Below are 105,730 nucleotides of genomic sequence, written 5' to 3'. Positions count from 1 at the left end.
GGGGGGCCCCGGCGGGGCGGGTGGGGCGCGGCGCCGTCCGGGGGGTGTGAACCCACCGGCGGGGGGGGGGGGCGCGCGCCGCCCACCGCCGTCGGTCACGATGAGAGCTGCGACAGCGACACGACCGAGGAGAAGCACGTGCCCGAGACGAACCGACCCACCGAACGACTCTCCGCCGCCGGGGTCTCGATCTGGCTCGACGACCTGTCGCGCGAGCGGCTCGACACCGGCAACCTCGCCGGGCTCGTCGACTCCCACGACGTGGTCGGCGTGACGACCAACCCCACGATCTTCGCCGGCGCGCTGTCCGAGGGCGACGCCTACGACGCTGCCCTCGCCGACCTCGCGGGCACCGACGTCGAGGCCGCCGTCGAGCGGATCACGACCGACGACGTGCGCGCCGCCGCCGACGTGCTGCGGGGCGTCTACGACCGCACCGGCACGGTCGACGGCCGGGTCTCGATCGAGGTGGACCCCCGCCTGGCGCGGGACACCGCCGCGACGGTCGACACGGCGAAGCGGTTGTGGCGCACGGTCGACCGTCCCAACGTGTTGATCAAGATCCCCGCCACCGTCGAGGGGCTGCCGGCCATCACCGAGACCCTCGCCGCCGGGATCAGCGTCAACGTCACCCTCATCTTCTCCATCGAGCGCTACCGCGCCGTCATGGACGCCTTCCTCGCCGGGCTGGAGCAGGCCCGCGAGAACGGTCACGACCTGTCGGTCATCGGCTCGGTCGCCTCGTTCTTCGTCTCCCGGGTCGACTCCGCGGTCGACGACGCCCTGGAGCGGGTCGGCACCGACGAGGCGCGGGCGCTGCAGGGCACCGCCGCGATCGCCAACGCCCGCCTCGCCTACGCCGCCTACCAGGAGGTCTTCGAGGCGGACTCCACCGGCCGGTGGACGGCGCTGCGCCAGGCCGGCGCCCACCCCCAGCGACCGCTGTGGGCCTCGACCGGGGTGAAGAACCCCGACTACCCGGACACCCTCTACGTCACCGAGCTCGTGGCGCCCGGCGTGGTGAACACCATGCCGCAGGCGACCCTCGACGCCGTGGCGGACCACGGCGAGATCCCGGAGGACACGGTCACCGGGACCGCTGACGCCGCCGCCGCGACGATCGCCGCCATCGAGGCCCAGGGCGTCTCCATGGACGAGGTGACCGCGCAGCTGGAGGCCGAGGGCGTGACCAAGTTCGAGAAGAGCTGGGACGAGCTGCTCACCACCACCAAGACCGGACTGGACGCGGCGGGCTCCTGACCCCGTCGCGCCGCCACCGCGCCCCCACCGCACCATCGGCCCACGAGAGGGACGGGACACCGTGAGACCCGCCAAGATCACCGCTGAGCACAACCCGCTGCGCGATCCGCTCGACCTCAGACTTCCCCGGATCGCCGGCCCGTGCGGGCTCGTGATCTTCGGCGTCACCGGCGACCTGTCGCGCAAGAAGCTCATGCCGGCCGTGTACGACCTCGCCAACCGGGGCCTGCTGCCGCCCGGCTTCGCGCTGACCGGGTTCGCCCGCCGCGACTGGGAGGACGAGGACTTCGCCCAGATCGTGCACGACGCCGTCAAGGAGCACGCCCGCACGCCGTTCCGTGAGGACACCTGGCGACAGCTCTCCGAGGGCATCCGGTTCGTGCAGGGCAGCTTCGACGACCCCGAGGCGTTCGAGGAGCTGCGCCGGACGGTCGAGTCGCTCGACGCCGAACGGGGTACCGGCGGCAACCACGCGTTCTACCTGTCGGTCCCGCCCAGCGCGTTCCCCCTCGTGTGCGAGCAGCTGTCCCGGTCCGGGCTGTCCGAGTCCGCCGAGGACGCCTGGCGTCGGGTGGTGATCGAGAAGCCGTTCGGTCACGACCTGGCCTCCGCCCAGGAGCTCGAGTCGGTCGTCTCCCAGGTGTTCGAGCAGGAGTCGGTGTTCCGCATCGACCACTACCTGGGCAAGGAGACGGTCCAGAACATCCTGGCGCTGCGGTTCGCCAACCAGCTCTTCGAGCCGCTGTGGAGCTCCAACTACGTCGACCACGTGCAGATCACGATGGCCGAGGACATCGGCATCGGCGGCCGGGCCGGCTACTACGACGGGGTCGGCGCGGCCCGCGACGTCATCCAGAACCACCTGCTGCAGCTCCTGGCCCTGGTGGCCATGGAGGAGCCGGTGAACTTCGACGCGGGGGCGCTGCGGGCCGAGAAGATCAAGGCCCTGTCCTCGGTCCGGCTGCCGCAGGACCTGTCCCAGCACACCGCCCGGGGCCAGTACGCCTCCGCCTGGCAGGGCGGGGAGAAGGTCCGCGGGTTCCTCGAGGAGGAGGGGTTCAACCCCGAGTCCACGACCGAGACCTACGCGGCGGTCCGTCTGGACATCGACAACCGCCGGTGGGCCGGCGTGCCGTTCTACCTGCGCACCGGCAAGCGTCTCGGCCGCCGGGTGACCGAGGTCGCGGTGGTGTTCAAGAAGGCGCCGCACCTGCCGTTCGAGTCCTCGCTGACCTCGGACCTGGGGTCCAACGCGCTCGTGATCCGCGTCCAGCCCGACGAGGGCGTGACCCTCCGGTTCGGCGCGAAGGTGCCCGGCACGGCCATGGAGGTCCGCGACGTCACGATGGACTTCGGCTACGGCCACGCCTTCACCGAGTCCTCCCCCGAGGCCTACGAGCGACTCATCCTCGACGTCCTCCTCGGGGACCCGCCGCTGTTCCCCACCCGCGAGGAGGTCGAGCTCTCCTGGAAGATCCTCGACCCGGTGATCGAGCACTGGGCGGGCCAGGGCAAGCCCGACACCTACCCCGCCGGGTCGTGGGGGCCGCCGTCGGCCGACGCCATGATGGCCCGCGACGGGCGCACGTGGCGTCGACCCTGACCTGCCGGCCGGACCAAGGAGCGAACCGATGATCATCGACATGCCGGACACCAGCACGAACGCGGTCGGCAAGCGGCTCGACAGCCTGCGCGAGGAGGGCGGCGCGGTCGCGCTGGGCCGTGTGCTCACCCTCGTCGTCGTCGCCGAGGAGGTGGACATCGAGTCCGCCGTCGAGGCCGCCAACGAGGCCAGCCACGAGCACCCCTGCCGCGTGGTGGTCATCGCACCGCTGGAGGCCCCCGGCCACGACGGCCGGGTCGACGCCGAGATCCGCGTCGGCGGGGACGCCGGGGCGTCGGAGGTGATCGTGCTGCGGTGCTCCACCACCCTGCGCGAACACCCCGACACCCTGGTGATGCCGCTGCTGCTGCCCGACGCCCCCATCGTCGTGTGGTGGCCGGCCGGCGGCCCCGACGCCCCGGCCGAGGACCCGCTGGGCGCCATGGCGCAGCGTCGCATCACCGACACCACGACGGCCGACGACCCCTGCGACATGCTGGGTCGCCTCGCCGCGTCGTTCACCGAGGGCGACACCGACCTCGCCTGGGCCCGCGTCACCCTGTGGCGCGGCCTCATCGCCGCCGCCGTCGACCAGCCGCCGTACGAGCCCGTGACGGCGGTACGCGTCGAGGGCCAGCGTCAGCACACGTCCCTGGACCTGCTGGCGTCGTGGCTCGGCGCCAAGCTGCAGTGCCCCGCGAGCGTGGTGCGCACCGGCGACGACCACGCCATCACCCGCGTGGTGCTGGAACGGGAGAGCGGCCCGATCGTCCTGGACCGTCCGGACGGCGGGGTCGTGACGATCACCCAGCCGGGCACACCGGAGCGGCGGGTCGCCCTGCCGATCCGGTCGCTGTCCGAGGCACTCATCGAAGAGCTGCGGCGCCTCGACCCGGACGAGGTCTACGGCCAGGTGCTGCACGCTCTGGACCAGGTCGAGACCACGGAGGAGACCGCAGCATGAGCACCCGACTCGTCGTCGTCCACCCCGACCCCGACGTCCTGGCGGAGGCCGCCGCGGCGCGGCTGCTCACCCGCCTGCTGGACGTCCAGTCGGTGCGCCGCCCGGCGCACGTCGTCCTCACCGGCGGCACCGTCGGCATCCAGACGCTCCGCGCCGCGGCGGCCAGCCCGCTGCGGGCGGCCGTGGACTGGTCCGGCGTGCACGTGTGGTGGGGCGACGAGAGGTTCCTGCCGGCCGGGGACGCCGACCGCAACGAGACGCAGGCGCGCGAGGCGCTGCTCGACGACCTCGTGGCGAGCAGCGGGCTGCGCGAGGAGAACGTCCACGCCGTCCCCGCCCGCGGCGACGGGCCCGGCGAGGCCGCCACGCCGGAGGACGCCGCGACCGCCTACGCGGCCGAGCTCGCCGCCCACGCCGAGGAGGACGGGACCCCGCACTTCGACGTGCTGCTGCTCGGCATGGGACCCGACGGGCACGTCGCCTCGCTGTTCCCGGAGCACCACGCCCTCGAGGCGCCCGGGTACACGGTCGGCGTCCACGGCTCGCCGAAGCCGCCCGCCGAGCGGGTGTCGCTGACCTTCGCCGCGATCGGCCGGGCCGAGGAGGTCTGGGTCGTCGCCGCCGGCAGCGAGAAGGCGGAGCAGGCCGCGGCGGCGCTGGCCGACGGCCCGATGACCCAGGTCCCCGCCGTACGTGCCGTGGGACACCACCGCACGCTGTGGCTGCTCGACGCCGCGGCGGCCTCCGCGCGCGGCTGACGGGCAGGCGGGCGGGATCGGCGCACGGTCACGTCGCCGGACCCGCCCGCCGCTTGTCAGCGGCGACGACCGCGCCGCGGGCGGTCGTCAGTTCCGTGACGCGCTCGTCTCCCGGCGGGCGCGAAGGGTCTCCAGCGCCTCCTCGAGCAGCGCCGCCCCGTCCTCGTCCGACCGGCGCTCCTTCACGTAGGCCAGGTGCGTCTTGTAGGGCTCGTTGCGCAACGGCGCCGGCGGGTTCGCGGGGTCCTGACCCGCCGGGAACCCGCAGCGGGGGCAGTCCCACTGCTCCGGCGGCTCGATGTCCTCCAGCGCCGCGAAGCTCGGTCGCGTCTCGTGCCCGTTGAGGCACCAGTACGAGACCTGGTTCCGGGGCGCGGGGACGCCGCGCTCCTGCTCTCCCATCGGTCCTGCGCCGACCCGCGAACCGCGGATGGCATGTCCGGCAGATGCCACGTGTCGTCCTCACCTTCGAGTCTGCGGGGCCGATCCCCGCGGACGATCCTCGTGCCCGGCGGCACCCCCGTACCCGCCCGGCGCCGCTCCCCCGGCGGTCCGACCGTCAGCTCACGCGCGTGGCGACCCCGAGCAGGACCACGACCACCGACCACACGACGGCGATACCCACCGTGATGCGGTTCAGGTTGCGCTCGGCCACGCCGGAGCTGCCCGCCCCGCTGGAGATCCCGCCCCCGAACATGTCGGACAGTCCCCCGCCCTTCCCCTTGTGCATGAGGATGAGCAGGATCAGGAAGGCGCTGGTGAGCACCAGCAGCACGTTCAGGAAGATCGTCAACGCTGCGAACATCGTGTCCTCGGCTCTCGGCCGCCTCTCGGCGGGCTGTCGGCGCCGGGATTGCCCGGCGCGGTCAAGACTAGGTGACGAACGCCTCCCGTGGCGAACCCCGGTCTTGACCGGGGCACGACCGCCACGGGAGGCGCGGCCCGCACAGGACCCACGGTCCCGTGCCGGCGGGTCAGGCGACGTGCGACTGGTACCGCACGATCTTGGCGAACTCCTCGGCGTCCAGGCTGGCACCGCCGACGAGCGCGCCGTCGACGTCCGGCTGGGCCATGATCTGCGCGACGTTGCCCGACTTCACCGAGCCGCCGTACAGCACGCGCACGCCGCCGGCGAGCTCGGCGTCGTACAGCTCCGCGAGCCGGCCGCGGATGGCACCGCAGACCTCCTGGGCGTCCTCCGGCGTGGCGACCTTGCCGGTGCCGATCGCCCACACCGGCTCGTAGGCGACGACGACGTCCTTCGCCTGCTCGGCCGGGACACCCTCGAGGGCCGCGTCGACCTGCGCCAGGGTGTACGAGACCTGGTCGCCCGCCTCGCGCACGTCCAGCCCCTCGCCGACGCACAGCACGGGGGTGATCTGCTGGGCGAAGGCCGCCTTGACCTTGGCGTTGACGAGCGCGTCGTCCTCGCCGTGGTGCTCGCGGCGCTCGGAGTGGCCGATCGCCACGTACGTGCACCCGAGGCGCTTGAGCATCGGGCCCGAGACGTCGCCCGTGTAGGCGCCCTTCTCGTGCGGGGAGAGGTCCTGGGCGCCGTAGCGCACGTCCAGCTTGTCGGCGTCGACGAGCGTCTGCACCGACCGCAGGTCGGTGAACGGCGCGAGCACCGCCACCTCCACCGCGGAGTAGTCGTGCCCGGCGTCCTTGAGGGTCCAGGCGAGCTTCTGGACCGCGGCGATCGCCTCGGCGTGGTCCAGGTTCATCTTCCAGTTGCCCGCCATCAGCGGCGTGCGGTTCGTGGCCACAGTCGTGTCCTTCTGTCGTGCGGATGGGGTCGGGCGGCTCGCGCCGCCAGGAGGTCGACGCGGTTCAGTCGGCCAGGACGGTCAGACCGGGCAGCTGCTTGCCCTCGAGGAGCTCGAGGCTCGCGCCGCCGCCGGTGGAGATGTGGCTGAAGCCGGCCTCGTCGAAACCGAGCTTGCGTACGGCGGCCGCCGAGTCACCGCCCCCGACGATCGAGAACGCGCCCTGTGCGGTCGCGTCCACGATCCCCTGCGCCACCGCGCGGGTGCCGCCGGAGAACGCCTCGAACTCGAAGACGCCCATCGGGCCGTTCCAGGCGATGGTCCGGGCGTCCGCCAGCTTGACGGCGAACAGCTCGCCCGACGCCGGGCCGATGTCCAGGCCCATCTTGCCGTCCGGGATCGCGTCGGCCTCCACCGTGACGTGCGGCGCGTCGGCCGCGAACGAGTCGGCCGCCACGATGTCGGTCGGCAGCACGATCTCGACGCCGTTGGCCTCCGCCTGGGCCAGGTACTCCTTGACCGTGTCGATCTGGTCGCTCTCCAGCAGCGAGGAACCGACCGAGTGCCCCTGGGCCGCGAGGAAGGTGAACACCATGCCGCCGCCGATGAGCAGCCGGTCGGCCTTCGTCAGCAGGTTCGCGATGACGCCCAGCTTGTCCGACACCTTGGACCCGCCGAGCACGACCGCGTACGGACGCTCCGGGTCCGTCGTGGCGCGGGAGAGCGACTCCACCTCGGTGAGGACGAGCTCGCCGGCGCCGGCCGGCAGGCGCTCGGCGATGTCGTAGACCGACGCCTGCTTGCGGTGCACGACCCCGAAGCCGTCGGAGACGAAGGCGTCACCCAGCTCGGCCAGCTCGCCGGCCAGCTCCTGGCGCTCGGCGTCGACCTTGGAGGTCTCGCGCGCGTCGAAGCGGACGTTCTCGAGCAGCGCGACCTGGCCGTCGGCCAGGCCCTCCACGGTCGACCGGGCGGACTCCCCGACCAGGTCGCCCGCCAGGGCGACGTCCTGGCCGAGCAGCTCCCCGAGCCGCGCGGCCACGGGAGCGAGGGAGAACGCCGGGTCCGGCGCGCCCTGGGGACGGCCCAGGTGGGCCATGACGACCACGCGCGCACCGGCGTCGACCAGGCGCTTCAGCGTCGGGAGCGCGGCACGGATGCGGCCGTCGTCGGTGATGGTCGTGCCGTCCAGCGGCACGTTGAAGTCGGAACGGACCAGGACGCGCCGGCCGCGCAGGTCGCCGAGCGAATCGATCGTCTTCATGAGCTCACCTCGTGATCAGGTCGGGGGTCGGGAGGAGGGTGGTGACACGACGACGTCCGCGGGTCCGCGGGCCCGGCCGTCCTGGGACGGCGGGCCGCGCACCCGCGGACGTCGTGGTCACCTCGGGGTGGTGCGGCTCGTCAGAGCTTCCCGCCGACCAGCTCGGTCAGCGAGACGAGCGAGTTGGAGTAGCCCCACTCGTTGTCGTACCAGGAGACGACCTTGACCTGGTTGCCGATCACCTTGGTGAGCTTGGCGTCGAAGATGCTCTGGTGCGGGTCCGTGACGATGTCCGAGGAGACGATGTCGTCCTCGACGTAGGACAGCACACCCTTGAGCGGGCCCTCGGCGGCAGCCTTGACCGCGGCGTTGACCTCCTCGACCGAGACCTCCTTGGGGGTCTCGAAGGTGAGGTCGGTCGCCGAACCGGTGATCGTGGGCACGCGCAGCGCGTAGCCGTCCAGCTTGCCCTTGAGCTCCGGCAGGACCAGGGCGACGGCCTTGGCGGCGCCCGTCGTGGTCGGCACGATGTTCTGCGCGGCCGCACGGGCACGACGCAGGTCCTTGTGCGGACCGTCCTGGAGGTTCTGGTCACCGGTGTAGGCGTGGATCGTGGTCATGAGGCCACGCTCGATGCCGATCGAGTCGTTGAGGGCCTTGGCCAGCGGCGCGAGGCAGTTCGTCGTGCACGAGGCGTTCGAGATCACGTGGTGCGCGGCCGGGTCGTACTGGTCGCTGTTGACGCCCATGACGAAGGTCGCGTCCTCGTTCTTCGCCGGGGCGGAGATGATGACCTTCTTCGCGCCGCCGTCGATGTGCGCCTTCGCCTTGGTGGCGTCGGTGAAGAAGCCGGTGGACTCGATGACGATGTCCGCACCCAGCTCGCCCCACGGCAGGTTCGCCGGGTCGCGCTCCGCCAGAGCACGGATCTTGGTGCCGCCGACGATGATGTGGTCGTCGTCGAACTCGACCGTCTTGCCGAACCGGCCCAGCACGGTGTCGTACTTGAGCAGGTGGGCGAGCGTCTTGTTGTCGGTGAGGTCGTTGACGCCGACGACCTCGATGTCTGCACCCGACTCCACGAGAGCCCGGTAGTAGTTACGTCCGATGCGGCCGAAGCCGTTGATGCCGACGCGGATGGTCACGTTAGCCCTCCTCAGGGCGCGCCGGATCTGGACCGGCGCACACGGTAGATGCCAATCACTGGCGCGCACATGGCGCGCTGATGAGTTCGGTGCCACCCCGGGGGTCCCGCGACGCGTCGTCCCAGGAGCACAGTTCCAGGGTCACACCGTCGTCACCTGACGGCTCCGAGCCTATACCCATCCGTTGCCGGACGCCGACCTCGGTGCAGCGTGAGACAGGTGGGCCGACCACCTGGCCGGCGTCACAGGTCCAGCAGGTCCGCGCTCAGCCCGGCCTCGGTGTCGGGGATGCCCAGCTCCATGGCGCGCTTGTCCGCCGTGGACAGCAGCCGGCGGATACGGCCCGCCACCGCGTCCTTGGAGAGCTGGGGCTCCGCGAGCCGGCCCAGCTCCTCCAGCGAGGCCTGCTTGTGCGACAGCCGCAGCTCGCCGGCCTGGCGCAGGTGGTCGGGCACCTCGTCGCCGAGGATCTCGAAGGCACGCTCCACCCGGGCCCCGGCCGCCACCGCCGCCCGGGCGGAACGTCGCAGGTTCGCGTCGTCGAAGTTCGCCAGCCGGTTGGCCGTCCCCCGGACCTCCCGTCGGGCGCGGCGGTCCTCCCACACGTCCCGGGTCGCGGGCGCTCCCATGCGCCGCAGCATCTCCCCGATCGCCTCGCCGTCGCGCACCACGACCCGGTCGATGCCGCGGACCTCGCGGGACTTCGCCTGGATGCCCAGGCGCCGCGCGGCACCCACCAGGGCGAGCGCGGCCTCCGGGCCGGGACAGGTGACCTCGAGCGCCATCGACCGGCCCGGCTCGGTCAGCGAACCGTGCGCGAGGAACGCTCCCCGCCAGACGGCCTCGGCCTCGTCGGTCCCGCTGGAGACGACCTCGGGCGCCAGACCGCGGACCGGACGGCCCCGCGCGTCGAGCAGACCCGTCTGGCGCGCCAGGGACTCGCCGTCGCGCACCACCCGGACCACGAACCGGTCGTTCTTGCGCAGGCCGCCCGCCTTGACCACGATGAGCTCGCTCTGGTGTCCGTAGAGGTCCACGATCGCCCGGCGCAGCCGCGCCGCCACCATCTCGCCGTCGAGCTCCGCCTCGATGACGACCCGGCCGGAGATGATGTGCAGACCTCCGGAGAACCGGAGCATCGCCGACACCTCGGCCTTGCGGCACGACGTCCGCGTCACCCGGTGTCGTACCAGCTCGTCCTTCACCTCTGCCGTGAGCGCCATGGCGTCATCCTGCCACGCCCTCGAAGACGTCGTGGTAGGCCGCGGCCAGCCGCAACGGGTCGTGCCGCGAGGTGCCGTCACCCCGGCCGACCTGCCTGATCACCAGGCGGGCACCCAGGTCGGCGGCCGTCCGCTCCAGGTCGCCGCGGTCGTCCACCTGGGACGGGTCGGCCAGCACCGCGTCCACGCGCAGACCCGGGGCGTGCTTGCTCAGGGCCTCGAGATGCTGCGAGGCCGACAGCCCGTGGGTCTCGCCGCGCTCGGCGCTGAGGTTCAGCGTCACGCAGCGCCGGGCCGTGGTCCTGTGCAGGGCCGCGGCGAGCTCGGGCACCAGCAGGTGCACGAGCACCGAGGAGTACCAGGAGCCCGGCCCCATGACGACCCAGTCGGCGTCCAGCACCGCACGGACGGCCTCCGGGCAGGCCGGAGGGTCGGACGGGACGAGCCGGAGCTGTTCGACCAGCGCGTCCGTGACGGCGACCCGGCTCTGGCCGACGACCGTGGAGCACACGTCGCCGTCGGAGACGTCGGCCTCGACCACGAGCGGCACCGACGACATGGGCAGCACGCGGCCCCGCGCACCGAGCAGCCGGCCCACCCAGTCCAGGCCCTCCACGGTGTTCCCCAGGCGCTGCCACAGCGCCGCGATGAGCAGGTTGCCCATCGCGTGCCCGTCGAGCTCACCGTCGGAGGCGAACCGGTGCTGGAGCAGCCCGCTCCAGGTGCGGCCCCACTCGGAGTCGTCGCACAGGGCCGCGAGCGCCATCCGGAGATCGCCCGGTGGCACGACGCCGAGCTCCTGGCGCAACCGGCCGGAGGACCCGCCGTCGTCGGCCACCGTCACCACCGCCGTCAGGCGTTCGGTCAGCAGCCGCAGCGCACCCAGGCTCGCCGAGAGTCCGTGCCCCCCGCCGAGCGCCGTCACCGCGGGGCCGCCGGACGACTCCTCGCGGTCGGGCGTCACCGGCCGACCGTGCGTCGTGGAGGACAGGGTCTACTCCTTCCCGAGGTCACGGGTCGTGACCGTCACCCGCTGACCGTCCCGTCGCAGGCGGTCGGCGATCTCCCCGGCGATCGCGACCGACCGGTGCTTGCCACCTGTGCAGCCCACGGCGATCGTCACGTAGCGCTTCTCCTCGGCCAGGTAGCCCGCCAGCACCGGTTCCAGGGCGGCGACGTAGCGGTCGATGAACTCCTTCGCGCCGGGGCGGCCGAGCACGTACTGGCGCACCGCCTCGTCCTGACCGGTCAGGTGGCGCAGCTCGGTGATCCAGTACGGGTTCGCCAGGAAGCGCACGTCCACGACGTGGTCGGCGTCCAGTGGCAGGCCGTACTTGAAGCCGAACGCCACGACGTTCACCCGGAGCGAGTCGGCGGCGCCCGCCGCCACCGTGTCGCGGACCTCCTTGGCCAGGTCGTGCACCGACAGCTCGGAGGTGTCCACGACGACGTCGGCGCGTTCGGCCAGCGAGGCCAGGATCCGGCGCTCGGCCTCGATACCGTCGAGGATGCGGCCGTCGCCCTGGAGCGGGTGCGGCCGCCGCACGCTCTCGTAGCGGCGCACGAGCACGTCGTCACGGGCGTCGAGGAAGAGGATCCGGTGCGTCACGCCGCTGTCGTGGAGGTGCTGCAGCGCCTGGGCGAGCTCGCCGAAGTACTCCCGGCCCCGGACGTCGACGACGACCGCCAGACGCTCCACGGACGAACCGGCCTTGGTCATCATGTCCACCAGCGGCACGATCATCATCGGCGGCAGGTTGTCCACGACGAACCAGTCCAGGTCCTCCAGGACTCCGGCGGCCCGAGTGCGCCCGGCGCCGGACATGCCGGTGATGATCAGCACCTCCGGGTCGGCGCGCTTCGGCGCCGGGGTCGCGGCCTCGATCTCGGGGATGCCCTGCGGGACGGTGATGGGCGACGGTTCGCTCATGGACACAGCATGCCAGTCATGACACCGGTGCGGCGTCCGGACTCTCCGCCGCGGACGGCGGCGTGGCGTCGGCGGCACCGCCGGCCAGGGCCTCGACGACCGCGCGGGCGGTCGCCGGTCCCATCCCCTTGACCTCGGCGACCTGCTCGACGGTGGCGGCCCGCAGGCGCTTGACCGACCCGAAGGCGTCCAGCAGCGCCTGCTGCCGCGCCGGACCGAGCCCGGGCACCTCGTCCAGCACCGAGGACACCATCCCCTTGCTGCGGCGCTTGCGGTGCTGCGCGATCGCGAACCGGTGGGCCTCGTCGCGCACGCGTTGCAGCAGGTAGAGCCCCTGGGAGGCGCGCTCGAGGATCACCGGGTAGTCGTCGCCGGGCACCCAGACCTCCTCGAGCCGCTTGGCCAGGCCGCACAGCGCCACGTCGGTCACCCCCAGCTCCTCCAGGGCCCGGGCCGCGGCCGCCACCTGGGGCGGGCCGCCGTCGACGACCACGAGGTTGGGCGGGTAGGCGAACCGTCGGCGCTCCTCGGGGTCAGTCTCGGCACCGACCGGGCCGGAGCCGTCGGCCTCCCCGGACGCGTGCCGGTCGGCGAGGTAGCGCCTGAAGCGCCGGCTGATCACCTCGTGCATCGCCGCGGTGTCGTCGGCGGCGCCGTCCCCGGACGGGCCGCGCACGGAGAAGGTGCGGTACTCGCTCTTGCGGGGCAGCCCGTCCTCGAAGACGACCATCGAGGCGGACTGGTAGCTGCCCTGGGTGTGGGACACGTCGTAGCACTCGATGCGCAGCGGCGCCTCGTCCAGGCCGAGCGCGTCCTGGAGCTCGGCGAGGGCCTGGCTGCGCGTGGTCAGGTCCCCGGCCCGTCGGGTGCGGTGCAGCGCCAGCGCCTGCTCGGCGTTCGTGCGCACCGTCGCGGCGAGCTCCCGCTTGTCCCCGCGCTGGGGCACCCGGACGTCCACCTTGGCCCCACGCAGCCCGGACAACCAGGTCGTCACCTCGTCCAGGTCGGGCGGCAGGACCGGGACCAGGACCTCGCGCGGGACCGCGTCCCGGGTGGCGGCGCGTGCCTGCTCCGGCTCCAGGTCACGGTCGCGGACGTCGTCCACGACGCCGTAGACCTGCTGCAGGAGGTGCTCGACGAGCTCGCCGTCGGTCACGTCCTCGACCTTCTCGACGACCCAGCCACGCTGCCCGCGGATGCGGCCCCCGCGGACGTGGAACACCTGCACGGCGGCCTCGAGCTCGTCGCCGACCAGGGCGAAGACGTCGGCGTCGGTGGCGTCGGAGAGCACGACGGCGTTCTTCTCCGTGACGCGCCGCAGCGCCGCCAGGTCGTCCCGCAGCCGGGCGGCCTGCTCGTACTCGAGGTCCTGGGCCGCCCGGGCCATCTCCTTCTCCAGGCGGCGGACGAACCGGCCGGTGTCACCGGCCATGAAGTCGCACAGGTCGCGGGCCAGGTCGCGGTGGTCCTCCGGGCTGATCCGGCCGACGCACGGGGCCGAGCACTTGTCGATGTAGCCGAGCAGGCACGGGCGACCCGACTGCTGGGCACGGCGGTACACCCCCGACGAGCACGTGCGGACCGGGAAGACGCGCAGCAGCAGGTCGAGGGTCTCGCGGATCGCCCAGGCGTGGCCGTAGGGGCCGAAGTAGCGCGTGCCGCGCCGCTTGGTGCCGCGCATGACCTGGGCCCGGGGGATCTCCTCCCCCATCGTGACGGCCAGGTAGGGGTAGGACTTGTCGTCGCGGTACTTGACGTTGAACCGGGGGTCGTACTCCTTGATCCACGAGTACTCCAGGGCGAGCGCCTCGACCTCGGTGCCGACGACCGTCCACTCGACGGACGCCGCGGTCGTCACCATCCGCTGGGTGCGGTGGTGCAGGTTGGCGACGTCCTGGAAGTAGCTCGACAGCCGCTGACGCAGGTTCTTCGCCTTGCCGACGTAGATCACGCGGCCGTGCGGGTCCCGGAAGCGGTACACCCCCGGGGAGGTCGGGATCTCGCCCGCACGCGGGCGGTAGGTCGCTGGGTCGGCCATGGGCCCAGACTAGGTCAGGGCACCGACGCGGCCCTCAGGCCGCGGGGTCGACGACGTGCAGGGGCGTCGGCTCGACCAGCACCGGGAAGTTCACGCTGCGGGACAGGAAGCACAGCGCGTGCGCCCGCTGGTGCAGCTCCGCGACGACCTCCTCGGTGGCGCTCCCGCCCGGGGCGGCCACGACACGCGGGTGCAGGGTCACGTCGGTGAACTGCCCCTCGCCGCGCGACTCCACGCGCATCGTCCCGGTCGCCGCGTCGCTGTACTCGTGCACGACGACCCCTCGTTCGGCCGCCAGGTGCAGGAACCACAGCATGTGGCACTGCGACAGGCTCGCCACGAACAGGTCCTCCGGCCCGTAGCGGGCGGGGTCGCCCCGGAACGAGGGATCGGCGCTGCCCGGCAGCACGGGCCGCCCCGGCAGCGCGACGTCGTGGTCGCGCGTGTAGGCGGCGTAGGACGTCGTCGCCCCGGCAGCGCTGCCGGGTTCGACCCCCGTCGCGGGCCAGCGGACGGTCACGGAGTACTCGTGGTGGGCTCCCATGGCGACACGGTAGAGCCTCAGGCGGCGTCGTGCTTGGTCGCGCGCGCCTTGGTCGTCTTGCGTCGCCGACCGGCGGGCCGGGTCGCCGCCGGGACCTGCGCCGGGGGTTCGACCGGGACGTCGGGGTGCGCGTCGAGCACCTCCGCGAGGAAGCGTCCGGTGTGGCTCGCCTCGACCGCGGCGACCTGCTCCGGCGTGCCCTCGGCCACGACGAGGCCACCGCCGGAGCCGCCCTCGGGCCCCATGTCGATGATCCAGTCCGCGCTCTTGACGACGTCGAGGTTGTGCTCGATGACCAGCACCGTGTTGCCCTTGTCGACGAGCGACTGCAGCACGGACAGCAGGCGCCGGATGTCCTCGAAGTGCAGGCCGGTGGTCGGCTCGTCGAGCACGTACACGGTGCGCCCCGTGGACCGCTTCTGCAGCTCGCTGGCGAGCTTGACCCGCTGGGCCTCCCCGCCCGAGAGCGTGGGCGCCGGCTGGCCCAGCCGCACGTAGCCGAGGCCCACCTCGACCAGCGTGGTCAGGTGGCGCGAGATCGCCGGGAACGCGGCGAAGAACTCGGCGGCCTCCTCGATCGGCATGTCGAGGACGTCCGCGACCGTCTTCCCCTTGAAGTGCACCTCCAGCGTCTCGCGGTTGTAGCGCGCACCGTGGCAGACCTCGCAGGGGACGTAGACGTCCGGCAGGAAGTTCATCTCGATCTTCAGCGTCCCGTCGCCGGAGCACGCCTCGCACCGCCCGCCCTTGACGTTGAAGGAGAACCGGCCCGGCCCGTACCCGCGGACCTTGGCCTCCTCGGTCTCGGCGAAGATCTTGCGGATCCGGTCCCAGACCCCGGTGTAGGTGGCCGGGTTCGACCGCGGGGTGCGGCCGATCGGCCCCTGGTCGACGTGCACGACCTTGTCCAGGTCGTCGGTGCCGGTGACCCGCGTGTGGCGGCCGGCGACCTGCCGGGCCCCGTTGAGCTCGTTCGCCAGCACCGTGTGCAGGATCGAGTTCACCAGCGTCGACTTGCCCGAACCCGAGACCCCGGTGATCGCGGTGAAGACACCCAGCGGGAAGCTCACGTCGATGTCGCGCAGGTTGTTCTCGCGGGCCCCGACGACGGTCAGCTGCCGCGCCGGGTCGACACCACGGCGCGTCGCCGGCAGCGCGATGGAACGCCGGCCGGACAGGTAGGCGCCCGTCATCGACGCCTCGGTCGCCAGCAGACCGGCGTAGTCGCCGGAGTGCACGACCTGACCACCGTGCTCCCCCGCGCCCGGACCGACGTCGACGATCCAGTCGGCCGAGCGGATGGTGTCCTCGTCGTGCTCCACCACGATCAGCGTGTTGCCCAGGTCCCGCAGCCGGGTGAGCGTGTCGATCAGCCGGCGGTTGTCGCGCTGGTGCAGCCCGATGCTCGGCTCGTCGAGCACGTAGAGCACCCCGACCAGGCCGGAGCCGATCTGGGTGGCCAGGCGGATCCGTTGCGCCTCGCCGCCGGAGAGCGTGCCGGCCGCCCGTTCGAGCGTGAGGTAGTGCAGACCGACGTCGAGCAGGAACCCGAGCCGGGCGTGGATCTCCTTGAGCACCTCGCCGGCGATGGCCCGCTCGCGCTCGCCCAGCTCGAGGGCGTCCAGGTACTCCTTCGCGTCCGCGATCGGCAGGCGGGACACGTCCCAGATCGACTTGGAGCCCACCCGGACGGCCAGCACCTCCGGCTTGAGACGGGCCCCCTGGCACGTGGGGCACGGCACCTGGCGCATGAAGGCCTCGTAGCGTTCCTTCGACCAGTCCGACTCGGTCTCGGAGTGTCGGCGTTCGATGAACGTGACGGCTCCCTCGAACCCGGTCGAGTACTGCCGCTCGCGCCCCCACCGGTTGCGGTACCGCACGTGCACCTTGTGGTTGCGCCCGTGCAGGACGGCCGTGCGGGCACGCTGCGGCAGGGCACGCCACGGCACGTCCAGGGAGAAGGCCATCTCCTCGGCGAGGGCCGCCAGGACCCGTTCGAAGTACTCCGACGACGTCTGGGCCCAGGGCACGACGGCGCCCTCGCGCAGGGTCTTCTCCGGGTCCGGGACGACCAGCTCGGGGTCCACCTCGAGCCGGAACCCGATGCCCGTGCACTCCGGGCAGGCGCCGTAGGGGGCGTTGAAGGAGAAGGTCCGCGGCTCGATCTCGTCGAGGCTCAGGGGGTGGTCGTTCGGGCACGCACGCTTCTCGGAGTACTTGCGGACGCGGTCCAGGTCGTCCACGTCCGCGTCGACGAGCTCGATCATGACGAGGCCGCCGGCCAGGCCGAGCGCGGTCTCCACGGAGTCCGTCAGGCGTCGCTGGACGCCGTCGCGCGCCACGAGGCGGTCGACGACCACCTCGATGTCGTGCTTGAGGTTCTTCTCCAGGCTCGGGGGCGTGGTGAGCTGCACGACCTCGCCGTCGACACGGGCCCGCGCGAAACCCTGGGCCTGCAGCTCGCCGAAGAGCTCGGTGTACTCGCCCTTGCGGCCGCGGACGACCGGCGCCAGCACCTGGTAGCGCGTCCCCTCGGGCAGCTCGAGGATCTTGTCCACGATCTGCTGCGGCGTCTGGGCCTGGACCGGCTCGTCGCACACCGGGCAGTGCTGCGTGCCGGCCCGGGCGAAGAGCAGCCGGAGGTAGTCGTAGACCTCCGTGATCGTCCCGACGGTCGACCGCGGGTTGCGGTTGGTGGACTTCTGGTCGATGGACACCGCCGGGCTGAGGCCCTCGATGAAGTCGACGTCGGGCTTGTCCATCTGGCCGAGGAACTGGCGCGCGTAGGCCGACAGGGACTCGACGTAGCGGCGCTGCCCCTCGGCGAAGATCGTGTCGAACGCGAGCGAGGACTTGCCCGACCCGCTCAGGCCCGTGAACACGATGAGCCGGTCGCGCGGCAGGTCGAGGTCGACGTTGCGCAGGTTGTGCTCACGGGCACCGGAGACGACGAGGTGATTGCTCACCGCAGCATCCTACGGCGCGCCGCTGACACTCGTACAGATGTTCCATGTCACCCTGCGGCGCCGGTTTGGCACAGTGGACCTCATGACTGCCCGCGACCAGCGCGCCGACGTCACCGCGGTGAGCGTCGGCCCGATGGACAACAACGCCTACCTCGTCACCTGCCGCGCGACCGGCTCCCGGCTGCTCGTCGACGCCGCCGCGGACGCACCCGCCCTGCTCGAGCTGCTCGACGGCCGGGGCCTCGACACGGTGGTCACGACGCACCGGCACCGGGACCACCTCGGGGCGCTCGCCGACGTCGTCGCCGCGACGGGGGCGCGCACCGCGGCCGGCGCCGACGACGCCGCCGCGATCACGGCCGCGACGGGCGTCGCGATCGACGAGCGGCTCCACCACGACGACACGGTGCGGGTCGGGGCTCTCGAGCTGGGCGTGCTGAACCTGCGGGGCCACACCCCCGGGTCGGTCGCGCTCGCCCTGGACGGGGCCGGCGGGCCGACCCGGTTGTTCACCGGGGACAGCCTCTTCCCCGGTGGCGTCGGCAACACCGATCACGATCCCGCCCGCTTCACGCAGCTCCTCGACGACGTCGTCACGCGGGTCTTCGCGGCGTTCGACGACGAGACGATCGTGCTGCCCGGCCACGGTGCGGCCACGACCCTGGGCGCCGAACGGCCCCACCTGGCCGCCTGGCGCGAGCGCGGCTGGTGACCATAGACGGCGGCGCGGGGCCCGCGCACCGCGGGGTCTGGTTCGATGAGGGCATGCCGACCTTCGTGGTGACCTACACCTACTCCCCCGACAGCGAGCGCCTCGACGCCGTGCGACCCGAGCACCGGGCGTTCCTCGGCGCGCTGCACGACGCCGGCTCCGTGGTCGTGTCCGGCCCGATGCCGGCAACCGAGGACGCCGCCGCCGGTGCGCTGATCGTCGTCGCGGCGGACGACGCGGCCGCGGCCGCGGCCCTGCTCGACGACGACCCGTTCCGCCGCAGCGGCCTCGTGACCAACCTGACGGTCCGCGAGTGGGTACCGGTGATCGGGACCCTCGGGGGCTGACCTGCGGGGCCGCCGTCCCCTCGCTCCCCGGTACCGGGTCAGTCCTGCTCCGCCTCCAGCCGCTCCCGGGCCGCCAGCGTCGCCAGGCGACGCGTGCGCCACAGGCTGGCCACGGTCGCGACGGCCAGCGCGCCGACGATGACCACCAGCGAGAGCCAGATGGGCACCTCGGGCGCCCACGGCACCGGCGCGCCACCGTTGATGAACGGCACCGTGTTGGCGTGCAGGGCCTCGAGCACCAGCTTGACGCCGATGAACCCCAGGACCACGGCCAGGGCGACCGGGAGGTAGACGAGCCGGTCGAGCAGGCCGCCGAGCAGGAAGTAGAGCTGGCGCAGCCCCATGAGCGCGAAGAGGTTCGTGGCGAACACGATGAAGGGGTCCTGGGTGAGGCCGAAGATCGCCGGGATCGAGTCGAAGGCGAAGAGCAGGTCGGTCGTCCCGATCGCCACGAACACGACGAGCATCGGGGTCCACACCCGGCGCCCCTCGACGACGGTCCGCACCTTGGCGCCGTCGTAGCCCGGGCTCAGCGGCAGCACCCGGCGCAGCGCGCGGACGGCGACGTTCTCCCGGAACTCCTCGTCCTCCTCGCCCCCGACGGCGAGCTTGACCGCCGTGTAGACCAGGAACGCACCGAACAGGTAGAAGAGCCAGGTGAACTGCTCCAGCAGCGCGGCACCGGCGAGGATGAACGCGCCGCGCAGCACGAGCGCGACGATGATGCCGAGCATCAGCACGTGCTGCTGGTGCTGCCGGGGCACCGCGAACCGGGACATGATGAGCACGAAGACGAACAGGTTGTCGACGCTCAGCGAGTACTCCGTGACCCAGCCGGCGTAGAACTCCCCGGCGGGCTGCGCCCCGCCCACGACCCAGACGAGGAGTCCGTAGACCAGGGCCAGGCCGACGTAGAGGGTCACCCACGCCGCGGACTCGCGCATCGAGGGCACGTGCGGGCGCCGGGCGACGACGGCGAGGTCGACGATCAGCACCGTGCCCATCAGGGCGAGGGAGACCGCCTCGAACCAGACCGGCAGCTCGTGGATCACGCGTCGCTGCCCGGCGACGCACCCACCCGCTCCTCACGGCGACTCTTGTACAGCGAGGCGACGGTGGTGACCGCCAGGACCATCACGATGAACGACAGCGAGACGGCGGTCGGGATCTCGGGGATGGCCTCGACGTGCTCGCCACCGTTGACGAACGGCAGCTCGTTGGTGTGCAGCGCGTGGATCACGAGCTTGACGCCGATGAAGCCGAGGATCGCGGCCAGCCCGTAGTTGAGGAAGACCAGGCGGTCCAGCAGGCCGTCGACGAGGAAGTAGAGCTGGCGCAGACCCAGCAGGGAGAAGGCGTTCGCCGCGAAGACGAGGTACGTCTCCTGGGTGAGCCCGAAGATGGCGGGGATGGAGTCGACGGCGAAGAGCAGGTCGGCGCTGCCGATCGCGATCATCACGATGAGCATCGGCGTGATGTACCGCTTGCCGTCGATCGTCGTCGTCAGCCGGTGCTCGACGTAGTCGTCCGTCGTCGGGAAGATCTTGCGGGTCAGCCGCAGCACGGCGTTCTCGCTGTACTCGTCGTCGTGGTCGGTCCCCGCGCGGGCCTGCGCGATCGCCGTCCAGATGAGGAAGGCACCGAAGACGTAGAAGATCCAGGCGAAGTTCGCGATGAGCGCGGCGCCGGCGAGGATGAAGATCGTGCGCAGCACCAGGGCGATGGTGATGCCGATGAGCAGGACCCGCTGCTGGTGCTCACGCGGCACCCGGAAGCTGGTCATGATCAGCACGAACACGAACAGGTTGTCCACGCTGAGCGACTTCTCGGTGATGTAGCCGGCGAAGTACTCCCCGCCGTACGTCGGCCCCCAGGCGACCAGGACGACCACCCCGAAGAGCAGCGCGACGGCCACGTAGGCCAGCGACCACCAGGCCGACTCCTTCAGCGTCGGAGCGTGCGGGGTGCGCACGTGACCCACGTAGTCGATGGCGAGCATGGCCAGGATCGCAGCGACGGTGACGATCCAGGCCCAGACGGGCACGTCCACGGGTTGACCTCCGGTACGTAGGACGGGGCACCGGAGGTCTCTCTCACCCGGCGACAGCCGTCACGGGCGGGCGGGCCGAACCGGCGTCAGAGCCGGCCGTGATGACGACCTCACCGCTTGGGAGATACTCCCCTCCTCGGTGCGCCCCAGCATACGTCACGAGGTCGCGACGACCACCGGGGCCCGTCGTCAGGCGGTGGCCTCGCGCATCTGGCGGAGCTCCTTCTTCAGGCCGCCGATCTCGTCACGCAGGCGCGCGGCGACCTCGAACTGCAGCTCACCCGCCGCGGTGTGCATCTGGTCACTGAGCTCCTGGATGAGCTCGGCGAGCTCGGTCGCGGCCAAGCCGGCGAGCCGGTTGCCGGACGTCGCACCCTCCTTCGGCGCACCCGGCACGGGTGCCCCGCCCCGGTCTCCGTGGTCCGGCGCCTTGCGGTAGCCACCCGCCAGCAGCTGGGCCGTGTCGATGTCCTCACGGGCGAGCATGTCCGTGACGTCGGCGATCTTCTTGCGCAGCGGCTGCGGGTCGATGCCGTGCTCGGCGTTGAAGGCGAGCTGCTTGTCCCGCCGGCGGTTCGTCTCGTCCAGGGCGAACTGCATCGCGGGCGTGACCTTGTCCGCGTACATGTGGACCTGGCCGGTGACGTTGCGCGCCGCACGACCGATGGTCTGGATCAGGGACCGCTCGGAGCGCAGGAACCCCTCCTTGTCGGCGTCGAGGATCGCGACGAGCGACACCTCCGGCAGGTCGAGGCCCTCGCGCAGCAGGTTGATGCCGACCAGGACGTCGTACTCGCCGAGGCGCAGCTCGCGCAGCAGCTCCACGCGCCGCAGCGTGTCCACCTCGGAGTGCAGGTAGCGCACCCGCACGTCCTTGCCGAGGAGGTAGTCCGTGAGGTCCTCGGCCATCTTCTTCGTCAGGGTGGTGACCAGGACGCGCTCGTCGCGGTCCACCCGGTCGCGGATCTCGCCGAGCAGGTCGTCGATCTGGCCGGTCGTCGGCTTGACGAGGACCTCCGGGTCGACGAGCCCGGTGGGACGGATGATCTGCTCCACGACGCCGTCGGACATGGACAGCTCGTAGTCGCCCGGGGTGGCCGAGAGGTAGACCGTCTGCCCGATCCGCTCGACGAACTCCTCCCAGCGCAGCGGCCGGTTGTCCGTCGCGCTGGGCAGGCGGAAGCCGTGGTCGACCAGGGAGCGCTTGCGCGACATGTCGCCCTCGAACATGGCGCCGATCTGCGGCACCGTCACGTGCGACTCGTCGATGACGAGCAGGAAGTCCTCGGGGAAGTAGTCGAGCAGCGTGTTCGGCGGCGAACCGGCCTCGCGGCCGTCGATGTGCCGCGAGTAGTTCTCGATGCCGTTGCACGTCCCGATCGAGCGCATCATCTCGATGTCGTAGGTGGTGCGCATGCGCAGCCGCTGGGCCTCGAGCAGCTTGTTCTGCTTCTCCAGGTCGGCGAGCCGCTCGGCGAGCTCGGCCTCGATGGAGGCGACCGCTCGCTCCATGCGTTCCGGACCGGCGACGTAGTGCGTCGCGGGGAACAGGTAGATGCTCTGCTCGTCCCGGACCACCTCGCCGGAGATCGGGTGCAGCGTCTGGATCGACTCGATCTCGTCGCCGAACATCTCGATGCGTACGGCGAGCTCCTCGTACACCGGGATGATCTCCACGGTGTCGCCGCGCACCCGGAAGGTGCCGCGGGTGAAGGACATGTCGTTGCGGGTGTACTGCATCTGCACGAACTGGCGCAGCAGGTCGTCACGGTCGACGACGTCGCCGACGGCGAGACGCACCATGCGGTCGACGTACTCCTGCGGCGTGCCCAGCCCGTAGATGCACGAGACCGACGCCACGACGACGGTGTCCCGTCGCGTCAGCAGCGACGACGTCGCCGAGTGCCGCAGCCGCTCGACCTCGTCGTTGATCGAGGAGTCCTTCTCGATGTAGGTGTCGGTCTGCGCGATGTACGCCTCGGGCTGGTAGTAGTCGTAGTACGAGACGAAGTACTCGACGGCGTTGTTCGGCAGCAGCTCGCGGAACTCGGTGGCGAGCTGGGCGGCGAGCGTCTTGTTGGGCGCCATGATGAGCGTCGGACGCTGGAGCTGCTCGATCAACCAGGCGGTCGTGGCGCTCTTGCCGGTACCGGTGGCGCCGAGCAGGACGGTGTCCTTCTCCCCCGCACGGATCCGTTCGGTGAGCTCGGCGATGGCGGTGGGCTGGTCGCCGCTGGGCCGGTACTCCGAGACCACCTCGAACGGGGCCACGGTCCGCTGCAGGTCGGTCACGGGTCGCATGGCACCACGGTACGGCCCGCTGCCGACATCGACCGACCGCGCGGGTCAGTGCTCGGCGCCCGCCGCGACCCGCGGCTCGGAGAGCTGCCCCCGCACGGCGGCCGCCGCGGTGAGGACGACGGTTCGCAGCACCCGCGCCGACGCGGCCGGGTCGAGCTGCGCCGCCCGCGGGACGTGCACGAACCCGGATCGCACCTCCGGCCGGTCGGCCACCGCGTGCTGCAGGGCGTAGAACACCGCGTTGCACACGTACGTGCCCGCCGTGTGGCTGGCGACCGTCGGCACCTCGACGCGCTCCGCCGCGCGCAGCGACGCCTTGATCGGCAGCGTCGAGAAGTAGGCGGCCGGGCCGCCGGGGACCACCGCCTCGTCGATCGGCTGCGAGGCGGCGTTGTCCGGGATCCGCGCGTCCACGAGGTTGATCGCGACGCGCTCCAGACGCACGGCCGGTGTCCCGGCCGCCAGCCCCGTGGCCACCACCACGGCCGGCTCGACCTCGCGCACCAGCCGGACCAGGGCGCCGGGCCCGTCGGTGAACGTCACCGGGAGCCGCGCCGTGACCAGCTCGGCGCCGTCGCGCTCCGCGCGCCAGCCGTCGGCCAGCGCCGTCACGGCCTGCCACGACTCGTTGACGGCGTCACCGCCGAACGGCTCGAAACCCGTCACCAGCACGCGCACACGTCCACCTCCGATCCGGCAGCAGACTACCGGGTGACGGACGTCAGCCTCCCAGCTCCTCGGCCTCCAGCTCCTCGGACACCTCCTGGCGCACGCGCACCCACAGCTCGTCGACCTGCCGGCGGAGGTCGTCCGGGGACCCGGTCCCGTCCAGGAGCACGTCCGCCTGCGCCCGGCGCTCCCCGTCCCCGGCCTGCGCCGCCACGCGCTCGCGGGCCTCGGTCTCGGGCAGCCCGCGCGTCTCCACCAGGCGCGCCACCCGCTGCTCCGCCGGGGTGTCCACCACCACCAGCAGGTGGAACCGGTCCGACTGCCCCGTCTCGACCAGCAGCGGGATGTCGTGCACGACGACCGCCTGCGGGTCGGCCGCCCCGGCCGCAGCCTCGTGCTCGGCGGCCAGGCGACGGACCTCGGGGTGGATGATCCCCTCCAGCCGACGGCGCTTCTCGTCGTCGGCGAAGACCAGCCGCCCGAGGGCCGGCCGGTCCAGCGATCCGTCGGCCGCCAGGACGCCCGGGCCGAACACGTCGACGACCTCGGCCAGCCCCACGGACCCGGGCGCCACGGCGTCGCGCGCCAGCAGGTCGTGGTCGATCACGACCGCCCCCAGGTCGGCCAGCCGCTGCGCGGCCACCGACTTCCCGGCCGCGATCCCTCCTGTGAGCCCCATCCGAAACATGAGGACCATCCTGCCCGGACCGTAGGCTTCCCGCCATGAGTGCGAACGGACCCGGCCCGGGCACGGCACGACCGACCGGGGGCCCCGGCGCCGGCCCGATGCGTTCCTTCCTGCAGGACCGGTCGGTCACCGACCGTCGGCTGTCCCGGCCGACGGTGCGCCGCATCCTGGCGTTCGCCCGCCCCTATCGCCGCCACCTGGCGGGGCTCGTGGCCCTGCTGGCCCTGAGCTCCGCGGCGGGGGCCGTCACGCCGCTGCTGTTCCGCCGCATCATCGACGACGGGATCGCCGAGGGCGACCGGCAGCTCGTCGTCGTGCTCGCGGCGGCCACGGTGGGGCTCGCGCTCGCCGGCGCCGGGCTCTCGCTCGCCGAGCGGTGGGTGGCCGCCGTCGTCGGCGAGGGCCTCATCGTGGACCTGCGCACCGCCGTGTTCGACCACGTCCAGCGCATGCCGCTCGCGTTCTTCGCCCGCGCCCGCACCGGCGCGCTCGTGCAGCGTCTCAACGGCGACGTGCTCGGGGCCCAGCAGGCGTTCACCGCGACGTTGCAGTCGGTCGTCTCCAACGGGCTCACGGTGGCGTTCACGCTGGCCGCGATGCTCGTCATGTCCTGGCAGCTGACCCTGCTCGCGCTGCTCCTGGTCCCGGGGTTCGTGCTGCCGGCGCGCTGGTTCGGACGGCGCCTGGCGTCCCTGACCCGCACGACCTACGAGCTGAACGCGGACGTCGGGCAGACGATGAACGAACGCTTCAACGTCGCCGGGGCCCAGCTCGCCAAGGTGTTCGGCGAGCCCGACCGCGAGTCCGCGGCCTACGCCGACCAGGTCCGGCTGCTGCGCGACGTCGGTGTCCGCCGCGCCGTCTACGCGACGTGGTTCCGGGTCGGCCTGACGACGCTCGCCTCCGTCGCCATCGCCCTGGTGTACGGGGTCGGCGGGCTGCAGGCGATCGCCGGGGAGCTCACCGTCGGCACGCTCGTGGCGCTGACGGCCTACCTCGGCCGGCTGTACGCCCCGTTGTCGGCGCTGTCGAACGTGCAGGTCGACGTCATGACGGCGCTGGTGAGCTTCGAGCGGGTCCTGGAGGTCCTCGACCTGCGGCCGGCGCTGACCGAGGCGCCGGACGCCGTGGACCTGCGCGAGTCCGTGCGTGCGCAGGGCGCACGCATCGAGCTGGACGGCGTGACGTTCCGCTATCCCCGGGCCGACGAGGTCTCGCTGGCCTCCCTGGAGTCGGTGGCCGCGGCGCGCAAGGACCCCGAGGAGGACACCCTGCGGGACGTGTCGTTCGAGGTCCCGGCCGGCGCGATGGTCGCGCTGGTGGGTCCGTCGGGCGCGGGGAAGACGACGCTGTCCCAGCTCGTCAGCCGGCTGTACGACCCGACCTCGGGCAGCATCCGGATCGCGGGGACGGACCTGCGCCGGGCCTCGTTCGCCTCGTTGCGCCGCACCGTGGGCGTCGTGTCGCAGGAGGCGCACCTCTTCCACGACACCGTGGCCGCCAACCTGCGCTACGCCCGGCCCGACGCCTCGGACGCCGATCTCGAGCAGGCGCTGCGGGCGGCGCACCTGTGGCGCCTCGTCGAGGACATGCCCGACGGTCTGGAGACCGTGGTCGGCGACCGCGGCTACCGCCTCTCCGGCGGGGAGCGCCAGCGGCTCGCGATCGCGAGGGTCCTGCTCAAGGGGCCGGACGTCATCGTGCTCGACGAGGCCACCGCGCACCTCGACACCGAGTCGGAGGCCGCCGTCCAGGCCGCGCTCGACGTCGCGCTGGCAGGACGCACCGCGCTCGTCATCGCCCACCGGCTCTCGACGGTGCGGCACGCCGACCGGATCGTCGTGCTCGACGACGGGCGCGTGGTCGAGCAGGGCACGCACGTGGACCTGCTCGCGGCGGGCGGGCGCTACGCCGACGTCTACCGCGCGCAGTTCGCGGACCGCGAGAGCTCCTGACCGTCGCCTCAACAGTTGTGGGCATGAATTCTGCAGTGGGACGCACCTTTCCCACTGCAGAATTCATGCCCACAACACAGCGACGGCCCGTCGTCCCCCAGCGGGGACGACGGGCCGTCGATCAGGCACCCGGGGGTCGTGCGACTCCCGGGACGCCGGATCAGTTGCCGGTCAGCTTCTCGCGCAGCGCGGCGAGAGCCTCGTCGGACGCCAGCGTGCCGCCGGTGTCCTCCTCCGGGGCCGGGGCAGCCGAGGAGTAGGACGAGGAGGACGAGGACGAACCGCCGGAGACGACGTCGCCGGCCGCGGCGTCGGCGTCGGCCGAGAGGGCCGCACGCACCTGCTCGCGGTGCGCCTCCCAGCGGGAGTGCGCCTTGGCGTACTCGGCCTCCCAGGCCTCACGCTGGGTCTCGAAGCCCTCGAGCCACTCGTTCGTCTCGGGGTCGAAGCCCTCGGGGTACTTGTACTCGCCGTTCTCGTCGTACTCGGCAGCCATGCCGTAGAGCGCCGGGTCGAAGTCCTCGGACTCCGGGTCCATGCCCTCGTTGGCCTGCTTGAGCGACAGCGAGATGCGGCGACGCTCGAGGTCGATGTCGATGACCTTGACGAAGACCTCGGCACCCACCTGGACGACCTGCTCGGGCAGCTCGACGTGGCGGACCGCCAGCTCGGAGATGTGCACCAGACCCTCGATGCCGTCCTCGACACGGACGAACGCACCGAACGGCACCAGCTTGGTGACCTTGCCCGGCACGACCTGGCCGATGGCGTGGGTACGGGCGAAGGTCTGCCACGGGTCCTCCTGCGTCGCCTTCAGCGACAGGGAGACGCGCTCGCGGTCGAAGTCGACGTCGAGCACCTCGACCGTGACCTCCTGGCCGACCTCGACGACCTCGGACGGGTGGTCGATGTGCTTCCAGGACAGCTCGGAGACGTGCACCAGGCCGTCGACCCCACCGAGGTCGACGAACGCACCGAAGTTGACGATCGAGGAGACGACACCCGGGCGCACCTGACCCTTCTGCAGCGTCTGCAGGAAGGTGGAACGGACCTCGGACTGCGTCTGCTCGAGCCAGGCGCGGCGGGACAGGACCACGTTGTTGCGGTTCTTGTCCAGCTCGATGATCTTGGCCTCGATCTCGCGGCCGACGTACGGCGCGAGGTCGCGGACGCGACGCATCTCGACGAGCGAGGCCGGCAGGAAGCCCCGCAGGCCGATGTCGAGGATGAGGCCGCCCTTGACGACCTCGATGACGGTGCCGGTGACGACGCCGTCGTCCTCCTTGATCTGCTCGATCGTGCCCCAGGCGCGCTCGTACTGTGCGCGCTTCTTGGACAGGATCAGACGGCCTTCCTTGTCCTCCTTCTGGAGGACGAGGGCCTCGACGGCGTCGCCGACGGCGACAACCTCGCCCGGGTCCACGTCGTGCTTGATGGACAGCTCACGAGACGGGATCACGCCCTCCGTCTTGTAGCCGATGTCGAGGAGGACCTCGTCGCGGTCGACCTTGACGATCGTGCCTTCGACGATGTCACCATCGTTGAAGTACTTGATGGTGGAGTCGACGGCGGCAAGGAAGTCCTCTTCGGTGCCGATGTCGTTGACGGCGACCTGCGGGGCGGACTTCGTGGTGGAGATGGTCATTGAGTGGTAGCTCCGATGCGGACAGGGCGTAGTACGGACATGGTCGTGGTGCAGCTGTCCCCAGCGGCGCCGTCCCCGTCACGACGTCCGGGTCACGAGGCCCGGATCAGCGGGTCGACACACGCGCTCAGGCGCACTGCACCACCGGCAATCTTATCCGGGCCACCTGAGGGGGTCAACGCCGGGCAGACGGCGGGCACGGAGAGTCCCGTCACCCCCCCACGGCGCCCAGCTCACGCCAGGGCGCGCGCGACCTCGAGCATCTCGGCAGGGACCTGCTTGACCTTCCCGGCGATCTCCGACAGCGGGACCAGCACGACGTCGTCACCGCGCAGCGCCGTCATGACGCCGGACTCCCCCGCCGAGACCGCGTCGATCGCCGCGACACCCATCCGCGAGCCGAGGATCCGGTCCGCCGGCGTCGGGGTCCCGCCCCGCTGGACGTGACCCAGGATCGTCACCCGGGTGTCGAAGCCGGTGCGCGCGGCGATCTCGGCACCGAGCCGTTCGCTGATCGCCCCGGCCACGATCTCCCCGAAGGGACCGAGCCGGGTCTCGTAGGTCATGGACGAGCCCTCCATCGGCACGGCGCCCTCCGCCACGACGATGATCGAGAAGCTGGCGTGGGCGCGGTGCCGGTGCTGCAGGAACCGCACGACCCGGTCGATGTCGAAGGGCTCCTCCGGCGCGAGCACCAGCTCGGCGCCGCCCGCGATGCCGGCGGTCGCGGCGATCCAGCCGGCGTGCCGACCCATGACCTCGACGATCATCACCCGGTTGTGGCTCTCGGCGGTGGTGTGGATCCTGTCGACCGCCTCGGTGGCGATGCTCACCGCGGTGTCGAAGCCGATGGACCGGTCCGTGCCCCAGACGTCGTTGTCGATCGTCTTGGGCACGGCCACGATCTTGACCCCGGACTCGGCGACCTTGCTCGCCGCGTGCAGCGTGCCGTCGCCGCCGATGCAGATCAACGCCTCGATCCGCTCCTCCTCCAGCGTCGCGCGGACGGCGTCCAGCCCCCCGTCGTCGGAGTGCGGGTGGTAGCGCGCGGTGCCCAGCAGCGTGCCGCCGGTGGGCAGCACGTTGCGGATGTGGGAGCGGGTCAGAGGCATCACGTCGCCGTCGGCGAGGCCGCGCCACCCGTGGCGGAAGCCCACGATGCTGTGACCGTGCTCGCCCTCGCCCCGCTTGACCACGGCCCTGATCACGGCGTTGAGGCCGGGGACGTCCCCGCCTCCGGTCAGCAGTCCTACGCGCACGGTCTTCTCCTCGGTGTCGTGGGGGCGGGCACCTCGAGATTATCCGGACCGTGTGTCGTCGAGGTGTCGGGTGACAGGATGTGGGACGTGAGCGACCCATGGTTCGGATACCGGCCCACCGACGACGACGGCACGGCCGCCCGCCGGTGGTGGGACGCCCACGCCGAGGAGTACCTGGGCGACCACGGCGACTTCCTCGGGGACGCCGGGTTCCGCTGGGGTCCCGAGGGCCTGACGGAGGGCGAGGCCACGCTGCTCGGGCCTCCCGCGGGGTCCCGTGTGCTCGAGGTCGGCGCCGGGGCGGCGCACTGCTCGCGATGGCTCGCCGCCCGCGGCGCGGACGTGGTCGCCACCGACGTCGCCCCGGCGATGCTGGAGGCGGCGGCCCGGATCTCGCGGCGCAGCGGCACCCCGGTACCGCTGGTCGAGGCCGACGCGCGGGATCTGCCCTTCGCCGACGGGACGTTCGACGTCGTGTTCACGTCGTTCGGGGCGATCCCGTTCGTCCCGGACGCCCACCGCGTGCACGCCGAGGCGGCACGGGTTCTGCGCGCCGGCGGCCGGTGGGTCTTCTCCGTCACGCACCCGGTGCGCTGGGCCTTCCCGGACGACCCCACGCTCGCGGGCCTGACGGCGCACCGCTCCTACTTCGACCGCCGACCGTACGTCGAGACCGACGGCGGCCACGTCGTCTACGTCGAGTACCACCGCACCCTCGGGGACCACGTCCGCGACGTCGCGGCGGCCGGGCTGCGCCTGCGGGACGTCGTGGAGCCGGAGTGGCCGGCGTGGAACACGGCGTCCTGGGGCGGGTGGGGCCCCGAGCGCGGTCACTACCTGCCCGGCACCGCCGTGTTCGTCACGACGAAGGACTGAGCCGACCCGTCCCGGGCGGCGCGCCGGGTCAGTGGGCCGCGTCGTGCCACGTCTGGCCGGAGCCGACCGAGACGTCGAGCGGGACGTCGAGCTCGACGGCACCGCACATCTGGCGGCGCAGCACGTCCTCGACGACCTCCCGCTCCCCCGCGGCGACCTCGACGACGAGCTCGTCGTGGACCTGCAGCAGCAGCCGGGACCGCAGCTCCTTCTCGTCGAGCTCGCGCTGGACCCCGAGCATCGCGAGCTTGATGATGTCGGCGGCGCTGCCCTGGATCGGGGCGTTGAGCGCCATCCGCTCGGCCATCTGCCGCCGCTGGCGGTTGTCGCTGGTCAGGTCCGGCAGGTAGCGGCGGCGCCCGAGGATCGTGGCGGTGTAGCCGGTGGCCCGGGCCTCGTCGACGACCCCGGTGAGGTAGTCGCGCACCCCGCCGAAGCGGGTGAAGTAGTCGTCCATCAGCGCCTGCGCCTCGGCGGTGGGGACGGTCAGCTGCTGGGACAGGCCGAACGCGCTGAGCCCGTACGCGAGCCCGTAGCTCATCGCCTTGACCTTGGCGCGCATCTCGGGCGACACGTCCTCCGGCGCGACGTCGAAGACCCGCGAGCCGACGTACCGGTGCAGGTCCTCACCGGTGCGGAACGCCTCGATGAGCCCCTCGTCGCCGGACAGGTGCGCCATGATCCGCATCTCGATCTGGCTGTAGTCGGCGGTGACGAGCTCGGCGTACCCCTCGCCGACGGTGAACGCGCGCCGGATGCGCCGTCCGGCCTCGGTGCGGATCGGGATGTTCTGCAGGTTCGGGTCGGTCGAGCTGAGGCGCCCGGTCGCGGCGATGGTCTGCTGGAACGTGGTCCGGATACGCCCGTCGGGGTGCACCGCCTTGAGCAGGCCCTCGACCGTCGTGCGCAGCCTCGCCGCGTCACGGTGCGCGAGCAGGTGCGCGAGGAAGGGGTGCTCGGTCTTGGCGAAGAGGTCCTGCAGGGACGCCGCGTCCGTGGTGTACCCGGTCTTGATCTTCTTCGTCTTCGGCATGCCGAGCTGGTCGAAGAGCACCTCCTGGAGCTGCTTCGGGCTGCCGAGGTTCACCTCCCGGCCGATGACGTCGTACGCCTCGGCGGCCGAGGCCTCCACCCGGTCGGCGAAGAGCTGCTCGAGCTCGGTGAGGAAGGTCGTGTCCGCCGCGATCCCCGTCGCCTCCATCCGCGCGAGCACCGCGGACAGCGGCAGCTCGACGTCGTCGAGGAGGCCCCGCGCCCCGCGGTCGACGAGCCGCTCCCCCAGCGCTGCCGCGAGGTCCACGACGGCGACGGCGCGCGCGGCGGCGTCGGCCCCGGGCGGCCCCGCCTCCAGGTCCAGGTCCAGCGCCCCCTGGGCACCGCCCTCGTCGACGGCGAGCTCGCGACCCAGGTGCCGGACGACGAGGTCGCCCAGGTCGTAGCCGCGCTGGTCGGGGTAGCACAGGTACGCCGCGAGCTCGGTGTCCACCTGGACACCGACGAGGTCCGCGCCCCGCGAGGAGAGCATGTGCCAGGCCGCCTTGGCCCCGTGCACGGCCTTCGGGGCCCCGGGGTCGGCCAGCCACGCGAGCAGCGCCTGCTCGTCGGCCGCGTCGATCTCCGCCAGGTCGAGCACGACGGCCTCGGCGTGCCCGTCGGTGCCGGCGGTGCCGAGCGCGACCTGCCAGGCGTCGCCGGCGCCGGGGCGCCGGACGCCGGTGACGTCGATCCCGAGGAGCTGCTCCGAGCGCCCCGCCAACCAGTCCGCCAGCGCACCGACGTGCCGGTCGACCTGGATCCCCGCTGCCGGTGACGCGCTCGCGTCCTCCCCGGCGGGGTCGACGGCCAGGAGACGGTCGCGCAGCGCGCCGAACTCGAGGGTGTCGGACACACGGTGCACCGCCTCGCGGTCGAAACCTGCCACCGCCAGGTCGTCGATGCCGAGCGGGAGGTCGACGTCGGTGAGCAGCGCGTTGAGCTCGCGGTTCAGCCGGACCTGGTCGACGTGCTCCCGCAGGGCGTCGCCCCGCTTGCCGCCGACCTCGTCGCGCCGCTCGAGCAGGGAGTCCAGGTCGCCGAACTCGGTGATCCACTTCGCCGCGACGCCGGGCCCGACGCCCGGGATGCCGGGGAGGTTGTCGCTGGTCTCCCCGACGAGCGCCGCCAGGTCGGGGTAGCGCTGCGGCGGCACCTTGTACTTGGCCTCGACCGCCTCCGGCGTCATCCGCGCCAGCTCCGAGACCCCCTTCTTCGGGTAGAGCACGGTGACGTCCTCGGTGACGAGCTGCAGCGTGTCGCGGTCCCCGGAGCAGACGAGCACCTCCATCCCCTGCTCCGTGCCGCGGCGCGCCAGGGTCGCCAGGATGTCGTCGGCCTCGATGCCCTCGCGCTGCAGCGCCGGGATGCGCAGCGACTCCAGCACCTCCCGGATCAGCGGCACCTGACCGCGGAAGACCTCGGGAGTGGCCTCGCGCTGCGCCTTGTACTCGGTGAACCGCTCGGTGCGGAACGTCACGCGGCCCGCGTCGAAGGCGACGGCCACGTGCGTCGGTTCCTCGTCGCGCAGCAGGTTCGTGAGCATCGAGGTGAAGCCGTAGACGGCGTTCGTGACCTGTCCGCTCGTCGTGGCCAGGGTGTCCGGCAGGGCGTAGAAGGCCCGGTAGGCCATCGAGTGCCCGTCGACGAGGAGCAGACGGGGGCGGCCGGCGGTTCGCGCTGAGGTCGTCACGGGTGCCAATCTATCTGCCATGTCTGACAGAGATTCCTTCCCGCAGGACGTGGCCGGCTGGCGCGAGGCCGCACGGGGGACGTTGATCGAGCGCACCGGCATCGAGCTGCTGGAGGTGGGCGCCGAGGGCGCGTCGGCCAGCATGCCCGTGGCGGGCAACACCCAGCCGGCAGGGCTCCTGCACGGCGGCGCGACGGCCGCGCTGGCCGAGACCCTCGGCTCCGTCGCCGCGCAGATCCACGCCGGCACCGGGCGGGCGGCGGTCGGCACGGAGCTGAACATCACCCACCACCGTGGGGCCCGCGAGGGGACGGTGCACGGGGTCGCGACCGCCGTCCACCTCGGGCGCTCGACGGCGTCCTACGAGATCGAGATCACCGACGACGCCGGTCGCCGGATCGCCAGCGCGCGCCTCACGTGCCTGGTGCTGGACGCCTGAGTCAGGAGACGTGCGAGGTGGGGCCGACGGCACCGCCGGGGCCGCTCGGCGCGGTCGAGCGATGCTCCTGGACGGCGCTGAGGTCCAGAGGCCCGGTCGGCAGGCCGGCCTCGCGCGCACGGCGCCGCCGGGCGACGAGGTCCTCGATGGCGGCACGGGTCGCATCGCGCCGGGTGCGCGCCCCGTCACGGCGCAGGGCCGGGGTCGGTCCGGCGGCCGGCTCCTGCCCGAGCCACCGGGCCAGCGCCGCCACGGAGACGACCCGGTGCCCGGCCGCGGGGGCGAAGCCGACCCGCGCCAGGAAGCGCTGCACCTCCCGGGCGCCCGGGGCCGGTGCGCAGTAGACGTACTCCGCGCCGTCGTCGGTCGCCCGGCGCAGGGCCGCGGAGAGCAGCGCGCGCCCCACGCCCTGCCGGCGGGCCCCCGGGTCGACGAGGATCGCGTCGATGTACAGGCTGGGGGCCGTCGCGTAGAGCTGGGGGGCGAGCGGGCGGGCCAGCAGGAACCCGACGACGCCGCGCTCGCTGTGCGCGACCAGCACCTCTCCGCCGGCGCTGACGAACACGCTCAGGTGCTCGCGCGCGCGTCGGGGGTCGGCACCGGCGCCGTTCGGCGTCTCCGGCCCGTGCGTGGCGGCCATCTCCGCCACGACCCACAGGTCGTCCTCGTCGGCGGACCGGACCTCGATCGCTCGACGCATCGGAACTCCCTCCCGACTCGAGGCGACCTCCACGCCCGGGAGGTCACGGAAACGTCACAACTCCCCAGTGACGATAGTCGTCACCGGGGAGTTGCACAAACGACGCTCAGGAGGCGCCGACCTGGTCGATCACCGCGTCGGCGACCTCACGCATGGTCAGGCGACGGTCCATCGACGTCTTCTGGATCCAGCGGAACGACTCCGGCTCGCTCAGGCCCATCTTGGTCATCAGCAGGCCCTTCGCCCGGTCCACCCGCTTGCGGGTCTCGAAGCGGTCCTGGAGGTCGGCGACCTCGGCCTCCAGCGCCCCGATCTGCTGGTAGCGGGAGATCGCGATCTCGACCGCGGGCAGCAGGTCGGCCGGGGTGAACGGCTTGACGACGTAGGCCATCGCGCCGGCGTCACGCGCGCGCTCGACGAGCTCGGTCTGGGAGAAGGCGGTGAGCAGCACGACAGGTGCGGCGTGGGCCTTGCCGATGCGCTCCGCGGCGGAGATGCCGTCCAGCTCGGGCATCTTGACGTCCATCACCACGACGTCGGGCTTGAGCTCGGTCGCCAGGTTGACGGCCGTCTCGCCGTCGCCGGCCTCCCCGACCACGTCGAAGCCGGCCTCCCGGAGCGTCTCGACGACGTCCATGCGGATGAGGGCCTCGTCCTCGGCCACGACGGCACGGCGCGCGGGCTTGCCCGTGGCGGGCGCCTGCTCCGGCGACGCGGCGGACTCCTGGTCGATCATCGGGGGCAGGTCGAGCGGCAGCTTCTCGTCGGTCACAGGGAACATCGTAATCCCCCGGGCCGCTGGTCGTGCACCCCGTGGGACGGACGCCACGTGTGACCGTGCGCACGGGCCCGGTCACCGCCGGGCGGATTGGGCCGGTGCGTGCCGGTGTGGTTCGATGGTGCGCAGCCTCCACGCCCCGGTAGCCCAACCGGCAGAGGCGTTCGGCTCAAACCCGATCCAGTGTGGGTTCGAATCCCACCCGGGGCACACGAAAGGGCCCGGACCGCAGCTGCGGTCCGGGCCCCTCGTCGTCTCAGCCGGAGCGCGTCACTCGGCGATCGCGTGGGCGTCGGTCTGGCTGCCGACCTTGTGCACGAGGATCGAGTTCGTCGTGCCCGGGACGCCCACCGGCGCTCCCGAGACGATGACGACGCGGTCGCCGACCTCGGCCAGGCCGTTGGCCTGGAGCGTCTGGTCGACCTGGCTGACCATCGCGTCGACCGAGCCGACCTTCGGCACCTGGTAGCTGACGGTGCCCCAGGTCAGGGCCAGGACGTTGCGGACCGACTCCTCCGGGGTGAAGGCCAGCAGCGGGATGCCCGACCGCAGGCGCGACATGCGCTTGGCCGAGTCGCCGGACTGGGTGAAGGTGACCAGGTACTTGGCCTCCAGCGAGGCACCGATCTCCGCCGCTGCGCGCGTGATGATGCCGCCGCGGGTGTGCGGCGTGGAACCGAGCGGTGCGATGCGCTCGCGCCCCGCACCCTCCGTGGCCTCGATGATCGAGGCCATCGTCTTGACCGTGAGGATCGGGTAGTCGCCCACCGACGTCTCGCCGGAGAGCATGACCGCGTCGGCGCCGTCCAGCACCGCGTTCGCGCAGTCCGAGGCCTCGGCACGGGTCGGACGGGGGCTGGTGGTCATCGACTCCAGCACCTGCGTGGCGACGATGACGGGCTTGGCGTTGCGCCGCGCCATCTCGACGATCCGCTTCTGCACGAGCGGCACCTGCTCGAGGGGCATCTCGACGGCGAGGTCACCACGGGCGACCATGAATCCGTCGAACGCGGCGACGACCTCGTCGAGGTTGTCGACGGCCTGCGGCTTCTCGATCTTGGCGATGACCGGGACGACCCGGCCCTCCTCGTCCATGATCTTGCGGACGTCGTCGTAGTCGGCGGCGTTGCGCACGAAGGACAGCGCGATGAGGTCGGCGCCCATGCGCAGCGCCCAGCGCAGGTCGTCGGTGTCCTTCTCGCTCAGCGCGGGCACGGACACCGCCACGCCGGGCAGGTTGAGGCCCTTGTTGTTGGAGACCGGACCGGGCACCTCGACCGTGGTGACGACACGCGGACCCTCGACCGCGGTGACCCGCACGCGGACCTTGCCGTCGTCGATGAGGATCGGGTCGCCGACGCGGGCGTCCTGCGGCAGACCCTGGTGCGTGGTGGAGACGAGCTCACGGGTCCCCACGACGTCCTCGGTCGTGATCGTGAGGGTGTCGCCCTCGTTGAGGAAGTGCTTCTCGTCACCGTCGAACCGCCCGAGGCGGATCTTCGGGCCCTGCAGGTCGACGAGGACGGCGACGTTGCGTCCCGCCTCCTTCGCCGCCGTGCGCACCCCGTGGTACACGTTCTCGTGCTCCGACTGCTCACCGTGGCTCCGGTTGATCCGGGCCACGTCCATACCCGCGTCGACCAGCTCCCGGAGCTTCTCCGGGGACGCCGTCGCGGGTCCGATGGTGCACACGATCTTCGCTCTGCGCATGTCTCCAGCCTCGTCGTCGTACCGCCCCGCGCCTGCCGGGGCGTGCCCGGGCGCCACGGCGGCGCCCGGATCCGTTGTCATCCTCTCAGGGCGACGGTGCGGGGGCCCACCGGGGCCGGCAGCTCCGTGGTTCCCTGCAGGTACGCGTCGGCAGCCGCGGCCGCCGCCCGCCCCTCGGCGATCGCCCACACGATGAGCGACTGCCCTCGGCCGGCGTCGCCGGCCACGAACACGCCCGGCAGCGAGGACGCGTAGTCGTCCCGGCGCTGCACGAGACCGCGCGACGTCGTCTCCGCACCCGTCTGGTCGACCAGGTCGTCGACCTCCGGACCGGTGAAGCCCATCGCGATGAGCACCAGGTCGGCCGGGATCTCGTGCTCGGTACCCGGCTTCGGCACCCGTCGCCCGTCCTCGAGGTATTCCGTCTCGGCGACCTTGAGCGCCCGCACCGCCTTCTGGTCGTCCCCGAGGAACTCGACGGTGGACGCCAGGAACTGCCGCTCGCCGCCCTCCTCGTGCGAGCTCGAGACCTCGAACAGGATCGGGTCCGTGGGCCACGGCTGGTGCGGGGGCCGCTCGGTCGGCGGCTGCTTGCCGATCGCGAGGGTCGTCACGCTCGCGGCGCCCTGGCGCAGCGACGTCCCGACGCAGTCGGAACCGGTGTCACCGCCGCCGATGACCACGACGTGCTTGCCCTCGGCCGTCGGCGCACCCTTCACCGGGTGGCCGGCCACCGCCTTGTTCGACGGGGTGAGGAAGTCCATGGCGTACTCGACCCCGTCGAGCTCCCGGCCGGGGATCGCCAGGTCGCGCGGGACGGTGGCCCCCGTGGCGATGACCACGGAGTCGAACCGACGGCGCAGCGCGTCCCAGGTGAGGTCCCGGCCGATCTCGACGCCGGCGCGGAACCGGGTTCCCTCGGCCTCCATCTGCTCCATGCGCCGCTCGATGTGGTACTTCTCGAGCTTGAAGTCCGGGATGCCGTAGCGCAGCAGTCCGCCGATGGCGTCGTCGCGCTCGTACACCACGACGGTGTGCCCGGCCCGGGTCAGCTGCTGGGCCGCGGCCAGACCGGCCGGGCCCGAGCCGACGACGGCGACGGTCTTGCCAGTCAGCCGCTGCGGCACCTGCGGCACCACGAGCCCGCGCTCGAAGGCCTCGTCGATGATCGAGACCTCGATGTTCTTGATGGTCACCGCCGGCTGGTTGATGCCCAGCACACAGCTCGTCTCGCACGGCGCCGGGCACACACGACCGGTGAACTCCGGGAAGTTGTTCGTCGCGTGCAACCGCTCGATCGCGTCCGCCCACTGGTCGGTGCGCACGAGGTCGTTCCACTCCGGGATGAGGTTGCCCAGCGGGCACCCCTGGTGGCAGAACGGGATGCCGCAGTCCATGCAGCGTCCGGCCTGCTCCTTGAGGAACGGCTGGCCGTCCTCGCGGACCGCGTGCGTGTCCTTCCAGTCCCGCAGGCGGACCTCGACGGGCCTGCTCGGCGGGAGCTCTCGCTCCCGCACCTTGAGGAATCCACGGGGATCAGCCACGAGCCACCTCCATGATGCGCTCCCACAGCGTCGGGTCGAAGTCGTCGCCCTCGCCGAGCGGCGTCCCCGCCGACTCGGCCTCGGCCAGCGCGACGCGCACGTTGGCCCATCCGGGCGGGAGGACGCGCGAGAACCGGGCCCGCGTGCCCTCGTCGGCCAGGAGCTCGGCCGCGACCGGCGAGCCGGTCTCGTCGAGGTGCCGCTGCAGCAGCACCGAGACCCGCTCCCAGTCCTCGTCCGAGAGCGCGCCGACGACGAGCTCTCCGGAGGCGACGGCGGCGGCGTTCATCGCCCCGTCGCGCAGGTCGAGCACGTACGCCATGCCACCGGACATGCCGGCACCGAAGTTGCGGCCGGTGGGGCCCAGCACGAGCACCTCACCGCCCGTCATGTACTCGCACCCGTGGTCGCCCACGCCCTCGACGACGAGCGACGCCCCCGAGTTGCGCACGCCGAAGCGCTCGCCCACCCGACCGCGCAGGTAGATCTCGCCCGAGGTGGCGCCGTAGCCGATGACGTTGCCGGCGATGACGTTCGCCGCACCCTCGAGCACGGCGGCCTTGTCCGGGCGGACGACCAGCAGACCGCCGGAGAGGCCCTTGCCGACGTAGTCGTTCGCGTCGCCGTACAGGCGCAGGGTCACACCGCGCGGCACGAACGCGCCGAACGACTGCCCGGCGGACCCGGTGAGGGTGACGTCGATCGTGCCGTCGGGCAGTCCGTCGCCGTGGTAGCGCTTGGTCACCTCGTGACCGAGCATCGTGCCGACCGTGCGGTTCACGTTCCGCACCGGCAGCTCGATCCGCACCGGCCGGCCGTCCTCCAGCGCGGGCTGCGCCTGGGCGATCAGCTGCTGGTCCAGCGCCTTGTCCAGACCGTGGTCCTGGTCGTGGGTGCGGTGCAGGGAGGAACCCTCCACGGGCTCGACACGCTCCAGCACCGGTCCCAGGTCCAGGCCCTGCGCCTTCCAGTGGTCGATCACGCGGCGCGTGTCCAGGCGCTGGACCTGGCCCACGGCCTCCTCGACGGACCGGAATCCGAGGGCGGCCAGGTGCTCACGCACCTCCTGGGCGATGTACTCGAAGAAGTTCACGACGAACTCCGCCTTGCCGGTGAACCGGCGGCGCAGCTCGGGGTTCTGCGTCGCGACGCCGACCGGGCAGGTGTCCAGGTGGCAGACGCGCATCATGATGCAGCCCGACACGACCATCGGGGCCGTCGCGAAGCCGAACTCCTCGGCGCCCAGCAGCGCCGCCACGACGACGTCGCGGCCGGTCTTCATCTGGCCGTCCACCTGCACCGTGATGCGGTCGCGCAGGTTGTTCAGCACGAGCGTCTGCTGGGTCTCGGCCAGGCCGATCTCCCACGGCGTCCCCGCGTGCTTGAGCGAGGTCAGCGGGCTCGCGCCCGTACCGCCGTCGTGCCCGGAGATCAGCACGACGTCCGCGTGCGCCTTGGACACGCCCGTGGCCACGGTGCCGACGCCGAACTCGGAGACGAGCTTGACGTGCACCCGCGCGCTCGGGTTGGCGTTCTTGGCGTCGTGGATCAGCTGCGCCAGGTCCTCGATGGAGTAGATGTCGTGGTGCGGCGGCGGCGAGATCAGTCCGACGCCGGGCGTCGAGTGCCGGGTCTTGGCCACCCACGGGTACACCTTGGGCCCCGGGAGCTGCCCACCCTCGCCGGGCTTGGCGCCCTGGGCCAGCTTGAGCTGGATGTCGTCAGCCTGCGTGAGGTACTCGCTGGTGACGCCGAACCGGCCCGAGGCGATCTGCTTGACGCGGGAGCGGCGCTCCGGGTCGTACAGCCGCTCGGTGTCCTCGCCGCCCTCGCCCGAGTTCGACCGCCCGCCGAGCTGGTTCATCGCGATCGCCAGGGTCTCGTGCATCTCCTGGCTGATGGCGCCGTAGGACATCGCACCGGTGTTGAACCGCTTGACGATCTCGCTGACCGGCTCGACCTCGTCGATCGGCACGGGCTCGCGGTCACCGGTGAACTCCAGCAGACCGCGCAGCGTCATGAGCCGCTCGGACTGCTCGTCCACCCGTTGGGTGTACTGGCGGAAGATGTCCATCCGGCCCGTCCGGGTCGCGTGCTGCAACCGGAACACCGTCTCCGGGTCGAAGAGGTGCTCCTCGCCGTCGCGGCGCCACTGGTACTCGCCGCCGGTGGTCAGTCGCTGGTGCGGCGTGTGGTTCCCCGAGGCGGGGTAGGCCTCGGCGTGGCGCGCCGCGGTCTCGGCCGCGATCACGTCGAGCCCGATGCCGGCCAGGCGGCTGGTCGTGCCGGTGAAGTAGTCCTCGACGAGCTCGTGGGACAGGCCCACGGCCTCGAAGACCTGCGCCCCGCGGTAGGACATGATCGTCGAGATGCCCATCTTGGACATCACCTTGAGCACACCCTTGCCGAGCGCCGTGATGAGGTTGCGCACGGCGGCCTCGGGCGTCACCTGCAGGTAGCCGCGCCGGGCGAGGTCCTCCACGGTCTCCATGGCCAGGTACGGGTTGATCGCGGCGGCGCCGTAGCCGATGAGCAGCGCCACGTGGTGGACCTCGCGCACGTCGCCGGCCTCGACGACCAGCGAGATCTGGGTGCGGGTGTGCCGGCGCAGCAGGTGGTGGTGCACCGCGGAGGTGAGCAGCAGCGACGGGATCGGGGCCCGCTCGGCGTCGGAGTCGCGGTCGGACAGGACGATGTGCGTCGCCCCCGCCTCGATCTCGGCGTCGACCTGGGCGAAGATCTCCTCGAGACGGGCCTGCAGCGCGCGGCCACCGCCCGAGACGTCGTAGAGCCCCCGCACGATGACGGCCCGGAACTCGCCCTCGAGCCGCGGGTCGCGCTCGATGCGCACGATCTTGGCCAGCTCGTCGTTGTCGAGCACGGGGAACGGCAGCACGAGCTTGCGGGCGTGCAGCGGCGAGTCGTCGAGCAGGTTCGGCTCCGGGCCGATGGCGCTGCCGATGGAGGTCACCAGCTGCTCGCGGATCGAGTCCAACGGCGGGTTGGTGACCTGCGCGAACATCTGCGTGAAGTAGTCGAACAGCAGGCGCGGCCGGTTCGACAGCACCGCCACCGGGGTGTCCGAGCCCATGGCGCCCAGCGGCTCCGCCGACGTGTTGGCCATCGGGGTCAGGATGACCTTGAGCTCCTCGGACGTGTAGCCGAACGCGCGCTGGCGCCGCTGCACGGACGCCGGCGAGTGCGCGACGTGCTCGCGCTCCGGCAGGGAGTCCAGGGAGATCGAGTTCTGCTCGATCCACTCGCCGTAGGGGCGCTGCGAGGCGAGCTGGGACTTGATCTCGTCGTCCTCGACGATCCGCCCCTGCGCGGTGTCCACGAGGAACATCCGGCCCGGCTCCAGCCGGCCCTTGCGGACCACGGTGGCCGGGTCGAGGTCGAGCACGCCCGCCTCGGAGCTCAGCACGATGAGGCCGTCCTCGGTGACCCAGAAACGGCCCGGGCGCAGGCCGTTGCGGTCCAGCACGGCGCCGATGAGCGTGCCGTCGGTGAAGGTCAGGCAGGCCGGACCGTCCCACGGCTCGATGAGGTTGGCGTGGTACTGGTAGAACGCCCGCCGGGCGGGGTCCATCTCGTCGTGGTTCTCCCACGCCTCGGGGATCATCATCAGCACCGAGTGCGGCAGCGACCGGCCCGACAGGTGCAGCAGCTCCAGCACCTCGTCGAAGCTCGCCGAGTCGCTGGACCCCGGGCTGCACACCGGCAGCAGCGGGTCCAGGTCCCCCAGCGCCTCGCTGCCCAGCTGGCCCTCGCGGGCCGCCATCCAGTTGCGGTTGCCGCGCACGGTGTTGATCTCGCCGTTGTGGGCCACGAGGCGGAAGGGCTGCGCCAGCGGCCACGACGGGAACGTGTTGGTCGAGAACCGGGAGTGGACCAGCGCGATCTCGGAGGCGTAGCGCGGGTCGGACAGGTCCGGGAAGAAGGGCTCGAGCTGCGCCGTGGTCAGCATGCCCTTGTAGGTGATGGTGCGGGCCGACAGCGAGGCGAGGAAGAGCTCGAGCTCGTTCTCGGCACGCTTGCGCAGCCGGTAGGCGCGACGGTCGAGCTCGAGGTCCGCCAGCTCGCGCTGCGGGTCGGCGACGACCACCTGACGGAACGTCGGCATCGAGGCGCGGGCGGTCGGCCCGACGAGGTCGGCCGTGACGGGGACGTCACGCCAGGCGAGCACGTCGAGCTTCTCCTCGGCGGCGATCGCCTCGAAGCGGTGGGCCATCGCGTCCGCCGCCTCGGCGTCGCGGGGCAGGAAGGCCATCCCGATCGCGTACCGGCCCGCCGGGGGCAGCTCGGCGTCCACGACGTCGCGCAGGAACGCGTCCGGGATCTGGGTCAGGATGCCGGCGCCGTCACCGCTGTTCTCCTCGGCACCGACCGCTCCGCGGTGGTCGAGGTTGAGCAGGGCGGTGAGACCGGCGTCGACGATGTCGCGGCCGGGGGTTCCTCGCAGGGTCGCGACGAACGCGACACCACAGGCGTCGTGCTCGGTCGCCGGGTCGTAGAGGCCCTGCGCCTCGGGGGGCGCGACCCAGTGCTGCGGCGTGGTCATCAACACCGTCCTCCTGTGCGCCCGCACGCGGGCGCGTCTCGTGCATGGATGGGACGGGACGTCGTTGGCCCGTAGGGACTGCTGGGCGGGACCGGCCGGGGTGGTTCCCCTGCCGGCGCCGCCCTAGGTGCGTGGGGCCGGGTCCTGGTCGGTCCCGGCCGCCGACGCGTCCTGGTCGGTCGTACCTGTCGTCTCGGTGACCTCCTCGTCCGGGGCGGACTCGTCCGTCCCCGAGGGAGCGTCGTCGGTCTCGGTCGGTGCATCGGTGACCTGCCGTTCGCCGTCCTCACGACCGGGCAGGGCGACACCGTCCTCGCGACCGGGACGCAGCCGACCGATGACGACGAACGCGACGACGGCACCCAGGCCGACGATGATCGACGTCCACACGTTCAGCCGCAGCCCGAGCACCATCTCGGCGGTGTCGATGCGGAGCATCTCGATCCACACCCTACCGAGGGTGTAGATCGCGACGTAGGCCCAGAATACCCTCCCATGACCGAGTCTGTACCGGCGGTCGAGCCAGATGAGAAGCGCGGCGGCCGCCAGGTTCCACAGCATCTCGTAGAGGAAGGTCGGGTGGAACAGGGTTCCGGCGGCGTACTCCACCCCGGTGGCCGGGTCGACCGGGAGGTACTCCGCGTCGATCTCGAGCCCCCAGGGCAGCTCGGTCGGGGCGCCGAAGAGCTCCTGGTTGAACCAGTTGCCGAGGCGCCCGATCGCCTGGGCGACGAGCAGGCCGGGGGCCAGGGCGTCGGCGAACGTGCTCAGTCGCACTCCCTGGCGGCGGCAGCCGATCCACGCACCGACGGCCCCGAGCGCGACGGCGCCCCAGATGCCCAGACCGCCCTCCCAGATGTAGAGCGCCCGGACGGGGTCGCCGTTCTCCCCCCAGTACGCGTCGGGCGAGGAGATGACGTGGTAGATCCGGCCGCCGATGATGCCGAAGGGAACGGCCCAGAAGGCGATCTCCAGCACGTCGTCGGGGTCGCCACCCCGGTCCTTCCACCGGCGCATGGTCATCCAGACGGCCACGACGATGCCGGCCAGGATCGCCAGCGCGTAGGCGCGCAACGGCAACGGTCCCAGGTACCACGTGTGCTCGGGCGGGCTCGGGATCGCGGTCACGAGACGGTCGACGGTCATGCGTCACCCCCGCCGGTGCGGGCGCGGGCCACGCCGTCGGCCAGGTCACGCGTGACCTCGGCCAGCGCGGTCAGACGGTCGGACCAGGGCTCCTCGCCCAGCAGGGTCCGGACGAAGGCCGAGCCGACGATCACGCCGTCGGCGTAGCGCCCCACCTCGGCGGCCTGGTCGCCGGTCGAGACGCCCAGGCCCACGCACACGTGGGACGCCCCGGCGGCACGGGTGTCGGCCACGAGCTGCTCGGCCCGGCGACCCACCGAGGCGCGCGCACCCGTGACGCCCATCGTCGAGGCGGCGTAGACGAACCCGCGCGAGGCCTTCGCCGTCAGCCGCAGGCGTTCCGGGGTCGAGCTCGGCGCGACGAGGTAGACCTTGTCCAGGCCGTGCTCGTCCGCGGCGGCGTTCCAGGCGTCCCCCTCGTCGGGGATGAGGTCCGGCGTGATCATGCCGGCGCCGCCCGCGGCCGCGAGGTCCCGGGCGAACGCGGCCACGCCGTAGCGCAGCACCGGGTTGTAGTACGACATCACCAGCGCCGGGACCTGACCGCCGGAACGCTCCGCCACGGCCTCCACGACACGCAGCACGTCCCGCACCCGGGCACCGCCGCGCAGGGCCGCCTCGGCGGCCTCCTGGATCACCGGGCCGTCCATGACCGGGTCCGAGTAGGGCACCCCGATCTCCACGACGTCCACCCCGGCGTCGACCATGGTCGTCACGGCCTCCACCGAGCGCTCCACGTCGGGGTAGCCGACGGGCAGGTAGCCCACCAGGGCGGGCCGACCCTGCGCGCGCAGCGCGTCGAGGCGGGCCGCCGTCGCCGACGTCGTCACGGTTCCGGTCACTGGTCCCCCTCGGTCGCCGGCTCCTCGTGCAGCAGGCCGAACCAGCGCGCCGCCGTGGCCACGTCCTTGTCCCCCCGTCCGGAGAGGTTCACCAGGATCACCTGGTCCCGCAGGCCGGCGTCGGCCATCCGGCGGCCGACCCTCAGCACGCCGGCGAGGGCGTGCGCGGACTCGATCGCGGGGATGATGCCCTCGGTCCGGCACAGCAGGCGGAACGCCTCCATCGCCTCGTCGTCGGTCACGGGTTCGTAGGTCGCCCGGCCGATGTCGTGCAGCCACGAGTGCGCCGGGCCGACGCTGGGATAGTCCAGGCCCGCCGAGACGGAGTGGCTCGGGCGCGTCTGGCCGTCGTCGTCCTGCAGCAGGTACGAGCGCGCCCCGTGCAGCACCCCCGGCGCACCACCGGAGAACCGGGCCGCGTGCCGACCGGACTCGATGCCCTCGCCGCCGGCCTCGAACCCGTAGAGCGCGACGCCGTCGTCGTCCAGGAAGGCGTTGAAGATCCCCAGGGCGTTCGAGCCGCCGCCGACGCAGGCCGCCACGGCGTCCGGCAGCCTCCCGACGCGCTCGAGCACCTGCTCGCGCGCCTCGGTGCCGATGATGCGGTGGAACTCGCGCACCATCTCGGGGAACGGGTGCGGCCCGGTGACGGTCCCGAGCAGGTAGTGCGTCGAGTCGACGTTGGTGACCCAGTCGCGCAGGGCCTCGTTGATGGCGTCCTTGAGGGTCCGGGTGCCGAGGGCGACCGGGACGACGGTCGCGCCCAGCAGCTCCATCCGCGCCACGTTGAGCGCCTGGCGCCGCGTGTCCTCCTCGCCCATGTAGACGACGCACTCCAGGCCCATGAGGGCCGCGGCCGTCGCGGTCGCGACGCCGTGCTGGCCGGCACCCGTCTCGGCGATCACCCGGGACTTGCCCATGCGCTTGACCAGCAGCGCCTGGCCGAGCACGTTGTTGATCTTGTGCGAGCCGGTGTGGTTCAGGTCCTCCCGCTTGAGGAACACGCGCACGGCGTCACCGCCGGCGTGCTCGGCGAAGCGCGGCACCTCGGTCAGCGGCGACGGACGGCCGGTGTACTCGCGGTGCAGACGGCTCAGGTCCGCCGCGAACCCGGGGTCCTGCTGCGCCTTGCGGAACTCGGCCTCCAGCTCGTCGAGGGCGGCGATCAGGGCCTCGGGGACGTAGCGGCCGCCGAACTCGCCGAAGTACGGGCCGTGGACGTCGGCGAGCCGACCGGCGTCCTGGTCGGCCAGGGTCTCGGTCAGCGCGTCGCGCACGGGCTGGTCGGACTGCTCGGGCACAGGCGCTCCTTCATGACGGACGGGACGGGCGGTGGGTCGGGTGCGGGGTGGGCGGCCGGCCCTCAGGGCTGGACGGCGGGGCGTACCGACCACAGCGAGGGGTGCTGCCCGGCGGCGACGAGGTCGGCGACGGACCGGCGCGGTTCGCCGTCGGTCACCAGGGCCTCCCCCACCAGCACGGCGTGCGCACCGGACCGCGCGTACTCCATGACGTCGTGCGGGCCCCGGACGCCGGACTCGGCGACGCGGACGACGTCGTCGGGGATCAGCGGTGCGAGCTGGGCGAACGTGTCCCGGCGCACCTCGAGGGTCTTGAGGTCCCGGGCGTTGACGCCGATCACGCGGGCACCGGCGTCGAGGGCACGGTGCACCTCGTCGGCGGTGTGCACCTCGACCAGAGCGGTCATGCCCAGGGAGTGGACGCGTTCGATCAGCGACGTGAGCACGGTCTGCTCCAGGGCCGCGACGATCAGCAGCACCAGGTCGGCGCCGTGGGCCCGGGCCTCCCAGACCTGGTACGGGGTGACGACGAAGTCCTTGCGCAGCACGGGCACGTCGACGGTCGCACGCACGGCGTCCAGGTCGGCGAGGCTGCCGCCGAACCGGCGCTGCTCGGTCAGCACCGAGATCACGCTGGCGCCGCCGGCGGCGTACTCCTCGGCCAGGGCCGCCGGGTCGCTGATGGGGGCCAGGTCGCCCTTGGAGGGGCTCGACCGCTTGACCTCGGCGATCACGGCGACGCGGTCCTCGGAGCGAAGCATCGCGCAGCACTCCAGGGCCCCGGGAACCCGTGCAGCGCGCTGCTTGAGCTCCGCGAGCGAGGTCCGTGCCTGACGGTCCGCGAGGTCCGCCCGGACCCCGGCGACGATGTCCTCCAGGACTGTCATGCTTTCCCCTCCCCCGGATGTGTTCCTTGCCATGGTAGGCCGGTCACGCGGTGGTCAGGACCACCGACCGCTGGGCGAGACGCCCCGACGGCACCCTCACGCTGCTCCCGGCGGCCCGGAGGCCACATCGTTATCTCCTCGTGACGCGCGGCGCCGGGACGCCGACGCCCCCGGGAACGACGACGGCGCCCGGACCCGGGAGGGGGTCGGGGCGCCGTCGTGGCGGTCGGGGACGGGTCAGCTCGAGGCCGGCTCTTCCTGCGTCCGGGCGCCCTGTCGGGGCTGTCCGTAGCCCATGTTGCGCATGACCAGACCGACCAGGCAGGACACGACCACGACGCCCATCCCGACCCAGAAGAGCGCGAAGGGCACGCCCGGCAGGCAGCCGAGCGAGGCCAGCAGCGCACCGAGGATGACGCCGGTCATCGCGGTCCACGCGGCCAGGGTGTGACCGTGATTGGTGGGCGGGACCGCTTCCGGCAGGTACGTCGGCTCAGCGGTGCGGTGGTCGGTCATGGGTGGGGACAGCCTTTCGTCACGAAGTTCAGGGATCAGACTACCGGTCGGAGGACGGGTCGGTGCCGCGGGAGAGCGCGTCCCAGTCCGCCTGCGCGTCGGCGGCGTCGTCGTCCGTCCGGGGCTCCTCGCCACCGGCGGTCGCGACGGGGCCGCCCGCACGTTCGTGCCGACCCCCGGTGGCCGGCCAGGAACCGGCGCCGACCAGGCCGAGCACGGCCACGACGGCGATGCCCGCACCGGCGACGACCGCCAGCCAGGGCCAGGGCGTCAGCGACACGGGCGCCGTGAGCTCGGTCACCCCGGCCGCGTCGGCGGCGGCCGTCACGGCGGGCCCGACCGGGTCGCGCAGGACGGCCGCCGTCCCGCCGACGACGGCCAGTCCCGCCAGCACCGCCACGACCAGCGCCACCCGGCGCGCGACGCGACCGGCCAGGGTCGTCGCCAGGGCGCACGCCACGGTGACGAACGCGGCGGCGCTCACCACCGGTGCCGCCGAGGTGCCGGCGACCTCGACGGTCACCTCCGGCTGCAGCGCCGTCGCCACCGTGGTGCGCAGCCACACCGGCGCCGAGACCCCGAACGTCGCCGCGCCGAGCAGCAGCAGCAGCGCGACCGCCCGGCCGCGCGACCGGATCATGACGCCCGCCCGGCGGAGAGGTCCGCGAACTGTGCCGCGAGCTGCACGGCGCGCACCGCGGCGGCCGCCTTGTTGCGCGACTCGGCGTACTCCAGGGCGGGCACCGAGTCGGCGACGATGCCCCCGCCGGCCTGGACCGACGCCCGGCCCTCCCGCAGGAACGCCGTCCGGATCGCGATGGCCATGTCCATGTTGCCGCCGAAGTCCAGGTACCCGCAGGTCCCGCCGTAGATCCCGCGCGAGGCGGGTTCGAGCTCGTCGATCAGCGCGATCGCCCGTGGCTTGGGCGCCCCGGACAGCGTCCCCGCCGGGAAGGTCGCCCTGAACGTCTCCAGCGCGGTCGCCCCGGGGCGGAGGCGCCCCACGACGGTCGAGCACAGGTGCATGATGTGGCTGAACCGGCGCGTGACCATGAACTCCACGACCTCGACGCTCGTGGGCTCGCACACCTTGACCAGGTCGTTGCGGGACAGGTCCACGAGCATCAGGTGCTCGGCGCGCTCCTTGGGATCGGCGATGAGCTCCTCGGCCAGGGCGACGTCCTCCTCGACCGTCGCCCCGCGCGGCCGGGACCCGGCGATCGGATACGTCGTCACGTGGCCCGCGTCGACCTTCACCAGCGTCTCGGGGCTGGAACCGACGACGGCGAAGTCCCGCTCGCGGTGGTCACGGAGCTGGAAGTAGTACATGTACGGGCTGGGGTTGATGGTCCGCAGCGCCCGGTAGACGTCGAGCGGCGCGGCCGGGCAGTCGAGGTCGAGCCGCTGCGAGAGCACGACCTGGAAGACCTCGCCCTCGCGGATCGCCTCCTTGCCGGCCCGGACGGCGTCCTCGAACTCGTCCCGGGTGGACCGGAACTCCAGCTCGGGGCCCGCGACGTCCGGGTCCACGACGGTGCGCACCGGCGTCGTCGGCTCCGCGAGACCCGCCGCGAGCCGGTCCAGCCGCGACACCGCGTCGGCGTGCGCCTCGTCCACCCGCTCGTCGGTGCCGTCGGCGTTGATCGCGTTGGCGATGAGCCACACCGCACCGGAGTGGTGGTCGACGGCCACCAGGTCGGTCGCCAGGGACAGCGCGACCTCCGGCACGTCGAGCTCGTCCGGGGCCTCGGCGGGCAGCGTCGGCTCCCAGTGCCGGACCACGTCCCAGCCCATCGCCCCGACGAACCCGCCGGTCAGGGGCGGCAGCCCGTCGATCGGCTCCGTGCGCAACGCCTGCAGCGCGGCCTCGAGCACCTCCAGGACATCACCCTCGGTCGGGATCCCGGCCGGGACGTCGCCGTGCCAGACGGCGCGGCCGCCGTCCGACAGCAGGGTCGCCCGCGAGCGCACCCCGACGAACGACCAGCGGGCCCACGCGCCGCCGGCCTCGGCGGACTCCAGGACGAACGTGCCGGGCCGGTCCTGCGCCAGCGTGCGGTACAGCCCGACCGGCGTCACGTCGTCGGCCAGGACGCGACGCACCACCGGGATGACGCGGCGGTCCCGCGCCAGCTCGCGGAAGGCGCCCAGCCCCGGCCACGTGGCACCCCAGGTGAGCTCGTCGGCCGTCGGCGCGACGGCGGGAGCCTGGGCGGAGGGGGAGGCAGAGGTCGTCACCGGGTCTCCTCGGCGGTCTCGTCGGGACGGTGGCCGACGACGGTGGGCAGCTCGCCGCCGGCCTCGAAGCAGGTGCGCGTGCCCGTGTGGCAGGCGGCACCGACCTGGTCGACACGGACGAGCAGGGTGTCGCCGTCGCAGTCGAGCGCGACCGACCGCACGTACTGCCGGTGGCCCGAGGTGTCGCCCTTGCGCCAGTACTCCCCGCGGGAGCGGCTCCAGAACGTCACCCGGCCCGTCGTGAGCGTGCGGTGCAGGGCCTCGTCGTCCATCCAGCCGAGCATCAGCACCTCGAGGGTGTCGTGCTGCTGCACGACGGCGGCGACGAGCCCCTGCTCGTCGCGCTTGAGGCGGGCGGCCACGGCGGGGTCGAGGGAGTCCTGGTTGTGCACGCCAGCATCCTTTCACGTCGAGGGCGCCGGACGGGGCCGCGTCTCAGCGGGTCTGGGCCACCCACGAGGCGTGCATGCGGGCGTACACGCCCCCGGCCGCCGCCAGCTCCTCGTGCGGCCCGACCTCGACCACGTGCCCGTCGTCGACGACCACGACGAGGTCGCTGGCCTCGGCCGTGGACAGCCGGTGGGCGATCGTGATCGTCGAGCGGCCCGACGTCAGGGCGTCCAGCGCCCGCGCGATGCGCACCTCCGTGGCCGGGTCGACCGCGGACGTCGCCTCGTCGAGCACGAGCAGGTCGGGCGCCGCCAGGTAGGCGCGGGCGACGGCGACGAGCTGCCGCTCCCCCGCGGACAGGGCCTCGCCGCGCTGGCCCACGTCCGTGTCCAGCCCGGCGGGGAGACCGGCGACCCAGTCCGTCAGCCCCAGCGCCTCGAACGCGGCGGCGACGCGGGCACGCACCTCCGGGTCCTCGGGGGCGGCCTCGGGCAACCCGTAGGCGACGTTGCTCAGCACCGTGCCGTCGAACAGGAAACCCTCCTGCGGCACGAGGACCACGCGCTCGCGCAGCCGTGCCAGCGGGATGCGCCGCAGGTCCACGCCGTCGAGCTCGACCCGGCCGTCCGTGGGGTCCATGAGGCGGGCGACCAGCTTGGCGATGGTCGTCTTGCCCGAGCCGGTCTGCCCGACCACGGCGACCTTGCGCCGCGCGGGCAGCTCCAGGTCCACGCCGTGCAGGACCTCGGGCCCGTCCGGGTAGGCGTACCGCACGCCGCGCAGCGCCACGTGGGCGTCCCCGCGGGGGCTGTCCACCCCGTCGGCCCCGGCGTCGACGACGTCCAGCGGCGTCTCGACGACCGCCAGCACCCGCCGCCAGCCGGCCACGGCGTTCTGGAGCTCGTTGAGGATCTCCGTGGCCATCTGCACCGGCCCGGTGAAGAGCTGGACCAGGAACAGGAACGCGACGAGCTGCCCGGCCGTCAGTCCCCCGCCGATGCCGAGGTAGGAGCCGACGACCACGACGACGGCGAGCACCAGGGTCGCCATGAAGGTGCCCGAGGAGAACACGCTGGCCACCAGCAGCAGAGCCCGGCCCTGGGTCCGCCGCGCCTCGTCGATGGCGGCGTCGATGCGCCGACCCGTGCGGGCCTCGACGCCGTAGGCGCGGACGGTCTCGGCGCCGACGACGGACTCGGAGACGGCGGCGAGCATGGCGCCGACCTTCTCGCGCGAGCGCCCGAACGCCCGCCCCACCGACCGCTGGGCGTACCGCAGGATGACGAACAGCGGCACGAAGCACAGCCAGACCACGGCGGTCAGCGCCGGGGAGTAGACCGCCATGAGGGCGGTGGCGACCGCGATCTGGAGCGTGGAGACGAGCAGCATGATGCCGCCCCACTGCACGAAGTGGGAGATCTGGTCGACGTCGGTGGTGACCCGCGAGACGAGGGCACCCCGACGCTCCGAGCCCTGCGAGAGCGTGGACAGGTCGTGCACGTGCCGGAAGGCACGTACCCGCAGCGTCGCCAGCCCGGCCTCCGTCCGGCGGAACAGCCGCACGTTCACCACGGCGGTGCACAGCCCGGCCACGACGATCGCCCCGGCGGCCAGCAGGGTCAGCGTCAGGACCTGCGAGGCGTCCGGGCCGCCGTCGGCGAGGATGCCGTCGTCGACGGTGCGCTGGACCGCCAGCGGCACCACGACCCGTCCGGCCGCCGCCAGGACGGCCAGCGCGAGCGTGACCCACAGCCCCTGGACGATCTGCGGGGAGATCTCCAGCCCCCGGCGCAGCGTGGCGAGCACGCCCAGCTCGCTGGCCGACGCGATGCGCGAGTCGCTCATCGGACCTCCTCCGTCTCGGTCTCCCAGGGTTCGGGCACGTCCTCGCCGGCGGCCCGCTCGTCCGCCAGCTCGCGCTCGCGGCGGGCGGTCTCGACCTCGTAGGCGGTGGCGAGCTCGCGGTAGCCCGGGTCACGCGCCAGCAGCGCGTCGTGGGTGCCGACGTCCACGACACGCCCGCCGTCGAGGTGGACCACCAGGTCGGCCATCGCCACCGAGGACATCCGGTAGGCGACCATGACGACGGTCGTGGCGCGCCGGCCGTCGTCGGAGCGCGCGGCCAGCCCGGCGAGGATCTGCTGCTCGACGCGGGGGTCGACGGCGCTGGTGGCGTCGTCGAGCACGAGCAGCCGGGGACGCCGCACGAGCGCCCGGGCGATGGCGAGCCGCTGCCGCTGGCCCCCGGACAGGTTCGCTCCCCGCTCGCCCAGACGGGCGTCGAGGCCGTCCGGCAGGGCCCGCACGACGTCGTCGACCCGGGCCAGCGCGAGGGCGTCCCACACGGCGGCGTCGATCTCGGGGGTGACCTCGTCGGCGAGGGTGACGTTGGCGCGCACGGTGTCCTCGAAGACGAACGTCTGCTGCGCGACGAGGGACACCTGGGCCGGGATCTCGCCGTCGGCGACCCCGCGCAGGTCGGTGCCGTCCAGCAGCACGGTCCCGCGCGCGGGGTCGCTGAGCCGGCTGAGCAGCGAGACCAGCGTGGTCTTGCCCGCACCGGTGGCGCCCACCACGGCGACGGTGGTGCCGGCGGGGATGTCGAGGGTGACGTCGTCGAGCAGCCGGGCGGTGCGGCCGGCGGCCGGCACGTCGACCCCGACGCCCTCGAGGCGGACCGCGAGGCCGGCCTCCCCGGCCGGGAGCCGCCCGGTGCCGGGCGTCAGCTCGCCCCGCGCGTCGAGCACGCGGGTGATGCGGTCGTAGCCCACCAGGGCGCGCGGGATCTCGCCGAGCACCCAGCCGAAGGCCCGGACGGGCACGGCCATGATGGTGAGCAGGTACGCCGCGGTGACCACGTCGCCGACGTCGACGGCACCGGCCGCGGCGCGGGAGGCCCCGACGCCGAGGACGAGCAGCGTGCCGAGGTTGGGCAGCAGCTCGATGACCGGGTCGAAGACCGCACGCACGACGCCGACGCGGACGTTGGCGGTGCGCAGGTCGTCGGTCGTCCGGGCGAAACGCCGCTCCTCGCGGTCGGCCGTGCCGAGCGACTTCACCAGCAGCGCCGCCTCGAAGGACTCGTGCGCCACGTCCGCGACCTCCGCCCGCAGCTGCTGGGCGCGGGTCGCGGCCGGGGCCATGTACCGCTGGAAGACCAGGTTGGCGGCGACGGCGGCCGGGATCACCACCAGTGCCGCGAGGGCGAGCCAGGGATCGATGACGAAGAGCATCACCGTCGCGACGGCGATCATCACGACCACGCCGAGGGCGAAGGGCAGCGGGTTGAACACCCCGGTGGCGGCCTCGACGTCGGCGCTGGCGTTGGACAGCAGCTGGCCCGCCGGGTGCGCCCGGTGCCACGACATCGGCAGGCGCAGGTACTGGCGGGTCACCCCGCGCCGGTGCTGGGCCTGCAGGCCGACGTTGCCCCAGCCGGCCCAGATCCGCCGGCCGGCCACGGACAGCGCGAGCGTCAGGGCGACCAGGGCGAGCACTCCCCCGGCGAGCCAGATGTCCGCGCGCGCCGCGGCGTCGCCCGACAGCGCGGGCACGACGACGGCGTCGGTCGCCCAGCCCACGGCGCGGCTCACGGCGACCGTCGCGGCGCCGAACAGCGCCGAGGCGACCACGGCGCCCGTGAAGAGCCGTGGTTCGGCACGCAGACCTCGCCACAGCAGCAGGACGCTGCGGCGCAGCCGCGACCCGGTCAGGGTCGCCGGGCGGGCGGGTTCGGGCACGACGGGACCTCACAGGTGTCTCGGGGATCAGAGGTGATCCTAGCGCGCCCGGGGCAACTGCCCGCGGCCGCACGTCGCCGGTCCCGGCGGGTTCAGCGCACCTCGACCCCGGCGGCCCGCATCGCGTCCTTGACCTCGCCGACCGTCAGGGTGCCGAAGTGGAAGACGCTGGCGGCCAGCACGGCGTCGGCACCGGCCCGGGCCGCGGCGACGAAGTGCTCGGGGGTCCCGGCGCCGCCGGAGGCGACCAGCGGGACGTGGACGCGCTCGCGCACCGCACGCAGCATCTCCAGGTCGAACCCGCCGGTGGTGCCGTCGGCGTCCATCGAGTTCAGCAGGATCTCGCCGGCACCCAGCTCGGCGCCTCGTGCGGCCCACTCCACGGCGTCGATGCCGGTGCCGCGGCGGCCGCCGTGGGTGGTCACCTCGTAGCCCGACGGCGTCGTGGTGTCCCCGGTCACGCGGCGGGCGTCCACCGAGAGGGTGAGCACCTGGTTGCCGAAGCGGTCGGCGATCTCCGCGATCAGCTCGGGGCGGGCGATCGCCGCGGTGTTCACGCCGACCTTGTCCGCCCCGGCGCGCAGCAGCCGGTCGACGTCCTCGGCCGACCGGACACCCCCGCCGACCGTCAGGGGGACGAAGATCTCCTCCGCGGTGCGGCGCACCACGTCGATCATGGTCTCCCGGTCGCCGGAGGAGGCCGAGACGTCGAGGAACGTCACCTCGTCGGCACCCTCGGTGTCGTACCGGTCGGCGAGCTCCACCGGGTCGCCGGCGTCGCGCAGGTTGGTGAAGTTGACGCCCTTGACGACCCGTCCGGCGTCGACGTCGAGGCACGGGATCACCCGAACGGCCACGGTCATGCGGTCCTCATCCTTCGGTCGTGCCGGCGGACGACGCGCCGCCGCCCTGGGTGCCGGCCGCCTCGTCGGCCCCCTCGCCGTCCTCGTCCGGGACCGGCTCGTCCTGCGTGACCTGGAAGCGCGCGTCGAGGATGTCGATGACGTAGACGAGGGTCTCGTCGGCCAGCTCGCTGTTGGTGCCACCGTAGCCCAGGTGCGGGGGCACCACGAGCATCACCTGCGACCCGACGGACTGCTCGAGCAGTCCCTGGTCCCAGCCCTCCACCAGTCGGCCGATGCCGATCGTCGCGGACTGCGGGGCCACACCGTCGCCCCAGCTCGAGTCGACGACCCGGCCGTCGCTCCACCGCACCGCGACGTAGCGCGCGGTCACCATCTGCCCGACCTCGACCTGGGGGCCGTCCCCGCGGATCAGCGGTTGCACGACGAGCTCGCCCGGCGGCTCACCGCCCTCGACGAGGACCGTCGGGCTGCCGTCGGGGTCGCGGACCACCTGCGGCAGCCCCTCGACCGGCTCGACGACGTCCCCGGTGGCCCGGGTCGGCAGCACGTCCACGACGAGCACGACCGGGACGTCGTCGTCCTTCTCGACCACCAGGACGCGCGCCCCGACCCTCTTTCCCCGCAACGAGTCGTAGAGGTTCTGGCCCAACGAGTCCGGGTCGAACGTGTACCAGGCGGGAGCGTCCAGGTAGGTCGAGGAGATCACGCTGCCGTCGCGCCCGTCCTCGGCGTACATGTGCAGCAGGACGGGCTCGCCGGTCTCCAGCGGTTCCCCGCCCCCGGGGCGCAGCGTGCGCGACCCGGACTGGACGATCTGGTAGGGCTGCGGGTACTCGAGGGCCGGTGGCTGCCCCTCCGGACCGGTGACCTGCACCGGGACCTGGGAGGGCAGCGGGCTCGGGGTGACCCGGTCCCACACCGGCGTCCCGCAGCCGGTCAGCGTCAGCACGACGGCCAGGACGGCGACGAGCAGACGGGGACGGGCGGGGAGCACCGGGACAGTCTGCCACGTCGGCCCGGAGGCCCCGGAACGGCCGCCGGTCCAGGGGACGGCCTCCTACATGGACTCGATGAGCCGTTCGACGCGCTCGTCGACGTTGCGGAACGGGTCCTTGCACAGGACGGTGCGCTGGGCCTGGTCGTTGAGCTTGAGGTGCACCCAGTCGACCGTGTAGTCGCGTCGCGCGTCCTGGGCGGCCCGCACGAAGTCGCCGCGCAGCTTGGCCCGCGTCGTCTGGGGCGGGATCGCCGTGGACTCGAAGACCTCGAGGTCGGTCACCACCCGCTCGACCATCCCCCGCGCCGCGAGCAGGTTGTAGAGCCCCTCCGTGCGGGAGATGTCGTGGTAGGCCAGGTCCAGGCGCGCGACCCGGGGGTCGTCCATCGACAGGTCGTGCTTGGCCCGGTACCGCTCGATGAGCCGCCACTTGATGACCCAGTCGAGCTCGCGGTCCACCAGGGTCAGGTCGCCCGACTCCAGGGCGCGCAGGCCCCGCTCCCACAGGTCCAGCGTCTGCTTGACCTGCGGGGTGGGGTCCAGGTGGGCGTCGACGTGCTCGCGCACCCGCTGGTAGTACTCCCCCTGGACGTCGACCGCCGTCGCGGTCCGGCCGTTCGCGAGCTGGACCGGGTGCTTGCCCGAGGAGTCGTGACTGATCTCGCGGATCGCCCGGATCGGGTTCTCCAGGGAGAGGTCCCGCACCGGGACCCCGGCCTCGACCAGCCGCAGCACCAGGTCGGTGGCACCGACCTTGAGCAGCGTGGTCGTCTCCGACATCGAGGAGTCGCCGACGATGACGTGCAGGCGCCGGTAGTGCTCGGCGTCGGCGTGCGGCTCGTCGCGCGTGTTGATGATCGGCCGCGAGCGCGTCGTCGCGCTGGAGACGGCCTCCCAGATGTGGTCGGCCCGCTGGGACAGGCAGTACGTCGCCCCGCGGGGGGTGGCCAGGACCTTCCCGGCGCCGGTGAGCACCTGGCGCGTGATGAGGAACGGCACCAGCACGTCGCTGAGGCGGGAGAAGTCGCCCTGGCGGCGCACCAGGTAGTTCTCGTGGCAGCCGTAGGAGTTGCCCGCCGAGTCCGTGTTGTTCTTGAACAGGTGCACCTTGCCCGGCAGGCCCTCGTGCTCGAGACGCTGCTGGGCGTCGGCGACGAGCCCCTCGAGGATGCGCTCGCCGCCGCGGTCGTAGGCCACGAGCTGGCGGACGTCGTCGCACTCGGCGGTGGCGTACTCGGGGTGCGAGCCGACGTCCAGGTACAGCCGGGAGCCGTTGCGCAGGAACACGTTGGAGGAACGGCCCCAGGCCACGACCTTGCGGAACAGGTAGCGCGCGACCTCGTCCGCGCTCAGCCCCCGTCCGTCGTCGGCCGCGCACGTGACGCCGTACTCGGTCTCCAGCCCGAAGATCCTGCGGTCCATGTCCGCCCCCTCAGTCGTCCCCGCGCAGCAGCTCGGCCAGCGCGTCGCCCTGCCACCGGCGGAAGGCCCGCCGGGTGCGGCGGCGGTCCAGCACCGCCACCTCCAGCCCGCCCGCGGGGATCTCGCGTTCCTGACCCTCGGCGGCGATCGATCCGTCCGTGCTCACCGCGCCGAGCGTGCGCACGGCGAGACGCAGCACGGCGGCGAGGTCCATGCCCGGCTCCCAGCCCTCGCGCAGCCGGGAGGTGAGCTGGTCGGCCTGGCCGCCCATGACCACGAACCCGTGCTCGTCGGCCACCGAGCCGTCGTACGACAGCCGGTACAGCTGGTCGTCGGCCGGCGTGGCCCCCACCTCGGCGACGACGAGCTCGACCTCGAGCGGCTTGGACTCCGTGGTGAAGACCGTCCCGAGGGTCTGCGCGTAGGCGTTGGCGAGCCCGCGGGCCGTCACGTCGGTGCGGTCGTAGGAGTACCCGCGCAGGTCGGCGTACCGCACGCCCGCCACGCGCAGGTTCTCGAACTCGTTGTACTTGCCGACGGCGGCGAAGGCGATGCGGTCGTAGATCTCCGAGATCTTGTGCAGCGCCCGCGACGGGTTCTCCGTGGCGAAGGCGATGCCGTCGTCGTACGCGAGCACGACGACGGAGCGGCCGCGGCCGATGCCCTTGCGCGCGAAGTCCGCCCGGTCCTTCATCAGCTGCTCGGGCGAGACGTAGAACGGCATGTTCATGCGCGCGAACCCTCCTGACGACGATCGGCCACGATCTGCTCCACGACGGCCGCGAGGGCGTCGTCCGGGACCCGCCGGTACCCGTCGGCGGTCACGGTCGCCACCACCGGCCAGATGCGCCGGACCGTGTCGGGCCCGCCGGTGGCGCTGTCGTCGTCGGCCGCGTCGTAGAGCGCCTCCACGGCCACGGCGACGGCGGCGTCCGCGACCAGACCCTGGCGCCAGCGCTTCTTCAGCGACCCCCGGGCGAAGACCGAGCCCGACCCCACCGAGTGGTGGTCGTGCTCCTCGTACCGCCCGCCGGTGACGTCGTAGCTGAACAGCCGGCCGGTGGACCGGTCGAGGTCGAAGCCGCCGAACAGCGGCACGACGGCCAGCCCCTGCATCGCCAGCGGCAGGTTGCCGCGGATGATCGCCGCGAGCCGGTTCGCCTTGCCGTCCAGCGAGAGCTGGGAGCCTTCGATCTTCTCGTAGTGCTCCAGCTCGAGCTGGAACAGCCGCACGAGCTCGAGCGCGATCCCGGCGGACCCGGCGATCCCGACGGCGGAGTGGTCGTCGGCGTCGAAGACCTTCTCGATCTCGCGGTTCGCGATGAGGTTGCCCATCGTCGCCCGGCGGTCGCCCGCCATGACGACGCCGCGGCCGTGCTCGTCGTCCCCGAAGGTGAGGGCGACGATGGTGGTCGCGTGCGGCGCCATGTCCGAGGCCGACCCCGTCAGGCCGGTCGGACGGTTCCCGGGCAGCAGCGCCGGGGCGTGCTCGCCCAGGAAGTCGACGAACGAGCTCGACCCCGGACGCAGGAACGCGTCCGGCAGCCGGCCGGAGGACTCAGCGGATGAGGCGGTCACTCACTGCCCACCCTTCTGCACGAATCCCCGGACGAACGACTCCGCGTTCGACTCCAGGACCTCGTCGATCTCCTCCAGCAGCGAGTCGACCTCCGCGTCGCGGTCGGCGGCCTGCGGGGCGGCCGGGGCAGGGGCCTCCGCGTCGTCGTCCTCGGGCGTGCGGTCGTGGTCCTGCGGGTTGATGCGTTCCTGACCGGCCATGGTCCGCCTCCTTCGCGTTCCCTGCGGGTGTTGGCAAGCCTATGTCGTCCTGGGCGAGGTGCAGCGCAGACTCACGATTCCCCCCGCAACCCCGTCAGCAGGGTGGTCGCGTCCGGGCTCGCGTCCAGGAGCTGGCCGATGTGCTGGGCGGTGCCGCGCAGCGGGTCCGGCATCGGCACGCGCTGCAACGAGGCGGCACCCGCGACGTCGAAGATCACCGAGTCCCAGCTGGCCGCCGAGACCTCGTCGGCGTAGCGCTCCATCACCTCGCCGCGGAACCACGCCCGCGTGTCCGTCGGCGGGTGGTGCACCGCGCGGGCGACCTCGTCCTCGGTGGTGATCCGCTCCACCGCCCCGGAGGCCACCAGCCGGTGGTAGATCCCCCGCTCGGGGCGCACGTCCGACCACTGCAGGTCGAGGGCTCCCAGCCGCGGGTGGTCCCAGTCCAGGCCGTCGCGGGAGCGCAGGCGCTCCAGGAGGCGCAGCTTGGCCACCCACTCGACCTCGCGGGCGCAGGACATCGGGTCCTCGGCGAGCCGCTCGAGGACGTCGCGCCAGCGGGCGACGACCTCGTCGGACGCGGCGTCCGAGCCGAGGGCCGCCAGCGACCGCGTCACGAGGTCGAGCAGTCGCCGCTGGATCTCCAGCGCGGTGGCCGTCGTCCCTTCGGCGAGGTCGAGACCGGCGTCCAGGTCGAGGTCGCGCGAGACCTGCCGCACGGCCGGGACCGGGTCGGCGAGCCGGAGCCGGGACAGCTCGGCGCGGGCCGCGACCCCGGCCTCGGCGAGGTCGTCCAGGTGCTCGAGCACCCACAGCACCAGCGAGGTGGTGCCCAGCTTGAGGTAGGTGGCGACCTCGAGGTGGTTGGCGTCGCCGAGGATGAGGTGCAGGCGGCGCCAGCGCGTCCGATCGGCGTGCGGCTCGTCGCGCGTGTTGACGATCGGCCGGCGCAGGGTCGTCTCCAGGCCGATCTCGGCCTCGATGTAGTCGGCACGCTGCGAGAGCTGGAACCCGGGCTCGTCCCCGGTCTGGCCGAGCCCGACACGGCCGGAGCCGGTGTACACCTGCCGGGTGACGAGGAACGCGGTGACCAGCTCCGCGAGCGTGCTGAAGGGCAGGTCGCGGTCGACCAGGTAGTTCTCGTGGGTGCCGTAGCTCGCGCCCTTGCCGTCGACGTTGTTCTTGTAGAGCACGATCTCGGTGCCCGGCACCTGGGCCAGGTGCCGGGAGGCCGCCAGCATCACCCGTTCGCCGGCCACGTCCCACACGACGGCGTCGCGCGGGTTGGTGACCTCCGGCGAGGAGTACTCGGGATGGGCGTGGTCCACGTACAGCCGGGCGCCGTTGGTGAGGATGCAGTTGGCGGCGCTCGGGTCGTCGTAGTCCTCCGCCTCCGGGCGCTCGACGCTCTCGGGCGTGGCCGCCGTGTCCCCGGCGCCGTCCGTGCCGGACGGCGCCGGGGCGTCCGGGTCGTCCGTCAGCAGGGACGGGTGGGCGGAGGCGCGGTCGAGGTGGAAGCCGCGGGCGTCCGCCAGCGGGTCCTCGTCGTCGTAGTCCCACCGCGCCGGCGGGTGGCCGGGACGGCCGTCCTGGACCAGCGCCCGATAGGTGGTCACGACCTGGGAGCTCATCAGCATCGGGTTCGCCATCGGGCGCCCCGGGGACAGCACGCCGTACTCGGTCTCGATGCCCATCACGCGTCGCACGCTCACACGCCCACCCTATGCGGGGACCGGTCCCCACCGCGTCGATAGGGTGAGCCCGTGGTGGATTGGTTCACGCGGGCCGTGCGCGGCCACGACTGCGGCGAGGCCGCGCTCGCCGTCGACTGGTCGGCGACGCCGCTCGGCCCTCCCGACGCCTGGCCCACGGGCCTGCGACGGGCCGTCGAGCTGTGCTTCAGCACCCGGTTCGCCGTCCTGGTGACCTGGGGCCCCGAGCTCACCATGATCTACAACGACGGGTACCGCGAGATGCTCGGTCGCGACCTGCACCCGCAGGCCATGGGCGCTGCCGCGCCGAAGCTCTGGGGACAGATCTGGGACGAGGTCGGTCCCCTGTTCGACGACGTCATGCGCACGGGCAGGCCCACCTGGGACGTCGACATGCCGTTGATGATGGACCGGTCGGGGTTCGTCGAGGAGACCCGGTTCACCTTCTCGTACAGCCCGCTGCGAGACGACGACGGTGTGGTGCAGGGCGTCATGGACATCGCGACCGAGACCACCGACCAGGTCGTCGACCGACGTCGCCTGTCCACCCTCAGCCGCCTCTCGTTCGCGCTCCACGGACACCACGGCGACCCCGAGGATGTGGCCGACCTGGCCACCGCGGTGCTGCGAGACGCCGAGGACGTCGGCTTGGTGCACGTCTCCCTCGGTGACCCGGGCGGGCCGGACCGGCACGACGAGGCGACCGACCGCCGGGACACGGCATGGCCAGCGGGACCGGTCTGGCACGGCCGGACGCTGTTCGCTCCCCTGGACACCCACCCGGAGCGGCCTCCGCTCGGGACGATCACGCTGCGGGGCAACGAGCAGCGGCCTCTCGACGAGACGCAGCGCGCCTTCCTCCTGCTGCTCGCGTCGACCGTGTCGCACGCCGTCGCCGCGGCGGAGGAGCACCGGAGCCGCGTCGGTCGGCTCACCAGCGTCAGCGACGCGCTGCAGCAGGCCATGGTGCCCGCCACCCCGGCGTCACCACGTTGGCAGACGCACTACCGACCCGCCGACCACAGGATGGCGGTGGGCGGGGACTGGTTCGACGTGGTCGAGCTGTCCTCGGGCCGGTTCGGGCTGGTCGTCGGCGACTGCGTCGGCCACGGTGTCGTGGCGGCCGCGTCCATGGGGAGGCTCAGCAGCGCGGGACGCGCGCTGATGCTGGCGGGGTCCGGTCCCGCGCAGGTCCTCACGATGCTCGACGAGTTCGCCCGGACCGTGCCCGGTGCCGAGCTCGCGACGGTCTTCTGCGGCGTGGTCGAGCCCGCGACGATGACGCTCACCTACTCCAGCGCCGGGCATCCCCCGGGACTGCTGGTCGGCACCGACGGCGCCAGCGCATGGCTGGACGGTGCCCGCGGCCCGCTGCTCACCCTGCCGCACGCCGGCCGGTCGGAGCACACGACGACGCTCGCCCCCGGCGACACCGTGCTGCTCTACACCGACGGCCTGGTCGAACGGCGCGACACGAGGATCCGGGACGGCCTCGAGCGTCTCGCGGCGTTGGCCCGCGCCGAGTGCCGCGGCACCCCGCTGGGCGAGCTGCCCGAGCGCCTCCTCGACGCGATGCTGCCCGACGGCGCCCGCGACGACGTCGCTCTCGTGGCCTACCGCACAGCCTGAGCGCCGCACCCCCACGGCCCCCCCGGTTACAGGTACTGACCGGTGGAGTGCACCGTGTCGATGGTCCGCGGCGTGCTGTGCTCGCCCTTCTTCTTCGAGATCGTGCGGATGAAGACGATCCGCTCGCCCTTCTTGCCGCTGATACGGGCCCAGTCGTCGGGGTTCGTCGTGTTCGGCAGGTCCTCGTTCTCCTGGAACTCGTCGACGCACGCCGCCAGCAGGTGCTCCACGCGGATCCCGCGCTGACCGGAGGCCAGGAGGTCCTTGATCGCCGACTTCTTGGCCCGGTCCACGACGTTCTCGATCATGGCCCCGGAGTTGAAGTCCTTGAAGTACAGCGTCTCCTTGTCGCCGCTGGCGTAGGTGACCTCGAGGAACTGGTTGTCCTCGTCCTCGGCGTACATCCGCTCCACGACGGACCGGACCATCGCCTGGACGGCCTCCGCCGGGTCCCCGCCGTGCTCGGCGAGGTCGTCGGTGTGGATCGGCAGGTCGGGGGTGAGGTACTTGCCGAAGATCTCCGTGGCCCCCTCCGCGTCGGGACGCTCGATCTTGATCTTCACGTCCAGCCGCCCGGGACGCAGGATCGCCGGGTCGATCATGTCCTCCCGGTTGGAGGCACCGATGACGATGACGTTGTCGAGCCGCTCCACCCCGTCGATCTCGGCGAGCAGCTGCGGCACGATCGTGGTCTCGACGTCCGAGGAGAGCCCCGTCCCGCGGGTGCGGAACAGCGACTCCATCTCGTCGAAGAACACGACCACGGGCATCCCCTGACTGGCCTTCTCCCGGGCCCGGGCGAAGATCAGGCGGATGTGCCGCTCGGTCTCCCCGACGTACTTGTTGAGCAGCTCGGGGCCCTTGACGTTGAGGAAGAAGCTCTTCGCGTTGGGGTCGCCCCCGCGCTTCTCGGCCACCATGTGCGCCAGCGAGGAGGCGACGGCCTTGGCGATGAGGGTCTTGCCGCAGCCCGGAGGGCCGTAGAGCAGGACGCCCTTGGGCGGGCGCAGCCCGTGCTCGCGGAACAGGTCGGGGTGGGAGAAGGGCAGCTCGACGGCGTCACGGATCGCCTCAATCTGCTCCCCCAGGCCGCCGATGTCCTCGTAGGCGATGTCCGGCACCTCTTCGAGGACCAGCTCCTCGACCTCCGACTTCGGCACCACCTCGAAGACGAACCCGCTGCGTACGTCGACCGTCAGGGCGTCGCCGACCCGCAGCGTGTCGGCGGCGACGGAGCCGGCCAGACGCACGACGCGCTCCTCGTCGGCGCGTCCGACGACCAGCACGCGCTCGTGGTCGAGGACCTCCTTGACCGTGACGAGCTCACCGGTGCGCTCGTAGCCCCCGGCGCCGACGACGGTCATCGCCTCGTTGAGCTTGACCTCCTGGCCCGGGGCGAGGTCGGCCAGCCGCAGCTGGGGACTGGCCTGGACGTGCATCTTGCGGCCCTGCGAGACGACGTCGACCGACCCGTCGTCGTGCGCCGACAGGAACGTGGCGTAGGTCCCGGGCGGCTTGGCGAGGTCGTCGATCTGCTTCTTCAGCTCGACGATCTGCTCGCGGGCCGCGCGCAGCGCCTCGGCGAGCCGCTCGTTCTTCGCCGCGAGCAGCGCCAGCTGGGCGTCGCGACCGGACGGCGCCGGCGTGTCCGAGTGCTCCGGGCGAACAGGCTGGTCGGTCATGGCGTCCCCTTCCGTGCGGCCCGGGCATCCTCCCCTCCGCTGAGAGGATTCCTCCCGGGTGACAGCACCCTACGGGTCAACGCCGACAACGTGTGGCACATTTCACGGTCGGGTCCCGACGTTCACACGATGACGACCGAACCGTGACTCCCCCGCAATCTGCCGGGAACGTCACTCCGGTTCCTGGCCGACCTGACGACGCACGCGACGGATCTTCTTGTCCGAGACCGCCTTCTCGCCGAGCTCCTCCTCGTTCCAGCGGCCGGCGCCCCACTGTTCCTCGTCGCCCGGGCGCGAACCCTTGGCCGGACGCCGCTTGCGCACCGGCGGGGTGACGCCGTCGGCCAGCCGGCGCGCGGTCAGCAGGAAGCCGGTGTGCCCGACCATCCGGTGCTGCGGCCGGACCGCCAGGCCCTCGAGGTGCCAGCCGCGCACCATCGACTCCCAGGCGGACGGCTCGGCGAACCGTCCGTCGGCGCGCAGCGCCTCGGCGGTCCGGGACAGCTGGGTCGCGGTGGCGACGTAGCAGACCAGCACACCGCCCGGGATCAGTGCCTCGGCGACCGCGTCCACGTTCTCCCACGGCGCGAGCATGTCCAGCACGACGCGGTCCACCGAGCCAGGGTCCACGACCTCGCCCGCCCGGTCGGCCAGGTCGCCGGTGTGCAGGTGCCAGGCGGGGTGGGGGCCGCCGAAGAACGTCTCGACGTTGCCGCGCGCGATCGCGGCGAAGTCCTCTCGGCGCTCGATCGAGTGCAGCTCGCCCGCGTCGCCGACGGCGCGCAGCAGCGACATGGTCAGCGCGCCCGAGCCGACGCCGGCCTCGAGGACCCGGGCGCCGGGGAAGATGTCCGCCATCTGGATGATCTGGCCGGCGTCCTTGGGGTAGACGACGGCGGCACCCCGCGGCATCGACAGCACGTAGTCGCTGAGCAGCGGGCGCAGGGCGAGGTACTCGATCCCGGCCGTGTTCGTGACCACCCAGCCCTCGGGACGCCCGAGGAGGTCCTCGTGGCGGAAGTAGCCCTTGTGCGTGTGGAAGGTGGCGTTCTCGGCGAGCGTGATCGTGTGCATCCGACCCTTGGGGTCGGTCAGCTGGACCTTGTCGCCGACGCGGAAGGGACCGCGGCGGATGTCGGCACCGGTGGCGGAGGAGGAAGTCACGCCGGTCGAGTCTACCGGCGGCCCGCCGGGCGGACCGCCGCCGCGACCCGTGCCACGTCCAGCACCGCGACGACCCGGCCGCCGTCCGTCACCGGTACCACGCGCGCCCCGCCGGAGACACGGGCCAGGTGCTCCAGCAGCTCGGGTCCGGACTGCTCCAGCGCGACGGCCGCTCCCGCGGGGAACGGGACGAGGGCCGACTCGACCGGGACGGCCGCCGCCTGGTCGGCCGGGACGGCGGCCGCGGCCTGCGGGTCCACCCACCCGGTCGGCTCGCCGCGGTCGTCCACGACCACGACCGCGACCTCGCCGTGGCCGCGCGCCGCCCGACCGGCCTCGGCGACGGGACTCCCCGCCGGGACCACGACGGCGGTGGTCATCAGGGTGCGCACGTCGATCCGGCTGACGGCGTCGCGCCGCCGGCCGGCCCGCATGGCCTCGGAGGCACCGGACCAGAGGAACGCCCCGATGAGCGCGGCCCACATGACGGTGAAGAGGTCCGGGCTGCGCCCGCCGACGAGCGGCCAGACCAGGGCGCCGAGCACGACGGCGAGACCGACGGCACGGCCGACCCACCCGGCGGCCACCGTGCCCGTCGTCCGGGACCCGGTGAGGGCCCAGACGGCGGACTCGAGCACCTGCCCGCCGTCGAGCGGCAGGCCGGGGAGCAGGTTGAACGCCCCGACGAACGCGTTGGAGAACGCCCCCGCGTACAGCAGCAGCGCAGGGATCGACGACGACGACTGGGCGGTGAAGAGGAACCAGAACGCGGCGGCGAGCGCCAGGTTCGTCAGAGGTCCGACGACGGCGATCAGCGCGCTGTCCCGCGGGCGGCGCACGGCCCCCGAGTAGGCCGTGTGACCACCCCACAGCGTCAGGGCCAGCTCGTCCACGCGGTGACCGCGCGCCCGCGCCACCAGCGCGTGCGCGACCTCGTGGCAGAACACCGAGGCGAACAGCAGCAGGACGAACGCGAAGGCCACGACCAGGACGCCGACCGTTCCCATCGCCGGGGCGAAGGCGCGCACCGTCGGCGCGAAGAGCAGCGTCAGCACGACGGCTGCCACGAACCACGACCGGGTCACCAGGACGGGTGCACCGGCCACGCGGCCGATCCGCCACCCGGAGGAGCGTTGAGTCACCGGTCCAGGCTATCCGGCGTGGCGCCCGGGAACCGCTGGCGCCCGGCAGCGGTCGTGTGGGCGGCCGGCCGTAGGGTGTCACGCATGACGACGACGGCGGATCCTGCCACCGGTTCACCGGACGCCACGGAGGTCGACACCGCGGCGGAGGCGCCCCGTAGACCGGCCCTGTCGCCGTCGCGGGCGAACGACTTCATGCAGTGCCCGCTGCTGTTCCGGTTCCGGACGGTGGACCGGCTGCCGGAGCCTCCGTCCTCGGCCGCGGCGCGCGGCACCCTCGTCCACGCCGTGCTGGAGCGCCTCTACGACGCCCCGCTCGGGGAGCGCACCCCCGAGGCGGCGCGCGCCCTGCTGCCGGGCGAGTGGGAGCGGCTGGTCGAGGTCGAGCCCCGCTACGCCGAGCTGTTCACCCCCGGCGGCGACGCCACCGGCCAACCCCTCGAGACCTGGCTCGAGGGCGCCGGACGACTGCTGGGCACGTACTTCACGCTGGAGGACCCGAACCGGCTCGAACCCGCGGCGCGCGAGCTGAAGGTGGAGAGCCAGCTCGAGGACGGGCCGCTGCTGCGCGGCGTCGTCGACCGCCTCGACGTCGCCCCCGACGGGGCGGTCCGCGTGGTCGACTACAAGTCCGGCCGGTCGCCGCGCCCGGGTTTCGAGGCCTCGGCGCTGTTCCAGATGCGGTTCTACGGTCTGGTCGTCTGGCGCGAGCGGGGCGTCCTGCCGAAGATGCTGCAGCTCGTCTACCTGGGGGACGGCCAGGTGCTGCGCGCCGAGCCCCGCGCACGCGAGCTGGAGGTCACCGAGGCCAAGGTGCGCAGCCTGTGGGACGCCATCACCACGGCGGCCCGCCGGGGCGAGTTCGTCCCGAAGCAGAGCAAGCTGTGCGGCTGGTGCGCCCACCAGGCCGTGTGCCCGGCCTTCGACGGCACTCCCCCGCCGCTCCCGGCCGACGCCCTGCGCCGACGGCTGGGGGTCGAGGTCTAGCGGCTCAGGTGGCGGCCGGGGTGAGGTCGAACACCTCGCCCGCGACGAGGCGACGCATCGTGCCCAGGTCGACGTCCGCGAGGCTGGCCGCGCGGCTCAGCCCGGGCCGTGGCTCGACGGGCAGGACGGCCTCGACGCCGAGGGTGCGCGCCCCGGACGCCAGCGCGGAGGAGATGCCGGCCGGCGAGTCCTCGAGCGCCACGCACTCCTCGACCGGCACGCCCAGCCGCTCGACGGCGACCAGGTACGGCTCGGGGTCCGGCTTGCCGCGGGTCACCTGGTCGCCGGTGACGAGCGTCTCGAACGCCCCGGGCACGTGCGCGGTGACGGCCTCGGCGAGCACCGTGTAGCTCATCGTGACCAGGGCGCAGCGCACGCCGGCCCCACCCAGGGCGGCGAGCAGCTCGCGGGCACCGGGCCGCCACGGCACGGACTCGGCGACCTGGGCCTGCACCCGTCCCAGGAGGTGCTGCACGATGGCGTCGAGGGGTAGGTCGACGCCGGCCTCCTGCAGGACACCCGCCGAGACCGTCAACGGGTTGCCCACGAGCTCCAGCGCCTGCTCGTGGGACCACCGGCCACCGTGGGCGGCGACGAGCTGGTGCTCGGCGCGGATCCAGTACGGCTCGGTGTCGACGAGGGTGCCGTCCATGTCCCACAGGACGGCGGCGGGCAGCGCGGCGGTGTCGTCAGGCATCACCCCGTCATCGTACGAGGGCCGTCGGCGGGACCCGGGGCCCGTCGAGGACGGTTCCGGGCCCGCCTGTATAGGCTGACCAGATGACCACCGAGCAGCCGGTCGGCCGTCACGCCGCACGTCAGACCGTCATGATCGCGGCCTTCGAGGGGTGGAACGACGCGGGCAGCGCCGCCACGGACGCCCTCGAGCACCTCGCCGACGTGTGGGGAGCCTCACTGCACCGCGAGCTCGACCCCGAGGACTACCACGACTTCCAGGTGAACCGACCGATGATCGGCAGCGGGCCGGACGGACGTCGGATCATCGCCTGGCCCACCACGACCGTGTCCGTCGCCGAGCTGGCGGACCGCCGTGTCGTGCTGGTGCACGGCATCGAGCCGTCGTTCCGCTGGAAGACCTACTGCCGCGAGCTGCTGGACATCGCGACGGAGCTGGGGGTGCGGACCGTGGTCACGCTCGGGGCGCTCCTCGCCGACGTGCCGCACACCCGCCCCATCCCCCTGACGGCGACCACGGAGAGCCCGGGGCTCCGAGCGGTGCTCGACGTCGAGCCGAGCACCTACGAGGGTCCGACCGGGATCGTCGGGGTGCTGCAGCACGAGGCCGCCGCCCGCGAGTTCCAGGCGGTGTCGTTGTGGGCGGCGGTGCCGCACTACGTCGCCAACCCGCCCTCGCCCAAGGCCACCCTCGCCATCCTGACCCGGGTGGAGGACCTGGTGGGCGCGTCGGTGCCGATGCGTGACCTGCCCGAGGACGCCGAGGCGTGGCAGGAAGGGGTGGACGAGCTGGCCCGCGAGGACTCCGAGATCTCCGAGTACGTGCAGCAGCTCGAGGAGGCGAAGGACACCGCGGAGCTGCCGGAGGCGTCCGGGGAGGCGATCGCCCAGGAGTTCGAGCGCTACCTGCGGCGCCGGGACCTGGGACCGGGCCGGGGTGGCGGCCACGGGACACCGGGGAACCCGGACAAGAGCTGACGCCCCGCCCGCGGCGGGCCCGGCCGGCACCGTGCCGGCCGGGGCGTCACAGCCGGACGCCGAGCAGCGCGTTGACGGCGCGGGCGACGACGCCGGGAGCGCCCTCGGTGTCCGCGGAGGTGTCCCGCCCCGGCGCGAGCGCCTCGTCGGCCCACGCGTCGACGGCCGCGAGGGCACGCGGCGCGTCGAGGTCGTCGGCGAGAGCGGCCCGCATCTCGGCCAGGGTGGCCTCCCAGGCCGGCCCGCCGTTGCCCGAGACGGCCTCCCGCCACCTCTCCAGGCGGGCCTGCGCGGTCGTGAGCAGGTCGTGCGTCCACTCCCACTCGGTGCGGTAGTGCTGCGACAGGATGCCCAACCGCACCGCCATCGGGTCGACGCCGTCACGGCGCAGGGCCGAGACCAGCACGAGGTTGCCCCGCGACTTGCTCATCTTGTGGCCCTCGTAGGCGATGAGTCCGGCGTGGGCGTGCGCGCCGGGGGCGGAGGACGGGCCGGCGAGCATGCGCCCGTGCGAGACCGACATCTCGTGGTGCGGGAAGACCAGGTCCGAGCCGCCGCCCTGGACGTCGAAGGGCAGCCCGATCCCGTCGCGGGCGATGACCGTGCACTCGACGTGCCACCCGGGGCGCCCGGTGCCCAGGACGCCGCCGTCCCAGGTGGGCTCGCCCGGCCGCTCACGGCGCCACAGCAGCGGGTCGAGCGGGTTCTTCTTGCCCTCGCGGTCGGGGTCGCCGCCCCGCTCGGCGAACAGCTCGGCCATCGTGACCCGGTCGAACCCGGAGACGGCGCCGAAGTCGGGGTCGGCGGTCAGGTCCGCGTACACGTCCCCCAGACAGGGGTCGTCGCCGCCCGCCCCGGGCTCGACGGGGACGCGGTAGGCGCTCCCTTCCTCCAGCATCCGGGCCACGGCCTCGGCGATCGGCCCCACGTACTCGGCGACACCGGTCCACGGGTCGGGCGGGATGACGCCGAGCGCCGTCATGTCCTCGCGGAAGAGCGCCACCTGCTCGGCCGCGAGCTCGTGCCAGTCCACGCCGGTGGCCGCGGCCCGCTCCAGCAGCGGGTCGTCGACGTCGGTGACGTTGGAGCTGTACGTCACGTCCTTGCCGGCGTCGATCCAGGCCCGGTGCAGCAGGTCGAACGCGACGTAGGTCGCGGCGTGCCCGAGGTGGGTCGCGTCGTACGGCGTGATCCCGCACACGTAGCTGCGTGCCGTCGTCCCGGGGGCCGCCTCGACGAGACGTCCGGTCGTCGTGTCGTGGATGCGCACGACGGGACGGCGGCCGTCCGCGGGCGCGGGCAGCTCGGGGATCTGAGGGGTGGGCCAGGATCGCACGGCCCCAGGGTACCGGCGTCAGACGGTGGTCACGGCGGGGTCGGCCTCCAGGACGCCCGTGAGAATCAGCACGACGACCAGCACCGCCAGGCCGTAGCGGTAGTAGACGAACGGCTTGTAGGAGTACGTCGAGACGATCTTGAGGAAGCCGATCAGCACGACGTAGCCGAGGGCGAAGGCCACGAGGGTCGCGATCAGGGTCGCGCCCCACCCCGCCGACCCGGGCGCCGGGTCTCCCCCGGCGGCCTTGGCCAGCTGGTAGAAGCCCGAGCCCAGCACGGCCGGGATCGCCAGGAGGAACGAGTAGTCGGCCGCGGCGCGCCGGGTGAAACCCATCGCGAGCCCGGCCGTGATGGTGCCACCGGACCGCGACACGCCGGGGATGAGCGCCAGCGCCTGCGCGAGCCCGTACCCGATCGCCCGCTTCGGGGTCAGGTCCTCCACGACGCGGGTGCGCCGCCCGTAGCGGTCGGCCAGGTCGAGCAGGACGCCGAAGACCACCAGCGTCGCCACGGTGATCCACAGGTTGCGCAGCGTGGTCTCGATCGCCTCGTCGAAGAGCACGCCCAGCACGACGATCGGCAGCGAGCCGAGGGCGATGTACCAGGCCATGCGGGCGTCGGCGTCGTGCGCGCCGAACCGGTCGCGCCACGTGGTGCCGTGGTCGCCGCGCAGCGAGGTCCACCACCCCACGCAGATGTCCCGGATCGCGCGGCGGTAGTACAGCAGGACCGCCACCTCGGTGCCGATCTGGGTCACGGCCGTGAACAGGGCGCCCGGGTCGGCACCACCGATCAGCTCACCGACGATCCTCAGCTGTGCGCTGGAGGAGACCGGCAGGAACTCGGTGAAACCCTGGACCAGACCGAGGATGATCGCTTCCCACGCACTCACGAGCGGCCACACTACCGTTCCTGCAGGTGGGCTCCGGCACGTGCCGTCCCGGCCTCCGGCGAGGTTCCGGGGCGCGGTCGCGCCCCGCCGGTAGGGTCACGGCCATGGAAAGACGCCAGGTGGGAGGCTCGGGGCTGCACGTCTCGGCGCTGGGACTCGGCACCATGTCGTGGGGTCGCGACACGGACGCGGACGACGCTGCACAGATCCTGCGGGCGTTCCTGGACGCGGGCGGGTCGCTCGTCGACACCGCGGCCGCGTACGGCGACGGGGACGCCGAGCAGATGCTCGGCGACCTGCTGGACGGCCCCGTCGCACGCGAGGAGCTGGTGATCGCGACGAAGGCCGGGGTGCGCCACGGCCCGGAGGGCACGCGTCGCGACGCGTCGCGCGGGGGGCTGCTGGGCGAGCTGGACGCCTCCCTGCAGCGGCTGGGCACCGACCACGTCGACCTGTTCCTGGTCGCGTGCCCCGACCCCGTCACGCCGCTGGAGGAGACCGTCTCGGCCCTGCGGCTGGCCGTGACGTCCGGCCGGGCACGCTACGTCGGGCTCTCGAACTTCCCGGCCTGGGCCTCGGCGCGGGCCGCGACGCTGCTGGAGTCGACCGACGGCATCGGGCTCGCGGCCCTGCAGCTGGAGTACTCGCTGCTGCAGCGCGGGCTGGAACGAGAGGTCGGGCCGGCGGCCGCCGCCCTGGGTCTCGGGCTGCTCGCCTGGTCGCCGCTCGGCCGCGGCGTGCTGACCGGCAAGTACCGGCGCAGCGTCCCGGCGGACTCACGGGGTGCCTCGAACCGGCTGGCCGGCTTCGTCGAGCCGTACGTCGAGGACGCGGGCGCGGCGTCCGTCGTCGAGGCCGTCGCCACGGCCGCGGACGGTCTGGGCCGCGCCCCCCTGGAGGTGGCCCTGGCCTGGCTGCTCGCCCGCCCCCAGGTGGCGTCCGCCATCGTGGGGGCGCGGACCCCGGTCCACCTGCGCGGGGCGACGGGGGCGGTGGACCTCGACCTGCCGGCCGAGGTGCACGGGGCCCTCGACGACGTCTCCGGGCTGTCCCTGGGCTACCCCGAGCGCTGGTAGCGGCCCGCCTCAGCGGGCACTGGCCTCGTCGTCGTCCTCGTCGTAGTCCTCGTCCTCGTCGTCGTCATCGTCGTCGAGGTAGAACGGCGTCACCTCGCTGTAGGCCTGCGCCAGCGCGTCCTCGTACACCTCGAACGCGTCGGCGAGCACCTCGTAGGCGTCGTCGACGGCGGGGTCCTCGTCCCCCCGGCGGGAGGACACCGCGTGGAAGTGCCCCTCGAGGGCGGCGACGAAACGGTCCAGCGCGGCACGCGGGTCAGCGGTCATGCTCCGACCGTAGCGCCAAGAGCGGCAGAATGGGCACACGAAAACGACGCACGGCCTGATCGGGAGGCGACGGATGGCATCGAGCTGGCGCACGCACGGGCAGTACGAGTACCGGGTGGTCACGATCGACCGCGGCACCTCGGTGCCGGACGCCCGCAAGCGGCTCACCGAGGAGGCCGAGTACGGACGGTGGGAGCTCGCCCGCACCCGCCTCTACCTGGGTGGAGAGCGGCGGGTGTGGCTGCGCCGCAAGATCATCAAGGCGACCTCGACGCTCTGAGATGGAGACCTTCCGCAAGTCCCGCGCCGGCGCGCCGGCCGGGTTCTTCGACACCGAGGCGGCGGGGCTGCGCTGGCTCACGGTCGACGGCGGGCCCCGGGTGGCCCGGGTGCTGGAGACCGGCCCGGGGCACCTCGACCTCGAACGTCTCGACGCGGCCCCGCCGACCGCGGCGGCCGCCCGCGCCTTCGGCGGCCGGCTGGCGACGCTGCACGACGCCGGAGCCCCCGCCTTCGGCGCCCTGCCCCCGGACGCCGAACAGGGATGGTTCGGGCCGCTGGACGACCCGCTCGACATGCCCGCCGGCGCGTTCGAGGACTGGCCGACGTTCTACGCCGAGGCGCGGCTGCGACCGATCGTCGCCCAGGGGCTCGAGCGCGGGGTGCTCGGTCGCCGCGACGCCGAGGCGATGGAGGCGGTGTGCCGGGTGCTGCCCGACCTCGCCGGTCCGCCGGACTCCCCGGCGCGGCTGCACGGCGACCTGTGGTCGGGCAACCTGATGTGGACCGCCGACGACGACGGCGGCACCGAGGCGGCGCTCATCGATCCCGCCGCCCACGGTGGCCACCGGGAGACGGATCTGGCCATGCTCGCTCTCTTCGGTGCGCCGCACCTGGACGAGATCGTCGTCGGCTACGACGCCGTGCACCCGCTGGCCGCCGGGTGGGAGGACCGCGTCGCGCTGCACCAGCTCTACCCCCTGGCGGTGCACGCGGTGCTGTTCGGCGGCGGGTACGTCGACGGGACCAGGCGGTCGATGGCCGCGCTGGGCGGGTGACACCGTGCCGGTCACCAGCGCCGGGCTGCTCTTCTACCGTCGCACCGACGGCCGGCTCGCGGTGCTCCTGGCGCACATGGGCGGCCCGTTCTGGGCTCGCCGCGAGGTGGGCGCCTGGACGATCCTCAAGGGTGAGGTCGGTGCGGACGAGGACGCCCACACCGCCGCCGTCCGGGAGGCCGCCGAGGAGCTGGGCGTGCCGCTTCCCACGGAGACCGTGCCGGACCTCGACCTCGGCGAGGTGCGCCAGCGCTCCGGCAAACGGGTCCGGGCGTGGGCCCGGCGCTGGCCGCCGCCCGGCCCCGACCCGGAGGCGGTGCGCAGCAACACCGTCCGGATCGAGTGGCCGCCCCGGTCGGGCCGCCACGTGGACGTCCCGGAGATCGACCGGGTCGCCTGGTTCAGCCCGGACGAGGCGCGCCGGGTGGTCGTGCGCGGACAAGCCGACCTGGTCGACGGGCTCGAACGGGCGCTGGACGACCCGGACGCCTCGACCTGAGGGCGCTCAGCAGGTCGACAGCATCCGGTCCAGGACCCGCGTGCCGAACTTCAGGGCGTCGACCGGGACACGCTCGTCGACGCCGTGGAACATGCCGGCGAAGTCCAGCTCGGCGGGCAGCCGCAGCGGCGCGAAGCCGTAGCCGGTGATGCCGAGGCGGGCCAGCGACTTGTTGTCCGTGCCGCCGGACAGCGTGTAGGGCAGGACGGCGGCGCTCGGGTCCTCGGCGTGCAGCGCGTCGACCATCGCGTCCACCAGTCCCCCGCTGAAGGGCACCTCCAGGGAGCGGTCGGCGTGGATGGTCTCGACGCGCACCTGCGGCCCGGCGAGCTCGCGCAGCACGTCCCAGGCCTCGGCGTCGTGACCGGGCACCGTGCGCATGTCCAGCGCCGCGGTGGCGGACCCGGGGATCACGTTCGCCTTGTACCCGGCGTCGAGCTGGGTCGGGTTCGTCGTGTGCCGCACGGTGGCCCCGACGAACTTCGCGGCGGGCCCGAGGGCGGCCACCAGGGCGTCCACCTGCTCCCGGTCGGCGCCGCCCTCCGGGTCGAAGGGCAGGCCGGTCAGGTCCGACACGCCGCGCAGCAGCCGCTCCACCGTGGGGGTCAGCGTGTACGGCCAGGCGTGCTTGCCGATGCGGGCCACCGCGGCCGCCAGCTCGGTGACGGCGTTCTCGTGGTTGACCTGCGACCCGTGGCCGGCCCGGCCGTCGGCCACCAGGCGCAGCCAGGCGAGCCCCTTCTCGGCGGTCTGGACCAGGTAGGCGCGCCGGCCGCCGACGTCCACCGAGAACCCGCCGACCTCGCTGACGGCCTCGGTGGCCCCCTCGAAGAGCTCGGGGTGGTGGTCCACCAGCCAGCGGGCGCCCAGCACACCGCCGGCCTCCTCGTCGGCGAACATGCCGATCACGACGTCCCGTGCCGGGCGACGGCCCTCGCGGACCATCTGGCGCACGACCGCCAGGATCATCGCGTCCATGTCCTTCATGTCGACGGCGCCGCGCCCCCACAGCAGCCCGTCGATCTCCTCGCCGGCGAACGGGTCGACCGACCAGTCCGACGCCTGCGCGGGCACGACGTCGGTGTGCCCGTGCAGCACGAGGGCGTCCCGCGTCGGGTCGCTGCCCTCGAACCGGGCCACGACCGAGGTGCGGCCCGGCCGGGACTCGAAGATCTGCGGCTCGAGCCCGACGTCGGCGAGCAGACCGGCCACGTACTCGGCGGCCTTGCGCTCGCCGGGTCCCTGGTTCTCGCCGTAGTTGGACGTGTCGATCCGCAGCAGGTCCTGGCAGATCCCGACGACCTCGTCGGCGGCGGTGGGCTGGGGCTGGTCGTTCCCGGGTGCGTTCACGCACACACCGTACCCACGGGGTCAGCCGGCCGCGGACAGCCGTCCCTCGGCGTCGAGGACCAGCCGGGCGTCCACGCCGAGCCGGTCCACGAACGACCGGTCGTGGCTGACCACCAGCAGCGCGCCCCGGTACGACGCCAGGGCCTCGACGAGGCGGTCGACGCTGGCCAGGTCCAGGTTGTTCGTCGGCTCGTCCAGCACCAGGAGCTGTGCGGGGGGCTCCGCGAGCAGCAGCCGGGCCAGGTGCACCCGGAACAGCTCTCCGCCGGACAGCGTGGCCACCAGGCGCTCGACCTGGGCGCCGCGCACGAGGAACCGTGCCAGCCGGGCGCGCAGCTCGCCCGGGGTGACGCCGGGGGCTCCGGTGCGCACGGCCTCCAGCACGGTGGCGCGCGGGTCCAGGCCGTCCAGGCGCTGGGGCAGGTACCCGACCCGGTCCGTGCACAGCTCACCGGCCGGGGACGGGCCGGCGAGCAGCCGCTGCAGCAGCGTCGTCTTGCCCACGCCGTTCGCCCCGGTCAGGGCGACACGCTGGGGGCCGGCGACGACGACGTCCCGGCCGTCGGACGACCCGAGCACCGCGATGCGCCGCGACGCCGGGACCTGCGGGTCCGGCAGGTCGACCGTGATGCGGTCGTCGTCACGGACCGCGCTCCGGGCGGTCTCGACGGCGGTGCGCGCCGTGCTCTCCGCGGCCGCGGCGGCCCCGCGCCGCGCGCCCTGCGACTTCTCGGCCGCGTTGCGTCGGTCGTTGATCGCCGCCTTGACGAACTTCGCGTCGGCCGCGTCCTTGCGACCCTGGCGCTGCGAGTGCGCGACCCGCTCGGCGATCTTGATCCGTTCGCGGCGTTCGCGGCGCCAGGTCTGCTCGGCGTCCCGCACCGACCGCAGGGCGGCCTCCTGCTGCACGGCGAGATGCCGCTCGTAGGCGCCGTGCGGTCCGCCGAACGTCGTCAGCGACCCGGCGCGCAGCTCGGCGGTGGCGTCCGTGAGCTCGAGGAGCTCCCGGTCGTGGGACACCACGACGAGGGCGCCCCGCCAGGTGCGCACGAGCTCGGCGAGACGTTCCCGGGCGTGGCCGTCGAGGTTGTTGGTGGGTTCGTCGAGCAGCGCCACGTCGGGACGGCGCAGGCGCAGGCCGGTGAGGGCGGTGAGCACGGCCTCGCCGCCGGACAGGGTGCCGACGGCGCGGTCCAGGGCGCCGTCGGTGTGCGGAAGCCCCGTGGCTGCGAGCGCCGCCACGGCCCGCTCCTCGACGTCCCAGTCGTCCCCGACGGCGTCGAACTGCTCGGGGCGCACGTCGCCGTCGGCGATCGCCCGCACGGCGTCGAGGGCGGTCCGGAGGCCGAGGAGGTCCGCGACGGTCGCGTCGGTGTCGAGGGTGAGGCGCTGCGGCACGTAGCCCGCGGTACCGGCCACGGACACGGTCCCGGAGGACGGGGCGAGCTCGCCGGCGATCAGCCGCAGCAGCGTGGACTTGCCGGTGCCGTTGTCACCGACCAGGCCGGTGCGTGCGGCCGGGAAGGTCCCGGTGAGGGCGTCGAGGGCGATCGCGCCGTCGGGCCAGGTGAAGGTGAGGTCGCGCAGGGCGACGGCAGGGGACGGAGCAGGGGTGGGCACGGGATCTCCCGGGGGCGCGGCGGTCGTGCGCCGACGTCGGCCGTCCACCGGGTGGTGCACCGGTCCGGGTGCGGGTGGGCAGGCGTCAGCGCGAGGTCGTCGGACCGTGCGCCGTGTCGGTCACCGGCGTCCCTTCCGTCCGCCCCCCTGTCACACGCGGCCTGTCCGCGGGGGCTCCCGAGCAGGCTGGCAGCCGCGGGGCGGTCACCGCAACGTCTTTCCGCGCCGGTCAGGGGCGCACGCGCAGCCACTGCTCGAACGCCTCGGCGCTCGTGTACCGCGGGGTGTACCCGAGCTCGGTGCGCAGCCGGGTGTTGTCCAGCACCGGGCGGTGCTGCAGGAACCCGACCCGTTCGGGCCCGTGCACGGTCAGGCGCAGCGCCCTGCCGACGCGCAGCGCCCCGGCGAGCAGGCCGGCGGGCACGTCGAGCGTGCGCTTGCCGAGCCGGTCGGCGATGTCGGCGACGGTCAGGCGTCCGTCGCCGCAGACGTTGAACGCCCCGGTCGCCGTCCCGGTGGCCCCGGTGACGATCGCTCCGGTGACGTCGTCGACCCAGGCGAAGACGAACGGCCCCTGCGAGCCCCGCACGCGGATCAGCCGCGGCGCGTCCCACAGCGCGGTGATCTGGTTGGCCACCCCCGGGCCGAGGATCGTGCCGATGCGCAGGATCACCTGCTCCAGCTCCGGGTGGTCGCGCCGGTAGGTGGCGAGCAGCTCCTCCACGAGGCGCTTGTGCCGGGAGTAGGTGAACTCCTCGTTCCCCCGCAGCGGGTCGGACTCGCGCAGCGGGACGGGGTTGTCGGCGTGGTAGCCGTAGGCGGCGCCCGAGGAGGAGATCACCACACGGCACACTCCCCCGCCGACGCACGCCTCCAGCACGTGCCGGGTGCCGTCGACGTCGACACGGCGCTCGGTCTCCTCGTCCAGGGTGCCGGGGTTCACGATGGCCGCGAGGTGGACCACCGTGTCGACCCGGTGCGTCGCGATCGCGTCACGGACCGCGGCGGCGTCCGTGACGTCGAGCGTGACCGCGGTGACGCCGTCCGGCACCGAGGCGGGCGTGCGCAGGTCGGCGGAGACGACGTGCGCGACGTCGTCGCGTGCGGCGAGCGCCGCGACGGCGTGCGACCCGAGGAACCCCGAGCCGCCGGTGACCAGGACCCGCCTCACGCCGACACCTCCTGGGCCTGGCGCACGCGGGTGCGCCGCGCCCACACGGTCGCCAGCGCGAGCCCGGCGATGATGTCCCAGATGCCCCACCAGCCGGCCACGACGGCCATCCCGCCGATGCCGTCGAAGAACGTCATGACCAGCCCCAGCCCGAGCGCGGCGTTGCGGATGCCGACCTCGAACGTCACGGCCTTGCGCTCGCGGGTCTCGAGCCGCCCCGCGCGGGCCGCGGCGTACCCGAGCGCCAGGGCGACGGCGTCGTGCAGGAACACGGCCACCAGCACGACACCGACCCAGGCGACGAAGACGGCGAAGTTGCCCGCCAGCGCGGCGACGACGAAGCCGATCAGCGCCAGGATGCTCACCACGTGCACCGGCCGGTGCGCCCGGGCCGCCAGGGCGGGCCACCGCGTGCGCACCAGGAGCCCGAGCGCGAAGGGCACGCCGATGATGAGCACGATGTCGAGCATCATCTCCAGCGGGTCGAGGCTGACCTCGGCCAGGATGTCGCGACCCGTGGGGTGCAGGCTGCCCCAGAGCGCGATGTTCAGCGGCATGGCGACCAGGTACAGCGCGTTGCCGACGGCGGTCAGCGACACCGACAGCGCCACGTTGCCGCCCGAGCGGTAGGTGAGGATCTGCGAGACGTTCCCCGGTGGGCAGCAGGCCACGAGGATCATGCCCAGCGCGATGGACGCCTGGACGCCGAGCACGAGCGTCAGCAGGAAGGTCACGGCCGGCAGCAGCACGATCTGGGCGGCCAGCGCCAGGACCGCCGCGCGCGGGGCGCGGCGCAGCACCCGGAAGTCGGCCGGCGAGGTGTCCAGGGCGATGCCGAGCATGATGAGCGCCAGGACGACGCTCAGCGCGACCATCGAGCCCTCGGAGAAGTTCACCGCGACGTCGTCGATGCTCATCGGCCGTCCCCCGCCCCGAGCTCGTCGGCGAGCCGGCGCACGGTGCGACGGTAGGCGTCCTTGTTGACGTAGTAGCTCATCCGCTCCAGGCCGAGGTAGCGGTAGCCGCCGGTCAGGTCGGGCCACGGTTCGCCGACCCGGCGCCGGAACGCCGCCACCCGGTCGCGGGCGGTGACGTCGCCGTCGGCGCTCGCGGCCTCGGCGGCGAGGTAGCGGGCGACGAGCTCCGCCTGCTCCGCGCGTCCCTGCCACCCGATGCCCGAGGCCTCGAGCATCCCGACGACGAAGAGCCCGTTGAGCGACGGCGGGACGATGTTGCAGAACAGCCCGGGCGCCGTCCCCGAGCCGGGGCCGTCCCAGGCGAGGTGCTTGGGGTCGACGAACGGGTAGTCCAGCTTGTACCCGGTGGCCAGCAGCACGAGGTCGTACTCCCCGCTGGTGCCGTCGACGAAGTGCACGGTCCGGCCCGCGAACCGCTCGATGTCGCGGCGGACCCGCAGGTCGCCCTGGCCGGCGTGCTGCAGCACGAGGGAGTTCACCACGGGGTGGGACTCGTAGATCTTGTGGTCCGGCGCCGGGAAGCCGAACCGCTGCGGGTCGCCGTTGAGCAGGGTCAGCACGCGCGAGTCCACGGCCTGCTTGATCCGCGCCGGCAGCGGACGGCCCTGGTTGAGGGTGTCCGTGGGGCGCCCGAGCAGGTACCGCGGGACGAACCAGTACCCGCGGCGCACCGACAGGTCGACCGACGCCGCCCGGTGCACGGCGTCGACCGCCACGTCGCAGCCGGAGTTGCCGCCGCCGACCACCAGCACCCGCTTGCCCGCGAACACCTCGGCCCGCTTGTACTCGGACGAGTGCAGCAGCTCCCCGGAGAACTCGCCGTCGAAGGTCGGCACGTTCGGCTCGGCCAGGGTGCCGTTGGCGACGACGACGTGGCTGAACCGCTCCCGTCTCGAGGCGCCGTCGGGCCCGGTGGAGCAGACGTCCCACCCGGAGCGCCCGCTGGCGTCCCCGTCCCCGGGCTCGACGGCGGTGACCCGCGTGCCGAACCGGTAGTGGCGGCGCAGGTCGAAGGTGTCGGCGTAGTCGTGGAAGTAGCGCAGCAGCTCGCGGTGGCTCGGGTAGTCGACCTGCGTGGCCATCGGCAGCTCGGCGAACTCGGTGGTGGTCCGCGAGGAGATGAGGTGCGCCGACTCGTAGACGGTCGAGCGGGGGTTGTCGATGTCCCACAGACCGCCGACGTCGTCGTGGGCCTCGAACCCCGTCAGCGCGAGTCCGTGCCGGTCCAGGGCGCGGGCGGCGGCCAGGCCGGACGGTCCGGCACCGACGACCGCGACCCGTCGTGGCTGCGTCATGGCGTGAGCACTCCTTCGTGTCCCCCACGCCCGGGCGTGACGTGGGTAGCACGGGAGTGTACGGCGGGCGCCGCCGCGGGTTTCCCAGCAGAGGCCCAGCCGACGCTCAGGAGGTCGGGGCCTCCTGCGGCCAGGGTTCGCTCGCCTCGCGGGGATCCTCCGGCAGCAGCGAGGCGATCCAGTCGTCGCAGACCGTGCCGTTCCGCACGCCGTGCCGTCGCAGCAGGCCCTCGTAGCGGAACCCGAGCTTCCAGGCCACGCGCCGCGAGGCCCAGTTGCCCTCGAAGCCGCGCCACTGCAGACGCTCGAGGGCGAGCCCGGACGGGTCCAGCGCCCAGTCCGCCGCGAGACGGCCGGCCGCGGTCGTCAGCCCCCTTCCGCGGGCGTCAGGGGCGGTCCAGAAGCCGATCTCCCCGGCGCGCGCGTCCCCCGGTCCACCCGGGATCAGGCCGATCGCCATCATCCCGAGCACGGTGCCGTCGGGCCGCCCGGGGGCTCGGACGGCCCAGGTGAACATGGTCTCGCGCGCCCAGCCGTCGACCACCATGCCGGTCACGAAGGTCTCGGCGTCGGCACGGGTGTACGGCGAGGGGACCGTCGTCCACTCCGCGATCGCCGGGTCGGTGCACACGACGGCGATGCGGTCGATATCGGCCGGGGTCGGGACGGACAGGAGGACCTCGGGGCTGCGCAGGACGAACGGTGGCATGGGCGAATCGTGTCACGCGCGACGGCGCGGGTCAGACCGCCCTGCGGCCCTCGGGCCCCGGCGCCGGGCCCGGCTCGTCGTCGCCGTCGTCGTCGGGGGGATCCGGCGACGCCATCGCCCCCGGTGGCACGGGGACGGGCCGGTCGCCGCGCAGCGTCGAGAACACCGTCCAGGCCACCGCCACCAGCGGCACGGCCACCACCGCGCCCAGCAGCCCGGCCAGCACGGTTCCCGCGAGGACGACCACCGCGACCACCACCGGGTGCAGGGCCACCTGCTTGCCCATGATGAGCGGCTGCAGCACGTGTCCCTCGAGCTGGCCGATGGCGGCGATGCCGAGCGTGACGATCAGCGCTGTGATGAATCCCTCGGCGGCGAGGGCGACGACGGCGGCGATGATCATCGCCAGCGGCGCCCCGATGAGCGGGATGAACGCGCCGATGAACACGAGCACCGCCAGCGGTGCGGCCAGCGGCACCCCGAGGATCATCAGGAGGACGAAGGCGAGGATGCCGTCGATGAACGCGATGATGACGGTGCCGCGGGCGAAGCCCGAGAAGGTGTACCAGCCGGCACCCGCCGCCTCGACCCACCGCCGGCGGTGCTCGGCGGGCACCTGGTGCAGGAACCAGTGCCACATCTGCTCGCCCGAGTAGACGAAGAACACGGTCAGGAAGATCGCCAGCGCGGCGACCATGAACCCCTCGAGCACGGACCCGGCGCTCTCGGCGGCCTGCCCGACGAGGTTCTCAGCGTTGTCCGCCACCCACTGCTGCCCGGAGTCCAGCCACTCCTGGAGCTGGCCGGCGCTGATCGACAGGCCGAAGAGCCCGGTCTCGAGGAAGTCGAGGATCTGCTGCACACCGGTCTCGAACTGCCCGCCGAGCTCGGTCCACTGCCCGGCCACCGACGCCACGACGTAGGTGATCAGGCCGCCGAACACCACGACCCCGCTGAGCAGCGCGAGCGCCGTGGCCAGCGCGCGGGGCATCACCTTCTGGTACAGGTCGGTCAGCGGGCTGAACACCGAGGTGAGCACGAGCGCCAGGAAGATCGCGAAGAACACGAACTGCACCTGGGCCGTGGCGTACACCACCAGCGCGACGGCCACCACCAGCATGACCAGACGCCACGACCAGCCTGCCGCGCTGCGCAACCACTGCGGGACGTTCTCCCTGGCCTCCGCCACGACACTCCCTCCACCTCGGACGTGACCAGTGTGCTGCGCCGACGTGCTGGGTGCACGAGGACCCGCCGTCCCGGCGCACGTCCGCGGGCCGGGACGCCCGGACGATGCGTCAGTCCTCGGTGGTGCTGGTCGCCTCGGTGCGGAGTCTCCTGAGCTCGGCGAGCGCCGCGTCGATCGTCGCTTGCAGCTCGGCCACGGCGGCGTCCGCCGCTCTCACCCGGTCAGAGGCCTCGGCAGCCTGCCGCGAGCGGTCGCTCCGCGTGTCCTGAGATTCCACGTCGCTCCCCGTCGTCAACTCGATGAGTTCGTCCCACGTCATGCCGGACGTGCCGGCACGCAGCCGGGCGGGCAGCCCCTACCCACCCACGAGTGGTGGTGGGACTCGCGCACCTCATCGTGGAGGAGAGCCCGACGCTCCTCGGTGATACGTCGGCCCGAGAACGACGAAGGCCCCCGGTCGTGGAACCGGGGACCTTCGACGTCGCTGTCTCAAACGAGTGTCCGGAGGGGGACTTGAACCCCCACGCCCTATAACGGGCACTAGCACCTCAAGCTAGCGCGTCTGCCATTCCGCCACCCGGACGAGTGGACCGTCCCGGAGCTCCTGCTCCGTTCCGGCGCGGTAAGAAAGATAGCACGGCGAGGCCCCTGACCTGCAAACCGTCGAGCCGTGGCGCAGGTCACGCCGCTGCCCTAGCGTGAAGCGGGTGGCGCTGCGGATCGAGGACTACGGCATCGTCGGCGACCTGCAGACGGTCGCCCTCGTCGGGCGCGACGGCAGCGTCGACTGGCTCTGCCTGCCGGACATCGACTCCCCGGCCTGCCTGGCGGCCCTGCTGGGGGACGACTCGCACGGGTCGTGGCGCGTCGCTCCCGCCGGCGCCGGGACGTGCACGCGGCGCCGCTACCGCGGCGAGACCCTGGTGCTGGAGACGGAGTGGGAGACGCCCGACGGCCACATCCGGGTGACGGACCTCATGCCGCCGCGTGGACGCACCCCCGACATGGTCCGGATCGTCGAGGGCGTCAGCGGCCGCGTCGCCGTCGAGAGCGTCCTGCGCCCACGGTTCGACTACGGGGCCGTCGTCCCCTGGGTCACCGAGTCGCCGAGCGTCCTGGGTACCGAGCGCAGCGGCACGGTCTGCGCGGTCGCGGGCCCCGACGCGCTGAACCTCGCCGCGACCGTTCCGCACACCGTCTCGGGCGAGACGATCGGCTCCCGCTTCGAGGTGTCCGCCGGCGACCGCGTCTCCTTCGTGCTCAGCTACCACCGCTCCTACGACCCCGTCCCCGAGCCGGTGGACGCCGAGGAGGCCCTGTCCGACACCCTGGAGTACTGGCGCGACTGGGTCGGCCGCACCCGGTACGAGGGCCGGTACGGCGACGCCGTGCGGCGGTCGCTCATCACGCTCAAGTCGCTCACCTACGCCCCGACCGGGGCGATCGCCGCGGCGGCCACGACGTCGCTGCCCGAGCAGCTCGGGGGTGTTCGCAACTGGGACTACCGGTACTGCTGGCTGCGCGACGCCGCGTTCACCCTGCTGGCCCTGCTCAGCACCGGCCACCGGGAGGAGGCCAAGGCCTGGCGGGAGTGGCTGCTGCGCTCCGTGGCGGGAGACCCGGCCGACCTGCAGATCATGTACGGCCTCGACGGGCGGCGTCGGCTCCCGGAGACCACGCTCGACTGGCTGCCGGGGTACGAGGGCAGCACCCCGGTCCGCGTGGGCAACGGCGCCGCCGACCAGCTCCAGCTCGACGTCTGGGGCGAGGCCCTCGTCGGCCTGAGCCTGACCCGGTCGAACGGGATCGCCGAGGACGAGGACACGTGGCGGCTGCAACGGTCCCTGCTCGACCACCTGGAGGGTCACTGGGACGACGTGGACAACGGTCTGTGGGAGGTGCGCGGACCGCAGCGGGCGTTCGTGCACTCGCGCGTCATGGCCTGGGCCGGTGTCTCCGCCATGATCCGCGGCGTCGAGCGGTTCGGCCTCGACGGACCGATCGACCGGTGGCGGCTGCTGCGCGAGTCGATCCGCACCGACGTGCTCACCCACGGCTACGACGCCGAGCGGAACACCTTCACCCAGTTCTACGGGTCGCGCGGTCTCGACGCGGCCCTGCTGCTCATTCCCCGGGTGGGCTTCCTGCCGTGGTCGGACCACCGGGTGATCGGCACGGTCGACGCCGTGCAGCGTGAGCTCGGTCGGGACGGCCTGCTGCTGCGGTACCGCCAGGACGCCGACGGCGTCGACGGGTTGGCGGGCACCGAGGGCACGTTCCTGATCGCCAGCTTCTGGCTCGTCGACGCCCTGCACGCGATCGGCCGCGACGCCGAGTCGCACGCGCTGTTCGAGCGGCTGCTCGGTCTGCGCAACGACCTCGGGCTGCTGGCGGAGGAGTTCGACGTCACCGCGGGCCGTCAGCTCGGCAACGTCCCGCAGGCGTTCAGCCACCTCGGCGTCGTGAACTCCGCGCGCATCCTGTCCGGGATCCGGGGCGCCGGCACCGACATGACCGGCATGCCCGAGCACCCCACCGACTGAGGAGACCGCGTGAGAGCACTGACCATCGTCCCCGGGCAGGCCGACTCCCTGGCCGTCACCGACGTGGCCGACCCTGTCGCCGGTCCGGACGAGCTGCTGGTCGACGGCGTGGCGGTCGGGATCTGCGGCACGGACCACGAGATCGCCCGCGGCGAGCACGGCGCCCCACCGCCCGGCCAGGAGCGGCTCGTGCTCGGTCACGAGTCCCTGGGAAGGGTCCGCGAGGCGCCGGACGACTCCGGGTTCTCCCCCGGCGACCTCGTGGTCGGGGTCGTCCGCCGTCCCGACCCGGTGCCCTGCGGCGCCTGCGCCCACGGCGAGTGGGACATGTGCCGCAACGGGCTGTTCACCGAGCACGGGATCAAGGAGGTCGACGGCTTCGCCGCCGAGCGGTGGACGGTCGCGGCGGACCGCGCCGTGCGCCTCGACCCCGACCTGGCCGACGTGGGCGTGCTCCTCGAGCCCACGACCGTCGTGACCAAGGCCTGGGAGCAGGTGGACCGGATCGGCGTGCGCTCGTGGTTCGACCCGCAGCGGGTGCTCGTGACGGGCGCCGGGCCGATCGGCCTGCTCGCCGCCCTGGTCGGAGCCCAGCGCGGGCTCGACGTGCACGTCCTCGACCGCGCGACCGACGGCCCGAAACCCGGCCTCGTGCGCGACCTCGGGGCGACCTACCACCACGACGACCCGACCGCCGTGGCCGACCGGGTCGAGCCGGACGTGATCGTCGAGTGCACCGGCGCACCCGCCGTCGTCATGGACACCGTCACGTCCACGCGGCCCTACGGCATCACGGTCCTGACCGGCATCTCCTCCGCGGGTCACCAGGTGCGCGTCGACGCCGGCGCCGCCAACCGGTCCGTCGTGCTGGAGAACGACGTCGTCGTGGGCTCCGTGAACGCCAACCTCCGGCACTACCGCGCCGCGGCCGAGGCCCTGGCCGGGGCCGACCGCGACTGGCTGGCGCGCCTCGTCACCCGGCGTCTGCCCCTGGACCGCGCGGTCGAGGCCCTCACGCCGCAGGACGACGACGTCAAGGTCGTCGTCGACCTCGTCTGACCTGGGCGCGCGTCGACCATCGCGCCGGCAGCGCCCGGCTCTGCGGTGCTCGCGAGGGAGGTGTAGCGTTCCGTCCGACCCTGACCAAACGGTCATCGGGGGCACACCGGACGAAGGAGGACGACGCACCATGATGGGTGGGCACCACGCCGCCTCCGGGGCAGCCGCCTGGGTGGCGGTCACGGCCTCGACCCCGATCGCCTTCGGGTGGTACCCGGTGTCCGACGTCGGCGTGATGACCGGTGCCCTGGTCTGCGCCGGGGCGGCCCTGCTGCCGGACGCCGACCACCACAACGGCACCATCTCGCACTCGTTGCCGCCGCTGTCGGAGGCGCTGACGAAGTTCGTCTGCACCATCTCCGGCGGCCACCGCAACGGCACCCACTCGATCCTGGGGATCGCGGTCTTCACGCTCATCGCGTGGGCGATGAGCTTCCTGACGATCAGCACCGAGACGTTCGGCGAGGTGCTGATCGGCCCCGGCATCATGGCCGTGCTGCTCGTCGCCTTCGCCCTCCGAGCCCTGCACCTGACGGGGCGCCGACGCTGGTGGACCTGGACGTCGTCCATCTCCCTGGCCCTGTTCATCGCGGTGTTCGCCCCCGAGGAGTGGTACTGGATGCCGTTCTGCGTGGGCCTCGGCGCCACGGTGCACATCCTCGGCGACCTGGTCACCACCCAGGGGGTCCCGTTGCTGTGGCCGATCCGCTTCGGCTCGCCGCGGTGGGTGCGCCGGCACCGGTGGCTGCCGCTGGACGACATGTGGGGCCGCAGCGGCAACATCGCCGTGCCGGTGCTCGGGGACGCCGGCTCCTGGCGCGAGTGGCTCGTCATGACCCCGGTCAGCGTCTACGCCGTCGTGGGCGTCGCCTGGGCCGTGCTCTCCCAGATGGGGTTCGACGCCAACGGCGCCTGGAACGACGGCACCGCGCTGCTGACCTCCGCGGTGGCGTCGCTGGGCTGAGCGCTCAGCGCGCGGCCTCCCGGGGGTCGTCCGGGTCGCGCCCGGCCAGCAGCGCGTCGACGTACCGGCGGTCGGCGTCGAGCCGGGTGCGCGCGTGCCGGGTGGGCGTCCCGTGCCCGGGCACGACGACCTCGGCCCGCGCCACGTACGGGGCCAGCCGTTCGAGCCCCTCGCGGTAGCCGACCAGGTCGGTGTCTCCGGAGATCTCGTCCGCGGGCAGCGGCGGCTCGACGTCGGACAGCATGTCCCCCGCGACCAGGACACGGGCGTCCGGCAGCCACAGCGCCACGTGCCCCGGGGCGTGCGCGTCGTGCACGACGAGCTCGGAGCGCGGCAGCTCACCGTCCGGGTCGGGCACGCGGTCACCCGGCAGCGCGGCCACGGCGGCGAAGAGCTCCAGCACGGCCTCCCGCCGGCCCTCGGACCGGACCACGGCGTCCAGGACGTCCCGGTGGCTCCGCACGACCTCCGTCGCCCGCGACGACGCCCACCGCGGCCCCGCCCCGAACCGCGGGTGCCAGAGCAGATGGTCGTGGTGCGCGTGCGTCGACAGCCCGGCGGCCACCCGCACCTGCCGCGCGACCAGCTCGTCGGCGATCCCCTCCAGCTCGTCGTCGTCCCAGGCCGGGTCCACGAGCAGGGCGGGACGCCGCCCGGTCGCGCGCCGCGGCCCGAGGGCGAGGACCGACGTCGTGACGTCGCGCCGGCTGGTGCGGACCAGCACGTCCGGGGCCACGGCGCGGAAGGTCATGCCCGCACGCTAGCGCCCCTAGAGCATCTCCTGCGGGTCGACCTGCACCCGCACCCGGCCGCCTTCGCGGCGGGCCGACCGCACGGCCGTCGACGCGCGGAGCTGGGCCGCGAGCTCCGCGCCGTCGGCGAGGGGCACGCGCACGACGACGCGCACCCGCGCCTCGAGCCGGTCGTGGGCGGGCAGCTCGACCGGGCCGAGGACGGTCTCGGGCGTGGCGAGCGCGACGCGGTCGACGACGGCGCGTACGGCGTCGGCGTCCCCCGTCACCGCCGCCACGCGGACCGCGGGCGGCAGGTCGAGCTCGCGACGCTCGTCCAGCTCCCGCTCGGCCAGCCCGGCCGGGTCGAAGCGGACCAGCGCGCCGGTCGGCGCCGGCGCGGCGTCCCCCACGAGGAGCACCTGCCCGTCCGGACCGGGCCTCACGAGCGCGGCCGCCGCGATCCACCGGTGCAGGGCACGCGTGGCCATCGCGAGGTCGGTACCGGCGGTGGCCGTCGCGGCGTCGAGCAGCAGCGCGGCCGCGTAGCCGTTCTCGGCCACCGGCTCGGCACCCGGGGTGGCCACCACCAGGGCGGGACGCTCCTCGACGTGGTCGAGGATCCCGCCGGGCGCCGAGGAGGCCGAGACCCGCACCGGCACCCCGGCGAAGGCTCGTCCGAGCTCCTCGGCGGTGCGTTCGGACCCCACCCGCACGGCGCGCACGCGGTCGTGGCCGCACTCGTCGCAGCGCCAGGTGCCGGCGAGCCGGCCGCACCAGGTGCACTGCGGGGTGGCGCGCGCACCCCGCAGCCCGAGAGGGCCGTGGCAGTGGGTGCAGCGTGCGGCGGTCCGGCAGGCGGCACAGGCCACGACCGGCAGGTAACCGGTCCGCGGCACCTGGACGAGCACGGGTCCCCGCTCCAGAGCAGACCGAGCGGTCCGCCACGCGGCCGTCGGCAGGCGGGCGGCCGCCCCCGGCCCCTCGGACGCCAGCTCGACCGACGTCAGCGCGCGCACCCGCGGCGCCCGGGCCCGCACGACGTCGCGCGACGCCGCGATCTCCGCGGCCCAGCCGCGCGCGAGCATCGCCTGGGCCTGCACCGTGCGGCCCGGGGAACCGAGCAGGAATCCCGCACCCTCCGCCTCGGAGCGCATCGCCAGCACCTCGCGGGCGGCCGGGTACGGGGCGTGCGGTTCGTCGAGGGTCTCCTCGCCGTCGCCCCACAGCACGACCAGCCCCAGGTCGGGCACGGGGGCGAACATCGCGGCCCGGGTCCCGACCACCACCGAGGCCAGTCCGTGCCGGGCGTGCAGGAAGGACCGGTAGCGGGGCGCCGGACCGTCCTCGGCCTGCAGCGTCCGGACGTCGGCGACCCCGGCGGCCTCGAGCGCGGCGCGGATCCTGTCGACGTCCCGGGCGTCCGGGGCGACGACGAGCGCCCGCCGGCCGCCGGCCAGCGCCGCCCGCACCGCACCGGCGATCGCGGCGGCCCAGTGCGGCACGCGGGCCACCGTCTCCTCGCCCGCGGGTGGCTGGAGCCCCGGCAGCGGCGTCCAGACGGCCCGGGGCGCCTGCCCGCCCAGAAGGTGACGGCAGAACGCCTCGCCCGACCGGTACGGTGCCCAGACGCCGGGCCAGCCCTCCCCCGCAGGGGCGGACGGCGGCGGGACGACCCCGTCGTGCGTCCGGTCGTCCAGGTCGGCGAGCTGCGCGAGCACCTCCGCCTCGACCCGCGCGTGGCGCGGGGGGACGGCCAGCCGCAGCACGTCCGGGACGGTCCCCGCGTAGCGGGCCGCGACCCGACGCGCCAGGTCCAGCACCGCCGGGCTCAGGACCGGATCCGCGGAGACGACCCGCCGCAGCGGTTGCAGGCGCCCCTCGTGGTCCGAGGTCGCCGAGCGCGCGACGACGAACCCGGCGACGTCCTGCGGCCCGAACCGGGCCCGGACGCGCACCCCGGGCACGGCGTCATCGGCCATCGCCGCCGGGACCAGGTAGTCGTACTCGCGGTCCAGGTGCGGTGGGGACAGGTCCAGGACCACGCGGGCGACGGGGTCCACCGCGGCGGGCTCGCTGCCGGGCTTGCGCCCCGTCCGGCGCCGCGGGGCGGCCGGGACGTCGTCGAGCCCGAGCAGGGCGGGCTGCTCGGGCTCGTCTGGGGTGGTCACAGGGCTATGCCATCACGAGCCACCGACGTCGTGCGCTCAGCGCACGGCGGCACGCAGCTCCTCCACCCGATCGGTGCGCTCCCAGGTGAACTCCTCGAGCTCGCGCCCGAAGTGGCCGTAGGCGGCGGTCGCCGCGTAGATGGGCCGCAGCAGGTCGAGGTCGTGGATGATCGCCGCCGGGCGCAGGTCGAACACGGTACGGATCGCGGCCTCGATACGCACCGGGTCGACGGTCTCGGTCCCGAACGTCTCGACGTAGAGCCCCACCGGGTGCGCCTTGCCGATGGCGTAGGCCACCTGCACCTCGCAGCGGCGGGCCAACCCGGCCGCGACGACGTTCTTGGCCACCCAGCGCATCGCGTAGGCGGCCGACCGGTCGACCTTCGAGGGGTCCTTGCCGGAGAACGCCCCGCCGCCGTGCCGGGCCATCCCGCCGTAGGTGTCGACGATGATCTTGCGGCCCGTCAGCCCCGCGTCGCCCTGGGGGCCGCCGATGACGAACTGCCCGGTCGGGTTGACGAGCACCCGCACCTCGTCGGTCCGGATGCCGGCGGAACCCGCCACCTGCGCCACGACCGGGTCGATGACGTGGGCGCGCACCTCGGTGGCGAGCTTGTCCTGCTCGAGGTCGGCGTCGTGCTGTGTGGACAGCACCACCGTGTCCAGGCTCACGGGGCGGTCGCCGTCGTAGCCGACGGTCACCTGCGTCTTGCCGTCCGGTCGCAGCCCGGCGACCTCGCCGGTGCGGCGCACCTCGGCCAGCCGCTCGGCCAACCGGTGCGCGAGGAAGACGGGCAGCGGCATCAGCGACGGGGTCTCGTCGGTCGCGTAGCCGAACATCAGACCCTGGTCGCCCGCGCCCTGTGCGTCGTAGGGGTCGAGGTCGTCGGCGTTGGTCCGACGCTCGAGCGCCGTGTCGACACCCTGGGCGATGTCGGGCGACTGCTGGCCGATGGAGACCGACACGCCGCAGGAGTCGCCGTCGAACCCGATGGACGACGAGGTGTAGCCGATCCCCCGCACGACCTCGCGCACGATCTGCGGGATCTCCACGTACGCCTCGGTGGTGACCTCGCCGGCCACGTGCACCAGCCCCGTGGTGACCATGGTCTCCACCGCGACGCGCGAGCGCGGGTCCTGGGCGAGCAGCGCGTCGAGGATGGCGTCCGAGATCTGGTCGCACACCTTGTCCGGGTGCCCTTCGGTCACGGACTCGGACGTGAACAGGCGCAGCGCTTCGGTCATGGGATCAGCCTACGGTTCACCGGGGCCGGACGACGCCATGCGAGCACCCCAGTCGCTCACATGCTGAGACCATCTCACGATGCGGTCATCCGGGCGACGGCAGCGTCCCAGATCGCGTCCGCCACCTGCCGCTTCGAGCCGGCGGCCTTCGCCACCGTCTCACCGTGCTCGTCGAGCAGCGTGACCTCGTTGACCTCGGTGCCGAACCCGAGCGCCTCGCCGACCGCGTTGACCGCCAGCAGGTCGGCACCCTTGCGGCGCGCCTTGGCGCGGCCGTGCTCGAGCACACCGCCCGTCTCGTCACCCGTCTCGGCGGCGAACCCGACGACGACCTGCCCCGCGCGCAGCCGCTCGGCGGCCAGCTCCGCCAGCACGTCGGGGTTCTCGACCAGCTCGATCGACGGCGGCGCCTGCCCGGCGACCTTCTTGATCTTGGCCTCGGTGGCGGCCACCGGCCGGAAGTCCGCCACCGCGGCGGCCATGACGACGGCGTCGGCGCCGACCGCTGCCCGGCGGACCGCCGTCCGCAGCTCGGCGGTGGTCGAGACCGGCACGACCTCCACGCCGGCGGCCACCAACGGGTCGGTCAGGTCCGCGGCGACGTGGGCCGCGACGAGCGTCACCCGGGCACCGCGGGCCCGGGCGGCCGCGGCCAGGGCGGCACCCTGGCGACCGCTGGACCGGTTGCCGACGAACCGCACGGGGTCGATCGGCTCCCGGGTACCCCCGGCCGACACGACGACGGACCGGCCGGTCAGGTCCTGGTCGGTGACCGGCTCGGCGGGGCCGGCCGCCACCGCCAGTGCCACCCGGGCGATCTCCTCGGGGTCGGGCAGCCGACCGGGACCGGTGTCCTTGCCGGTCAGTCGGCCCGACGCGGGCTCGATGACGTGGACCCCCCGGTCGCGCAACGTCGCGACGTTGGCCCGGGTGGCCGCGTGCTCCCACATCTCGGTGTGCATCGCCGGGGCCATGACCACCGGGCACCGCGCGGCGAGCAGGCTCGAGGTGAGCAGGTCGTCCGCGCGTCCCGTCGCGGCCCGCGCCAGCAGGTCCGCCGTGGCCGGAGCGACGATCACGAGGTCGGCCCCCTGCCCGAGCGCCACGTGCTGGACGTTCTCGACGTCGTCGAACACCTCGGCGCTCACCGGCTCGCCCGACAACGCCTCGAAGGTGGGCGCGCCGACGAACCGCAGCGCCGCTGCGGTGGGCACGACCCGCACCGCGTGGCCCTGCTCGCGCAGCAGCCGCAGCAGCAGCACCGCCTTGTAGGCGGCGATACCGCCGGAGACCCCGAGCAGAATCCTCATCGACGACGCCCGCGCACTCGGCTCAGACGATCTCGTCGTCGCCCACGGCGTGCTCGGACTCGGCCGTCGGGTCGGCCGGCGTCGAGGCGGACTCGGTCGGCTCGGGGGCCGGCTCGGCGGTCAGGAGCCCCTGGTTGATCTCGCGCATCGCGATCGACAGCGGCTTCTCCTGGTTGCGGGCCTCGACGAGCGGGCCGACGTTCTCCAGGAGCCCCTCGTTGAGCTGGGCGTAGTAGGCGTTGATCTGGCGCGCCCGCTTGGCCGCGTAGAGCACCAGCCCGTACTTGGACTCGCTGTGCTGCAGCAGGTCGTCGATGGGCGGGTCGGTGATGCCGATCGGCTGCGGCGTCGTTCCTGCCATGTGTCTCACTCCAAGCAGAGGTCGGGGCCGGTGGCGAGCGCCACCGGTGGAAGATCAGGGGTTCGGCTGGCCAGTCTACCGTCCGCCGTGCGAGGGCTCGGGGCGGCGTTCCTCACCCTCGGCCCCGGGGACGCCCAGCAGTCCCGCGAGCTCGTCCGTGGCGCGCGTCACGTCGTCGTTGACGATGGTCACGTCGAACTCGGGCTCGGCCGCCATCTCCACCTCGGCGGTGGCCAGCCGGCGCGCGCGTTCCTCGGCGTCCTCCGTGCCGCGTCCCACGAGGCGCCGGACCAGCTCCTCGGTGCTCGGCGGGGACAGGAACACGAACTGGGCGTCCAGGGCGCTGTCCCGCACCGCCTCCCGCACCTGGCGGGCTCCCTGCAGGTCGATCTCGAGCAGCGTCGGACGGCCGGCGGCCAGGTGCTCCTCGACCGGGCCGCGTGGGGTGCCGTACCGATGGCGGCCGTGCACGACCGCCCACTCCAGCATCTCCCCCTCCGCGACCATCCGGTCGAACTCCTCGGGCGTGACGAAGAGGTAGTGCACGCCGTGCACCTCACCGGGGCGGGGTGACCGGGTCGTGGCGGACACGGACAGCCACACCTCGGGGTACCGGGCGCGGATGTCCGCCGACACGGTTCCCTTGCCGACGGCGGTCGGCCCGGCGAGCACGGTCAGCCGTGCCGGGCCTCGCGCATCGTCGGGGACGACGGTGTCTCGGGGTGCCGGCACGGCGGCGGATGGTGCGGAAATCTCAGCCAAACCTCTCGATCAGCGCCTGGGACTGGTGCGGTCCGAGACCGCGGACCCGGCGGGTCTCGGCGATCCCGATCTCTTCCATGATCGCCCGGGCCTTCACCTTACCGACTCCGGGGAGCGACTCGAGCAGGGAGACGACCTTGAGCTTGCCCACGACGTCGTCCTTCTGACCCTGCTCGATCACCTCCTTGAGCGACCCCTGGGAGTACTTCAGACGGTTCTTGATCTCGGCGCGCACCCGGCGCGCCTCGGCTGCCTTCTCGAGGGCCGCCGCACGCTGTTCCGGGGTGAGGGGAGGGAGGGCCACGCAAGTCACCTACTCAGTCGGACCGACAGGGAGTACTGCTCCCTCGAAAGTAGCCACGACCTGCGGGAGCGGCAATCGCTGGGGGCCCCTGTGGGAAAACCCACGCCGGCCGACCGTCGACATTCGTCCCGAACCGCATCCAACCGGACGCGGCCGGGACGTCCCGGCCGGTCAGCGCGCCGGACGCAGCGCCGCGGACACCTCGGCGACGGCCGCCGCGGCAGCACCGCGCAGAGCGCCGGCGTCGGGTCCGGCGGCCAGCACGCCCCGCGACGACGAGGCCAGGACCTGGCCTCGCGCGGCGCCGAACACGGCGGCCAGCTCGCGCTCCCCCGCGCCCTGCGCCCCGACCCCCGGGGCCAGCAGCGGACCGTTGACGGCCGACAGGTCCGTCCCGGTCGCGCGCACCGCGTCCCCGACCGTCGCACCGACCACCAGGCCGACCGACCCCAGCGGTTCGGCGTCGGCGTTCAGGGCCGCCGCCTCGGCCGCGACCGACGCGGCGACGCTGCGCCCGTCGGCGGCGACCGCGTGCTGCACCCGCGCGCCCTCCGGGTTGGAGGTCAGGCACAGCACGAAGACGCCGCGCCCCGTCCCGGCCGCCAGGTCCAGCGCCGGCCGGAGGGAGCCGAAGCCGAGGTAGGGGGTCAGGGTGACGGCGTCGCCCGCCAGGGGCGAGCCGTCCGCGAGGAACGCCTCGGCATAGCCGGCCATCGTGGAGCCGATGTCGCCGCGCTTGGCGTCGACGACCGTCAGGGTGCCCGCCGCGCGGGCGGCGGCCAGGACGTCCTCCAGGGCCGCCAGCCCCCGCGAGCCGTGCCGCTCGAAGAACGCCACCTGCGGCTTCAGGGCCGCCACCCGGCCGCCGAGCGCCTCGACGACACGCAGGCCGAACTCGCGCACACCGGTGGCGTCGTCGGGCAGGGACCAGGCCTCCAGCAGCGCCGCGTGCGGGTCGATGCCCACGCAGAGCGGGCCGTGGTCGTCCATGGCCCCGGCCAGCCGGGCCCCGAACGGCACCGGACCTGCCGGCGCGGTCACGCGTCCGCCCGGACGGCGGCCTCGCGACGCGCCACGGTGGCGGCGGTGTGCTCCTGCAGGCTGCCGACGTCGAACGGGCCGCCGCGCACGGCCTCGATCCCCTGCACCGCCGCGGCGAGCTGGTCGACCGTGGTGACCATGGGCTTGTCGGCGGCCGTCGTGGCCGCCCGGATCTCGTACCCGTCGGCACGCGCGCCCTGACCGGACGGCGAGTTCACCACCAGGTCGACCTTGCCGTCGTTGATGAGGTCGACGACGGTCGGCTCACCGTCCGCGCCCTCGCCCTGGGAGTACTTGCGCACGGTCGTGGCCGCGATGCCGTTGCGGGCCAGCACCTGGGCGGTGCCGGCCGTGGCCAGCACCTCGAAGCCGATCTCCGCCAGCCGCAGCACGGGGAAGACGATCGAGCGCTTGTCCCGGTCGGCGACCGAGACGAACACGGTGCCCCCGGTGGGCAGGCCCCCGTAGGCGGCGGCCTGCGACTTGGCGAAGGCGTGCGGGAAGTCCTTGTCGAACCCCATCACCTCACCGGTCGACCGCATCTCCGGACCGAGCACGGTGTCCACCACGTGCCCCTCGGCGGTGCGGAAACGCTTGAACGGCAGCACGGCCTCCTTGACGGCCAGCGGTGCGCCCAGGTCCAGGCTGCCGCCGTCGCCGGTGGCCGGCAGGACGCCCTCGGCGCGCAGGTCGGCGATCGACTCGCCGACCATGATGCGCGCGGCCGCCTTGGCCAGCGAGGCGCCCGTGGCCTTCGAGACGAACGGCACGGTGCGCGAGGCCCGCGGGTTCGCCTCCAGCACGTACAGCACGTCCGAGACCAGCGCGTACTGGACGTTGAGCAGCCCCCGCACGCCCACGCCGCGGGCGATCGCCTCCGTGGACCGGCGGATCCGCTCGATCTCGGCCTCGCTGAGCGACACCGGGGGCAGCACGCACGCCGAGTCGCCGGAGTGGATGCCCGCCTCCTCGATGTGCTCCATGACGCCGCCGAGGAACAGCTCCTCCCCGTCGAACAGCGCGTCGACGTCGATCTCCATGGCGTCGTCCAGGAAGCGGTCGATGAGCAGCGGGGCGGGCAGGACGCCGGGGGCGCGGGAGGTCACCGCGTGCGCCGCGGCCTCCTCCAGGGCGCGCTCGACGTACCCGGTGAGCTGGTCCGAGGAGTAGACGATCTCCATGCCGCGGCCGCCGAGCACGTAGGACGGGCGCACCAGCACCGGGTAGCCGATGCGGTCCGCGACGTCCCGGGCCTCACCCAGGGACCGCGCGGTGCCGAACGCCGGGGCCGGGAGGCCGGCCTGGGCGAGCACCTCGCCGAACAGGCCGCGGTCCTCGGCCGCGTCGATGGCCTCGGGCGTCGTGCCCAGGACCGGCAGACCGGCGTCGGACAGGCGCTGCGCCAGCGACAGCGGGGTCTGGCCGCCGAGCTGGACGATGATGCCCTTGACCGGCCCCGCGGCGAGCTCGGCCTCGTAGACCTCCAGGACGTCCTCGAAGGTCAGCGGCTCGAAGTACAGCCGGTCCGAGGTGTCGTAGTCCGTCGAGACCGTCTCGGGGTTGCAGTTGACCATGACGGTCTCGTAGGTGTCCTTCAGGGTCAGGGCGGCGTGCACGCACGAGTAGTCGAACTCGATGCCCTGGCCGATCCGGTTGGGTCCGGAACCGAGGATGATGACGGCTTCCCGCTCGCGCGGGGAGACCTCGGTCTCGGTGTCGTAGGACGAGTAGTGGTACGGCGTGCGCGCGGCGAACTCCGCGGCGCAGGTGTCCACCGTCTTGTACACCGGCCGCACGCCCAGGGCGTGACGCGTCTCGCGCACACCGGCCGCTCCCCCGGGCCCCATGGACCGCAGCGCGGCGACCTGGACGTCGGACAGCCCGTGGCGCTTGGCGAGCCGCAGCAGGTCCGCGGTGAGGTTCGGCGCGGCGGCCACCTCGGCGGCGACCTCGTTGACCAGCAGGATCTGGTCCAGGAACCACGGGTCGATCTTGGTCGCGTCGAAGACCTGCTCGAGCGTGGCGTGCCCCGCCTCGACCGCGCGCAGTGCCTGCTGGACGCCGACCAGACGCTGCTCGGTGGGCGTGCGGATCGCGGTGAGGAGCTCGGCCAGCTCGTCGCCGGACGGCGCCTCGCCGGTCCAGTGGAAGTCGACGCCGCCCTTGTCGATGCTGCGCAGCGCCTTGCCGAGGGCCTCGGTGAAGTTGCGGCCCAGGGCCATGGCCTCGCCCACGGACTTCATCGTGGTGGTGAGGGTGTCGTCCGCCGCCGGGAACTTCTCGAAGGCGAACCGCGGCACCTTGACCACGACGTAGTCGAGCGTCGGCTCGAAGCTGGCCGGGGTGACCTGCGTGATGTCGTTGGGGATCTCGTCGAGCGTGTAGCCGACGGCGAGCTTGGCGGCGATCTTCGCGATCGGGAACCCGGTGGCCTTGGAGGCCAGCGCCGACGAGCGCGACACCCGCGGGTTCATCTCGATGACGACGACGCGCCCCGTGTCGGGCTCGACCGCGAACTGGATGTTGCAGCCGCCGGTGTCCACGCCCACCTCGCGGATGACCGCGATGCCGATGTCGCGCAGCGTCTGGTACTCGCGGTCGGTGAGGGTCATCGCCGGGGCGACGGTCACCGAGTCGCCGGTGTGCACGCCGACCGGGTCGACGTTCTCGATGGAGCACACGACCACGACGTTGTCGTTCTTGTCGCGCATGAGCTCCAGCTCGTACTCCTTCCAGCCGAGGATCGACTCCTCCAGGAGCACCTCGGTCACCGGGGAGTAGTGCAGGCCCTGACTCACGATGCGGCGCAGGTCCGCCTCGTCGTAGGCGAGGCCCGACCCGAGCCCGCCCATGGTGTAGGACGGCCGCACGACCATCGGGTAGCCGAGGTCCTCGGCGGCCTCGAGCGCACCGTCGACGGAGTGGATGATGCGCGAGCGGGCGGACTCGCCGCCGCAGACCTCGACGACCTCCTTGAACTCCTCGCGGTCCTCGCCCTTGCGGATGGCCGGGATGTTCGCGCCGATGAGCTCGACGCCGTACTCCTCCAGCACCCCGGCCTCGTGCAGCTCGATGGCCGCGTTGAGGGCCGTCTGCCCGCCGAGGGTGGGCAGCAGGGCGTCGGGTCGCTCCTTGGCGATGATGGAGGTGAGCACCTCGCGGGTGATCGGCTCGACGTAGGTGGCGTCGGCGAACTCCGGGTCGGTCATGATCGTGGCCGGGTTGGAGTTGACCAGCACGACGCGCAGGCCCTCCTCCTTCAGCACACGGCACGCCTGGGTGCCGGAGTAGTCGAACTCGCAGGCCTGGCCGATGACGATCGGGCCGGACCCGATGACCAGGACGGAGGAGAGGTCGGAACGGCGGGGCATCAGTTCTCCTTCTCGCCGGTGGTGGTGCCCGGTGCGGTCAGCGCCGTGAGCGCTGCGTCGGGGACGTGCACGGGCCGGCGGGTGGTCATGAGCTCGACGAAGCGGTCGAACAGGTAGGCGCTGTCGTGCGGTCCGGCGGCGGCCTCGGGGTGGTACTGGACGGAGAACGCCGGCAGGTCCAGGGCGGTCAGGCCCTCGACCACCCGGTCGTTGAGCCCGACGTGGGAGACGATGACGCGCCCGTAGCGGGTGTCGTCGTCGCGCTCGCCGTCGTGCGGGGCGGTGCTGACCGCCTCGACCGGGGCGTCCACGGCGAACCCGTGGTTGTGGGCCGTGACCTCCACCTTGTCCGTGGTGCGGTCCAGCACGGGCTGGTTGATGCCGCGGTGGCCGTAGCCGAGCTTGTAGGTGCCGTAGCCCAGCGCCCGGCCGAAGAGCTGGTTGCCGAAGCAGATGCCGAAGAACGGGATCCGGCGGTCGAGCACCCGGCGCAGCAGGTCGACCTCGGCCGTCGCGGCGGCAGGGTCGCCCGGGCCGTTGGAGAAGAAGACGCCGGACGGGCCGTCCTCGGGCAGCAGCGCGACGACGTCCTCGAAGGTCGCCGACTGGGGCACCACGTGCACGCGCACGCCACGTTCGGCGAGACGCGCGGGCGTCATCGCCTTGATGCCGAGGTCGACGGCCACCACGGTGGCCACGGGGTCGGCCCCGGCGAAGTCGCCGGAGGGCTCGACCGTGTAGGTCTCGGCGGTCGACACCTCGCGGGCGAGGTCCGCGCCGGCCATGGGCGGTGCGGCCCGCACCTCCGCCACGAGGTCCGCGACGTCCCGCTCGACGCCGTCGGTGAACAGCGCGTCGCCGGAGAAGATGCCGGCGCGCATGACGCCGAGCTCGCGCAGGTGGCGCGTGAGGAACCGGGTGTCGACGCCGGCGATGCTGACGACGTCCTGGGACGCCAGCTCCTCGTCGAGGCTGCCGGTGGCCCGCCAGCTCGAGTGCCGGCGGGCGGGGTCGCGCAGGACGTAGCCGGCGACCCAGATGCGGTGCGACTCGGGGTCGTCGGCGTTGATGCCGGTGTTGCCGATGTGCGGCGCGGTCATCACGACGATCTGGCGGTGGTAGGAGGGGTCGGTGAGGGTCTCCTGGTAGCCGGTCATGCCGGTGGAGAACACGATCTCGCCGACGGTGGCGCCCCGGGCGCCGTAGGCGGTGCCGCGGGCGACGGTGCCGTCCTCGAGGACGAGGACCGCCGGTTCGTTGCTGGTGGTGGTGCTCACTGCGGATCCTTCGGGCTCGGCGTGGTCGGGGAGATCAGGGGCCGCACGGCGGCCAGGAGCCGGTCGTGGTCGGCCCGGTGGCGGGTGCGCAGCCCCGTGTCGACGGTGGCGGCCTCGACGGTGCCGTCGGCCGGCACCTGCCAGGTCAGCACGACGAGGCCGTCGCGCCCGACGTACTTGCCGGCCATGCCCGGCGCGGTCCCGGCGGCGCGCAGCGCGTCGGCGGGCAGCAGCAGGGGCCGGGCGGCGTCGCGGTCGACGACGACGCCGCCGGCGTACACGGTGACCTCGGCGTGGGACCGGTCGCCCAGTCCGTGGGCACCGATCCGGGCCAACCAGTCCCCGTGCAGGGTGCTGGAGACGTAGACGGCCTCCACCGGGCCGACGACCCTCTCGCCGAGCTCTCCCTCGGTCAGGGGCGGCTCCGGCGGGGCGGGCACCAGGTGCCGGGTGCGGGTGGCCAGCCGGCGGCGGCCGGTGAGGACGAGCAGCAGCAGGACGAGGCCGACGACGACCCAGATCCCGACGGCGACGGGCAGCGGCAGGTTCATCGGACCGCCTCCCCCACCGCGACCGGCGTGCCGTCGAGCACGGTCGCCCGGCCGCGCAGGAACGTCGCGCGGACCTCTCCGGGCAGGGTGCGCCCGCGGAACGGCGTGTTGCCGCTCGCGGTGACCTGCGCGGCACCGTCGACCGTCCGGCGGGCCGCCGGGTCGAGGAGGGTGAGGTTGGCGGGCTCGCCGACGGCGACCGGTCGACCCTGCGCGGCCGGTCCGGTGTCGACCCGGCCGATCCGTGCGGGGGCGGCCGACAGCACCCGGGCGACGTCCGCCCAGGTCAGCCGCCCGGTGTCGACCATCGTCTCCTGCACCACGCTCAGCGCGGTCTCCAGGCCGGTCATGCCGAACGCGGCGGCGCCCCACTCGCAGTCCTTGTCCTCGCGGGTGTGCGGGGCGTGGTCGGTGGCGACGATGTCGATCGTGCCGTCGGCCAGGCCCTCGCGCACGGCCTCGACGTCGGCCGCGGTGCGCAGCGGCGGGTTCACCTTGAACGTGGGGTCGTAGCTGCGCGCCAGGTCGTCGGTGAGCAGCAGGTGGTGCGGGGTGACCTCGGCGGTGACGTCGATGCCCCGGGACTTGGCCCAGCGCACGATCTCCACCGACCCGGCGGTGGACAGGTGGCACACGTGCAGCCGCGAGCCGACGTGCTCGGCGAGGAGCACGTCGCGGGCGATGATCGCCTCCTCGGCGACGGCGGGCCATCCGGTCAGGCCGATCTCGCCGGAGACGACGCCCTCGTTCATCTGGGCGCCCTCGGTCAGGCGGGGCTCCTGGGCGTGCTGGGCGACGACGCCGTCGAACGCCTTGACGTACTCCAGCGCGCGCCGCATGAGCACGGGGTCCGCGACACACCTGCCGTCGTCGGAGAAGACCCGCACGTGGGCCGCGGAGTCGGCCATGGCCCCCAGCTCGGCGAGACGCTCGCCGTCGAGACCCACCGTCACGGCCCCGACGGGGTGCACGTCCACCCATCCGGCCTCCTGGCCGAGACGGTGGACCTGCTCCACGACACCGGCGGTGTCGGCCACGGGCGAGGTGTTCGCCATCGCGTGCACGGCGGTGAACCCGCCGGCCGCGGCGGCCCGGGTCCCCGAGGCGACGGTCTCGGCGTCCTCGCGACCGGGTTCGCGCAGGTGCGTGTGCAGGTCGACCAGCCCGGGCAGCAGGACCTGCCCGTCGGCCTCGACGACCTCCGCCCCGGTTGTGTCGGCCGCGCCGGCCGCGGTGATCTCGGCGACCACGCCGTCGCGCAGCACGACGTCGGCGGGTTCCCCGCCCAGCGGACGTGCCCCGCGCAGGACGTAGGTGGTGGACTGCTGGCTCACAGGTCGTTCCCTTCTGCCGAGTCCTCCCCGGCCATCAGCAGGTAGAGGGCCGCCATCCGCACGGCGACGCCGTTGGCGACCTGCTCGACGATGACGGCGCGGTCGGAGTCGGCGGCCTCCGCCGAGATCTCCAGGCCCCGGTTCATCGGGCCGGGGTGCAGCACGATCGCGTGGTCGGCCAGCCGCGCCAGGCGCCGGGCGTCCAGGCCGTAGTAGCGGGTGTACTCCAGCGGGCTCGGGAAGAACCCCCCCGCGCCGCCGGACATCCGTTCGCGCTGGACGCGCAGCATCATGACGGCGTCCGGCTGGAACTCCGCCAGGGTCTGGTCGAGGTGGTAGGACACGGCGCACGGCCACGTCTCCACCCCGACGGGGACGAGAGTGGGCGGGGCGACCAGGGTCACCTCGGCGCCGAGCGTGTGCAGCAGCGCCACGTTGGCCCGCGCGACCCGGGAGTGCAGCACGTCGCCGACGATGGCGACCTTCAGGCCTGCCAGGTCGGCACCGACGCCCTCGCCCGCGCCGCCGCGGAGACCCACGAGGTGCCGCCGGATCGTGTACGCGTCCAGCAGCGCCTGGGTGGGGTGCTGGTGCGTGCCGTCGCCCGCGTTGAGCACGCCCGCGTCCAGCCAGCCGGCGTGCGCGAGCTGGTAGGGGGCGCCGGAGGCCCAGTGCCGCACCACGACGGCGTCGGCGCCCATGGCGTGCAGCGTCAGGGCCGTGTCCTTGAGGGACTCTCCCTTGGAGACGCTCGACCCCTTGGCGGAGAAGTTGATGACGTCGGCGGACAGCCGCTTGGCGGCGGTCTCGAAGGAGATCCGGGTGCGGGTGGAGTCCTCGAAGAAGAGGTTGACCACGGTGCGCCCGCGCAGGGTGGGCAGCTTCTTGATCTCGCGGGACTGGGTCGCGGCCATCTGCGCCGCGGTGTCCAGCAGCAGCACCGCCTCGTCCTTGCTCAGGTCGGCGGTGGAGAGCAGGTGCTTCATCGCGCACCCCCCTCGCCGTGCTCGCGGCCGGAGATGACCACGGCGTCCTCGACCCCGTCGACCTCGGAGAGCAGCACGCGGACACGCTCCGAGGTGGAGGTCGGCAGGTTCTTGCCCACGAAGTCCGGGCGGATGGGCAGCTCGCGGTGCCCGCGGTCGACCAGGCAGGCCAGGCGGACCGCCCGCGGGCGGCCCAGGTCGCCGAGGGCGTCCAGCGCGGCGCGGATGGTCCGGCCGGAGTAGAGCACGTCGTCGACGAGCACGACCGTGCGCCCCTCGATCCCCGCCTGCGGCAGGCGGGTGACGCCGACGGCGCGGGTGGGCTGGCGACGCAGGTCGTCGCGGTACATCGTGACGTCGAGCTCGCCGGTGCTCGCGGCGGGGTCGAAGGCCGGTTCGATGCCGGCCAGCCGCTCGGCGAGCCGGTGGGCGAGGGTCACCCCCCGGGTCGGGATGCCGAGCAGCACCACGTCGTCGGCGCCCTTGGCGCGTTCGACGATCTCGTGGGCGATGCGGGTGAGGGCGCGGGAGACGTCGCTCGCGCCGAGGACGGTCGTGCCGTCCGGGGTGGGGTCTGCGGGCAGCGCAGGGCCAGGGCTCAACGGGACTCCTTCTCCGCCTCACGGGACGGCATTAAAGGGGGTCTGTTCCGGGCAAGCCTAACCCGGAACCTCGGCGGCGGGCGCCGGGCGTCCGCACGGTGGACGCCCGGCGGCCCGCGCCGTCAGTCGAGCAGGGTCGGCTTGATCTCCATCAGCCGCCCGAGGACGCCGTTGACGAAGCTCGGCGACTCGTCGGTGGACAGCTGGCCCGCCAGGTCCACCGCCTCGTCGACGGCCACGGCGTCGGGCACGTCGTCGTTGTACAGCAGCTCGTAGGCACCCACCCGCAGGAGCGACCGGTCGACGGCCGGCATGCGCGCCAGGGTCCAGTCGCGCGAGTAGGTCTCGAGCAGCTCGTCGATCCGCTCGCGGTGGGCGACGACGCCCTCGACGAGCTCGACGGTGTACTGCGGCACGCTCGCCTCGGCGTGCGGCTCGATCACCCGGTCGGCGAGCAGCACGAGCGGGTCCATCGCGCGCTGCTCCGACTCGAAGAGGATGTCGGCGGCGCGCTTGCGCGCCTTGGTCCGTGCGCCCACGTCAGTCGTTCACGCGGCCGAGGTACGACCCGTCACGGGTGTCGACCTTGACCTTGGTGCCCTGGTCGAGGAACAGCGGGACCTGGACCTCGGCGCCGGTCTCCAGGGTGGCCGGCTTCGTGCCGCCGGTGGAGCGGTCGCCCTGCAGGCCCGGCTCGGTGTAGGTGATCTCCAGCACGACCGACGGGGGCAGCTCGACGTAGAGGGGGACGCCCTCGTTCATGGCGACCATGACGCTCATGCCCTCGAGCATGTAGTCCTTGGCGCCGCCCACGACGGTCGTGGAGACCGGGATCTGGTCGTAGGTGTCGGTGTCCATGAAGACGAAGTCCTCGCCGTCCATGTACAGGTACTGGTAGTCGCGGCGGTCCACGTTGGCCGTCTCGACCTTCGCGCCGGCGTTGAACGTCTTGTCGACCACCTTGCCCGAGAGCACGTTCTTCAGCTTGGTGCGGACGAACGCGCCACCCTTGCCCGGCTTGACGTGCTGGAACTCGAGAACGGACCAGAGCTGGCCGTCGATGCGCAGCACGGTGCCGTTCTTGATGTCGTTGGAGGTAGCCACGGTGTTGTTCGTCCTCGACAGGTCTCGGGAAAGGATGGTCGGCCGGTCGCCCCGGCGGGATGTCGGCATCCCGGCGGCAGAACGGCCCGGAACAGTCTACAGGGACGACAGCAGCGCCTGCCCGGCCACCCCGAGCGACCCCGCCCACACCAACGAGGCGAGGCTGCCCACGACGAACCGCTCCCCCGCCACGGGGTGCTCGCGCAGCTCCGGCAGCCGGCCCAGCGCCTTGACGGCGACGACGACGGCGACCCCCTCCGGGTAGCCGGCCAGGACGGTGCCGGTGATCGCGAACCGCTCGAGCAGACCGATCCACGTGCCGTTGCCGAGCACGGCCAGCGCCTCGGCCTGCGCCCGCGCCCCGGCCCGGGACTCGGCGTGCCGCAGCACGAGGGGCACCAGCCAGGCACCACCCCCGACGCTCAGGGCGAGGGTGACCACCCACAGCCCGACGGCCCACCAGATCATCGCCTCACTCCTCCACCGGTCCGCCGGGTCCGTCCGCGGCGCACGCCGCCACGTCGGCCGCCCGCAGCAGCCGCGCGGCCAGGGGACGCACCGCCAGCTCCTCGGCCCACAGGGCGGTGCGCAGCCGTTGGCTGACCGCCTGCTCGCTCACGCCCAGGACCTCCGCCGTCGCCCGTTGCGGCGCCGCCGACGCCTCCTGCTCGCCGAGGGTATCGACGGCCTCCCAGCCGGCCGGGGACCGACGCGCCGCGACGGCGCCCAGCAGCCGGAGCAGCGACTGGGCGTCCGCGGCGATCGTGGCTCCCGGCTCGTCCGTGGCACCGACGACGGCGAGCGGCACGACGCTGCCGCGCCGCTTGGCGTCCTCGACCGCCTCGCGCGCCCGGACGAACGCCGGGCCGGACGCGGCGCGCGAGGCGGCCGGCAACGGATCCTGCACGGCCCCGACGCCGACGCCGACCGACCAGCCCCCGTCGCGCAGGAGGTCGGCGACGATCTCGACGGCGAGCCGGGCACCGTCGTCGCCGTCCAGCACACCCTGCACCTCGTCGCCGACCGTCCGGTCGAACCCGAGGCGCACGCCGGGCCGCTCGCCGCCCGTGCGGGTGCGCAGCAGCGCGAGCACCTCCGGCACGAGGTCACCCCGGGTGGTGCTGTCCCGCTGGTCCACCGTCAGCACGATCATGGATCAAGCATAGAGTCTTGATGGTGCCTGATCAAGCAAGAGGACTTGATATGCGGTGATCTAGTGCGAGAGCTTGTGAGAGATCGCCTCGAGCGCCAGGCGGTAGGAGTCGAAGCCGAACCCGGCCACGGTCCCCGTCGCGATGCCGGCGACCACCGAGTAGTGCCGGAACGACTCCCGCGCCGCCGGGTTGGACAGGTGCACCTCGACCAGCAGCAGCGACGACGTCGTCACCTGGGCCGCGGCGTCCCGCAGCGCATAGCTGTAGTGGGTGAAGGCTGCAGGGTTGAGGACGACGTGCGACCGCGAGTCCACGGCCTCGTGCAGCCAGCCCACGATCTGCGCCTCGTCGTCGGTCTGGCGCACCTCCACGTCCAGACCGAGCCGCGCGCCCCAGTCGTCGGCGACCTCGCGCAGGTCCGCCATCGACGCGTGGCCGTAGATCTCCGGCTCGCGCACGCCGAGCCGGCCGAGGTTCGGGCCGTTGAGGATCATCACGCGCGGTGTGTCGGTCATGTCCCGAGCCTAGCCAGCACTCCCCCGCCCGGTCACCGGGCCGACCACCCGCGCCAGCGCTCCACGGCGAGCCGGACCACCGGACCGGACGGTCGCGCGCGTCGGTACGGCGCGTACCGGGCGGCCAGCGCGTCCAGCGCGGCCTCGCGGCCGGCGTCGCCCGACCGGGCGCGGACGTCCGCCCGGACCCACCACAGCCGGTCCCAGTCGTCGTCGTAGACGTCCACCAGCAGTGCCGCCCGCGGGTTGGCCCGCAGGTTGCGCAGCCGGCGCAGGTCGCTCGTCCGCTTGGGCTTGTGGTCGACGGCGGTCACCACGTCGACCCGGTCCGGGGCGCCATCCAGCGCGGGAACCACGGCGAACGTCACCG

General features: G+C 73.2%; 95 protein-coding genes and 2 tRNA genes (1 of these 97 running past the window's edge). 20 read left to right on the top strand and 77 right to left on the bottom strand.

Annotation, left to right across the window (positions count from 1 at the left end):
- Positions 1-138: 138 nt before the first annotated feature.
- The 4 genes from tal to pgl all read left to right on the top strand — a co-directional run bounded on the left by tal (position 139) and on the right by pgl (position 4,585).
- Positions 139-1,260 (top strand): transaldolase, encoded by a 1,122-nt coding sequence (tal, locus tag Q6347_RS08635; protein WP_304603999.1) that lies wholly within the window; start codon positions 139-141, stop codon positions 1,258-1,260.
- 61 nt (positions 1,261-1,321) lie between these two features.
- Entirely contained in the window at positions 1,322-2,863 is a 1,542-nt protein-coding gene (gene zwf, locus Q6347_RS08630) for a glucose-6-phosphate dehydrogenase (RefSeq protein ID WP_304604000.1), read from the top strand.
- A 28-nt stretch (positions 2,864-2,891) separates the two neighbouring features.
- Complete coding sequence (opcA, locus tag Q6347_RS08625) at positions 2,892-3,827, top strand: glucose-6-phosphate dehydrogenase assembly protein OpcA (RefSeq protein ID WP_171245703.1); 936 nt, start codon at positions 2,892-2,894, stop codon at positions 3,825-3,827.
- Entirely contained in the window at positions 3,824-4,585 is a 762-nt protein-coding gene (gene pgl / locus Q6347_RS08620) for a 6-phosphogluconolactonase (protein WP_304604002.1), read from the top strand. Before opcA ends, pgl begins: the two co-directional genes overlap by 4 nt.
- 87 nt (positions 4,586-4,672) lie before the next feature.
- On the opposite strand, the gene Q6347_RS08615 is transcribed toward pgl, so the two are convergent.
- The 11 genes from Q6347_RS08615 to uvrA all read right to left on the bottom strand — a co-directional run bounded on the left by Q6347_RS08615 (position 4,673) and on the right by uvrA (position 17,461).
- Positions 4,673-5,038: an RNA polymerase-binding protein RbpA gene (locus tag Q6347_RS08615; RefSeq protein WP_171245701.1), complete on the bottom strand. Its 366-nt coding sequence runs from the start codon at positions 5,036-5,038 to the stop codon at positions 4,673-4,675.
- 106 nt (positions 5,039-5,144) lie between these two features.
- On the bottom strand, positions 5,145-5,390 hold the full coding sequence (secG, locus tag Q6347_RS08610; protein WP_171245700.1) for a preprotein translocase subunit SecG: 246 nt from the start codon (positions 5,388-5,390) through the stop codon (positions 5,145-5,147).
- 169 nt (positions 5,391-5,559) lie between these two features.
- A complete protein-coding gene (gene tpiA, locus Q6347_RS08605) occupies positions 5,560-6,327 on the bottom strand; it encodes a triose-phosphate isomerase (protein WP_304604452.1) in 768 nt (255 codons plus the stop codon).
- Positions 6,328-6,415: 88 nt separating this feature from the next.
- A complete protein-coding gene (gene pgk / locus Q6347_RS08600; RefSeq protein WP_304607145.1) occupies positions 6,416-7,615 on the bottom strand; it encodes a phosphoglycerate kinase in 1,200 nt (399 codons plus the stop codon).
- A 140-nt stretch (positions 7,616-7,755) separates the two neighbouring features.
- Positions 7,756-8,760 carry a type I glyceraldehyde-3-phosphate dehydrogenase gene (gene gap / locus Q6347_RS08595; RefSeq protein WP_171245697.1) on the bottom strand — a complete coding sequence of 335 codons (1,005 nt, stop codon included), beginning with the start codon at positions 8,758-8,760 and terminating at the stop codon, positions 7,756-7,758.
- 242 nt (positions 8,761-9,002) lie between these two features.
- Positions 9,003-9,983: a DNA-binding protein WhiA gene (gene whiA / locus Q6347_RS08590; protein ID WP_304604004.1), complete on the bottom strand. Its 981-nt coding sequence runs from the start codon at positions 9,981-9,983 to the stop codon at positions 9,003-9,005.
- A gap of 4 nt (positions 9,984-9,987) precedes the next feature.
- Positions 9,988-10,947, bottom strand: a complete 960-nt coding sequence (gene yvcK / locus Q6347_RS08585; protein ID WP_171245695.1) for a uridine diphosphate-N-acetylglucosamine-binding protein YvcK — start codon at positions 10,945-10,947, stop codon at positions 9,988-9,990.
- A 30-nt stretch (positions 10,948-10,977) separates the two neighbouring features.
- Positions 10,978-11,913, bottom strand: a complete 936-nt coding sequence (gene rapZ, locus Q6347_RS08580; RefSeq protein ID WP_171245694.1) for an RNase adapter RapZ — start codon at positions 11,911-11,913, stop codon at positions 10,978-10,980.
- Between the two features lie 16 nt (positions 11,914-11,929).
- Entirely contained in the window at positions 11,930-13,951 is a 2,022-nt protein-coding gene (gene uvrC / locus Q6347_RS08575; protein WP_304604006.1) for an excinuclease ABC subunit UvrC, read from the bottom strand.
- A gap of 34 nt (positions 13,952-13,985) precedes the next feature.
- Positions 13,986-14,495 carry an OsmC family protein gene (locus Q6347_RS08570; protein ID WP_171245692.1) on the bottom strand — a complete coding sequence of 170 codons (510 nt, stop codon included), beginning with the start codon at positions 14,493-14,495 and terminating at the stop codon, positions 13,986-13,988.
- A 17-nt stretch (positions 14,496-14,512) separates the two neighbouring features.
- Positions 14,513-17,461: an excinuclease ABC subunit UvrA gene (gene uvrA, locus Q6347_RS08565; RefSeq protein WP_304607144.1), complete on the bottom strand. Its 2,949-nt coding sequence runs from the start codon at positions 17,459-17,461 to the stop codon at positions 14,513-14,515.
- A gap of 82 nt (positions 17,462-17,543) precedes the next feature.
- Between uvrA and Q6347_RS08560 the strand changes: the two genes are divergently transcribed.
- Both Q6347_RS08560 and Q6347_RS08555 read left to right on the top strand, forming a co-directional pair.
- Entirely contained in the window at positions 17,544-18,173 is a 630-nt protein-coding gene (locus Q6347_RS08560) for an MBL fold metallo-hydrolase (protein WP_304604008.1), read from the top strand.
- A 53-nt stretch (positions 18,174-18,226) separates the two neighbouring features.
- Positions 18,227-18,520: a YciI family protein gene (locus tag Q6347_RS08555; protein ID WP_304604009.1), complete on the top strand. Its 294-nt coding sequence runs from the start codon at positions 18,227-18,229 to the stop codon at positions 18,518-18,520.
- A gap of 38 nt (positions 18,521-18,558) precedes the next feature.
- Here the strand turns inward: Q6347_RS08555 and Q6347_RS08550 are convergent, their stop codons facing one another.
- The 5 genes from Q6347_RS08550 to coaE form a co-directional block, all read right to left on the bottom strand.
- A complete protein-coding gene (locus Q6347_RS08550) occupies positions 18,559-19,572 on the bottom strand; it encodes a TerC family protein (RefSeq protein WP_369810824.1) in 1,014 nt (337 codons plus the stop codon).
- Positions 19,569-20,570 carry a TerC family protein gene (locus tag Q6347_RS08545; protein WP_304607143.1) on the bottom strand — a complete coding sequence of 334 codons (1,002 nt, stop codon included), beginning with the start codon at positions 20,568-20,570 and terminating at the stop codon, positions 19,569-19,571. The genes Q6347_RS08550 and Q6347_RS08545 overlap by 4 nt, the downstream gene beginning before the upstream one ends.
- A gap of 189 nt (positions 20,571-20,759) precedes the next feature.
- Entirely contained in the window at positions 20,760-22,871 is a 2,112-nt protein-coding gene (gene uvrB, locus Q6347_RS08540; RefSeq protein ID WP_304607142.1) for an excinuclease ABC subunit UvrB, read from the bottom strand.
- Between the two features lie 45 nt (positions 22,872-22,916).
- Positions 22,917-23,549 (bottom strand): pyroglutamyl-peptidase I, encoded by a 633-nt coding sequence (locus tag Q6347_RS08535; RefSeq protein ID WP_304604012.1) that lies wholly within the window; start codon positions 23,547-23,549, stop codon positions 22,917-22,919.
- 43 nt (positions 23,550-23,592) lie between these two features.
- Positions 23,593-24,228, bottom strand: coding sequence for a dephospho-CoA kinase (gene coaE, locus Q6347_RS08530; protein ID WP_304607155.1), 636 nt, complete (start codon positions 24,226-24,228; stop codon positions 23,593-23,595).
- Between the two features lie 35 nt (positions 24,229-24,263).
- On the opposite strand from coaE, the gene Q6347_RS08525 reads away from it, so the two are divergent.
- Positions 24,264-26,183: an ABC transporter ATP-binding protein gene (locus Q6347_RS08525; protein WP_304604014.1), complete on the top strand. Its 1,920-nt coding sequence runs from the start codon at positions 24,264-24,266 to the stop codon at positions 26,181-26,183.
- Between the two features lie 160 nt (positions 26,184-26,343).
- On the opposite strand, the gene rpsA is transcribed toward Q6347_RS08525, so the two are convergent.
- Both rpsA and Q6347_RS08515 read right to left on the bottom strand, forming a co-directional pair.
- Complete coding sequence (gene rpsA / locus Q6347_RS08520) at positions 26,344-27,828, bottom strand: 30S ribosomal protein S1 (protein ID WP_171245683.1); 1,485 nt, start codon at positions 27,826-27,828, stop codon at positions 26,344-26,346.
- Positions 27,829-28,061: 233 nt separating this feature from the next.
- On the bottom strand, positions 28,062-29,087 hold the full coding sequence (locus tag Q6347_RS08515) for a 6-phosphofructokinase (protein ID WP_304607141.1): 1,026 nt from the start codon (positions 29,085-29,087) through the stop codon (positions 28,062-28,064).
- 87 nt (positions 29,088-29,174) lie between these two features.
- On the opposite strand from Q6347_RS08515, the gene Q6347_RS08510 reads away from it, so the two are divergent.
- Positions 29,175-29,963 (top strand): class I SAM-dependent methyltransferase, encoded by a 789-nt coding sequence (locus tag Q6347_RS08510; protein ID WP_369810823.1) that lies wholly within the window; start codon positions 29,175-29,177, stop codon positions 29,961-29,963.
- A gap of 28 nt (positions 29,964-29,991) precedes the next feature.
- Here Q6347_RS08510 and polA read toward each other — a convergent pair whose 3' ends face one another.
- The gene (gene polA / locus Q6347_RS08505; protein WP_304607139.1) at positions 29,992-32,709 is read right to left on the bottom strand and encodes a DNA polymerase I; all 2,718 of its coding nucleotides are present in this window, start codon (positions 32,707-32,709) and stop codon (positions 29,992-29,994) included.
- On the opposite strand from polA, the gene Q6347_RS08500 reads away from it, so the two are divergent.
- On the top strand, positions 32,708-33,127 hold the full coding sequence (locus Q6347_RS08500) for a PaaI family thioesterase (protein ID WP_304607138.1): 420 nt from the start codon (positions 32,708-32,710) through the stop codon (positions 33,125-33,127). The two genes, polA and Q6347_RS08500, sit on opposite strands and share 2 nt — an antisense overlap.
- A gap of 1 nt (position 33,128) precedes the next feature.
- On the opposite strand, the gene Q6347_RS08495 is transcribed toward Q6347_RS08500, so the two are convergent.
- Both Q6347_RS08495 and Q6347_RS08490 read right to left on the bottom strand, forming a co-directional pair.
- The gene (locus Q6347_RS08495) at positions 33,129-33,827 is read right to left on the bottom strand and encodes a GNAT family N-acetyltransferase (protein WP_304607137.1); all 699 of its coding nucleotides are present in this window, start codon (positions 33,825-33,827) and stop codon (positions 33,129-33,131) included.
- Positions 33,828-33,933: 106 nt separating this feature from the next.
- Positions 33,934-34,563, bottom strand: a complete 630-nt coding sequence (locus Q6347_RS08490; protein ID WP_246246285.1) for an ANTAR domain-containing response regulator — start codon at positions 34,561-34,563, stop codon at positions 33,934-33,936.
- A 178-nt stretch (positions 34,564-34,741) separates the two neighbouring features.
- Between Q6347_RS08490 and Q6347_RS08485 the strand changes: the two genes are divergently transcribed.
- A tRNA-Leu gene (locus Q6347_RS08485) sits at positions 34,742-34,815 on the top strand.
- 60 nt (positions 34,816-34,875) lie between these two features.
- Here the strand turns inward: Q6347_RS08485 and pyk are convergent.
- The 20 genes from pyk to dop all read right to left on the bottom strand — a co-directional run bounded on the left by pyk (position 34,876) and on the right by dop (position 60,238).
- Entirely contained in the window at positions 34,876-36,315 is a 1,440-nt protein-coding gene (gene pyk / locus Q6347_RS08480; RefSeq protein WP_171248301.1) for a pyruvate kinase, read from the bottom strand.
- A 77-nt stretch (positions 36,316-36,392) separates the two neighbouring features.
- Positions 36,393-37,859 carry a glutamate synthase subunit beta gene (locus Q6347_RS08475; RefSeq protein WP_304604020.1) on the bottom strand — a complete coding sequence of 489 codons (1,467 nt, stop codon included), beginning with the start codon at positions 37,857-37,859 and terminating at the stop codon, positions 36,393-36,395.
- Complete coding sequence (gene gltB / locus Q6347_RS08470) at positions 37,852-42,420, bottom strand: glutamate synthase large subunit (RefSeq protein ID WP_304604021.1); 4,569 nt, start codon at positions 42,418-42,420, stop codon at positions 37,852-37,854. The genes Q6347_RS08475 and gltB overlap by 8 nt, the downstream gene beginning before the upstream one ends.
- Before the next feature lie 123 nt (positions 42,421-42,543).
- Positions 42,544-43,566, bottom strand: a complete 1,023-nt coding sequence (gene lgt / locus Q6347_RS08465; protein ID WP_304604022.1) for a prolipoprotein diacylglyceryl transferase — start codon at positions 43,564-43,566, stop codon at positions 42,544-42,546.
- Entirely contained in the window at positions 43,563-44,408 is an 846-nt protein-coding gene (gene trpA / locus Q6347_RS08460; protein WP_304604023.1) for a tryptophan synthase subunit alpha, read from the bottom strand. The genes lgt and trpA overlap by 4 nt, the downstream gene beginning before the upstream one ends.
- Complete coding sequence (trpB, locus tag Q6347_RS08455) at positions 44,405-45,673, bottom strand: tryptophan synthase subunit beta (RefSeq protein ID WP_216077834.1); 1,269 nt, start codon at positions 45,671-45,673, stop codon at positions 44,405-44,407. The genes trpA and trpB overlap by 4 nt, the downstream gene beginning before the upstream one ends.
- Before the next feature lie 98 nt (positions 45,674-45,771).
- Positions 45,772-46,596 carry an indole-3-glycerol phosphate synthase TrpC gene (gene trpC, locus Q6347_RS08450; protein ID WP_171248296.1) on the bottom strand — a complete coding sequence of 275 codons (825 nt, stop codon included), beginning with the start codon at positions 46,594-46,596 and terminating at the stop codon, positions 45,772-45,774.
- 237 nt (positions 46,597-46,833) lie between these two features.
- Positions 46,834-47,112, bottom strand: coding sequence for an HGxxPAAW family protein (locus Q6347_RS08445; protein ID WP_304604024.1), 279 nt, complete (start codon positions 47,110-47,112; stop codon positions 46,834-46,836).
- Positions 47,113-47,152: 40 nt separating this feature from the next.
- A complete protein-coding gene (locus Q6347_RS08440) occupies positions 47,153-47,752 on the bottom strand; it encodes a Trp biosynthesis-associated membrane protein (protein WP_304604025.1) in 600 nt (199 codons plus the stop codon).
- Positions 47,749-49,350 (bottom strand): anthranilate synthase component I, encoded by a 1,602-nt coding sequence (locus Q6347_RS08435; RefSeq protein WP_304607136.1) that lies wholly within the window; start codon positions 49,348-49,350, stop codon positions 47,749-47,751. The genes Q6347_RS08440 and Q6347_RS08435 overlap by 4 nt, the downstream gene beginning before the upstream one ends.
- A complete protein-coding gene (hisI, locus tag Q6347_RS08430; protein WP_304607135.1) occupies positions 49,347-49,742 on the bottom strand; it encodes a phosphoribosyl-AMP cyclohydrolase in 396 nt (131 codons plus the stop codon). The genes Q6347_RS08435 and hisI overlap by 4 nt, the downstream gene beginning before the upstream one ends.
- 43 nt (positions 49,743-49,785) lie before the next feature.
- On the bottom strand, positions 49,786-51,585 hold the full coding sequence (locus Q6347_RS08425) for an ABC transporter ATP-binding protein (protein WP_304604027.1): 1,800 nt from the start codon (positions 51,583-51,585) through the stop codon (positions 49,786-49,788).
- Positions 51,582-53,480 (bottom strand): ABC transporter ATP-binding protein, encoded by a 1,899-nt coding sequence (locus Q6347_RS08420; RefSeq protein ID WP_304607134.1) that lies wholly within the window; start codon positions 53,478-53,480, stop codon positions 51,582-51,584. Before Q6347_RS08420 ends, Q6347_RS08425 begins: the two co-directional genes overlap by 4 nt.
- Before the next feature lie 92 nt (positions 53,481-53,572).
- Entirely contained in the window at positions 53,573-54,343 is a 771-nt protein-coding gene (gene hisF / locus Q6347_RS08415; protein WP_304604029.1) for an imidazole glycerol phosphate synthase subunit HisF, read from the bottom strand.
- A 7-nt stretch (positions 54,344-54,350) separates the two neighbouring features.
- Entirely contained in the window at positions 54,351-55,340 is a 990-nt protein-coding gene (locus Q6347_RS08410) for an FKBP-type peptidyl-prolyl cis-trans isomerase (protein WP_304604030.1), read from the bottom strand.
- Positions 55,341-55,403: 63 nt separating this feature from the next.
- Positions 55,404-56,765 carry a Pup--protein ligase gene (gene pafA, locus Q6347_RS08405; protein ID WP_171248288.1) on the bottom strand — a complete coding sequence of 454 codons (1,362 nt, stop codon included), beginning with the start codon at positions 56,763-56,765 and terminating at the stop codon, positions 55,404-55,406.
- Positions 56,766-56,775: 10 nt separating this feature from the next.
- On the bottom strand, positions 56,776-57,495 hold the full coding sequence (gene prcA / locus Q6347_RS08400; RefSeq protein ID WP_171248287.1) for a proteasome subunit alpha: 720 nt from the start codon (positions 57,493-57,495) through the stop codon (positions 56,776-56,778).
- The gene (gene prcB / locus Q6347_RS08395; protein WP_304607133.1) at positions 57,492-58,343 is read right to left on the bottom strand and encodes a proteasome subunit beta; all 852 of its coding nucleotides are present in this window, start codon (positions 58,341-58,343) and stop codon (positions 57,492-57,494) included. Before prcB ends, prcA begins: the two co-directional genes overlap by 4 nt.
- Complete coding sequence (locus tag Q6347_RS08390) at positions 58,344-58,544, bottom strand: ubiquitin-like protein Pup (protein ID WP_171248285.1); 201 nt, start codon at positions 58,542-58,544, stop codon at positions 58,344-58,346.
- A 71-nt stretch (positions 58,545-58,615) separates the two neighbouring features.
- Positions 58,616-60,238, bottom strand: a complete 1,623-nt coding sequence (dop, locus tag Q6347_RS08385; protein WP_304607154.1) for a depupylase/deamidase Dop — start codon at positions 60,236-60,238, stop codon at positions 58,616-58,618.
- Between the two features lie 69 nt (positions 60,239-60,307).
- On the opposite strand from dop, the gene Q6347_RS08380 reads away from it, so the two are divergent.
- On the top strand, positions 60,308-61,885 hold the full coding sequence (locus Q6347_RS08380; RefSeq protein WP_304607132.1) for a PP2C family protein-serine/threonine phosphatase: 1,578 nt from the start codon (positions 60,308-60,310) through the stop codon (positions 61,883-61,885).
- Positions 61,886-61,911: 26 nt separating this feature from the next.
- On the opposite strand, the gene arc is transcribed toward Q6347_RS08380, so the two are convergent.
- The 3 genes from arc to Q6347_RS08365 all read right to left on the bottom strand — a co-directional run bounded on the left by arc (position 61,912) and on the right by Q6347_RS08365 (position 65,873).
- On the bottom strand, positions 61,912-63,567 hold the full coding sequence (arc, locus tag Q6347_RS08375) for a proteasome ATPase (protein WP_304604033.1): 1,656 nt from the start codon (positions 63,565-63,567) through the stop codon (positions 61,912-61,914).
- A gap of 171 nt (positions 63,568-63,738) precedes the next feature.
- Positions 63,739-64,731 (bottom strand): tRNA (adenine-N1)-methyltransferase, encoded by a 993-nt coding sequence (locus Q6347_RS08370; RefSeq protein ID WP_304607131.1) that lies wholly within the window; start codon positions 64,729-64,731, stop codon positions 63,739-63,741.
- Between the two features lie 11 nt (positions 64,732-64,742).
- Entirely contained in the window at positions 64,743-65,873 is a 1,131-nt protein-coding gene (locus Q6347_RS08365; RefSeq protein ID WP_304607130.1) for a site-2 protease family protein, read from the bottom strand.
- An 84-nt stretch (positions 65,874-65,957) separates the two neighbouring features.
- Between Q6347_RS08365 and Q6347_RS08360 the strand changes: the two genes are divergently transcribed.
- Positions 65,958-66,860 carry a PD-(D/E)XK nuclease family protein gene (locus Q6347_RS08360; protein ID WP_304604036.1) on the top strand — a complete coding sequence of 301 codons (903 nt, stop codon included), beginning with the start codon at positions 65,958-65,960 and terminating at the stop codon, positions 66,858-66,860.
- Positions 66,861-66,864: 4 nt separating this feature from the next.
- Here Q6347_RS08360 and Q6347_RS08355 read toward each other — a convergent pair whose 3' ends face one another.
- Positions 66,865-67,557, bottom strand: a complete 693-nt coding sequence (locus tag Q6347_RS08355; RefSeq protein ID WP_304607129.1) for an HAD family phosphatase — start codon at positions 67,555-67,557, stop codon at positions 66,865-66,867.
- Between the two features lie 83 nt (positions 67,558-67,640).
- On the opposite strand from Q6347_RS08355, the gene Q6347_RS08350 reads away from it, so the two are divergent.
- A complete protein-coding gene (locus Q6347_RS08350) occupies positions 67,641-68,534 on the top strand; it encodes a PAC2 family protein (protein ID WP_171248278.1) in 894 nt (297 codons plus the stop codon).
- A gap of 46 nt (positions 68,535-68,580) precedes the next feature.
- On the opposite strand, the gene mshC is transcribed toward Q6347_RS08350, so the two are convergent.
- Positions 68,581-69,870, bottom strand: a complete 1,290-nt coding sequence (gene mshC, locus Q6347_RS08345; protein ID WP_304607128.1) for a cysteine--1-D-myo-inosityl 2-amino-2-deoxy-alpha-D-glucopyranoside ligase — start codon at positions 69,868-69,870, stop codon at positions 68,581-68,583.
- An 18-nt stretch (positions 69,871-69,888) separates the two neighbouring features.
- The gene (gene uppP / locus Q6347_RS08340; protein WP_304604039.1) at positions 69,889-70,764 is read right to left on the bottom strand and encodes an undecaprenyl-diphosphatase UppP; all 876 of its coding nucleotides are present in this window, start codon (positions 70,762-70,764) and stop codon (positions 69,889-69,891) included.
- A 104-nt stretch (positions 70,765-70,868) separates the two neighbouring features.
- Here uppP and Q6347_RS08335 point away from each other — a divergent pair, with 104 nt between their 5' ends.
- The gene (locus Q6347_RS08335) at positions 70,869-71,840 is read left to right on the top strand and encodes an aldo/keto reductase (protein WP_304604040.1); all 972 of its coding nucleotides are present in this window, start codon (positions 70,869-70,871) and stop codon (positions 71,838-71,840) included.
- A gap of 9 nt (positions 71,841-71,849) precedes the next feature.
- On the opposite strand, the gene Q6347_RS08330 is transcribed toward Q6347_RS08335, so the two are convergent.
- Positions 71,850-72,107, bottom strand: coding sequence for a primosomal protein (locus tag Q6347_RS08330; RefSeq protein WP_304604041.1), 258 nt, complete (start codon positions 72,105-72,107; stop codon positions 71,850-71,852).
- 73 nt (positions 72,108-72,180) lie between these two features.
- On the opposite strand from Q6347_RS08330, the gene Q6347_RS08325 reads away from it, so the two are divergent.
- Genes Q6347_RS08325 through Q6347_RS08315 form a run of 3 tightly spaced genes read left to right on the top strand, consistent with a single transcriptional unit; the run spans position 72,181 to position 73,664 of the window.
- Positions 72,181-72,387, top strand: a complete 207-nt coding sequence (locus tag Q6347_RS08325) for a DUF5703 family protein (protein ID WP_171248273.1) — start codon at positions 72,181-72,183, stop codon at positions 72,385-72,387.
- Between the two features lies 1 nt (position 72,388).
- On the top strand, positions 72,389-73,165 hold the full coding sequence (locus tag Q6347_RS08320; RefSeq protein WP_304607127.1) for a fructosamine kinase family protein: 777 nt from the start codon (positions 72,389-72,391) through the stop codon (positions 73,163-73,165).
- 4 nt (positions 73,166-73,169) lie between these two features.
- On the top strand, positions 73,170-73,664 hold the full coding sequence (locus tag Q6347_RS08315; RefSeq protein WP_304607126.1) for an NUDIX domain-containing protein: 495 nt from the start codon (positions 73,170-73,172) through the stop codon (positions 73,662-73,664).
- A 6-nt stretch (positions 73,665-73,670) separates the two neighbouring features.
- Here the strand turns inward: Q6347_RS08315 and Q6347_RS08310 are convergent, their stop codons facing one another.
- From Q6347_RS08310 to Q6347_RS08270, 9 genes are all read right to left on the bottom strand, one after another.
- Complete coding sequence (locus Q6347_RS08310) at positions 73,671-75,014, bottom strand: M20/M25/M40 family metallo-hydrolase (protein WP_304607125.1); 1,344 nt, start codon at positions 75,012-75,014, stop codon at positions 73,671-73,673.
- A gap of 21 nt (positions 75,015-75,035) precedes the next feature.
- Positions 75,036-76,634, bottom strand: coding sequence for an ABC-F family ATP-binding cassette domain-containing protein (locus tag Q6347_RS08305; RefSeq protein ID WP_304607124.1), 1,599 nt, complete (start codon positions 76,632-76,634; stop codon positions 75,036-75,038).
- Positions 76,635-76,863: 229 nt separating this feature from the next.
- Complete coding sequence (locus tag Q6347_RS08300) at positions 76,864-77,805, bottom strand: SDR family oxidoreductase (RefSeq protein WP_304604045.1); 942 nt, start codon at positions 77,803-77,805, stop codon at positions 76,864-76,866.
- A complete protein-coding gene (locus Q6347_RS08295) occupies positions 77,802-78,722 on the bottom strand; it encodes a bile acid:sodium symporter family protein (protein WP_304607123.1) in 921 nt (306 codons plus the stop codon). Before Q6347_RS08295 ends, Q6347_RS08300 begins: the two co-directional genes overlap by 4 nt.
- Positions 78,719-80,077: an NAD(P)/FAD-dependent oxidoreductase gene (locus tag Q6347_RS08290; protein WP_304607122.1), complete on the bottom strand. Its 1,359-nt coding sequence runs from the start codon at positions 80,075-80,077 to the stop codon at positions 78,719-78,721. Before Q6347_RS08290 ends, Q6347_RS08295 begins: the two co-directional genes overlap by 4 nt.
- 106 nt (positions 80,078-80,183) lie before the next feature.
- Complete coding sequence (locus Q6347_RS08285; RefSeq protein ID WP_304604048.1) at positions 80,184-80,786, bottom strand: GNAT family N-acetyltransferase; 603 nt, start codon at positions 80,784-80,786, stop codon at positions 80,184-80,186.
- 31 nt (positions 80,787-80,817) lie between these two features.
- Positions 80,818-81,975 carry an AI-2E family transporter gene (locus Q6347_RS08280; protein ID WP_369810822.1) on the bottom strand — a complete coding sequence of 386 codons (1,158 nt, stop codon included), beginning with the start codon at positions 81,973-81,975 and terminating at the stop codon, positions 80,818-80,820.
- Positions 81,976-82,084: 109 nt separating this feature from the next.
- Positions 82,085-82,294, bottom strand: a complete 210-nt coding sequence (locus tag Q6347_RS08275) for a hypothetical protein (RefSeq protein WP_304607121.1) — start codon at positions 82,292-82,294, stop codon at positions 82,085-82,087.
- 179 nt (positions 82,295-82,473) lie between these two features.
- Positions 82,474-82,558 (bottom strand) — tRNA-Leu (locus Q6347_RS08270).
- 124 nt (positions 82,559-82,682) lie between these two features.
- Here Q6347_RS08270 and Q6347_RS08265 point away from each other — a divergent pair.
- The 3 genes from Q6347_RS08265 (at position 82,683) to Q6347_RS08255 (ending at position 86,541) form a co-directional block, all read left to right on the top strand.
- Positions 82,683-84,518 carry a glycoside hydrolase family 15 protein gene (locus Q6347_RS08265; RefSeq protein ID WP_304607120.1) on the top strand — a complete coding sequence of 612 codons (1,836 nt, stop codon included), beginning with the start codon at positions 82,683-82,685 and terminating at the stop codon, positions 84,516-84,518.
- Between the two features lie 9 nt (positions 84,519-84,527).
- The gene (locus tag Q6347_RS08260) at positions 84,528-85,577 is read left to right on the top strand and encodes a glucose 1-dehydrogenase (protein WP_304607119.1); all 1,050 of its coding nucleotides are present in this window, start codon (positions 84,528-84,530) and stop codon (positions 85,575-85,577) included.
- 130 nt (positions 85,578-85,707) lie between these two features.
- Positions 85,708-86,541, top strand: a complete 834-nt coding sequence (locus tag Q6347_RS08255) for a metal-dependent hydrolase (RefSeq protein WP_304607118.1) — start codon at positions 85,708-85,710, stop codon at positions 86,539-86,541.
- A 4-nt stretch (positions 86,542-86,545) separates the two neighbouring features.
- Here the strand turns inward: Q6347_RS08255 and Q6347_RS08250 are convergent, their stop codons facing one another.
- The 20 genes from Q6347_RS08250 to Q6347_RS08155 all read right to left on the bottom strand — a co-directional run.
- Positions 86,546-87,292, bottom strand: coding sequence for an MBL fold metallo-hydrolase (locus Q6347_RS08250; RefSeq protein WP_304604053.1), 747 nt, complete (start codon positions 87,290-87,292; stop codon positions 86,546-86,548).
- 18 nt (positions 87,293-87,310) lie between these two features.
- On the bottom strand, positions 87,311-89,443 hold the full coding sequence (locus tag Q6347_RS08245) for a primosomal protein N' (protein ID WP_304607117.1): 2,133 nt from the start codon (positions 89,441-89,443) through the stop codon (positions 87,311-87,313).
- A gap of 36 nt (positions 89,444-89,479) precedes the next feature.
- Positions 89,480-90,688, bottom strand: coding sequence for a methionine adenosyltransferase (gene metK / locus Q6347_RS08240; RefSeq protein WP_304607116.1), 1,209 nt, complete (start codon positions 90,686-90,688; stop codon positions 89,480-89,482).
- Between the two features lie 74 nt (positions 90,689-90,762).
- Positions 90,763-91,998, bottom strand: a complete 1,236-nt coding sequence (gene coaBC / locus Q6347_RS08235) for a bifunctional phosphopantothenoylcysteine decarboxylase/phosphopantothenate--cysteine ligase CoaBC (RefSeq protein ID WP_171248257.1) — start codon at positions 91,996-91,998, stop codon at positions 90,763-90,765.
- Between the two features lie 22 nt (positions 91,999-92,020).
- Positions 92,021-92,359, bottom strand: coding sequence for a DNA-directed RNA polymerase subunit omega (gene rpoZ / locus Q6347_RS08230; protein WP_171248256.1), 339 nt, complete (start codon positions 92,357-92,359; stop codon positions 92,021-92,023).
- A 75-nt stretch (positions 92,360-92,434) separates the two neighbouring features.
- Positions 92,435-93,091 (bottom strand): guanylate kinase, encoded by a 657-nt coding sequence (gmk, locus tag Q6347_RS08225; RefSeq protein ID WP_171248255.1) that lies wholly within the window; start codon positions 93,089-93,091, stop codon positions 92,435-92,437.
- 22 nt (positions 93,092-93,113) lie between these two features.
- On the bottom strand, positions 93,114-93,425 hold the full coding sequence (gene mihF, locus Q6347_RS08220; RefSeq protein WP_171248254.1) for an integration host factor, actinobacterial type: 312 nt from the start codon (positions 93,423-93,425) through the stop codon (positions 93,114-93,116).
- A gap of 171 nt (positions 93,426-93,596) precedes the next feature.
- Complete coding sequence (pyrF, locus tag Q6347_RS08215; protein ID WP_304604057.1) at positions 93,597-94,466, bottom strand: orotidine-5'-phosphate decarboxylase; 870 nt, start codon at positions 94,464-94,466, stop codon at positions 93,597-93,599.
- Entirely contained in the window at positions 94,463-97,837 is a 3,375-nt protein-coding gene (gene carB, locus Q6347_RS08210; RefSeq protein WP_304607115.1) for a carbamoyl-phosphate synthase large subunit, read from the bottom strand. Before carB ends, pyrF begins: the two co-directional genes overlap by 4 nt.
- Positions 97,837-99,114 carry a glutamine-hydrolyzing carbamoyl-phosphate synthase small subunit gene (carA, locus tag Q6347_RS08205; RefSeq protein ID WP_304604059.1) on the bottom strand — a complete coding sequence of 426 codons (1,278 nt, stop codon included), beginning with the start codon at positions 99,112-99,114 and terminating at the stop codon, positions 97,837-97,839. Before carA ends, carB begins: the two co-directional genes overlap by 1 nt.
- The gene (locus Q6347_RS08200; protein ID WP_304607114.1) at positions 99,111-99,665 is read right to left on the bottom strand and encodes a hypothetical protein; all 555 of its coding nucleotides are present in this window, start codon (positions 99,663-99,665) and stop codon (positions 99,111-99,113) included. Before Q6347_RS08200 ends, carA begins: the two co-directional genes overlap by 4 nt.
- Positions 99,662-100,999: a dihydroorotase gene (locus Q6347_RS08195; protein WP_304604061.1), complete on the bottom strand. Its 1,338-nt coding sequence runs from the start codon at positions 100,997-100,999 to the stop codon at positions 99,662-99,664. The genes Q6347_RS08200 and Q6347_RS08195 overlap by 4 nt, the downstream gene beginning before the upstream one ends.
- A complete protein-coding gene (locus Q6347_RS08190; protein ID WP_171248248.1) occupies positions 100,996-101,985 on the bottom strand; it encodes an aspartate carbamoyltransferase catalytic subunit in 990 nt (329 codons plus the stop codon). The genes Q6347_RS08195 and Q6347_RS08190 overlap by 4 nt, the downstream gene beginning before the upstream one ends.
- On the bottom strand, positions 101,982-102,587 hold the full coding sequence (gene pyrR, locus Q6347_RS08185) for a bifunctional pyr operon transcriptional regulator/uracil phosphoribosyltransferase PyrR (protein WP_304604062.1): 606 nt from the start codon (positions 102,585-102,587) through the stop codon (positions 101,982-101,984). Before pyrR ends, Q6347_RS08190 begins: the two co-directional genes overlap by 4 nt.
- A 122-nt stretch (positions 102,588-102,709) precedes the next feature.
- The gene (gene nusB, locus Q6347_RS08180) at positions 102,710-103,126 is read right to left on the bottom strand and encodes a transcription antitermination factor NusB (protein ID WP_171248247.1); all 417 of its coding nucleotides are present in this window, start codon (positions 103,124-103,126) and stop codon (positions 102,710-102,712) included.
- A gap of 1 nt (position 103,127) precedes the next feature.
- On the bottom strand, positions 103,128-103,691 hold the full coding sequence (efp, locus tag Q6347_RS08175; protein ID WP_171248246.1) for an elongation factor P: 564 nt from the start codon (positions 103,689-103,691) through the stop codon (positions 103,128-103,130).
- 96 nt (positions 103,692-103,787) lie between these two features.
- Positions 103,788-104,159: a hypothetical protein gene (locus Q6347_RS08170; RefSeq protein WP_171248245.1), complete on the bottom strand. Its 372-nt coding sequence runs from the start codon at positions 104,157-104,159 to the stop codon at positions 103,788-103,790.
- A gap of 4 nt (positions 104,160-104,163) precedes the next feature.
- Positions 104,164-104,844, bottom strand: coding sequence for a hypothetical protein (locus tag Q6347_RS08165; protein WP_304604063.1), 681 nt, complete (start codon positions 104,842-104,844; stop codon positions 104,164-104,166).
- A 60-nt stretch (positions 104,845-104,904) separates the two neighbouring features.
- On the bottom strand, positions 104,905-105,360 hold the full coding sequence (locus Q6347_RS08160) for a type II 3-dehydroquinate dehydratase (RefSeq protein WP_171248243.1): 456 nt from the start codon (positions 105,358-105,360) through the stop codon (positions 104,905-104,907).
- Between the two features lie 32 nt (positions 105,361-105,392).
- Positions 105,393-105,730, bottom strand: partial view of a TIGR03668 family PPOX class F420-dependent oxidoreductase gene (locus Q6347_RS08155; RefSeq protein WP_304607113.1) — the 3' portion only. The gene runs 97 nt beyond the window's last position; the window shows 338 of its 435 coding nt (coding positions 98-435); its start codon lies off the right edge, out of view — the gene reads right to left on this strand; it ends in the stop codon at positions 105,393-105,395.

This window comes from Isoptericola sp. b408 (assembly GCF_030588085.1).
Classification (GTDB): domain Bacteria; phylum Actinomycetota; class Actinomycetes; order Actinomycetales; family Cellulomonadaceae; genus Isoptericola; species Isoptericola sediminis.
The sequence above is the reverse complement of the archived record's forward strand: the minus strand, read 5'-3'. Positions and strand labels throughout refer to the sequence as shown.

Coding starts and splice junctions, on each gene's coding strand:
- opcA (WP_171245703.1), top strand. CDS start 2,892: ATGATCATCGACATGCCGGACACCAGCACGAACGCGGTCGGCAAGCGG.
- pgl (WP_304604002.1), top strand. CDS start 3,824: ATGAGCACCCGACTCGTCGTCGTCCACCCCGACCCCGACGTCCTGGCG.
- secG (WP_171245700.1), bottom strand. CDS start 5,390: ATGTTCGCAGCGTTGACGATCTTCCTGAACGTGCTGCTGGTGCTCACC.
- tpiA (WP_304604452.1), bottom strand. CDS start 6,327: ATGGCGGGCAACTGGAAGATGAACCTGGACCACGCCGAGGCGATCGCC.
- pgk (WP_304607145.1), bottom strand. CDS start 7,615: ATGAAGACGATCGATTCGCTCGGCGACCTGCGCGGCCGGCGCGTCCTG.
- whiA (WP_304604004.1), bottom strand. CDS start 9,983: ATGGCGCTCACGGCAGAGGTGAAGGACGAGCTGGTACGACACCGGGTG.
- rapZ (WP_171245694.1), bottom strand. CDS start 11,913: ATGAGCGAACCGTCGCCCATCACCGTCCCGCAGGGCATCCCCGAGATC.
- uvrC (WP_304604006.1), bottom strand. CDS start 13,951: ATGGCCGACCCAGCGACCTACCGCCCGCGTGCGGGCGAGATCCCGACC.
- Q6347_RS08570 (WP_171245692.1), bottom strand. CDS start 14,495: ATGGGAGCCCACCACGAGTACTCCGTGACCGTCCGCTGGCCCGCGACG.
- Q6347_RS08560 (WP_304604008.1), top strand. CDS start 17,544: ATGACTGCCCGCGACCAGCGCGCCGACGTCACCGCGGTGAGCGTCGGC.
- Q6347_RS08555 (WP_304604009.1), top strand. CDS start 18,227: ATGCCGACCTTCGTGGTGACCTACACCTACTCCCCCGACAGCGAGCGC.
- uvrB (WP_304607142.1), bottom strand. CDS start 22,871: ATGCGACCCGTGACCGACCTGCAGCGGACCGTGGCCCCGTTCGAGGTG.
- coaE (WP_304607155.1), bottom strand. CDS start 24,228: ATGTTTCGGATGGGGCTCACAGGAGGGATCGCGGCCGGGAAGTCGGTG.
- Q6347_RS08525 (WP_304604014.1), top strand. CDS start 24,264: ATGAGTGCGAACGGACCCGGCCCGGGCACGGCACGACCGACCGGGGGC.
- rpsA (WP_171245683.1), bottom strand. CDS start 27,828: ATGACCATCTCCACCACGAAGTCCGCCCCGCAGGTCGCCGTCAACGAC.
- Q6347_RS08500 (WP_304607138.1), top strand. CDS start 32,708: ATGTCTGACAGAGATTCCTTCCCGCAGGACGTGGCCGGCTGGCGCGAG.
- polA (WP_304607139.1), bottom strand. CDS start 32,709: ATGGCAGATAGATTGGCACCCGTGACGACCTCAGCGCGAACCGCCGGC.
- Q6347_RS08495 (WP_304607137.1), bottom strand. CDS start 33,827: ATGCGTCGAGCGATCGAGGTCCGGTCCGCCGACGAGGACGACCTGTGG.
- Q6347_RS08490 (WP_246246285.1), bottom strand. CDS start 34,563: ATGATCGACCAGGAGTCCGCCGCGTCGCCGGAGCAGGCGCCCGCCACG.
- pyk (WP_171248301.1), bottom strand. CDS start 36,315: ATGCGCAGAGCGAAGATCGTGTGCACCATCGGACCCGCGACGGCGTCC.
- gltB (WP_304604021.1), bottom strand. CDS start 42,420: ATGACCACGCCGCAGCACTGGGTCGCGCCCCCCGAGGCGCAGGGCCTC.
- lgt (WP_304604022.1), bottom strand. CDS start 43,566: ATGACCGTCGACCGTCTCGTGACCGCGATCCCGAGCCCGCCCGAGCAC.
- trpC (WP_171248296.1), bottom strand. CDS start 46,596: ATGACAGTCCTGGAGGACATCGTCGCCGGGGTCCGGGCGGACCTCGCG.
- Q6347_RS08445 (WP_304604024.1), bottom strand. CDS start 47,112: ATGACCGACCACCGCACCGCTGAGCCGACGTACCTGCCGGAAGCGGTC.
- Q6347_RS08440 (WP_304604025.1), bottom strand. CDS start 47,752: ATGATCCGGTCGCGCGGCCGGGCGGTCGCGCTGCTGCTGCTGCTCGGC.
- Q6347_RS08425 (WP_304604027.1), bottom strand. CDS start 51,585: ATGAGCGACTCGCGCATCGCGTCGGCCAGCGAGCTGGGCGTGCTCGCC.
- hisF (WP_304604029.1), bottom strand. CDS start 54,343: ATGACCGTGGCCGTTCGGGTGATCCCGTGCCTCGACGTCGACGCCGGA.
- pafA (WP_171248288.1), bottom strand. CDS start 56,765: ATGGACCGCAGGATCTTCGGGCTGGAGACCGAGTACGGCGTCACGTGC.
- prcA (WP_171248287.1), bottom strand. CDS start 57,495: ATGAACATGCCGTTCTACGTCTCGCCCGAGCAGCTGATGAAGGACCGG.
- Q6347_RS08390 (WP_171248285.1), bottom strand. CDS start 58,544: ATGGCCGGTCAGGAACGCATCAACCCGCAGGACCACGACCGCACGCCC.
- dop (WP_304607154.1), bottom strand. CDS start 60,238: ATGGGCATCGAGACCGAGTACGGCGTGCTGTCCCCGGGGCGCCCGATG.
- arc (WP_304604033.1), bottom strand. CDS start 63,567: ATGACCGACCAGCCTGTTCGCCCGGAGCACTCGGACACGCCGGCGCCG.
- Q6347_RS08360 (WP_304604036.1), top strand. CDS start 65,958: ATGACGACGACGGCGGATCCTGCCACCGGTTCACCGGACGCCACGGAG.
- Q6347_RS08355 (WP_304607129.1), bottom strand. CDS start 67,557: ATGCCTGACGACACCGCCGCGCTGCCCGCCGCCGTCCTGTGGGACATG.
- Q6347_RS08350 (WP_171248278.1), top strand. CDS start 67,641: ATGACCACCGAGCAGCCGGTCGGCCGTCACGCCGCACGTCAGACCGTC.
- Q6347_RS08335 (WP_304604040.1), top strand. CDS start 70,869: ATGGAAAGACGCCAGGTGGGAGGCTCGGGGCTGCACGTCTCGGCGCTG.
- Q6347_RS08330 (WP_304604041.1), bottom strand. CDS start 72,107: ATGACCGCTGACCCGCGTGCCGCGCTGGACCGTTTCGTCGCCGCCCTC.
- Q6347_RS08325 (WP_171248273.1), top strand. CDS start 72,181: ATGGCATCGAGCTGGCGCACGCACGGGCAGTACGAGTACCGGGTGGTC.
- Q6347_RS08320 (WP_304607127.1), top strand. CDS start 72,389: ATGGAGACCTTCCGCAAGTCCCGCGCCGGCGCGCCGGCCGGGTTCTTC.
- Q6347_RS08295 (WP_304607123.1), bottom strand. CDS start 78,722: ATGAGCATCGACGACGTCGCGGTGAACTTCTCCGAGGGCTCGATGGTC.
- Q6347_RS08290 (WP_304607122.1), bottom strand. CDS start 80,077: ATGACGCAGCCACGACGGGTCGCGGTCGTCGGTGCCGGACCGTCCGGC.
- Q6347_RS08285 (WP_304604048.1), bottom strand. CDS start 80,786: ATGCCACCGTTCGTCCTGCGCAGCCCCGAGGTCCTCCTGTCCGTCCCG.
- Q6347_RS08275 (WP_304607121.1), bottom strand. CDS start 82,294: ATGACGTGGGACGAACTCATCGAGTTGACGACGGGGAGCGACGTGGAA.
- Q6347_RS08255 (WP_304607118.1), top strand. CDS start 85,708: ATGATGGGTGGGCACCACGCCGCCTCCGGGGCAGCCGCCTGGGTGGCG.
- Q6347_RS08250 (WP_304604053.1), bottom strand. CDS start 87,292: ATGACCTTCCGCGCCGTGGCCCCGGACGTGCTGGTCCGCACCAGCCGG.
- metK (WP_304607116.1), bottom strand. CDS start 90,688: ATGACCGAAGCGCTGCGCCTGTTCACGTCCGAGTCCGTGACCGAAGGG.
- coaBC (WP_171248257.1), bottom strand. CDS start 91,998: ATGAGGATTCTGCTCGGGGTCTCCGGCGGTATCGCCGCCTACAAGGCG.
- rpoZ (WP_171248256.1), bottom strand. CDS start 92,359: ATGGCAGGAACGACGCCGCAGCCGATCGGCATCACCGACCCGCCCATC.
- carB (WP_304607115.1), bottom strand. CDS start 97,837: ATGCCCCGCCGTTCCGACCTCTCCTCCGTCCTGGTCATCGGGTCCGGC.
- Q6347_RS08200 (WP_304607114.1), bottom strand. CDS start 99,665: ATGAACCTGCCGCTGCCCGTCGCCGTCGGGATCTGGGTCGTCGTCGGC.
- Q6347_RS08190 (WP_171248248.1), bottom strand. CDS start 101,985: ATGAAGCACCTGCTCTCCACCGCCGACCTGAGCAAGGACGAGGCGGTG.
- Q6347_RS08170 (WP_171248245.1), bottom strand. CDS start 104,159: ATGATCTGGTGGGCCGTCGGGCTGTGGGTGGTCACCCTCGCCCTGAGC.
- Q6347_RS08165 (WP_304604063.1), bottom strand. CDS start 104,844: ATGATCGTGCTGACGGTGGACCAGCGGGACAGCACCACCCGGGGTGAC.
- Q6347_RS08160 (WP_171248243.1), bottom strand. CDS start 105,360: ATGACCGACACACCGCGCGTGATGATCCTCAACGGCCCGAACCTCGGC.